A 115,343-nucleotide genomic window follows, 5' to 3' on the forward strand; every position below is an offset into this window, starting at 1 on the left:
TGCGGAGCCGCTTTCAGCAGGTCGTCGGTTCTCACGTAGAGTGCGGTCGCGAGGGTGTCCAGGTTGTTCGTCACACAACGATCTTGGACACCCTCGTTTACGTCTCTACAGGCACCCCTTGGAATAGATCATCTAGGGGCAAAACCCGGTCGGCGCCCGCCGGACAGAGGCGATACCGTTCCGCCGTGTGCATCTCAACAGGTGAGGCCGCGTTCTCCGGCACGATCGTGTACTGCGGGCGGCAGCACCACCCCGAGCACGGCCTCATCCACGTCCTGGGCTACCAGAACAGCGCCGCCAACCTGGCGGACGGCCCGAACGCCATGCTGCTGCACTTGCCCACCAGGCAGCTCAGCCCCCGGCACTTCCTCTCCGCCGGACGCACCGGAGACGTGCTGCACCGCATGGTCGCCGCCGTCGAGTCAGCCGCTGCCGCAGCCGACGGCATCGCGTGGATGGGCGGGGAACCCCAGCCCGTCCAGGTCTTCGACCACGATGTCTACACGGTCCTCCTGGCCGCTGACCCCACCGCGGTTCCCGGCGCGCTGCGGCAGGTGCCGCCGCACCGGCGCCCCAACCTCCACCCGGACCTCCTGCGCTTCTACGCCGACCACTTCCCCGACCACACCATCGCCGTGTGCTGCTTCGACAACGCCGACGCGCAACGCGCCAAGCCCCTGCTGCTGTGGTACGCACCCCTCGACCCTGACCGGCTGACCGTGCCAGCCCTGGACAGCCACACCGGAGCAGCGCCGGACCTCGACTCCGCCGTGCCCGTAGACCACTGGGTCCTGCTCTCCACAGACCAGGCCCCCTCCGGTTGGGGCGCACCCGTCGACTACCCCCGGGACATGCGCCACCACCTTCGTGCCTTCCTCCCCACCGCCGTCGTGGGCCAGCACTACGGCCGCGGGCAGACCCTGCCCAACGGGGACTTCACCATCCACCACCGCGACCTGCTCGCCGGCGACCTCGACCGCATCGAGCGCCTACAACCGAACCGCCGCTGAAGAGTTGGACGCACGAGAGGTCGCACGTCAGCCGAATCCGACATCACCCATTCAAGTTCAGTAGTTATCATCCTCAGCGGAGGACTCATGTCAGCCTGCCGGGGCAGTGCTCGGCAGCCTCATCAGCGAAAGCGCAGAGCTCGCCGACGAATTGTCGGTAGCTGTCGGGGGCGTCGCGGTCCTTGCTGGGCAGCCCATCGGTCCACTGCTGCCAGAGTCCGTGAGGCGCAAGGAATCGGGCTGTGTAGTCAGCACCGAGCTTGGCGTCGAGCAACAGGAGCGCGCCGAGGGCGGCTGTCTGGTCGTAGTAGAGGTCGGGGCGCCGCAGGTAGCGGTCGAGGTAAGCGACCAAGAGGTCTGCGTCGGCCCGGGTGCCGAAGCCGACCAGAGCGACGCAGTATGCCTGCCCCGCGTAGGGCCCTTCACTGGCGAGTAGGAGTTCGCCGAGACGATCCCGGAACTCGGATCTGCCGGCCACGGCGGCGAGCCAGGCTGCCGTCTTGCGCTCGCGCCACCCTCCGTCGAGCAGCGTGTCCAGTTCACGAGGACTGATCTCACTGGCTGCCTGTCCCAGCTTGCGGAGGAACTTGGTTCGGTCTCGTCCGCTCATCCCGAGAAGGCTGCCGCCAAGTTTGAGGTACCGCCGGTCGGGCGTGACGTAGCGGCGGATCAGCTTGAGCGGCTCTTCCTCTTCGTCTGCGCGGCGCATGGCAGCATCCTCGTATGGACGAAGCTGTCAGACCAGCAAATTGCCAGGCCGGCGCCTCGGCCCCCGGCCGTCTCAGTTTCCGTCTCATTCAGCCCCGTTCACGGCCGTTCAAGCAAGACTCGGAGCCGTCCCGGCACCTGCAGCCAGCCGCCCATGAACCCAGGTGAACGCCCCCGAACGACGCCCACCACCCCACCACCACAGTTGGAAAGCGTGCACCCTGCCATCGGCGGGCCGGATGTGGTGCGCGGTCGGCGCTGGCAGGTCACTGCTTGGCCATCGACGAAGCCCAGCCGTCGGTTAGGTCCCGGACGAGTCTCCAGGCCGCCCCCAGACAGGCCAGGGATGCAACCATTCCTTTCAGAGCTGGAACCCCCGGAAGCCGACCGCGCGCTGGAGAACATGGCCGCCGCCACTGACAACGGACCCGACGGTGATCGGCTGTCAGTTGTGGCCCGTTGGCCCCGCAACACAACCGCACCAGAACGAGGGGGGGAACGACGGCGAACCACGGTGAAAGCAGCCGAGCGCGCAAGGACCGCTCCCTGGTCGTTCGCGCAGGTCAGCGCCCGGACCTGTTCCAAAAGCCCGCAGCTTCCCAAGCTGAGAGCTCTCGCGTCGTCGTCGCGGACCGACCCTCCGAGGGCATACCTGGGTTACGAGACTGGCTGGGGCCGGTGAGGGTGCAGCGAGGCATGCGCGTGCCTGGTCGGTCGGCTGACCCGCTGTCGCGGGTGGAGCCGACTGGGCTGTGGCAGCGTCTATGCCAGCGAGGATTTTGGGGGACAGATGACTGACAATGGACCACAGCGGTCTACCAGGCTTCGCCTCGCGCGGCGGCGCCCGGCTCCGACTCGCGTCAGGGCCCGCGTTCGTGATGGAGCACCCGAGCCTGAACCAACGCCAGACCCGGGGCCGTCGCGGACGCGGAGGGTTTGGCAGCGAATTCCGTGGGTTCATATCGGCACCGTTGCCGGTGCCGTGGCAGCGATTGGTGGGCTCATCTTCACGGGCGTCGCGACGTATTACGGCGCGGTGGTGTCTCAAAATCAGCTCGAGCAGTCACGGGAGGACGCCGAAAAGAGAGGCAGCCAGCAAGCCGTTCGCATCTCATTTTGGTGGCAGGGTGAAACGAGCGAGGGTCGACTGCACGTCTTGAATCGCTCACCCGATCCCGTAACGAACATCACTCTCACCCTGGTGCTGTTCCAAGGGAGATCATGTCCCATGAGGTGGTGTAGCCGGGCAGGGTCCCGGAACGCGCGGGTGTCTGCCCGGGGCGTGCATCCGCTGACCGTGCATGCTCCCTGAACAAAGGCAGGCCATCGCGCAAGTCTCCCTGGTGAACGGGCAGTTCGACCGGAGGAGCACGCGATGGCCTTGTCCCAGTCTGAGCTGATGCGGCTGCTGGAGTCACTACGTCGGGCCGACGGAGTTGAAGCAATCAGGGTGGTGTGCGAGCGCATCCTGCAGGAGCTCATCGAGGCCGAGGCCACCGAGGTGATCGGTGCCGCGCCGCGCCAGCACTCCGAGACTCGCACGACCTGGCGCAACGGACACCGCGAACGCCTGCTGACCACGCAGGCCGGCGACCTGGACTTGAAGATCCCGAAAGTGCGCAGCGGGTCGTTCTTCCCGTCGCTGCTGGAGCGCCGACGGCGGATCGACCGGGCCCTGTTCGCCGTGGTGATGGAGGCATACGTGCACGGCGTGTCCACCCGAAGCGTGGACGACCTGGTCAAAGCACTCGGCGCGGACAGCGGGATCTCCAAATCCGAGGTCTCCCGCATCTGCGGGGAACTGGACGAGGAACTGACCGCGTTCAAGGAACGGCCGCTGGACCACACTGTCTTCCCCTACGTCTTCCTGGACGCCACCTACTGCAAGGCGAGGGTGAATCACCGGATCGCCTCGCAGGCCGTGGTCATCGCGACCGGGATCTCCGCCACCGGGCACCGCGAGATCCTCGGCCTGATGGTCGGCGACAGCGAGTCGAAGCCGTTTTGGACGAAGTTCCTGCGGTCCTTACGAGCGCGCGGCCTGGACAACGTCCAGCTGGTGATCTCCGACAGCCACAGCGGTCTGGTGGCCGCGATCCGCACGGTCTTCCTCGGCGCGGCCTGGCAAAGGTGCCGGGTTCACTTCGTCCGGGACGTCTTTTCGGTGATCGAGAGGGGCTCCGGGGAGATGGTCGCTGCCACCATCCGCACCATCTTCGCGCAGACCACCGGCGAGCAGGTGCGCACCCAGCTGAACGTGGTCGCCGACATGCTCGGACGGCAGTTCCCGCAGGTAAAGACGATGCTCCTGGATGCGGCAACAGACATCACCGCCTTCGCCGACTTCCCGCCGGCGCACTGGAAGAAGATCTGGTCCACCAACCCGCTGGAGCGGCTGAACCGGGAGATCAAACGCCGGGCCGACGTCGTCCAGGTCTTCCCCAACCCCGCCGCCCTGGACCGGCTTGCCGCCGCGGTCCTGGCCGAACTCCACGACGAGTGGCAGGTCTTCGACCGCCGCTACCTCTCCGAAGCCTCCATGGCCGAACTCTTCACCACCAAACCAGCCGAACCCGAACCACAGATCACCCCACAACCGGAACCGAAACAGCTGCCGTGACTACACCACTCCGCGGGACACCATCCCAAGGGAAGCGGCTGCTGAACCCGCGGGTGGTGCAGGTAGGAGTTCCCACTCTGGCGCCCTGTTCCGAGACACTCCTCACCGAAGCCAGCCTCAAGAAAGCGGCAAGCCGAATCGTTTCCGTTGGCCGAGACGACCGGACGGGCATGGAGAGCCTGCACTTCACAGATCGTAATGGCGAGAGTTGGGTGCGTTCATCGACCGGGCTTGAACGCTCCAGAGCCCTGGGTGCACAAGAGGCAAGACTGGAAACGATGCCATCACCCAAGGCGGCGGCAGTCTGTGACGACGGAACCAGCTGACACGGACGGAGGATCGGCAACTGAGCAGCACAGTCGGTTTCCCAGTGCGGCTGAGGGAAATCTGGGTGTTCTGACGAGCCCCCCACCTAGCCGATAGTTCGGGACAAGGAGGTTGCCGTGCCACAGCCGTGCCAGATGCAGGGGTCAGCCACAGACAACACGGGTGCATAGCAGGCTCGCCCATGTCCGGTAGCTCTACCAATAAAACGGCAGGTCACCGACAAGGCGCCCAACCCTTCCTCCCAAAGCGGGGGTCGCAGTTCGAATCCTGCCAGCGACGCAAGGACTGGGGAGATGTTCGGACGGGGATCACTCCAGGGTGACGTGCATGCCGCCCTCGGCTAGGACATCGAGGACATCGGCGAATAGGTCGTGGGGCTGGCCGTCTGGGGTCAGGGTCCGGGACAGGTACGTGCGTGCGGTCCCGGCGTTCCGCCAGAGCAGGGTTGCAGGGGCGGTGTAACCGAAGGTGCCGCGCAGGCAGTCGTCGAGGGCGGCCAGACAGCCGCCGAAGTAGCCACCCGGCCCGTTCACCGCCTCCCCAAGCGCCAGATAGAGGCCCGGTTCGTCGGTGATGTGTCGGCCGTCGAGTTCGTAGGCATGACCAGCCGGCCGGTCGTGGTGAGAGCGTCGGCATGCCCGCTCGCGTACGAGATCGAGCCAGGCCCCGCGGCGCCGGGTGTCGAGGCCCGTCCAGGTACCCAGGGTGTCCGGCGGCCCGACGAACCACCGCTCCCAGATGGGCCGGGCGAACTCGGGAACCGGGGTGAAGAACTGCCCGTCAAGCTCCAGGTCGATCAGATCTGTCCCGTAGGAGGATGGGCGCCAGGAGCGGACTCTGGTCCACAGCAGCCGATCGGTGAGCGGCTCGCCCTGGGCGTCCTGTATCTCCAGGGCGGCCTCCTCCAGGTCCAGCGCCCGTCGGGTGCCCTTCAGCAATGCGGCTCGCAGCTGATCACTCTGGGCAAGTCCCCGCAGGACAAGCCGGGGCGCGGCTTGCTCGGCCGGCAGGACGCGGGTGGATTTCCGACAGGAGCCCAGCCACCGATGCCCGTCGTGTACTCGGACACGACCCGTGTGTCCCTCAGGCGGACCTTCGTAGTCGTCCAGGCCAGTGAGCACGAGACTGCCGGTCCCCAAGAGCTGTCCTGGGGTTTCCACGTCCTCCAGCAGCCAGGGCTCAACGGCATCGTCGTCCGGCACCATCCACACTCGGCTGCCGACCCAGCCCCCGATCTGGTCACCTTCCGGTACCCAGCCGAACAGTTCATACGTCCCGCGCCGGGGCTCACCGAAGAGTCCGTCTACTGCGGCGCACACGCCCCAGACGTCGCCGCGCTCCGTCTCCGTCAGCCTGTATCGCCCATGCCTGCGATGATTCCAGTCCTCACGCACGGTGGTAATCATGCCCAGACGAGGCTTTCACGACGAAGCTCTTTCCAGTTGGTCATAGTGCTTCAAACAGCCTCTGCCCTCAGCGTAGGCAGCCTGGGTGAGTGTCCAACTGCGTGACAACGCATGCGAACAGCGGCGAACAAGCCCGGACGTCTGCGAACCGTCAGCGAAGGTGAAACCCACACCAGCCCAAGGCAGCGTCCCCGCCCAAGTTTCTTCGGGACGAAGCAGTTTCGTTGGCAAAGCATGCAGGGAAGGGGGCGGTGGGTCGGCATGGACTACAGTCCCGGGGCGGACGTGCCGTCAGTCCGTCCAGGGCCCGGTTCACCGGACGCTGGGCCCGTTCTCACTGGTCTGGCCCGGCCGAGGTGAAGGCGACGCTCAAGGCGATTCAGTCCCAAGCGACCTTGCGCGGACAGCGAGTGGTCAAGACTCGGTGGTTCGGGCGTGAACATGGACGGCGTGACCGTAGAAGCCCTCGGGCTGCCGAGCCAGGAGTGAAGGAAGCCGGCGCGTCACTGCTGCGACCGGCTCGGAACGGGTGGTCGCATCGTGTGCATCCTTGTCGATCCACAGCTGCGTCAGCCAGATTGTGTCCGGGTCGTCAAAGGCCGTGTTGATGCTGTAAGTGAGCAGGCCGCTGTCATCGCCGCCCGCGCGGAATCCGTCAAGGAGCACGGCGATCAGCTCGTCACGCCGACCAGGCAGTGCGGTCATTCGTCCGTAGACACTGAACATGCTCCCGCTTGACATGCGCTCACCCTTCGCCTGATCTATGCGCATTCGAGTGCTGTGAGCCGCCTCGAGACATTGCTTAGTCCGCGGGTGACGGGTCTACGGCCATCATGAGGATACGCGCAGGCATGCAGCACTCGCCGCTGACATCCAGGCCTGACATCAACGAGCACGGACACCAGCAGTCCCGAGCGTCCGACAGCAGCGGGAGGGATCCCGAGTACGTCCGTCTTGAAGGACTCCTGATCGAACTCCTGAAGCGGGTGTACGGGAGTGTGTGAGAGGCATCCCGGCATGTGGGGACCATGTCACCATTGGGCGATGCTGACCGAGGAGGACGCGCGCCGACTGGTGCTTGCCGAGATTGTCGACGTACGGGGCAGCGTCGAGTACGACCTTCAAATCCTGCGTGTGGAGGCCTTGCCGTTCGGGTGGATCTTCTACTGGGGGGCCGTCTGGGATGGTCAGAGCGGACCCCGCCCTCGGTTGGGGGGCAATGGTCCCTTCCTGGTAGATCGTGAAAACGGGCGGCTGATTCGAACTGCCACCAGCGTCCCCGTCGCCCGCCAGATCGCCGACTACGAACGGCGGTTACGACGCGAAGCTCACGCCCGGAATCTGGCAGCCAAACAAGCCGTACAGCAGGGTGCTACCACAACCCCGGCGACTGTCTTCGTTCATCGGCGGCCCTCAGGGGCCTCGGAGCGACCGTAATGACCGCCGTTGACCGAACTGGCTAGAGCTACGGATCAAAAAGTCACAGGGTGAGACGCCCTGGCCTCTTACCAGGGCGTCTCACCCTGTCCTCAGTTCTGTCTACCCCTGTTGGACTTCTAGCGGCGTTACATCCCGGGCTCCGTCGCCGCGTCGCGGCGGCCGCGGCTGGTGGCTACACGCAGTACATCTCGTAACGCGTCGACCAACTGGACAGCGTAGAAGCTCAGTTCCTCGTCGGTCGTGGTCTCACCGTCAAGCACCTGAGGCGCTTGCTCCAGTAGTTCCCCTGCCATGCCGAGTTGTATCGACTCGACGTGGTCCGCGAGGCGGACATGAAGCCTTCCGGGTCGTCGGTGTTCAGATAGCAGGGCTTGCCTTCCGGTCCCACCCACGGGAGAAGCCTCAACTCGTTCCGCGCCGTCATGGCTTCTCCTGTCTCGCGATGGTTGTGGATCCAGGGGACGAGTGGCATGGGCAGTCGCACGCCTCGTAGATCACCGGGACGTCGACCGGTGCCAAGGCCGGAGAGGACTCCGCGCAAGCGTGATGAGTACCGATGTGGCATGCCGTTGAGCGGTAGGGGGTGACTGCGGTCTCCGTGCTGCTCGGCTCCCGTTGGGAGGGCATCAGCCGACCTCCAGGAATGGCGTCCACGTGGCGGCCGGCGAGGGGTGCAAGGCTTCGGCAGTCAGAGCGTGCCGTCGTGCATGCTTCTCCCAGGCCAGGATGTATGGGCGGACCAGTGCGACGTCCTCACCCCTGAGCAGGTAGCGATGGCCCGCCCATTCGCGGACCAGCCCCATAGTGGCCGTCGTTTTCTCCACAGGCCTGGAGGAAGCGGGGGTTGCCGACGGGCAGGACGGCGGTAAGCCGCGACGGTGCCTGCCCCTGGGGGCGTTACGCGCCCTGGTGGAGGAGAGGGCGCGGCGGATACGGTTGAGCACGCTGAATCAGCTCCTATCGCTGATGGCTCGGTCCCCCGGCATCGCCCGCCGCGGGGACCGCTTTGCGTACGACCGCCCAGAGGGTGCGGCCGCTCAAGCTGGTGGCGTGGAGCCCCGTACGTCGCCGAGCCCCGGCAGCGCGTGCGGGTCGTCCGGTCCTCGGCGCGCGAGCAGCCCCAGGGGTCGCCGTTCCGCGCGGACATGAAGGCCCTCGGCAAGCAGGGCGACTGTGAGAGCCGGACCGACGCCGAGGTCCCCGCTCCCGCCGACATCGCGGCGCGGCTGGGCATCGCGGAAGGCGAGCTCTGCGTGCGGACCTCGTACGAGTTCCTGGCCGACGGCAGGCCCGTGCAGCTCTCCACGAGCTGGGAGCCCTACGACCTCACCGCCGGCACCCTCGTCGTCCTCCCCGAGGGAGGCCCGCACGCCGGGACAGGCGTCGTGAACCGCATGGCCGCCATCGGGATCACCGTCAGCCACGCCGTGGAGCAGCCCGAGCCCCGGCAGGCCACCGCCGAGGAAGCCTCACTCCTCGGCATCCAGAAGGCCGCTCTCGTCACCCACATCCGGCGGACCTACTACAGCGACCAGGGACGGCCAGTCGAGACCGCGGACATCATCGTGCCCGCCGCACACTGCGAGATCGTCTACGAGATCCCGATCAACCGGTGAGGCGCGGCCTCTTCACGGAACGGCTGGGCGCGTCAAACCTGCGGATGTGTCGATGTCCACCAGCTCACGGGACAGGAATTCCTGCAGTGCCCCCCCGGCTGGCTCCGTGCCTCAGTCGGCGCAGGATCGGGGCGATGAGGCAGTCGTACTCGTCCTGCACAAGATCGGCCACGCCGATCGGGTCCCACTCGTTGAGCAGCGCCGTAGACCGGCCTGTGCGTCCGCTGCTGCCATGGCGCGACGATGTCATGTCCGTCAGTGATCGTCTGCTGGGCCGTCCCTGGGCCGTCCGAGGCTCCCCGGAGGCCAATCGACAGCGACCGGCAGTGACAGGCGGGTGATCGCCGCCACCAGTGAACCCCCAGCTCACAGCCCCCCGACCGAACGGGTTAACACCAGAGGCTGGACGTCAGGCAAGATGGGATGTATCTGCCCACTGCCTGATTTCAAGCTGCCGGACGGTTTCTCTTGGCTGAGTTCATTTACACCATGCGCAAGACGCGCAAGGCAATCGGCGACAAGGTGATCCTTGATGACGTCTCGCTGAACTTCCTGCCCGGCGCGAAGATCGGTGTGGTCGGCCCGAACGGTGCCGGCAAGTCCACCATTCTGAAGATCATGGCGGGGCTGGACCAGCCGTCCAACGGTGACGCGTACCTCTCCCCGGGCTACACCGTCGGCATCCTCCTCCAGGAGCCGCCCCTCAACGAGGAGAAGACCGTCCTGGAGAACGTCCAGGAGGGTGTCGCCGAGGTCAAGGGCAAGCTCGACCGGTTCAACGAGATCGCCGAGCTGATGGCGACCGACTACTCCGACGCGCTCCTCGACGAGATGGGCAAGCTCCAGGAGGAGCTGGACCACGCCAACGCCTGGGACCTCGACGCCCAGCTGGAGCAGGCCATGGACGCCCTCGGCTGCCCGCCCGGCGACTGGCCCGTCACCAACCTCTCGGGTGGTGAGCGGCGCCGCGTCGCCCTGTGCAAGCTGCTGCTCGAGGCCCCCGACCTGCTGCTCCTCGACGAGCCCACCAACCACCTCGACGCCGAGTCGGTGAACTGGCTGGAGCAGCACCTGGCCAAGTACGAGGGCACCATCGTGGCCGTCACCCACGACCGGTACTTCCTGGACAACGTGGCCGGCTGGATCTGCGAGGTCGACCGCGGCCGGCTGCACGGCTACGAGGGCAACTACTCCAAGTACCTGGAGACCAAGCAGGCGCGTCTCAAGGTCGAGGGCCAGAAGGACGCCAAGCGCGCCAAGCGGCTCAAGGAGGAGCTGGAGTGGGTGCGCTCCAACGCCAAGGGGCGCCAGGCCAAGTCCAAGGCCCGTCTCGCGCGGTACGAGGAGATGGCCGCCGAGGCCGACAAGATGCGGAAGCTGGACTTCGAGGAGATCCAGATCCCGCCGGGCCCGCGGCTCGGCAGCATCGTCGTCGAGGTCAACAACCTCACCAAGGGCTTCGGCGACAAGGTCCTGATCGACGACCTGAGCTTCACCCTGCCCCGTAACGGGATCGTCGGGGTCATCGGCCCCAACGGCGCCGGCAAGACCACGCTCTTCAAGATGATCCAGGGTCTGGAGACCCCGGACGCCGGCACCATCAAGGTCGGCGAGACCGTCAAGATCTCGTACGTCGACCAGAGCCGCGCCAACATCGACCCGAAGAAGACCCTGTGGGCGGTCGTCTCCGACGAGCTCGACTACATCAACGTGGGCCAGGTCGAGATGCCGAGCCGCGCCTACGTCTCCGCCTTCGGGTTCAAGGGCCCCGACCAGCAGAAGCCGGCCGGCGTGCTCTCCGGCGGTGAGCGCAACCGGCTGAACCTGGCCCTCACCCTGAAGCAGGGCGGCAACCTGCTGCTCCTCGACGAGCCGACCAACGACCTCGACGTCGAGACCCTCGGCAGCCTGGAGAACGCGCTGCTGGAGTTCCCGGGCGCGGCCGTGGTCGTCTCCCACGACCGGTGGTTCCTGGACCGGGTGGCCACCCACATCCTCGCCTACGAGGGCGACTCCAAGTGGTTCTGGTTCGAGGGCAACTTCGAGTCGTACGAGAAGAACAAGATCGAGCGGCTCGGTCCGGACGCCGCCCGTCCGCACCGCGCCACCTACAAGAAGCTGACCCGGGGCTGATCGGTCTTGCGCCACATCTACCGCTGCCCCCTGCGCTGGTCCGACATGGACGCGTACGGCCACGTCAACAACGCGGTCTTCGTCCGCTACCTGGAGGAGGCCCGCATCGACTGGCTGTTCCGGCCGGACAAGGAGTTCAAGCAGGGGTCGGTGGTGGCGCGCCACGAGATCGACTACAAGCGGCAGCTCGTCCACCGGCACCACCCGGTCGACATCGAGCTGTGGGTCACCGAGATCAGGGCCGCGTCCTTCACCGTCACCTACGAGGTGAAGGACGACGACCTGGTCTACGTCCGGGCCTCGACGGTGGTCGTGCCGTTCGACTTCGAGTCCGGACGGCCGCGTCGGCTCACCGCCGAGGAACGTGACTTCCTCGCGGAGTACCGGGACGACGACAAGGAGGAGGCCGTCGCCGCATGACGGATCTCCACCTGGCCGACGACGGGGAGGCGGCGGACCTCGCGGCCTTCCTCTCCCGGCTGCTGCGCTACGACCGTTTCGCCGCCGTCCGCCTCCAGGCGGCCGGCACCGCGCTCGCCGTCTTCGGCCGGCCGCCGTCCTTCGAGGTGCTGGCCGTCCGCGCGGTGCGCCTGGCCAAGCCGTACGAGGACGGTCTCGACGTCACCCTCGACGTGACCGTGTCCGCGGGGGAGCTGCTGGAGTCCGTGGACGAGCAGGCCGGTACGGCCGCCGTGCCCGGGGCCGTGACCGGGCCGCCGTGGGCCGGTGTGCTGCCCCCGCGGGGCGGCTGGCAGCCCGAGCCCGGCCTGCCCGCGCCGCAGGCGCTGCGCGCCACCGTGGCCGCCGCGGTGCGCGAGTTCCGCTCCCGCACGGACGAGCTGCCGCCGGACGGCCGTACCCGCGACGCGCTGGACCGGATCGGCCGGGACATCTGGTCCCGGACCGTGGGTGCCACCGGGCTCCCGGTGCGGGCCGTGCACGCGGCCCAGTCGCTGGGCTTCCTGCGGCCCGCCGGCCCGGCCGACGAGGCGGTTCTGCTGTCGGCGGGGGCGTGGCTGCGGCTGCGGACACCGTTCGGGTCGATCGCCGTGCGCCGGGCAGGACTCGGGTCGCTGGGCGTCAGCGTCCGCTGACTCGCCCGGGTCCGCTCTCCCCCCAGCGTCCGCTGAGGGACCGTTCGTACGGGGAGCGGGTCAGTCCGGGGTGTTGATCATCGAGGCGGCCGCGTAGGTGAGGTAGTTCCAGAGCTGTTCCCGGTGCTCCTCGGCGAGCCCCAGCTCGTCCACCGCCACCCGCATGTGCCGCAGCCAGGCGTCGTGCGCCGCCCGGTCCACCGTGAACGGGACGTGCCGCATCCGCAGCCGGGGGTGACCACGGTTGTCGCTGTACGTCGTGGGGCCGCCCCAGTACTGCATGAGGAACAGGGTGAGCCGCTCCTCGGCCGGACCCAGGTCCTCCTCCGGGTACATCGGCCGCAGCAGCTCGTCCTCGGCGACGCCCTCGTAGAAACGGTGGACCAGCCGGCGGAACGTGTCCTCCCCGCCGACCAGCTCGTAGAAGGTCTTCTCCTGAAGCGTGCCGCGCCGAATCTCTGTCACCCGTACATGGTCTCAGACCGGGTGACCCAGGACTCAAGGCTTAGGACCTGTCTGGCCGCCGGGTGCCTAGGCTGGAGGCATGGGCCCCTACGACGCGGAGACCGAGGAGCTCGCCGCCGGCGCGCGGGCCGAGCTGGTGCGGGAGATCGACGCCGAGGGGGTCTGGGCGGCGCAGCCGGTGTGGCGGGCCGCCTTCGAGGCGGTGCCCCGGCACCTGTTCGTGCCGTACTACTACGTCGCCGGGGTGCGGGGGTACGAGCGCCGGTGGGGCGAGAGTCCCGACCCGGCGGCTCGGGAGCGGTGGGTGCGGGGCGCGTACGAGGACGTTCCGCTGGCCACCCGGCTGCGCGACGGTGAGCTGCTGTCCTCCAGCAGCCAGCCGTCGCTGATGGCGCGGATGCTGGTGGCACTGCGGGTGGCCGACGGCGACCGGGTGCTGGAGATCGGCGCGGGCACCGGGTACAACGCGGCGCTGCTGGCCCACCGGCTGGGGGACGACGGCCTGGTCACGACCGTGGACGTGGAGCCGGAGATCGTCGAGTCGGCGCGGCGGCACCTGGCGTCGGCGGGGTACCGGCCGGCCGTCGTCACGGGGGACGGGGCGCGGGGGGTGCCGGAGCGGGCGCCGTACGAGCGGATCATCGCGACGTGCGCGCTGCCGGGGGTGCCGCGGGCCTGGGTCGGCCAGTGCGTGCCGGGGGCGCGGATCCTCTCCCCGGTGGCCACGGGGCTGCTGGCGCTGGCCGTGGCGGGCGCGGGGCGTGCCGAGGGCCGGTTCCTGGCCTCGGCGGCGTTCTTCGTGCCGTTGCGGGGGGTGGCGAGGGCGGCCGGGGCGGGGGATGCGGGCGGGGTGCCGACCTGGGCCCTCGGGGACGAGTCCTTCCAGTTCCTGGCGGAGCTGACCCGGGGGGTGCTCACGGCGAAGGAGGCCTACGAGGTGTGGGCGGCTGAGGGCAGGCCGGGGCGGGAGCGGTACGGGGTGACGGTGGAGGAGGGCGGGGAGTGGCTGTGGCTGGACGACCGGGAGGGGCCGTTCGTCTGGCCGCTCCCGGTCTGACGCCCACTGCGGGGCGCCGCGCTCAGCCCCGCCGGACGGTGATCGTCGTCCAGGCGCCCACGTGCACCCGGTCGCCGTCCTGGAGGGGCACCGGGACGAAGGGCTGGATCGGTTCCTCGCCGCCGTTCACCGTGGTGCCGTTCGTCGAGTTCTGGTCGACGACCGCCCAGCTGCCGTCCGGCTGCTGGACCAGCACCGCGTGCTGGTGCGAGACGCCCGGGTCCTCCGGCGGCACCGACAGGTCGATGTCGGGGGTGTCGCCGGTGGAGTGCCGGCGGCGGCCGATGGTGACCTGGTTGCCGGTGAGGGTGCGCTGCTGCTCGGGGGAGTACGCGGGCAGGTTGAGGCCGGCCGCCTCCGGGCCCGAGCGCTGCATCATCGCCATGAAGTACTCGCGGTCGGGGCCGATCGTCGCCGTCCAGGTCGCCGGGCCCTGCGGGGCCTGCGGGAAGCCGGAGCCCGGGGCCTGGCCGGAACCGGGCTGCGGGTAGCCGTAGCCGCCGGGGCGGGCGCCGGGTCCGCCGGGTCCGCCCGACGGCGGGGAGATCACCCAGTCGTCGTCACCGCCGCCGAAGGACGGGCCGCCGGCCGGGGGCCGGGTGGTCTCCTGCGGGAAGCCGGGCGGGGCCGACTGCTGGAAGGCGCCGGGCGCGCCCGCGGCGGTCGCGCCGGGACCGCCGGGCGGCGGCGGAACCGGCGGCCGGGACGGGTCGCCGCCGAAGGGGCCGGCCGCGGGGCCGCCGGGGTCGCGGGTGTAGGGGCCGGAGGCCTGACCGCTGCCGGGGGCGCCGCCGAACGCGGAGGGGCCGCCGCCGGGGTTCTGGCCCGGCCTGCCGCCGAACGCCGAAGGCCCGCGCTCGCCGCCGAAGGGCGGGGGGCCGGACTGGCCCCGGTCGCCGCCGAACTGCGGGGGACCGGACTGGCCGCGGTCGCCCCCGAAGGGCGGGGGACCGGAGGCGCCGCGCTCCTCGCCGGAGGTCGGCGGCCCGGACTGGCCGCGGTCGTTCCCGTAGGGCGGGGGGCCCGACTGGCCGCGGTCGCCGCCGAACTGCGGGGGACCGGACTGGCCGCGGTCGCCCCCGAAGGGCGGAGGACCGGACTGGCCGCGGTCGCCACCGAAGGCGGGGGAGCCGGACTGGCCGCGCTCGCCGCCGAAGGGCGGGGGCCCGGAGGTGCCGCGGTCCTCGCCGAAGGCGGGCGGCCCGGACTGGCCGCGGTCGCCGCCGAACTGCGGGGGACCCGACTGGCCGCGGTCGCCGAACGCCGGGGGGCCGCCGCGCTCGCCCGCGAACGGCGTCGGGCCCGAGGGCTCGCTGCCGAAGGACGGGATCGGCTCGGCGGGCCGGTTCACCTGCGAGGGGCGCGAACCCTGGTACTCGTACGAGTCGGTGTTGCCGCCGTACGACGGCGGGGTGGGCGGCCGGAAGGTGGGCGCGCCCTGGCCGGGCCCCGACGGGCGCGGCGCGGCCGGGGTGTACGACGTCGCCGTGTTGGTCAGGAAGTTCCAGCGGCACTCCTCGCAGAACGGCGCACCGCCCTCCCGGGGCGTACGGCACTGCGGGCACAGCTCCGCCTCGGAGCCGTTCGGCACGGCCGAGAGGTGACGGCCGCCGGGGCCGCCCGCGGGCCCGCCGGCCGGGGCGCCGGGCGCGGGCGGCGGGAAGCCGTAGCCGCCGCCGGCGGTCGGCGGGGGCGGCGGAGGTACGGCACCGGCCATGCGGTGACCGCACACCTCGCACCAGTCGTCGGAACCCGACTGGTGTCCGTTCGGGCAGGTCGGCATGTCGGTGCTTCCCTCTCTGTCAGGTTCGTCCTGAGCCTGTCTGGGTGTCCTGCGGATACCGCTGGGTCTGCTCTCAGGTCACTTCTTTACACGAACAGTCTTTGTGGACCGTGTCTCGAGAGTCATCTCGTCGGCCTCCGCAACCTTCGCTTTGAGTCGCACAGTACCCGTCGCGGCGTCGACCACGTCCACCACCTTCGCAAGCAGTTTCGCAGTATCCGCGTTACCGGAAGCGCTTGCCAACTGAACGGCCCGACCCAGTTTGGCGGTTGCTCCGTCCATATCGCCCGCTTTGCGCAGGTCCAGACCCTGTTGGATGGCTTGTGCCAGTTCGGCCTGACCGGTGTAGTGGGCGACTTGGGGGTTGATGGAGGTCGAGGCGGCCATGTCGTCCGTCCACACCGCCCTGATCAGGCCCTGTGCGCCCAGGTTCTGGACACTGCCGTCGGGCTGCGGGACCACCAACGAGACCCGCGCGGCGAGCATTTCCTGGCCGAGGCCGGCCGAGGGGACCTCCACGCAGACGTGGTAGTCGCGCGACTCGTCACCCCAGGAGCCGGTCGGATAGTCCCCGGCGCGCGGGCCGGCCTCGGTGCGCCGGTCGGTCAACTGCTCCACGGTGGGCGCCACTTGCTTGACGAACTTGATGGTCGTGCCGACCGGGGTCCACAGTCTGAGCGCGACGTCGGCGACCTCCTTGCCCATCGCCGTCTCCATCATCTGCGTGAAGTCGGCGGCCAGGCCCGCGGGATCGGCGACGATGTCCGCGGTGCCGAGCAGTGCGGAGGCTATCCCTGTGACTTCTTTCACTTCCCAGTCGGTGCCCACCCCGCGGGCGTCACAGGTGAACCGTCCGGCGCAGGAGTCCAGGGCGGCCCTCAGGTCCTCCGGCGACTCGTGCTCGTTGCGGCCGTCGGTGAGCAGGATGCCGTGCCGGATCGCGACGTCCGCCGAGGACAGCAGCCGGTCGGCCAGGCGCAGCCAGGTCCCGATCGCCGTACCGCCGCCCGCGCTCAGCCTGCGCAGCGCCTGCTTGGCCTGCTCCCGGGTGGTGCGGTCGGCCACCGCGAGCCGCCCGCCGCCCGGGTAGACCTCCTTGGCGACGTGCGTGCCGCCCACCACCGCGAAGTGGGTGCCGTCGCGCAGGGTGTCGATCGCGGCCGCCGTGGCGTCCCGGGCGTTGCGCATCTTGGTGGGCGGGTAGTCCATCGAACCCGAGCAGTCCACCATGATCGCCACCCCCGCCGACGGCCCCTGCCCGGGCGCGTACGAGGCGCCGACCGAGCTCCCGAGGGTGCCGCCGCCTGTCGAGGTGACCGTGACGATCGCGTTGACCTCGCGGCCCCCGTCCGGCAGGTACTCGTTCTGGTACACGTCCACCGAGAACTGCGGCACGTTCGACTTCGAGAAATTGGCCATGACTGCTCCGGTCCCCCTCCACCCACGCGTGATGGGTGCTGACTGTGTGCGGACCGGTCCCCTCCGGCCCGCCCGTGCTTCCCCTGCGCTACCCCGTTCCGCTCTCCCGTTTACGGCCGTTTTGCGGCGGCCTCAGGCGGATCCTGCCCCCTGCGGCGGCGCCGGGAACGGCAGCAGCGCCACTGTTACGTTGTCGTGGCCCCCGCCGTCCAGGGCGTGGCCGACCAGGACCCGGGCGGCGTGCAGCGGTCGCAGCGCCACGTCCGCGGGGACGATCTCGGACATCTCCTCGGCCGTCTCCGCGTAGTTCCACAGGCCGTCGGTGCACACCACCACCACACCGGGCCGGTCCGGCTTGAAGGACGCGGTGTGCGGCTCCAGTTCGTAGGCGTCCGCGCCGAGCCAGCCGGTGATCGCGTGGGCCCGCTCGTCGGCGTACGCCTGCGCCTCGCTCATCAGGCCCGCCGCCACCATCTGCGCGGCCCAGGAGTCGTCCTCGGTGAGACGGGCCGGCGGTGCGCTGCGGTCCGCCGGCACCCAGTAGGCGCGGCTGTCGCCGACCCAGCCGACGACCAGCAGGCCCGAGGTGACCACCGAGCCGACGATCGTGCACGCGGGCGCGTTCTGGTGCGGGGTGTGCTCGCGGGCCGAGGTGGGCTCGTCGGCCAGCGCGTTGACGGCGTGGGACGCGGCGACGATCGCCTCGTGCAGCGCCGCCTGCGGATGGGTGCCCTGCGGGAGCGCGGTGAGCAGGGACTCGCCCGCGGCCCGGGACGCGGCCATGGAGGCCTCGTCGGGGCGGGTCGCCGAGGAGACGCCGTCGCAGACCACCGCGAGCACCGCCGGGGTGCCGTCGGGCAGCGCGGTGCGGCCGACGGCGAACGCGTCCTCGTTGCGGTGGTGGCGCAGACCGCGGTCGCTGACCGCGGCCACCGGACCCGACTCCTGCTCCATGTGGTCGCGCTCCCGGGGCTGGGCGTGCCCGCAGTTCTCGCAGTAGCCGTCGTCGTCGACCCGGCCCGCCCGGCAGGCCACGCACACCTTCGCCGCCCCGGCGGACTCGGCGGCCCCAGAGCTCTCGACGTTCTCGGCGTTCTCGGCGGCGGAGGCGGCCACCCGTGGGTCCGGCGCCTGCAGCGGGTAGTCCTCGTCGGGCTCCGGCGGCCGGTCGAACCGCACCCCGGAGGCCGGTGACACCGGCGAGCCGTGCGGCGGCGAACCGGGCAGCGGCGTGCCGCCCGAGTCGGTGCCGGGCAGATCGGTCGGCAGGTGCGGGGCAGCGGGCGTCGAGGAGCTCTCCGGCTCGGGCGGGGGCCAGTTCACACCGGAGGGTCCCACACCGGAGGCGCCCATGGTGAGGGTCGGGTGGTCCGGCGGCGCGGCGGGCACGGCCGACAGGTCGTACCCGCACGCACCACAGAAGAGATCACCCGATTCGAGCGGCTCCGCGCAGCTCGGGCACTTCGCCGGTGCGGCCTGCTGGGGCATCTGCGACATCAACTACACCCACGTCCGGGGGCGGTAACGGTTGGCCCGTTCCACCAGGTCGATCCTCTCCTCACCGCCGGTCGCCAGTCTGGCCAGCGTGCGGTACGAGCGTTCCAGGCCGAAGCGGAGACCCCGCTCGTCCAGACCGCTGCCGAGCAGCACCCGGCCGCCGGTCGCGGACTGTACGCCCTGGCCCCCGGAGAGTATCCAGTCCAGCGCGCAGCCGAGCACCTCCGCCGACAACTGCTCACGTCTCGCCGGGTCCAGACCGTACGCGTCCAGCGCCTCGATCTGCCCGGCCGCGGCCGTCAGGTCGTCCATGAACGGCGTGTCGTCCGGCGCCGCGGTCCGGTGCCGCAACCGCGCCCGGACGGCCGCCACCCGGGCCGCCGTGTAGTGGATCGAGGCCTCCGGCACCGACTCCAGCGTCCGCACGGCACCCCGCCGGTCCCCGGCCGCCAGCTGCACCCGCGCCAGCCCGAAGGCGGCGCTCACGAAGCTCGGGTCGGTCGCCCACACCAGCCGGTAGTACTCGGCCGCGTTGTCCAGCTGGCCCAGCACCTCCGCGCACAGCCCGAGCGCCAGCTTGGGCGCGCTCTCGCCGGGGAACGCGTCGTAGATCGCGTCGAAGGACAGCGCCGCGCCCTCGAAGTCCCCGGTGACCAGGGCGGCCACGCCCCGGTACCAGACCACCCGCCAGTCGTCGGGCCGCTCGTCCTCCAGCTCGCCCAGCGCGGCCAGGGCGGCCTCGTGACCGTCGCTCTCCAGCCGGGCGCGGATCTCCCGCAGCCGGGTCTCCACGGTCCGCGTGGGCGCGGCGGCCAGCGCCCCGAGCAGCTCGCCCGGCGCCGAGGTCATCATCAGGCCCGCCAGGAAACCCGCGTTCGGGTCGCTCTGGTCGACCAGCGGAACCGGCAGGGCGAGCCCGGCGGCCGGCGTGGCGACGGCCTTCACCAGGGAGCCGGCCGCGCCGTCGGGGGCCGTCCGCGCTCCCGGCGGCTCCAGCGCGAGCGTTCTGGAGGCCACCGGCCGGGTGCCCAGCCGGGACACGTCCCCGGCCAGCCTCGGGAACAACTCCGTGTCCGTGACCTTCACCTCGGGCCCGAACAGCGTCGACAGGGCGGGCCTGGCCAGCCCGGTCTGCACCGACACGACCTCCCGCAGCACCCCGGTCAGCTGCTCGGCCATCTCCTGCGCGGAGGCGAACCGGCGGGCCGGGTCCGGGTCGGTGGCCCGCACCAGCAGCCGGTAGAACGACTCGTACTGCCGGAAGACCTCGATGGTGTCCGGGTCGGGCAGCGAGTCCACGAACACCGTCGTGTAGCCCTGGAAGTCGAAGGTGAGCACCGCCAGCGTGCGGCCCACCGTGTACAGGTCGGAGGCGACCGACGGACCCACCTCGGCGACCTCCGGCGCCTGGTAGCCGACCGTGCCGTAGATCGCCGACTCCTCGTCGTCCATGCGGCGCACCGCGCCCATGTCGATCAGCTTCAGCTGGTCCTCGGTCTGGATGGCGTTGTCGACCTTGAAGTCGCAGTACAGCAGGTTGCGGCTGTGCAGATGGCCGAGGGCCTCGAGCGCCTCGATGCCGTAGGCGCACGCCTGCTCCACCGGCAGCGGGTCGCGGCGGCCCTCCGGGGTGCGCCGGGCGTTGGCGATCTCCTTGAGGGACTTGCCGCCGACGTACTCCATGACGATGTAGCCGTCCAGGGAGCCGGTGCGCTTGTCGAGGTGCTCGACGAAGTTGTAGATCCGCACGATGTTCGCGTGCTCGATCTCCGCGAGGAACCGCCGCTCGGAGATCGCGGCGGCCATCGCGTCCTGGTCACCGGTGTCCAGGAGGCCCTTGAGGACCACCCAGCGATCGGCCACCGCCTTGTCCACGGCGAGGTAGATCCAGCCCAGGCCGCCGTGCGCCAGACAGCCCGCGACCTCGTACTGGCCGTGCACCACGTCACCGGCCTTGAGCTTGGGCACGAACGAGTACGGGTTGCCGCACTTGGTGCAGAACCCCTCGGTGCGGCCCGGCCGCTCGCCCCGGGCCCGGCCGACCGGCGCCCCGCAGTCCGAACGCGAGCAGAACCGCTTGCGCTCGGGCACCTCCGGGTTGTCCAGGACCATCTCGCGCGGGTCCGGCCTCGGCACCTGCGGCACCGCCACCAGGCCCGCGCCCAGCCGGCTGCGCCCCGACGCGCCGGTCGACGAACCCGAACTGCGCACCGACACCGAACGCCCCGTCGGCCCGCCCGACAGGGACCGCGACAGCCGCCCGGAGACCGAGCGCCGCGACTTCGACGACTGCGACGACGTCCGCGCACTGCGGCCGGTGGAACGCGCGCTCCCGCTGCCCGCCGAGTCCCGGCCGCCGGCCGTCATCCCGGTGGGCGGCGACTCCAGCGTCCCCTTCGCCGAGACGACCGGCGCGAGTCCGCAGGTGTCGCAGTACAGCTCGCCGCCGCCCACGTCCTCGTACGACCCCTCGCAGCCCGGCCGCTGGCACGACTGTCCCGCCTGGCTCATACCTGCTCCCCCCTCCGGTCCTCGGGGCCGCCCTGCTGCGGCACCCGCGGCGCCCCCAGCGCCTCGGCCGCCGCCCGCTGGTACCGCAGCACCGCCTGCTCCGCGACCCGCAGGTCGCAGGGCGCGCTCCACAGCATCCGCCGGGCCGCGTCGTACCGCTCGATCAGGAACGGGTCCTCGGCCAGCCCGTGCCGGGCCACCTTCGCCTTGTACGCGTCCAGTCGGCCGCGCAGCTCCGCGCGGACCGCGAGCGGCGCGGTGACCGCCGTCAACGACTCACGGGCCCGCAGCAGTTCGTCCTCCGCCTTCTGCTCCAGCGACTCCAGGAGCGGCGACAGCCGGTGCCACTGGGCCTGCCTGCGGTACTCGGCGGCCGTCGCCAGCTGCTCCTGGAGCGCGGTCGGCGGACCGCTCACCACCGGCACCTCGGTCGCCGCGATCTTCGCGAGGACCTCACCGCGCGCGGTACGCGCCTCGGACAGGGTGCGGTCCGCGCGGGACAGCACGTCCCGCAGCCTGATCAGCCGCGCCTCGGCGTCCTGCCGTACCGTCAGCACGGCGTCGATCTCCCGCCGCACCTCCTCCAGCGCCCGCGCCTCACGGTCGTACACCGTGGTGTCCGGACGGCCGCCGCCGGGCGCCGAACTGCCCTGTGCGGGAACCCAGAAGGCCAGCGGGTCGGAGACCACGTCCTCGCGCAGCTTCGTCAGTATGCGGGTGATCCGCTCCAGGTCGTCGCCCGCCGGGTGCTCGCCCGGGCGCACCCCGACCGAGTGCGCCAGCTTGCGGGTGCGCTGCAACTCCGCGGCGAGTAAATCGATCCGCGCGGGCAGCGCCGACCACACCGCGTCGGCGGTCACGATCATGTCGAGGGAGGTCGCGTACAGCTCGTTCATCCGGTCGACCAGCGCCGCCAGCGAGAAACGCTCGCTGAGCCGGCCCGCCGCCGACAGCAGCGTCGGCGCGTTCGCCGTCGCCGTCGCGCTGCCCGCCACCGTCACCGACTCGCCGCGCAGCAGCTCGGTCAGCTCCGCCAGGTCCTCACGGCTCGACCAGCGGCGCCGGGCCCGGATCTCCCGGGCGTCGCGCAACGCGTCCGAGTAGGCGTCGAAGTACGCCCACAGCAGGCTGATCGACGCCTCGGTGGCCGTCCACCGCTCCCGGGTCGTCCCGGTCAGCTCGGCGCCTTCGAGGAGCCTGCGGCCCGCGTGGTCCTGCAGGGCGAGCAGCGAGGTCTCGATCGCCTCGTGCTCCGCGCCGAGCCGCGCCAGCGCACGGTCCACCTCGTCCCGGTCCATCACCGGCCCGGCGGGGTCCGTGACGCCCATCGATCACCTCTCGCTCGCTCGTCGGGGCATGGCCGCGCGGATGCGGGTCAGCTCGTGCGCAGGTACTGCGGCGCGGGCGGTTTCGACGCCGTCGAGTCCGCTCCCAGTGTCGCCGAAAGCCACTTGGTGTACGAGGCCTGCCAGCCGTCGGTCCGGTACGCCACCAGGATCTGGTTGACCCGGCGTACCAGATCGGTCGCCTTCCGGTTCATCGCCACGCCGTAGTACTCGGTGGTGAACGCCGCGCCCTTCAGCTCGACCGTCGGGTCCTGCGCGGCCTGGCTGGCGGCGAGCGCGCCGTCGGTGATCACGGCGTCGACCTCGCCGAGCTGCAACCGCACCAGGCAGTCCAGCTGGTTGGGCACGACGGTCACGGCGATGGAGGAGGGCACCCGACCGGACCTGCGGTCGGCGGTCACGTCGTCGAGGGCGGTCGAACTGGCCGCCGCGCACACCCGCTTGTCCGCCAGCGTCGCGTTGTACCCGGTGATCGGCGACGACTTGGGGGCCAGCACCTGCTGACCGGTCTTGAAGTACGGCGCGGAGAAGGCGACGTCGTCCAGCCGCGCACAGGTGATGGTCATCGTGCGCACCACCATGTCGACCCGGCCCTGCTGGAGCGCCGGTATCCGCTGACTGGTCGGGATCGCCTTGAACGTCACGTCGTCGGCGTCACCGAGGATGTCCTGGGCGATCCGGTGCACCAGGTCGATGTCGAAACCCTCCAGGTCACCGCCCGCGTTGTTCGGATTGCGGTAGCCCCACCGGTAGCTGTTCTGGTCGACGCCCACGACCAGCTTCCGGGCGGCGCCCTTGCGGGCCTTGATGGCGTCGATCGTCGGACCGTCCGCGCCCGACGGCGCCCAGGTCTGGTTCTGCGCCTGCGCGTCCACACAGCTGTCGGCCCGTGCCTGGCGGCCGGTGGCCAGCCTCTGGCCCCCGGAACCGACGTCGCCGCCCTCGCCGTGGGACTGGGTGAGCGGCAGCAGCAGCACGAACGCCAGCGCCAGGACGCAGGCGAGCGCCATCGCGCCCACCCCGCCCCAGCCGCGCAGGGAGATGCGCAACCTCCGCACGAACATCGCCACGCCCCCTCTCACCGGTACTCCGAAAGCCTGCGCCCGATGCCGAACAGCGCGCCCGCCGCGGCCGCGACCCCCAGCATGGCGGCGCCGATCGGCAGGCCGGTCATCGCGTCCCGCCCGTCGGTGGCCTGCTGCTGGAACTCGCGCTGCTCGTGGTCCAACGCGCTCTTCAGGTTGGCGTCGACACTGTCGAAGCACTCGCCGGTGGCGTCCTTCGGACCGATCACCTTGGCCAGCGCCGCCGCGTAGTCGCCGCTCTCGTCCTCCTGGCGGGCGGCCGCGTGCCGTGCCTTCCACACCTTCATGTTCGCCTCGGCCGCCACCACGGGCCTGCTGCCGGCCGCGTCGTCGGCGAGCGCCGCGGCCCGGGTGAGGCCCTTGCCGAGGGTGTCCATGTCCTTGTCGAAGGCGTAGTAGTACGCGTCGTACGTCTGGTCGCCGACCTTGACGGTCTCGGCGCCGCGCGACACCAGGCTCAGGTTCTCGTTCCCGCGCGCCTTCAGGGAGGCGATGCGGGCGTCGTGCAGCACGTTCAGCGAGCGCACACCGTGGGCGTAGGAGTCGTCCAGGCCGGCCCGGGCGATGCCGTGGCCGACGACCAGCCACAGCAGCGTGCCGACGGTCGCCGCGGAGGCCGCGACCAGGCCGTGGTTGAGCACCCGGTTGGTACGCCGGTAGTGCCGCAGCTGGGCCCAGCCGAGCGCGGCGAGCGCCAGCAGACCGAGGGCGATCGCCGCCCAGGGGTACGGCGTCGCGTCCGCGTAGTCCGAGGCGAGGCGCGCGTTCTCCTTCGTGTAGAGGTCCTCCGCCGCCGGGAGCATCTCCTGCTGCATCTTCTCGTTCGCGTAGCGCAGGTAGGCGCCGCCGACCGGGTAGCCCTGCCGGTTGTAGACCCTGGCCCGCTCCACCAGCCCCTTGTACTCCGGCAGCAGCGTGTTCAGCTTCGCGACGGCCGCCTCGGCGGGGGAGCCGGGCTCGGAGTTGGCGGCGGCGGTGACCAGCCCGGCCGCGGCGTTGCGGATGTCCTGCTCGTACGTCCGGCGGGAGGCCGCCGTCTCCTGGCCGCCGGCCAGGAACCCGCTGGACGCCGCGGTGTTGGCGTCCGCCAGCGACCGGTATATGTCGGCGGCGCTCGAACTGAGCGGCTGGCTGCGGTGCAGCACGTCGTCGGCGGCGGCCGCGCGGTCGCTCGTCTGCCAGGCGGTGACGGCGCCGAACGCGACGATGAGGGCGGCGAGTACGGCGCCGATGAGGCGGAGCCGGCCGGGTTCCGTGGTGGCGGCCGCGCGCAGCCGGTCGGCGCCCTCCACGAACGCGGAGCGGCGCGGGGCGAGCCGGGGGGCCGGAGCGGGCAGGGCGGGGCCCGCTCCTGGCGGCGCCGCACTGCTTGTCGGCGGGTTTGTCACTCGACCTCCCCCATGGTCATCCGGTCGCCGCCCAGTATCGCCGCCCGGACTGCCCTTCGGCACCGGCGTTCACTGGATCTTGATCGGATCGCAGCGGAACCCCTGCCCATGAATACGCCGGGGGGATCGGTTCGGTTCCGGAGGGGTGGTGACGGTGCGTTCCGGGGCGCGGGCCGGCGGGAGCTGGTCGCGCAGTTCCCCGCCCCCCTGAAGGGGCGCTGCAGTCACGTCAGTTCCATAGCTGCGGGCACACTCCGGGTCACCCCTCGAAATAGGCGCGCACCCTCTCCTGCACAGCCGCCCCCGCCCCCGCCGCATCCAGCCCCAGCAGCGCAGCGCCCAGGACCGGGCGGGCCGTCACCACGCTCGGGACCGCCTTCGGGGCACGCGCGGACAGCAGTTCGCGTACGCCGTCGTCGAGTTGCGGATGCCCGCCGGTCAGCACCCCACCGCCCAGCAGCACCGGCGTCTCCTCGTCCAGCAGTTCGAGGCGGGTCAGCGCGACCACCGCCATCGCCACCACCTCCTGCGCCAGCCGGTCCACGACCGCCCGCGCCACCGGGTCGCCCTCGGCCGCCGTCGCGAACAGCACCGGTGTCAGTTCGTGGCGGCGGCCGTACTCGACGTGCTCCAGGTGCAGGGCCTCGATCAGGGCGTACATGGACGGCAGGCCGAAGTGCGCGGGCAGGGTGCGGGCCAGCTCCGTCGGCTCGCCCCGGCCGTCCTCCGCCCGCGCCGCGTGCCACAGCGCCTCCTCGGCCAGGCCCCAGCCGCCGCCCCAGTCACCGGAGATCCGCCCGATCGCCGGGAAGCGGGCGGTGCGGCCGTCGGGGCGCATGCCGACGCAGTTGATGCCCGCGCCGCACACCACGGCGACCCCACGGGGTTCGGCGACGCCGGCCCGCAGGATCGCGAAGGTGTCGTTGCGGACGGTCACCGAGCCGCCCCAGCCGCGGGCGGCCAGCGCCGCGGCCAACTGCTCCTCCTCCACCGGCAGATCGGCGTTGGCGAGGCAGGCGGAGACGTGCGCGGCCGAGGTGACCCCGGCGGCGGCGTACGCCTCGGAGACCGCCGCGGCCACCTCGTCCACGGCCCGCGCCACGCCCACCACCGGCGGCCGGAAGCCGCCGGCGCGGGCCGTGGCGAGGACCTCGCCGTCCGCCGCCACCACGGCGACGTCGGTCTTGCTGTTGCCCGCGTCGATGGCGAGGACACTTGCGGTCAGGCCCACGCGAGGTGCTCCCGGTTGTGCGCGATCAGTCGGTCGGTCAGGGCGTCGGCGTACTCGTACTGGCCGACCAGGGGGTGGGCGAGCAGGGCCCGGAGGACACGGTCCCGGCCGCCGCGCAGGGCCGCCTCCAGGGCCAGTTCCTCGTAGGCCGTCACGTTCGCGACGAGTCCGGCGAACAGCGGGTCCACGTCCGGGATCGGCAGCGGCCTCGGGCCGGACGGGCCGACCGCCGCCTGCACCTCGATCACCGCGTCGTCGGGCAGGAAGGGCAGCGTGCCGCCGTTGTACGTGTTCACCACCTGGTAGGGGTTCCCGGCGCTGCCGAGCAGGGCCGCGGCCAGGTCGACCGCCGCCTCCGAGTAGTAGGCGCCGCCCCGCCGGGCGAGCAGCTCCGGCTTCTCGTCCAGCGCCGGGTCGCCGTACATCTCCAGCAACCGCTCTTCCATGGCGGCGACTTCGGCGGCCCGGGACGGCTTGGTGCGCAGCTCCCGCACCACCTCGTCGTGCGCGTAGTAGTAGCGCAGGTAGTACGAGGGGATGACGCCGCCCAGGCGGTCGAGGAGTCCGGGTGGCAGCTTCAGGTCCGCGGCGATGGTCTCGCCGTGTTCCGCGAGCAGCTTGGGCAGGACGTTGTCGCCCTCGGGGCCGCCGAGGCGGACCGCCGTCTCCCAGGTGAGGTGGTTGAGGCCGAGGTGGTCGAGGTGGATCTCGGACGGCGTGACGCCGAGCAGCTGCGCGAACTTCCGCTGGAAGCCGATCGCCACGTTGCACAGCCCGACCGCCCGGTGCCCGGCCTGGAGCAGGGCGCGGGTCACGATCCCCACCGGGTTGGTGAAGTCGATGATCCAGGCGTTCGGGTTGGCACGCCGGACGCGCTCGGCGATGTCCAGGACGACCGGGACCGTGCGCAGGGCCTTGGCCAGGCCGCCGGCGCCGGTGGTCTCCTGGCCGATGCAGCCGCACTCCAGCGGCCAGGTCTCGTCCTGCTGCCGGGCCGCCTGTCCGCCGACGCGCAGCTGGAGCAGCACCGCGTCGGCGCCCTCGACCCCCGCGTCCAGGTCCGGGGTGGTGACGACGCGGCCGCCGTGTCCCTGCTTGGCGAAGATGCGCCGGGCCAGTCCGCCCACCAGTTCCAGGCGTTCGGCGGCCGGGTCCACCAGGACCAGTTCCTCGACCGGCAGGGTGTCCCGCAGGCGTGCGAAGCCGTCGACGAGTTCGGGGGTGTAGGTCGAGCCTCCGCCGACCACAGTGAGTTTCACCGGGGAATCCTCCGCTTCCGAGTGCCGGCGATCGCATCGATCGGCCGGGGGTCCGGGGGTTGTCCCCCGGGGAGATGCCGCATGCTTGGTCAACCCTTCACTCCGGTGAGCGTGACGCCCTCGACGAACGCCTTCTGGGCGAAGAAGAACACGAGGATCACGGGGGCCATGACCAGCACGGTCGCGGCCATGGTGAGGTTCCAGTCGGTGTGGTGCATGCCCTTGAACGACTCCAGGCCGTAGGAGAGGGTCCAGGCGCCCGGGTTCTCCGAGGCGTAGATCTGGGGGCCGAAGTAGTCGTTCCAGGCGTAGAAGAACTGGAACAACGCCACGGCGGCGATGCCCGGCCGCGCCATCGGGACCACCACCCTGAGCAGGGTCCTGAGATCCCCGCAGCCGTCCACCTTGGCCGCGTCCAGGTACTCGTTCGGAATCGTCGTCAGGAACTGGCGCAGCAGGAAGATGGAGAACGCGTCACCGAAGGCCATCGGCACGATCAGCGGCCACAGGGTGCCGGACAGGTCCAGCTGCTTCGCCCAGAAGAGGTACATCGGGATGATGACCACCTGGGGCGGCAGCATCATCATCGAGATCACCAGCATCAGGGAGAGGTTGCGGCCCCGGAAGCGGAACTTGGCGAGCGCGTACGCCACGGGGAGCGAGGAGATCACGGTCAGGACGGTGCCGAGGCCGGCGTAGATCAGGGTGTTCTTCCACCAGGTCGCGAAGCCCGGGGTGGTGAAGACCTTCCGGTAGTTGCCCCACTCCCAGGTGTGCGGGATCAGGTCCCGGCTGAGTGCCTGGCTGTCGCTCATCAGCGAGGTCAGGAACACGAACACGAAGGGGAGCGTGAAGAACAGGGCGGCGGCCACCCCGAGCGAGTGCACCGCCACCCAGTTCAGCAGGGCCTTGCGGCGGGCGGTGCGTGCGGCCGCGGAGACCGGCTCGCGGGACAGGTCCGCGGGGCGTTCCAGCACTTGGGTCATCGTCAGTCACCTGCCTGGATGAGACCGCCCCGGCGCCGCATCAGCAGTGCGGTGAACGCCATGGACAGGGCGAAGAGGACGAGGGCGACGACGCATGCGGAGCCGTAGTCGAAGCGCTGGAAACCGAGGTTGTAGACGAGCTGGGGAAGGGTGAGCGTCGACTTCTCCGGATACCCGGGCTCGAACTGCGTTCCCGCGCCCTGGATGACGCCGGAGGCGACCTTCCCGGCGATCAGCGGCTGCGTGTAGTACTGCATCGTCTGGATGACCCCCGTGACGACCGCGAACATCACGATCGGCGAGATGTTCGGGAGCGTGACGAACCGGAACCGCTGCCAGGCCGACGCGCCGTCAAGCTCCGCCGCCTCGTACTGCTCGGCGGGTACGTCGAGCAGCGCGGCCATGAAGATGACCATCAGGTCACCAATGCCCCACAGCGCCAGCAGGGTCAGCGCCGGCTTCGACCAGGTGGGGTCGTTGAACCAGCCCGGCGCCGGGATGCCGGTCTTCTCCAGGATCGAGTTGACCGGGCCCGTACCGGGGTTGAGGAGGAACGCGAAGGCCATGGTGGCGGCCACCGGCGGGGCCAGGTAGGGCAGGTAGAAGAGGGTGCGGAAGACTCCCGTACCCGTCTTGATCCTCGTGATGAGCATGCCGATGCCGAGGCCGAAGACGACCCGCAGCGAGACCATCACGACCACGAGCCACAGGGTGTTGCGCATCGCGGGCCAGAAGTAGGGATAGTGCTCGAAGACGTAGGTCCAGTTCTTCGTCCCGCTCCACGTCGGCGGTCTGAAACCGTCGTAGTGCATGAACGAGAAGTAGACCGTCGAGATCAGCGGATACGCGAAGAAGACCGCGAAGCCGATCAGCCAGGGCGACATGAAAGCGGCCGAGCGCAGGGCGTGCCTCCTGCGCTTCGACGCCAACGTGAGGGTGCTCATCGCTACTTGGCCTGCGCGATGTCCGTGTCGATCTGCGCGGCGGCCTGCTTCAGGCCCGCCTTCAGGTCGGTGACCTTGCCGCTCTCGTAGTCGTAGCCGAGCTGCTGGACGGTCGTCAGGTAGACGCCGCCGTTGACGGAGGCGGGCGCCGTGGTGGAGTCCGGGTTCGCGGCGATGTCCAGGAACGTCTTGAACCGCGGGTCGTACGTCAGCTTCGGCGACTTGAGGGCGGCCAGCGTGGAGGGCACGTTGTGGATGGCGTTGGAGAAGTTCACCACCGCGTCCGTGTCGGTGCTGATGTACTTCACGAACTCCCAGGCCGCGTTCTGCTTCTTGCTGGTGGCGGCGATGCCGGCGATGGTGCCGGTGATGTAGCCCTTGCCGTACTGGGCCGCCTGGTCGTCCGGGACCGGCAGCGGGGCGACACCTATGTCGAACTTCGGCTTCGCGTCCAGCGCCATCCCGAGCCGCCACTCACCGTCGAGCTGCATGGCGACCTGACCGGTCTGGAAGGGGTGCTTGGGGCCCCACTCGTCGCCCAGGGTGGCCCGGAACCGCTCCAGCTTCTGGTAGCCGCCGAGTTGGTCGACCAGCTGCTTCTGGAGCGTGAACGCCTTCTCGAAGGCCGGGTCCTTCGCCACCTGCGACGTGCCCTTGCTGTCGAAGTACGTCGGCGAGAACTGCCCGAGGTAGTGCTCGGTCGTGGTCTCCCACCCGTGGTAGTCCGGCATGAAACCGAGCTGCTTGTAGCTGTCGCCCTGAGTGATCGTCAGCTTCTTGGCGTCGGTCTCGAATGCGGACCAGGTCTTCGGCGGGCTGGTGATGCCGGCCGCCTTGAACGCCGTCTTGTTGTAGTAGAGGCCGTACGCGTCCCCGAGCAGCGGCACCGAACAGCGGTCGCCCTCGAACTGGGTGTACTCGTTCATCGCCTTCGGGAACGTCGTCCGCGGATCGATGCCCGACTTCTTGAAGAAGGGGTTGAGGTCGACCAGCGCGCCCGAGGAGCAGAACTTGCCCACGTTGTTGGTGGTGAAGGACGAGATGACGTCCGGGGCCTGGTCGCCGCCGGAGCGCAGCGCCTGATTGATCTTGTCGTCGGTCATGTTGCTGACGACCTTGACGTGGATGTTGCGGTGCGCCTTCTCGAAGCCGGCGATCAGCGCGTCGACCGCCTTCACCTCGTTCGGGGCGCTCCAGGCGTGCCAGAAGGTGATCGTGGTGTTCGCGGAGGCGTCGTCGGAGGCACCGGAGGAGGACTGCCCGGTGCAGGCGGTGGTGAGCAGGGCCAGCGAACCGGTCAGGACAGTCAGGGCGAAAGCCGTCTTTCGGGCGGGCGAGGGTGTGCGTGTGGGCATGACGGGGTCTCCCAGGGGCGGGCGGCGGGACGAGGAAGCGGGGGAACCGGGGGGCCGGGCTAGCGAGAGGTGTCGAAGACCTCGTCGCGGGTGGTCGCGAGCGCGCTCTCCAGCGCGCCGCGCAGCACGGGGTGTTCACGGACGTCGCCGACGACGAGCCGCGGCCGGGCGGCCGCCAGCTCGTCCAGCTCGGCCTGGACGAGAGCGCGCAGCACCTCGCCGCCCGCGGTGAGCACGGTGCCGCTGAGGACGACGAGTTCGGGGTCGAGGACGGAGACGAGGGAGGCGAGACCGGTGGCGAGCCGGGTCGCGTAGGTCTTCAGGAGTTCGCGGTGCGGTCCGCTGCCGTGGTCGGCGGCACGGGCGACGAGTGCGGCACCGGCCTCGGCGCGCGACCCGGTGGGCAGGTCCTCGATGCCGAGTTCCGCGGCCAGTCCGGGCAGCACCTGGGATCCGGCGAGGGCCTGGTAGCCGCCGCTGTTGGCCTTGGTGACCTGGCGCACCAGCGGGGTGCCGGGCACCGGCAGGAAGCCGACCTCGCCGGCGCCGCCGGTCCAGCCGCGGTGCAGCCGGCCGCCGAGGACCAGGGCGGCGCCGAGGCCCTCCTCGTTCCACAGCAGCACGAAGTCGCCGTGGCCGCGGGCCGCGCCGAGCCGCTGTTCGGCGATGGCGACGAGGTTGACGTCGTTCTCGTACTCGACCGGCATCGGGAGCGCGGCGGCGAGCTCGTCGAGCAGCGTGGGGGAGTGCCAGCCGGGCAGGTGCGAGGCGTAGCGCAGGCGGCCGGTGTTCGGATCGAAGGCGCCCGGGGTGCCGATGACCAGCCGGCGGATGTCGTCCCGGGCCAGCCCGGCCGCCTTCACCGCGCCGTCGAGGGCGTCGGTGACCTGTCGTACGACGGACTGGGCGGAGCGGCGCCCCGGGGTGGGGAGTGCGTACTCGCCGACGGTGCGGCCGGTGATGTCGGCGACGGCGGCGCGGATCCGCTCCGGGGTGACGTCGAGTCCCGCGGCGTGGCCGGCGGCCGGGTTCACCGCGTACAGCTGGGCGTTGGGGCCGGGCCGGCCCTCGCTGGTGCCGGTGGCCAGGACCAGCCCGGCCGCCTCCAGGCGGGCCAGCAGCTGGGAGGCGGTCGGCTTGGAGAGGCCGGTGAGCTTGCCGATCCGGGTGCGGGACAGCGGGCCGTGCTCCAGCAGCAGGTCGAGTGCGGCGCGGTCGTTCATGGCGCGCAGCACGCGCGGGGTGCCCGGCGTACCGGCGGTTCCTGCCATGTGGTTCGACACCTGCCTTTCCAACCGCTCAGTTTCCCAGTGACCAGGGTGATCGTCCAGCCGGGTGACGCGTCCGGACGGCCGCCCCAGATCACTGTTAGGAAAGTTTCCTGTTGGCTGGAAACGTAGGGCGCCGGGCGGGGGCCGTCAAGAGACCCCGGGTGCGGCAATCCAGTCGTTACCTGGGCCGGGAGGGTCGCGCACAGGCGAAAGGCCCGTCCGGGGGGCCGGGCGGGCCTGGGGGCACGGGGACCGCGGCGCGCTCCGGTCAGTCGGCCAGGAAGGGGGCGGTGTCGAGGGTGGGGTAGGGGGGTGGGATGGGGAGGGGGCGGCCGAGAGTGACTTTCGTTTCGGCGCGGTAGCGACCGGCGGTGAGGTCGTCGCCCGTGGTCTCCGGGTCGTAGAAGCAGTGGGCCGTCCGCTTCCTGCGGTGGATCAGGACGTAGACGGGTACGCCGGCGTTTGCGTAGATCCGGAGCTTGGGGCCGGTGTCCATTTCGTGGTTCGTGGACGTCACCTCGCCCACCAGGGCGACCATGTCGATCGGGTACCAGCCCTTGTGGGACTTGGCGTAGGCCTCGTCCAGGTCCGTGGACCTGCGGCGGCGGACGTAGAAGTCGGGGACGAGCAGGGCCTGGGTCCGACCGTCCTTGTGCGCGGCCCGGAATCCCATGCCGAAGCCTGCCAGCGGGAAGCCCGCGGTGTTGAGTTGGAGAAACAACTGCGCGATGACGTCGCTGTGCTCTTCGTCCGGCTGAGGCGGCACGATGCCCGTCTCCTCGAGGTACTCCGCCCGAATCGGCATCGGCGCGGCCGCCTCTTCGAACGAGATCAACAAGTCGATGGGGTCCACTTGCGGCACGACCGGCTCCATGACCTTCTCCATGATCGGCTCGGCGCTCATCCCTGGTCTCCTCACGCTGATGCCAGGCTAAGCCTGCGCTGGATGCCCCGGCAGAACGATGGGGCACCCGGCGCGCTCCTCGCGCCGGAATGCCCCACCCCTCACTCGAACGAGTGTGCTGAACCGTTCCGCTACTTCCCGGGGGCCGTCGAGCGCTGCGGAGGTATCGGCGTCGTCGCCGCCACCTGCGGGGAGTCCGCGTCCGCGAAGGCGGCCGGGGGCGCCACCGCCGCCACCGGATCCGCGGCCTCGTCCTCGGAGAGGGCGGTCGGGGCGCCGCCGACGATCCGGATGTCCGCCGCGTCGAAGGCCCGCTTGATCCGCCAGCGCAGCTCCCGCTCCACGGTCAGCGCCTTGCCCGGCATGGTCTTGGCGGAGAGCCGCACCACCATGGAGTCGATCAGCACGGAGTCCAGGCCGAGGATCTGGATCGGGCTCCACAGCAGCTCGTTCCAGGGCTCCTCCTTCGCCATCTTCTCGGCGACCTCGTCGAGCGTGGCCCGGACCTGGTCCAGGTCCTCGCTGGACCGCAGGGTGACGTCGACCCCGGCGGTGGCCCAGCCCTGCGAGAGGTTGCCGATGCGCTTGACCTCGCCGTTGCGGACGTACCAGATCTCACCGTTGTCGCCGCGCAGCTTGGTCACCCGCAGGCCCACCTCGATCACCTCGCCGGAGGCCACCCCCGCGTCGATCGTGTCGCCGACGCCGTACTGGTCCTCCAGGATCATGAAGACGCCGGACAGGAAGTCCGTGACCAGGTTGCGGGCGCCGAAACCGATCGCGACACCGGCGACCCCGGCCGAGGCCAGCAGCGGCGCGAGGTTGATCTGGAAGGCGGACAGCACGGTCAGCGCCGCGGTGCCCAGGATCACGAAGCTCGCCACCGACCGCAGCACGGACCCGATCGCCTGCGACCGCTGCCGCCGCCGCTCGGCGTTGACCAGCAGCCCGCCGAGGGTGGTGCCCTCCGCGGACTCGACCGTCCGGTTCATCCGGTCGATGAGCTTGGTGATCGCCCGCAGCACGACCCTTCTGAGCACCACCGCGATCACCAGGATCAGCAGCACCTTCAGACCGATCGCCAGCCAGGTCGACCAGTTCTGCTCGACCCAGCTGGCCGCGTTGGTGGCGCTCTCCTGGGCGTCCTGGAGCGTGGGCACCACCGGGGTCGACGATCCCGAGGGGGACGGCGACGGCGACGTACCGGCGGCCAGTAGGACGGCGGGCAAGGACACGGCGGGTACCTCCAGGCGGTGCGGTACTGCCCTCCGGCACGGCGATCAAGGTCAGGTACGGCGGTTCAAGGTCACGAAAAGGTCACCGGACGAGCAGGAGCACCACACTAACGGGGCATTGTGTGGAGCCCGGACCGATACGCGAAGGAGAGACCGCGCTCACTCCCGCTTGAACAGGGCGTCGACCGGGGGATGAATGCGATGTGGTCGAAAACACTCCCAGCCCGTTACGCGGACATGGTGGCGCGGCCACCAGCCCAGAGGGGAGACTGGCCACAGATCGTCCCGGCGCGAGCCACGCGCCGCCGACGCCCAAGGAGGCACCCGTGCCGCATGTCCTGGTCCTCAACGCGTCGTACGAGCCGCTCGGCGTCGTACCGCTCCGCCGCGCGCTCGTCCTCGTCCTCGAGAACAAGGCAGTCGCCTTGGAGGACTCCGGCGCCTATATGCACAGCGCGACCGTCACAGTCCCCGCACCCAGCGTGGTCCGGCTCAAGCGATTCGTACGGGTTCCCTACCGGGGGCCCGTTCCTCTCACCCGAAGGGCGCTCTTCGCCCGCGACGGGGGCCGGTGCATGTACTGCGGTGGCGTCGCAACCAGCGTCGACCACGTCATCCCGCGCAGTCGCGGGGGTCAGCACGTCTGGGACAACGTGGTGGCGTCGTGCCGCCGCTGCAACCACGTCAAGGCCGACCGCCATCTCGTCGAGATCGGCTGGCGGCTGCGGCACAAACCAGCCCCACCCACCGGCCTGGCCTGGCGCATCATCGGCACCGGCCATAGGGACCCGCGCTGGCTGCCCTACTTGCAGCCCTACGGCGCGGACGACGCCCTGGCCCGGATCGACGGCATCTCCGCCTGACGATCCGGGCTTTCGCATCCCCCGTGGCGGCCTCAGCCACGGGGCCCTTCGGCACGTGCGCCGCGTACGACGTAGAGCGCGCCGCCCACCGCGAAAGCGCCCAGCGCGGCCGCCCAGGCGCCCGGTTGCGACCCCGGTTGCACCGGCCACGCCCACACCGGCACCGTGCTTCCGTGCGCCCCCGCCGAGCCCAGGTACACCGCAGTGACGTAACCGAAGGCCGGCAGCCAGCTCAGCCGGGCGCCGAGCGGCACGGCCGCCGCCGCGACCAGCCCCGTGGAGCCGAGGGTGTTGCGGAGCACGGCCGGCGGCCCGAACACCTCCGGATGCCCCAGCACCGCCAGGGGCAGCAGGACGGACGCGAGCGCCGTCAGCCCGGCCAGCTGCGCCAGCCGCCGCGGCCGTACGGCCGTCCGGTCCAGCTCGGCGCAGGGCGAGTGCAGGCTCACCCCGATCACCGCGGCCGCCGGCAGCGGGGCCGGCGCGACGACCGGCACCCGGCGGTCCGGGTCCAGGTAGCCGTCCAGCGAGGCCGCCGCCCAGACGATCACCTGGACGCGGACGGTTCGCGTGGCGGGGGAGGGTCATCGGGAGTGGCCCCGCGGCGACTGGGTAGGCCTGCCCTGACGCGGCACACGCCGCGCCACCCGACGTGAGGACAAGGAGGCCACCGTGGCCGCAACGGCTCATCATCCGATCCCGGCCCAGTTCAAACCCCCGGTGCAGACCGTGGAGGAACCCTGCTGGTGCGTGTTCAGCGCCGAGGCCGCCCGGGTCCAGGCGCCGCTGACCAGCGAGCCGCCGCTGCCCGACGCCGAGCCCCTCACCAGTGAACCGCCGCTCGCCGACGCCGCCCCCCTGACCAGCGAGCCGGGGTTGTAGATGAGCGAAGCCCTCGGCACTCCCCTCGACGGGGAGCTGTCCCGGCTGGCGGAGCTGCACGGTGTCGCCACCTCCTACAGCCCGTCCCCCGACCGTACGGTCCCCGCCTCCCCGTCCGCCGTGATCGCCGTGCTCGGCGCCCTGGGCGTCGACGCGAGCGGCCCGCAAGCCGTCCGCGCCGCCCTCGCCGACCGCGAGCGCCACCTCGCCGAACGGCTGCTGCCGCCGACCGCCGTCCACTGGGCCGGCACCGGCGCGATCGACCTCGGCCTGCCCGCCGGCACCCGCGTCGAGGTGCGCACGGAGGACGGGCAGCCGCGCGGCGACACCCGGGACCTGCCGCCCGGGGTGCACGAGGTGACCGCCACCGCGCCCGACGGCCGCACCGCCCGCTGCCACCTCGTCGTCGCTCCCGACCGGCTGCCCACCCTCGCCGCCCGCTCGTACGGACTCCTCGTGCAGCTCTACTCGCTGCTCTCCCGGCACTCCTGGGGCATGGGCGACCTCGCCGACCTCGCCGACCTGGCCGACTGGGCCGCACGCACCGCCGGCGCCGGTTTCGTACAGGTCAACCCGCTGCACGCGGCCGTACCCGGCGCCCCCACCGACCCGTCCCCCTACCGCCCCTCCTCCCGCCGCTTCCCCGACCCGGTCCACCTGCGGCTGGAGTCGGTCCCCGAGTACGACCGGCAGGACGCCTTCGCGGAACGCGCCCGGCAGCTGCGCTCCGCCGTCCTCGACCAGGGCGCCCTCATCGACCGGGACGCGGTGTGGGAACTGAAGCGCGAGGCGCTGGAAGCGGTGGCCGCCGTACCGCTCGGCCCCGCACGGCAGGCCGCCTACGACGCCTTCCGCACCGAACAGGGCCAGGCCCTGGAGGACCACGCCACCTGGTACGCGCTCGCCGAACGGCACGGCTCCGACTGGCACCGCTGGCCCGAGCCGCTGCGCGACCCCCGCTCGCCCGAGACCGCCCGCGCCCGTACCGAACTCGCCGACCGCGTCGCCTTCCACTCCCGGCTGGCCTGGCTCACCGACACCCAGCTCACCGCCGCCCAGCGCGCCGCCCGCGAGGCCGGGATGCCCGTCGGGATCGTGCACGACCTCGCCGTGGGCGTGCACCCGCAGGGCGCCGACGCCTGGGCGCAGCGCGACTTCTTCGCCGCCGGGATGTCCGTGGGCGCCCCGCCCGACGCCTTCAACGCCCGTGGCCAGGACTGGGGTCTGCCGCCCTGGCGCCCCGACCGTCTGGCCGCCTCCGGATACGCACCGTACCGGGACCTCCTGCGCGCCCTCTTCCGGTACGCGGGCGCCCTGCGCATCGACCACGTGATGGGCCTGTTCCGGCTGTGGTGGGTTCCGGCGGGCAGCCCGCCCACCGAAGGCACCTACGTCCGCTACGACGCCGAGGCCATGCTCGCCCTGCTGGCCCTGGAGGCGACCCGGGCGGGCGCCGTGGTGATCGGCGAGGACCTGGGGACCGTGGAACCGGGCGTCCGCGAGAGGCTCCAGCGACACGGCGTGCTCGGCACGTCCGTCCTCTGGTTCGAACGGGACTGGGACGGCGACGGCCGCCCCCTGCCCCCGGAACGCTGGCGCGCCGACTGCCTCGCCACCGCCACCACCCACGACCTCCCGCCCACCGCCGCCCGTCTCACCGGCGAACACGTCGAACTCCGCGACCGGCTGGGCCTGTCGACCCGTCCGCTGGCCCAGGAACGGGCGGACGCCAAGGCCGACACGGCGGAGTGGCTGGCGCTGCTGATCAGCCTCGGCCTGCTCGCCGGGACCGATGTCGGCGACGAGGAGGCCGAGATCCGTGCCGTCCACCGCTTCCTGCTCCGCACCCCGGCCCGCATGGTCGGCGTCTGGCTCCCGGACGCCATCGGCGACCGCCGCCCGCAGAACCTCCCCGGCACCTGGGACCAGTATCCGAACTGGCGCCTGCCCATCGCCGACCCGAAGGGCCGCCCGGTGACCCTGGAGGAGCTCCAGGGGTCGGAGCGGGTACGGGCGCTGCTGGCGGTGCTCCGGGAGGACGGCGCCGCCGCCGCCGACGCCGCCGACGCCTCCGGCGCTTGACGGGGGGACCGGTTCGGCAGGCGCCTCGGGGACGCCTCGGGGGACCGCTTCAGGGCGCGGCGACGGGCGGCGGCGGGTCCCGGGGCGGTCGGCACGGCGCCCGGAGCCGGCTAGGGCCTGTCTGACAATTCCCGCCTGCCTCGCGACGCCATGCACGCACTCTCGCCGCACCGGGCCCTGACCCAAGTACGTCCAGTACGTGGGTCAGGGCCCGGCACGCCGAGAGCACGCACCTGACGCCGCGAGGCCGCCCTCCGGGCGACGACGGGAATTGTCAGACAGGCCCTAGGGGGACCCCGGGCGCGCGTCCCCGAAGGCGGCCAGCTAACTTGGGGACCGTGGACAAGAAGAACGCCCTGCGCGCCGGCGCCCTGGCTGCCGGTACGACGCTGATGATGCTGCTCATGTCGTCCCCTGCCCTCGCGCTCACGCGTGACGACGGCGACGACCCCGGCAAGGGCCTGAGCGTCGTCGAGACGCTGGGCCTCTACGTCCTGACCCCGCTCGTGCTGTTCGGGATCATCGCCGGCCTGGTGATGGTGCTGGACAAGTCCACGGTCCGGGTCGTCAAGCCCGGCTCGACGAAGGCCAAGGCGAAGGTCTGACCTCCGCCGCACCACTTCTCCGCTTCTTCGCCGAGGGCGCCGGTCGCCCTCCGTACGGACCGCAACGGCGCGTACGGAGGCCGACCGGCGCCCTCGGCGCGTTCCTCAGGGGCTCGGCGCGGTCAGATACCGCTGCACGGTCGGCCCGACCCACGCCAGGATCTCCGACCGGTCGAGCTCCACGACCGGGGGCAGCCGCAGCACATAGCGGGTGAGGGCGAGCCCCAGCAGCTGCGCGGCGCACAGCCCCGCCCGCGTCCGCACCTGCTCCGGGTCCGGGCACACCCGCTGGGCCACCGGCACCACCTGCTCCCGGAAGATGCCCTGCAGCCGCTCGGCCCCCGCCTTGTTGGTGACGCCGACCCGCAGTACCGCGGTGAGTTCCTCGTTCGCCTCCCAGAGGGTCAGCAAGTGTCCCACCAGCGCGTGCCCGACCTCGTCGCGCGGCACCCCGGAGAGGTCCGGCATCCGCAGGTCGAGCGTGACGGCCGCGGCGAACAGGCCGTCCTTGTTGCCGAAGTAGCGCATGACCATGGAGGGGTCGATGCGGGCGTCCCTGGCGATGGCGCGGATGGTGGCGCGCTCGTAGCCGTCGGTGGCGAAGCGCTCGCGCGCGGCGGCCAGGATCGCGGAGCGGCTGGCGTCGGAGCGACGCGTCGGCGGGCCGCTCGCGGGTTCTGTGCGTTTACTGGGAGTGCCGGTCATGCCAACGAGCGTAGGCCAACATCCGTGGGCCAACAAGTGTTGACTACGATCTCCGGCTCGGCCTAGGCTTGCCAACAGGCGTTGACCAACGCTCGCAGGCCAACGCCGGAAGGCCAACGCCCGTAGGCCAACCTGTGCAGGTCAACGCCCGTACGCCCACAAGCGTCGGCATCAAGGAGGCCCCCATGCACGGCACCAGTGGCACCGCCCGCGTGATCGTCGTCGGCTCCGGCCCCACCGGCCTCCTCCTGGCCGGTGACCTCGCCACCGCCGGCGTCCCGGTCACCCTCCTCGAAAAGCGCCCCCACGGCATCAGCAACCTCTCCCGCGCCTTCGTCCTGCACGCCCGCGCCCTGGAGCAGCTCGACGCCCGAGGAGTCGCCGACGAACTGGAGGCGGTCGGCCGCCCCATCACCCGCCTCGACCTCTTCGACGGCCTCACCCTCGACCTCGGCACCCTCCCCTCCCGCTTCCACCACGTCCTCGTCCTCCCGCAGTACGAGGTCGAGAAGGCGCTGGAGCGCCGGGCGGTGGCGGCGGGCGTCGACTTCCGCCACGAGTCCGAGGTGACCGGGCTGACCCAGGACGCCGACGGGGTCACCGTGCGCATCAAGGGCGCCGAGGACCTGCGCGCCGCATACGTCGTCGGTGCCGACGGGATGCGCAGCGCGGTGCGGGAGGCGGTCGGGATGCCGTTCCCGGGGCGGTCGGCGATCCGGTCCGTCGTCCTCGCCGACGTGCTGCTCGCCGAGCGGCCCGAGACGGTGCTCACGGCCGGCGCGGTGGGCGACGCGTTCGCGTTCCTCGCGCCCTTCGGCGACGGCTACCACCGGGTCATCTGCTGGCACCGCGGCCGCGACGTCCCCGACCACGAGCCGGTCGGCCTCGACGAGATCAAGGAGATCACCAGGCTGGCGCTGGGCCGGGACTACGGGATGCACGACCCCCGCTGGATGTCCCGCTTCCACAGCGACGAGCGCCAGGTCCCCCAGTACCGGGTCGGCCGGGTCCTCCTGGCGGGCGACGCCGCGCACGTGCACACCCCGGCGGGCGGCCAGGGCATGAACACGGGCCTCCAGGACGCGGCCAACCTGAGCTGGAAGCTCGCCGCCGTCCTGCACGGCCACGCGGCCCCCGGCCTGCTCGACACCTACCAGAGCGAACGCCACCCCGTCGGCAGGACGGTCCTGCGCAGCAGCGGCGCGATTGTCCGGCTCGCGATGGCCAAGGGCTGGCAGCTGCCGGTGCGCGCCGCCCTCGCGACCGCACTGAGTCACTTCGCCCCGGCCCGCCGCCGGGCGATCGGCCAGGTCACCGGCATCGGCTACCGGTACCCGGCGCCGAGGGGCGCCCACCCCCTCACCGGCGCCCGCGTCCCCGACCTCGCGTTGGCCGGCGGCGGGCGTCTGTACGAGGCCCTGCGCGGCGGCCGGTTCGTACTGGTCACCCCGGGTCCGTACGACGTGGACCCGGCGCGCGCGGACCGCCTGGCCGCCGCCCACTGGAGGAGCGACCGCCGGACGACCCTTTTGGTGCGCCCCGACGGCTACGCGGCCTGGGCGGCCGAGAACGCCGGGCAGACGGACATCGAGAGGGCGCTGGCCGCCCACGTGGGCTGAGCAGGTTCCGCCCGGCTCAGGCGAGGGTGAAGCCGGCGGCCTCGGTGTCGAAGGCGGTGTGGCCGTCCTTCGCCGTGGCGAGCACCGCGACGTGCCAGGCGCCGTGCGCGGAGGACGCTTCGGCGGCGGACACCGGCGCCCGGTACACGCAGCGGACGGTGTGACCGCCGGCCGGCGTGCAGGTCGCCGACTCCACCGCGGCCATCTCCTCGGCGGTCAGCTGCTTCTTCGCGAACCCGGACCGCTCCGGCCAGGCCAGCACCTTCAGGCTGCGGACCCCGGAGGGCGCGCTGACCTCGGTGGTGAAGGAGAGCGAGCCGTCCCGGCCGCTGCCGGGAGCGGTGTAGTGGACGGCGCTGTGCGCCAGGGCGGGCACGGGGTCCCGGTCGCCGGCGTAGGCGAGGGCGAAGGCCCCGGCTCCCGCGAGCACGACGGCACCGGCGACGACGGACAGGGCGATACGACGGGACATGGCGAGTTCTCCGTGACTGGCTCGGGCCGGCCCGGACTGTCCGGGCCGAACGGATCCGGCGCTCGCTGCCGCGCCGTTGCGTCGATCCTCGCAACGGGCGGCCGCCCCGGACGTGAGCACGGATACTCAACCCGCCCTGGGTGATGCGTACTTCACGAGTGAGGCGAGGCACCCGGTGGTGTCACCACCGGGTGCCCCGCCGCCGTGCCGCCTACTGCGCGGCCGCGTCCGCCGCCTGGGCCTTCAGGGCGCGCTCGACGCCCGCGCGGGACTCCGAGACCAGCCGGGCCAGGGCCGCGTTCGGCTGGGCCGAGGCCAGCCAGGCGTCCGTCTTGGCGAGGGTCTCCTGGGAGACCTGGAGGGCCGGGTAGAGACCGATCGCGATCTGCTGGGCGATCTCGTGCGAGCGGGAGTCCCACACCGACTTCAGGACCTCGAAGTACTTGTCGGTGTACGGGGCCAGCAGCTCACGCTGGTCGGTCTGGACGAAGCCGTTGATCACCGCCTCCTGGACGGCGTTCGGCAGCTTGTCGGAGTCGATGACCGACGCCCACGCCTCGGCCTTCGCCTCCTCGGTCGGCCGGGCGGCGCGGGCGGTGGCCGCGTGGCGCTCGCCGGCGGCGGTCCGGTCCCGCTCGTACTCGGCTGCGATGTCCTCCTCGTCGAAGCGGCCGACGGCCGCCAGCCGCTCCACGAACGCCCAGCGCAGCTCCGTGTCGACGGCCAGGCCCTCGATCGTCGTCGTACCGTCCAGCAGGGCGTCCAGCAGGTCCACCTGCTCCGGCGTCCGGGCGGTGGCCGCGAACGCGCGGGCCCAGGCCAGCTGGTGGTCGCTGCCCGGCGCGGCGGACCGCAGGTGGGCCAGGGTGGCGTCGGTCCAGCGGGTGAGCAGGGCCTCGCGGGCGGTCGGGTCGGCGTACAGCTCGACGGCCAGCTTCACCTGCCGGTGCAGCGACTGCACGACACCGATGTCGGACTCCTTGCCGATGCCGGACAGCACGAGCGACAGGTAGTCACGAGCGGGGAGTTCGGCGTCCCGGGTCATGTCCCAGGCCGACGCCCAGCACAGCGCGCGCGGCAGCGAGGACTGGAAGTCGCCGAGGTGCTCGGTGACGAAACGCAGGGACTCCTCGTCGAGGCGGACCTTGGCGTACGACAGGTCGTCGTCGTTGAGCAGGAACACCGCGGGGCGGCGCCGGCCGACCAGCTGCGGTACGGCGGTCAGCTCGCCGTCCACGTCCAGCTCGACGCGGTCCTCGCGGACCAGCTTTCCGGTCTCGTCGTCGAGTTCGTACAGGCCGATCGCGATCCGGTGCGGACGCAGCGTCGGCTCTCCCTTGGCGCCGGCCGGCAGCGCCGGGGCCTCCTGGCGGACGGCGAACGAGGTGACGACACCGTCGGCGTCCGTCTCGACCTCCGGGCGCAGGACGTTGATCCCCGCCGTCTGGAGCCACTTCCGCGACCAGGTGCCCAGGTCGCGCCCGGAGGTCTCCTCCAGGGCGCCCAGCAGGTCGGACAGGCGCGTGTTGCCGTACGCGTGCCGCTTGAAGTACGCCTGCACGCCCTGGAAGAACTCGTCCATGCCGACGTAGGCGACGAGCTGCTTGAGGACGGAGGCACCCTTGGCGTAGGTGATGCCGTCGAAGTTCACCAGGACGTCGTCGAGATCCCGGATCTCGGCCATGATCGGGTGCGTGGAGGGCAGCTGGTCCTGCCGGTAGGCCCAGGTCTTCATGGAGTTGGCGAAGGTGGTCCACGAGTGCGGCCAGCGCGACTCGGGCGCGTACGCCTGGCAGGCGATGGACGTGTAGGTGGCGAACGACTCGTTCAGCCACAGGTCGTTCCACCACTCCATGGTGACCAGGTCGCCGAACCACATGTGGGCCAGCTCGTGCAGGATGGTCTCGGCACGCGTCTCGTACGCCGCGTCGGTCACCTTGGACCGGAAGACGTACTGGTCGCGGATGGTCACCGCGCCCGCGTTCTCCATCGCGCCCGCGTTGAACTCCGGTACGAACAGCTGGTCGTACTTCTTGAAGGGGTACGCGTAGTCGAACTTCTCCTGGAACCAGTCGAAGCCCTGCCGGGTCACCTCGAAGATCGCGTCCGAGTCGAGGAACTCGGCCAGCGACGGACGGCAGTAGATGCCCAGCGGCACGCTCTGCCCGTCCTTCTCGTACACGCTGTGCACCGAGTGGTACGGGCCGACGATCAGCGCCGTGATGTACGACGAGATGCGCGGCGTCGGCTCGAAGACCCAGGTGTCGTCCGTGGGCTCGGGCGTCGGCGAGTTGGAGATCACGGTCCAGCCGGCCGGCGCCTTCACGGTGAACTGGAAGGTCGCCTTCAGGTCCGGCTGCTCGAAGGAGGCGAAGACACGGCGGGCGTCCGGCACCTCGAACTGGGTGTAGAGGTACGCCTGCTCGTCGACCGGGTCGACGAACCGGTGCAGGCCCTCACCCGTGTTGGTGTACGCGCAGTCCGCGACCACCCGCAGGATGTTGCGGCCCTCCAGCAGGCCCGGCAGGGCGATCCGGGAGTCCGCGAAGACCTCCGCCGGGTCGAGCGCGTCACCGTTGAGAGTGACCTCGTGGACCGCCGGGGCCACCAGGTCGATGAAGGAAGCGGCGCCGCTCTCGGCGACGTCGAAGCGCACCGTGGTCACGGACCTGTAGGTTCCGCCCTCCTGCGCGCCGGAGAGGTCGAGATCGATCTCGTACGAGTCAACGGTGAGCAGCTTCGCCCGCTGCTGCGCCTCTTCGCGAGTCAGGTTTGTGCCAGGCACGCGGTCATCTCCTCGTTATGTGTGGGTTGCGCCATCCTTCCACGGGACAGTGCCCGGCGCGTCGAGGGAAAACCCGAGAGATTGCTAGTCAGCGCCTCGCCGCCGCACGGTGCCGCAGCCGCACGACGGCGGACCGCGGCACCCGTCCGGGCGGCCTTACCGCCCGGACAGCTCCGCCGCCACCAGCTCCGCGATCTGCACGGCGTTCAGCGCGGCCCCCTTGCGGAGGTTGTCGTTGGAGACGAACAGCGCGAGCCCGTTCTCCACGGTCTCGTCGCGGCGGATCCGGCCCACGTACGAGGGGTCCTGGCCGGCGGCCTGCAGCGGGGTCGGGATGTCGGACAGCTCGACACCGGGCGCGTCGGACAGCAGCTCGGTCGCCCGCTCGGGCGAGATCGGCCGGGCGAACCGCGCGTTGATCTGGAGGGAGTGCCCGGAGAAGACCGGGACGCGCACGCAGGTGCCGGAGACCTTCAGCTCCGGGAGCTCCAGGATCTTGCGGGACTCGTTGCGCAGCTTCTGCTCCTCGTCGGTCTCGTTCAGACCGTCGTCGACGAGGTTGCCGGCGAAGGGCAGCACGTTGAAGGCGATGGGACGCTTGTAGACCTGCGGCTCGGGGAAGTCGACGGCCGCGCCGTCGTGCGTGAGCTTCTCCGCGTCGGCGGCCACCTTCTGCACCTGGCCGTGCAGCTCGGCGACGCCCGCGAGACCGGAGCCGGACACCGCCTGGTAGGTGGTGGCGACCAGCGCCTCCAGGCCCGCCTCCCGGTCCAGCACCTTCAGGACCGGCATCGCGGCCATCGTGGTGCAGTTCGGGTTGGCGATGATGCCCTTGGGGCGGTCCGCCACCGCGTGCGGGTTGACCTCGGAGACGACCAGCGGGACCTCGGGGTCCTTGCGCCAGGCGGAGGAGTTGTCGATCACGACGGCGCCCTGCGAGGCGACCTTTTCGGCCAGCGCCTTCGAGGTGGCCCCGCCCGCGGAGAACAGCACGATGTCGAGGCCGGTGTAGTCGGCGGTCGCCGCGTCCTCCACCGTCACACCGTCGAGCACGGTCCCGGCGGAGCGGGCCGAGGCGAACAGGCGCAGCTCGGTCACCGGGAAGGCGCGCTCCGTGAGGATCCTGCGCATGACCGTGCCGACCTGACCGGTGGCTCCGACGATTCCGACCCTCACGGTGACTCCCTTGACTGCGTTGACGTGTGTCTGCGGCCTTTCCATCATGCGGCCGACCCGGGTCAGCCTGTCCAATTCTTTGCGCGCCATGCCCGCCGAGCGGACCGCCCGGCCCGTGGAACTCTCGCCCGCACCCGTGCTGAGCTGCAGAAATTACCCCCACGTGGCCGACGTGCCGCAAGCTGTGCTGCGCCGCGCGGGGGTGTGACGTACGCCTCGGAAAAGAAATCCGCGGTCCGGCCGAACGTTTCCGGGAGCCGTGGCGTCGTAGGGGAAACGCGGTGAGGGGGTGGGTTGTGCTGCGCGGAAGGGCCCGGCGCGGCCAGGGGGGACTGCACGGTGATCCCCTGGACGCGGACCAGGAACGCCGGGTGCGGGCGGTGCTCGCGCTGGGCGGGGTGCCGCAGGCGGACCTGCCGGACGGGGTACAGCAGGTACGGCTGCGGTTGCTGGAGCGGGCCGCGAGCGGTCAGGAGGCGCCACGGGACGTCTCGGCGTGGGCGGCGGTGGTCGCCTCCAACCTCGCCATGGACTGGCATCGCGCCAAGCGCCGCCAGGAACGCCTCGGCGAACGGCTGGCCGCCCTCCGCCGGCCCGACCCCACGGTGGGGGAGGACAGCAGCGTGCTGTCCGTCGCCGTCGCCCGCGGTCTGGACGAACTCCCGGACGCCCAGCGCCAGATCCTCGTCCTGCGTTTCTACGCCGACCTGCCGGTGCGCGGGATAGCCGAGGAGCTCGGCATCCCCGAGGGCACGGTCAAGAGCCGGCTGCACACGGCGGTACGGGCCCTGCGCGCCCGCCTGCACGAGGACGAGGTGGTGTGACCATGTCCGCCGAACACGACGGCCCGGAACGACACGGAGCCCAGCCGGGAGGCGACGGCCCCGACGACACGGCCCCGCGGACCCGCTCCGACGACCGCAACCACAACGGCCCCCGGCCCACCGGCCCGAACGCCCGGCCCCGGGACGACGCCCGCACCGGGGCCGAGGGCAGCGACGACCGCCATCGGCACGAGGGGGACCGATATGCCGCTCGTGGGGACCAGGACGGAGACGCCGACCGAGCCCGGGGCAAGGGCAGCGACCACCGAAACCGGTGCGACGACCGGGGCGGCCGGGACGGCGACGACGGCCGGGGCGGCCGGGTCGGGGCCGAGGGCCGGGACGCCCGCACCGGGGGCGACGGCTGGGGTGACCGGGCCGGGGGCGACGGCCGGGGCGGCCGGGTCGGGGCCGAGGGCCGGGACGCCCGCACCGGGGGCGACGGCTGGGGTGACCGGGACGGGGGCGACGGCCGGGGCGGCCGGGGCGGGGACGGCGGTCGGGGTGAGCAGGGGTTGGGCTTCGGGCGGGGGGAGTCGGGGGTGGAGGGGGACGCGTTGTTCGCCGTGCTTCTGGGCGAGCCGCTCACCGAGGCGCAGCGTGCCGATCCCGGCTTCCTGGACGAGTACCGGGCCGCCGCCGCCGACGTGGCCGCCCTGCGCGCGCAGCTCGGGATCGTGGGCGACGCACTCGCCGGGCCGCCGCCCGCACAGGTGCGGGCACGCCCGGCCGGGCGCCGCCGTCCCCTGCGGCACCCCGGCGTCCGCGCCCTCGGTCTCGCCGGTGCCCTCGCCGCCGCGTTCGCCTCGGTCGTGTTCGGCATCGGCTGGCTCGCGGCGCACAACGGCTCGGGCACGATGTCGAACGGGGCCAGTGACAGGGCGGCGGGCAGCGCGGCCGGGCCGGGGAGCCCGGGGCGCACCACCGGCCCCGGCTACCTCGCGTGCGCCCGCCTGGTCGTCGAGGGCACGGTGACCGCCGTGCACGAGATCCCGCACTCCGGCGGGGAACGCGTCACCCTGCGCGTGACCCGCGCGTACAAGCCGGCGAAGACCGCCGAGGAGGTGGAGTTCCCGCTCGCGCCCGGCACCGGCACCCCGATCCGCCCGGGGGTCCGCCTCCTCGTCTCCGTCAGCGCCGGACAGCAGGCGCCCGACCGGTACGCCGTGGGGGAGGCGCAGATCGCGCCGGAGCGGGCCCGGATCCTGCGCGACCTGCCCGTGTCGCGCACCCTGTCCTGCGACAGGTCCCGGTGACGGTCCCGCCGGGCGGGGAAACCCGGTGGCCACCGCCGGGCGCGGGCCCTACCGTGCCGATGTGCGCGAGAAGTTGAGGGTGGCGGCCTACGCCGTGTGCGTCCGTGACGGACAGATCCTGCTCGCCCGGTCCCCCGCCGCCGACGGCACCCCCGAATGGGTGCTGCCCGGCGGCGGCATGGACCACGGCGAGGACCCCTACGACACCGTCCGCCGGGAACTCATGGAGGAGACCGGCTACCGCATCGAGGTGACCGGCCTGCTCGGCATCGACTCCTTCCGTCAGCGCCTCGTCCCCGGCACCCCGCTGTCCCGCGCCACCGACCACCACGGCGTGCGGATCATCTACACCGGTGAGATCGTCGGCGGCGAGCTCACGCACGAGGTGAACGGCTCCACCGACATGGCCGCCTGGCACGACCTGGACGCCGTACCGGACCTGAGGCACATCCGGCTGGTCGACGTGGCCCTGCGGCTGTGGCGGGAGAGGCCGGCGGCGGGCCGGTTCGCAGAAGAGCAGTCGTGAGCGCCGGAGACCGTCCCCTACCCCGGCAGATGAACACCGAGTAGCCGGACCCGGGCCACCCGCGATCCGGCCCGTGACCGGTCCCCACCTCCCCTGATCCACGTACGGTGATCGGCGCTGCGCGTTGCCGCCGTGTTCACGCGCAGGTCATTCCCGGTGCCAACGATCCACAGTGAGCGGGAAGTTCGCGGAAGCGATCACCCGCGACCACTGCCGACGCGTTCGTACTCGGGGAGATCGCGCCATGTCGCGCATACGCTCTGTCGCCACCTCCGCGGCCCGCACGGGCCGCGAGGCACTGGAGATCAACCGCCGTACCGTCCTCGCCGCCGCCGGAGCCGTCTCGCTCTCCGCGGGCGTCGGCCTCGCCCTGCAACCCACCGACAGCGCGGCCCGCCCCGCCGTCACCGGGGAGCAGCAGCAGCCGGTCGCCGAGGGCCGCAAGGCCGCCGCGGCGCCCCTCGCGCCGTACACCAGGGGCACCACGCTCGCCTCCGTCGCCGCGCCCCGCAACAGCTCCGGCTACCGGCGGCTCGGGGACGGCGCCGGCTGGTCGCGGGTGGTGCGCTCCGACCTCGCCGCCGCCAGGAGCGGCCGGGCCGGCCGCCGTACCGCACTGGCCGCGTTCGTGCAGTTCACCGACCTGCACCTGATGGACGTCCAGCACCCGCTGCGCCTCGAGTACCTGCGCGCCCACGACCGGCACGCCTGGCGCCCGCACGAGGCGCTCACCGTGCCCGGCGCGATCTCGCTGGTGGAACGGGTCAACGCGCTGCGCGGCGCCCCGGTCACCGGCTCCCCGCTGCACTTCGTGATGACGACCGGTGACAACACCGACAACAACGCCCACTCCGAACTGGAGTGGTTCATGAAGGTGATGAGCGGCGGCCGGATGACCCCCAACAGCGGGGACCCCAGGCACTACGAGGGGGTGCAGAACTCCGGTCTGAAGATGTACTGGCAGGCCGACTCCACCGTCCGCGACTCCGACAAGGCGGCCGGCTTCCCGCACCTCGCGGGCTTCCTCGCGGCCGCGATCCGCGAGGTGAAGAGCCCCGGTCTCCACCTGCCCTGGTACTCCACCGTCGGCAACCACGACGCCCTGCCGCTCGGCTGCTTCGGCTCGCACGCCGACCCGTACCTCGCGGAGGCGGCCATCGGCGGCAGGAAACTGATGACGGTGACCGACGCCGAGGCCAAGAAGCTCCAGGACTCCATCCGCACGGCACAGGACCCCAAGGGCAGCGGCTACCGCGACTTCCTGAAGGCCCACGCCAGGTCGGCGCGGTCGGTGACGGCGGACGAGAAGCGCGCCCCCTACACGTCCGCGGACTACCTCAAGGCCCACCTGGACCCCGCCTACCAGGGGGTCGGCCCGGTCGGGCACGGCTACTCCTCGGCGAACCTCGCGGCGGGCACCCAGTACTACGCCTTCCGCATCTCCGAGGACGTCATCGGCATCAGCCTCGACACGACGGACGCCGGCGGACACTACGACGGCTCCATCGGGACGACCCAGCTGAACTGGCTGGAGCGCACCCTGAAGGAGAACAAGGACTCCTACGCGGTCGTCTTCAGCCACCACACCAGCCAGACGATGACCAACACCCGCCCCGACCCGGCCCACCCGGGCGACCGCCGCCACACCGGCGCCGAGCTGGTCACCCTGCTCAACCGCCACGCCAACGTCCTGGCCTGGGTCAACGGCCACATCCACCGCAACCTCATCACCCCGCACAAGGCGTCGAACGGCAACTCCTTCTGGGAGGTCACCACCGCCTCGCACGTGGACTACCCGCAGCTCGCCCGGGTGGTCGAGCTGGTGGACAACAAGGACGGCACGGTCTCGCTGTTCACCACGCTGATCGAGTCGGCGGCCCCGCACCGCACCGACTTCACCGACCTCTCCCAGACCGGCCTCGCCGCCCTCTACCGCGAGCTGGCCTTCAACGCCCCCGGCTCCAGCAAGGCCCTGGGCGGCGCCGCCGGGGACCGCAACACCGAGCTGGTCCTCAAGAAGGGGTGACATCCGCGACACCGTCGTACGTTCCGGCGCCGCGCTTGCCGATTCTTTGCCGACGGACCGGCCCGTGCCGCCCCCGCCGCCGCCTCCGTGCCGGACGGTGAAACAGCAGGTCACAAGGGTGCTGACGGGGGTTTGGGAGAGGTGTGCGCGGTAGCGGTTCCGGCACTCGGCGTGTAAACGCAGACGACTCCGGGGCGAGACGTTCCGTTCATCCGGATGAAACATCCGTACCGCCTCATAACGGCTAACCCGCGGTTCCCGGGGATGGCTCGATTTGGTGCAAGGCTGGTGATCGTGTGGGCGCTCGGCTCGGACTTCGCGTGCTCTCGGTCTACGAGGGATTCTTCTCCGGGGGCGCCCGGATCGTGCACAGTGATGTGCTGCTGGGCCTGGTCGAGGGCGGACAGCAGTGGCACCGCGTGCTGAGTCTGCACGGTGAGGTCCACCGGGAAGCCACCACGCAGCGCATGGAGGACGACGCCTGCTACCGCGCCCTCACCGCCGGCGGCGTCGACGTCACCTCCCTGGGCCGTACCGCGGGCCTCGTGGACGGCGCGGTCGCGGCGTCGGTCTTCAGCGGGCCGGAGCTGGCCGACACCGCCCGGGCCATGGCCGGCGCGGACGTCATCCTGTCGCTGAAGGAGCAGCCGCTGGCGCTCCTCAACCAGGGCGGTCTGCCCCGGCGCCCGGTCGTGGTCTGCCTGCACCGGTCCGACCCGGAGAACCAGGGCCCGGCGCTGGACGAGCTCAGGACCGCCATCGCCGACGGCAAGGTCGTGGCCTGCGTGTGCTGCGCCGAGTCCACCCGGGACGCCTACGAGGCCGCCGGGATCCCCGGTGAGCTGCTGCACGTCATCCCGAACGGCGTCGACCTGCTCCGCTTCCGCCCGGACGCGGCAGTACGGCTCGCCTTCCGCGAGTCCCTCGGCATCCCCGCCGGCGCCCCCGTGGTCGTCTTCGCCGCCCGCTACGCCGGTATGAAGAACGTCCCGCTGTTCCTGCGGGCGGCGCGCGCGTGGCTGGCCCGCGAGGGCGGCGGGCACGTCGTCATGTGCGGGGCCGGGATGACCGATGACAACCCCGCGCTCTGGGCCGACCTGGAGATCGCCTTCGGCGCCGACCGGGCCGCCCTCGGCGACCGCGTCCACCTGCTCGGCGTGCGGCACGACATGGAGGCGGTCTACGCCGGTTCCGACGTGGTCGCCCTCACCTCCGTCTCCGGCGAGGCGGCGCCGCTCTGTCTCATCGAGGGCATGATGTGCGGCGCCGTACCGGTCACCACGGACGTCGGCGACAGCGCCTCGATCGTCGAGGGCCACGGCTTCGTGACCCCCTTCGACCCCGACGCGATCGCCTTCGCCTGGTCGGCGGCGGTGGCCGACCGGGAGACCTTCGCACCGGCACTGGCCGCGAGCCGCGAACGCTTCAGCCGCACCCGCATGATCGCCGCCTACGCCGACCTCCTCGCCCACGTCGCCGCCGACGTACGCGACGAACTGCGCCCGGGCGTCACCGGGCAGTAGTACCGGGTGGGTGGTGGACCGTTCGCGGACGGGCGGGCGGGCGCGGGTGCGGGTACCGGTCCCCGCGCCCGGGGCTGCGGGGCGAACGGGGCACCGCCCCGGCGGGGTGCGGGCCTGACCTGGGGAGCGCGTTTCGCGCCCCCTCGGGCGCCGGTCATCATACAGACCGCCGCACCCGTTTTCGGAGTACATGCGGCAATGATCCACGGGTGCCGTCCCGGTGTGCTGACATCGCATCAGCTACCGCCGCCCCACCCGAGGTTCACCCATCACCATGCGCACGAAGCTGGACGCGGCCTCCGGCGCTGCCGTCCTGATCACCGTCCTCGCCTTCTCCGCCACCGCCCCGCTCACCGCCTACGCCGCGGCGCCCGCGTTCGCGCTGGCGTTCGGCCGCAACGCCCTCGGCCTGTGCACCCTGGGCCCCGCCTTCCTGCTGGCCCGGCGCCGTGAGGTGCGGCGGGTGCTCAGCGGGGAACGCGCCCTGGTCCGCAGGGAGCAGCGCCGGGCGGTCCGGTTCGCACTGGGCGCGGGGACGGCACTGGCCGCTCACTTCGCCACCTTCATGACCGGCGCCCAGCTGACGAGCGTGGCGATGGCGACCGGGCTGGTGGCCACCCAGCCGGTGTGGCAGGCCCTCATCGCGACCGCGCAGGGCCGGCGCCCCTCCCGGGCCGCGTGGGCGGGGCTGGCGGTGTCGGTCACCGGCGCCGTGGTCGCGAGCGGCGCGGACCTCGGCACCGGCGCCCGAGCGGTGACCGGGGACGTCCTCGCCCTCGTCGGCGCTGTCGCGCTGGCCGGCTACACCGCGCTGAGCGAGGAGGCCCGGCCCGACGTCAGCACGCCGATGTACTCGGTGCTGTGCTTCTCGGTGTGCACCGTCGAGACGCTGCTGCTGTGCCTGGTCACCGGGACCGCGCCGGTCACCCTCACCGCGCACGCCTGGTGCGCCCTGCTGGGCCTGCTCCTGCTGCCGCAGCTCCTCGGCCTCTTCTCGCTGAACTTCGCCCTCGGCCGGGCCCCGGCCACCGCGGTCAGCGTGCTGCTCCTGTTGGAGGCGCCGGTGGCGGCGCTGGTGGCCTGGTTCTGGCTGGGGCAGCTGCCGACGGGGGCCGCCTGGCCCGGACTCTGCATGATCATGCTCGGGGTGGCCGTGGTCGTGATCGGGGACGCGCGGCGGGCCCCCTCCGTGCCGGACCTGCCGGGACAGCGCACGTCAGGCCCGCATCCGCTGCTGCGGCACCCGGTACTGACGGCGGCTCCGTCCGACGACGTCCACGCCGGGATCTGGCGCGACGCCCGGCTGGGCAGGCTCGCCGAGGCGGAGAGCGCCATCCGGCGCCTGGAGAACCACGCCGTCCGCGTGCACGGCGCCAAGTCGGCCGAGGCGACTCACTGGATCGAGGTACGCGCCCAGGTCGCCCACCTCACCGGCGACGGCCGCCTCGCCGTGCGCCTGTGGCTGAGCGCGGCCCGCTTCCACGCCGATCCGCCCCGGCCCGACGCCGTACGGACCCGGCTCTGCCTGGAGCGCGCCTTCACCGAATGGCAGCGGCTGCCCGACCGCGCCGCGCTGTGCGAACTGGCCCCGGCCCTGCGGCAGATGTACGCGGACCAGCCGGACGACCCGGGTGGCAGTCGCCGGTGGTCCGGTGGCATGACCGAGATCGACGCCCGTCTGGCCGCCCACGGCCCCACCCCCGCCCGCCACGAGTAGCCGTCCGCCGCGAAACCCCGTCCGCAGGCAGCCGGTCGCCGGCCCCCGGGCATGCCATGGTGCGGGGCCGTCGGTCCCCCTCCGAACCGACGGTCCCGCGCGGTGCCCGGCCGCTCGTGGCCACCCCCGCTAACGGGGCAGCACCACCACGTACGCCGCCGGGTCGCGGTCGGCCGCCGCCATCAGGGCCGTGCGGATCACCGCCGCCTGCTGCTCCGCCGACTCGCGGAGCTTGCGCGGGGTCACGTGCACCACCGTGATCCCGAGCCGCTCCAGGTGCTCGCGCTTGCGGGCGTACTCGGACCACAGGGCGTCCTCGTCCTGGCGCGGGGCGCGCATGTCCAGTTCGACGGCGACCGCCTGCTCGGGCCAGTAGGCGTCGAGGCCGCCGAGGTGCGGGCCGCCGGGCAGCCGCAGGTCCACGTTCCAGACCGGGTCGGGCAGGCCGTGCTCCTGGACCATCCGGTAGAGGCGGTCCTCCGCGATGGCCCGCCCCTCGGCGACGAGCGAGTCCACCGCGTCGCTCACGTGGGGGCGGGAGAGCAGCTTCGCCCGGGTCAGCTCCCGTACCACCGCGGCCGGTTCGCAGTGCCGGCCGCGCACCGCCTCGGTCAGCAGCCGGCGTACGGACTCGGCGTCGGTCAGGTCCGCGACCGCGTCCGCGAGGGCGCGCGGGACCGGGGCGACCGGCAGCCCCGTCACCGGCTCGGGGACCGGGAGGGCCGGCGTCCGCAGCACCCGGACGTAGGAGGTGGAGCGCAGCCGGCGCATGCGCGGGACCAGCACGTCGATGTGGTCCAGGGAGAGCAGGGGCGGGGTGGCGGAGAAGCCGTGCAGGGTCAGCGCCGCCAGGCCGGTGATCATCGCGTCCGCGTAGACGGGGCGGTGGGGGGAGTCGGGGGTCGGCTGGGCGGGGACGCCGGGGGCGGGCTGGCGCGCCGCGAACAGCAGCGCCCCGTGCAGGCGTTCCTCGCTGGTCGGCGGGCCGGGGTGGAGCATGACCACGCCCGGCAGGAGCTGTTGCCAGGGGCCGCCCGGCCGGCACTGTTCGGCGATCTCGGTGGCAGGGACGCCGTGGGAGCGGAGCTGGGCCGTGGTGAGCACCCGGCGGTGGACGTCGGAGAGGTGGCGCAGGGGGCGGGGGGAGAGCGGGGTGTTGTGCGTCATGGCCTCGGGATTCCCGGGGCCGGACCCGTCCTTAACCGGTGTTACACGTTCGTCGATGAATGCGGACAACACGGGACTAAAGGACGGGTGTTCGGATGCCGAAAGGGCGGCGAAAGCCCCTGGTCCGGATGGGTGGGAACCAGGGGTTACGGGCACGATTGACTGAATTGCGTAACGGCCACCGGGCGAGCAACCGTTGGCCAAGGGTCAGCTCTCGAAGGCGCCGGCGGCCCGTGCGTCGCACTCCTGTCCGCGCAGTGCGCGCGCCAGGTCGTCCCGGGCCTCCAGGACCAGCCGGCGCAGCGCCGGGGGCGCGTCCGCGTGCGCCGCGAGCCAGGCGTCCGTCGCCTCCAGCGTCTCCGGGCGGTCCTGGAGCGAGGGGTACAGGCCGCGCACCACGTCCATGCCGATCTGGATCGAACGCTCCTCCCAGACCCGCGCGATCGCCTCGAAGTACTTCTCGGCGTACGGCGCCAGCAGGTCCCGCCGGGACGGCTGGGCGAAGCCCGTGATGGTCGCCTCCACCAGCGCGTTGGACAGCGCCTGCGACTCCACGACCTGCGCCCAGGCCTGCGCCTTGACGGCAGCCGAGGGGCGGGCGGCCAGGCAGCGCACCTGGTGGCGCTTGCCGGAGGCGGTGTCGTCCCGGGCCAGTTCCGCGGCCAGCACCGACTCGTCGGCCGCGCCGTGCGCGGCGAGGGGTTCGAGGAACGCCCAGCGCAGCTCCTGGTCGACGTCGAGACCTTCGATCGTCGCCGTGCCGGCCAGCAGCTCCTGGAGCAGACGCAGGTCGGCCGGGTCCGCCGCCGTCGACGCGAAGAACCGAGCCCAGGCCAGCTGGTGCTCACTGCCCGGCGCCGCCTGCCGCAGCTCCCGCAGGGCGCCCTCGGCGAGCCGCCGCCCGGCCGCCTCCCGCCACCGCGGCGCCACGTAGTGCACCAGCGCGGACTCGGCCCACGCCTGGAGCATCTGGAGCACGCCGATGTCCGACTCGCGGCCCGCGAACCGCAGCACCAGGTCGATGAAGTCCCGTGCGGGCAGCAGCCCGTCCCGGGTCAGGTTCCACAGCGCCGACCAGCACAGGGCCCGCGCCAGCGGGTCGGTGAGGGCGCCCAGCCGGTCCCGGAGGGTGGCCAGCGAGGTGGCGTCGAAGCGGATCTTGCAGTACGTCAGGTCGTCGTCGTTGACCAGGACCAGCTCCGGTGCCTCGGCCCCGGCCAGGTCGGCGATCACCGTGCGCGGGCCGTCGACGTCCGCCTCGGCGTGCGCGTACCTCACCAGGGAGCCGTCCGTCACGCGGTACAGGCCGATCGCCACCCGGTGCGGACGCAGCTCGGGGTGCGACTCCGCCGCCTCCTGCACCACCGCCAGCTCGTCGATCCGCCCGTCGGGGGCCAGCAGCACCTGCGGGGTCAGCGCGTTCACGCCCGCCGTCTGCAGCCACTTGGCCGCCCAGGCGGTCATGTCCCGGCCGCTGGTCTCCTCCAGCACCGCCAGCAGGTCGCCGAGCCGGGTGTTGCCGTACGCGTGGCGCTCGAAGTAGCGGCGGGCGCCCTCCAGGAACGCGTCCTGGCCGGCGTACGCGACGAGTTGCTTCAGCACGCTCGCCCCCTTCGCGTACGTGATGCCGTCGAAGTTGAGCTTGGCGTCCTGGAGGTCGCGGATGTCGGCCGTGACCGGGTGCGTGGAGGGCAGCTGGTCGGCGCGGTACGCCCAGGCCTTGCGGCGGTTGGCGAAGGTGGTCCAGGCGTTCGTGAAGCGGGTCGCGCCGACGTTCGCGAAGGTGCCCATGAAGTCCGCGAAGGACTCCTTCAGCCACAGGTCGTCCCACCACGCCATGGTGACCAGGTCGCCGAACCACATGTGCGCCATCTCGTGCAGGATCACGTTGGCGCGGGCCTCGTACGACGCCTGGGTCACCTTGCCCCGGAAGATGTACTCCTCCCGGAAGGTCACCAGACCCGGGTTCTCCATCGCGCCCAGGTTGTACTCGGGCACGAACGCCTGGTCGTACTTCCCGAAGGGGTACGGGAAGTCGAAGTGGTCGTGGAAGAAGTCCAGGCCCTGCTTGGTGACCAGGAAGACGTCGTCGGTGTCGAAGTAGGGGGCGAGCCCCTTGCGGCACAGGGCGCCCAGCGGGATGTCGAGCACGGTGCCGTCGGGCAGCGTGCGCGTGTACGCGTCCGTCACGTAGTGGTATGGGCCCGCCACCACGCACGTGATGTACGTCGAGATCGGCTTGGTCTCCGCGAACCGCCAGACACCGTCGACGAGTTCACCGGCGCCGTTGCTCCACACCGGCCACCCCTCGGGCGCCCGCACCTCGAAGCGGAACGGCGCCTTGAGGTCCGGCTGCTCGAAGTTGGCGAAGACCCGGCGGGAGTCGGCCGGCTCGTACTGCGTGTAGAGGTAGACCTCGCCGTCCTCGGGGTCGACGAAGCGGTGCAGGCCCTCGCCGGTCCGGGAGTAGGCGCACTGCGCGTCCACCACCAGCTCGTTCTCCTCGGCCAGGTCCTGCAGGGCGATCCGGGTGCCGTCGAAGACCTCGCCCGGGTCCAGGTCCTTGCCGTTCAGGGTCACGGCGGTCACGCTCGGCGCGATCAGGTCGGCGAAGCTGGCCGCGCCCGGCTCGTTGCAGCGGAAGCGGATCGTGGTGACCGAGCGGAAGGTCCGCGGCTCGCCCGGGTCCCCGCCGACGGCGGACCGCACGTCCAGCGACACGTCGTAGCCGTCGACCGACAGCAGGGCGGCCCGCTCCCGGGCCTCGTCGCGGGACAGATTCTCACCGGGCACGGGCGGCACTCCCTCGTCGTCGGTACACGGCGTTGTCGGCACGCCGGAACAGCACCGATCCTGCCATGAGCACCTGACGGCGGGCACCCGGGAATGGGGTCGCCGGTGCCGGTGTTGCCGCTGGAAAAGGACCGCATTCCGAGGAGAACCATGTCCGAGACCGTGACCAGCTCAGGCAAGACCCCCGTCGACTTCTGGTTCGACCCGCTCTGCCCCTGGGCCTGGATGACCTCCCGCTGGGTGCTGGAGGTGGAGAAGGTCCGCGACATCGAGGTCCGCTGGCACATCATGAGCCTCGCGGTCCTCAACGAGCCCAAGCTGGACGAGCTGCCCGAGGAGTACCGCGAGCTGCTGGAGACCAAGGCCTGGAAGCCGATCCGGGTGGTCACCGCCGCCTGGCAGAAGCACGGCGACGACATCCTCGGCCCGCTCTACACCGCGCTCGGCACCCGCATCCACAACAACGGCGAGGGCCCGACGCTGGAGGCCATCGCGGGCGCCCTCGCGGACGTCGGCCTGCCCGCCGACCTGATCGACTACGCCGACCAGGAGGACTTCGAGTTCGACGCGCAGCTGCGCGCCTCCCACAAGGAGGGCATCGACAAGGTCGGCCAGGACGTCGGCACCCCGGTCATCGCGGTCCCCGGCCCCGACGGCGAGCAGATCGCCTTCTTCGGCCCGGTCGTCACCCCCGCCCCCAAGGGCGAGGAGGCGGCCCGCCTGTGGGACGGCACCGTCGCGGTCGCCTCCGTCCCCGGCTTCTACGAGATCAAGCGGACCCGCACCAAGGGTCCCGACTTCAGCAACCTGGTCTGACGTCCCGGAACGAAGGGGAGCCCCCGCGAGTCACGTCCTCGCGGGGGCTCCCCCCTTTGTGCCGCCCGCCCCGGTGAACGGTGAGAAGACGATCACGAGGCGGGACGCCCGGCCGCTCAGGGAGCGAGCAGCAGCACATCCGCCCGCGACCGCGCCGCCGCGTGCCGGCGGGCCACGTCCTGCCAGTCGACCACGGCCCACATGGCCTCGATGAAGTCGACCTTCTGGTTCCGGTACTGGAGATAGAAGGCGTGCTCCCAGGCGTCGAAGACCAGGATCGGCACCGAGCCCTGGCCGACGTTGCCCTGGTGGTCGTAGACCTGCTCGACGATCAGCCGGCCGCTCAGCGGCTCGTACGCGAGGACGCCCCAGCCGGAGCCCTGGGTGGTGGCCGCCGCCTTGGACAGCTGCGCCCGGAACGCGGCGAAGGAACCGAAGGACTCGGTGATCGCGTCGGCGAGTTCCCCGACGCCGTCCGCGGCCAGCGGCTCGCCGCCGCCGCCGTCACCCGTCATGTTCCGCCAGTAGATCGAGTGCAGGATGTGCCCGGAGAGGTGGAAGGCCAGGTTCTTCTCCAGGCCGTTGACAGCCCCCCAGCTTCCCTTGTCCCGTGCCTCGGCCAGCTGCTCCAGCGTGTCGTTGGCGCCCTTCACGTAGGCCGCGTGGTGCTTGTCGTGGTGGAGCTCGATGATCTCGGGGCTGATCACGGGCGCCAGCGCGGAGCAGTCGTAGGGCAGTTCAGGCAGCGTGTAGACGGGCATGGGCGTGGATCCCCTCCGGGCCTCTTATTGCAAAGAGCTTGCAACTACACGTTAGCAACAATAAGCCCGGTCCGGGCAACAGGAAGGCCCCCGCGTGTCGCACGCGGGGGCCTCGTGGTGGCGGGATTCAGCGCTCGGTGCGCCGACGCTGCCGCAGCGCGCCCACCGCCGCCAGCACGGCCGTCATCCCGCCCGTGTAGTACAGCTGCACGCGGGTGCCGGGCTCACGGGCCATCAGGACGAAGACCGCCGCCATGCCCGCCAGGGCCAGCCAGGTCAGGTACGGGAACGCCCACATGCGCACGACCAGCTTCTCGGGGGCCGTACGCGCCAGCCGGCGGCGCAGCAGCAGCTGGGAGACCGCGATGAAGACCCAGACGACCAGGATCACCCCGCCGATCATGTTCAGCAGCCAGGGGAAGACGTCGTCGGGGCGCCAGTAGCTGAGCACCACGCAGACGAACCCGAAGACGCAGGAGGTCAGGACGGCCACGCGCGGCACGCCCGACGACACCCGCGCCAGCGCCCGCGGGCCCTGGCCCCGGCGCACCAGCGAGTGGGCGATCCGCGAGGAGCCGTAGACGTTGGCGTTCATCGCGGAGAGCAGGGCGACCAGCACCACCACGTTCATCACCTGGCCGGCCCCCGGGATGCCCAGGTGGTCGAGGGCGGCGACGTACGGCCCCTTCGCCACGACCTCCTTCGAGTCCCAGGGGACCAGGGTGACGACGACGGCCATCGAGCCGACGTAGAAGAGGCCGATGCGCCACATGGCGGTGCGGACCGCGCTCGCCACGCCCCGCACCGGGTCCTCGGACTCCGCGGCCGCGATGGTGACCGTCTCCAGGCCGCCGTACGCGAAGACCGAGGCGAGCAGGCCGACGACCAGGCCCTCGCCGCCGTGCGGGAGGAAGTCGGTGAGGTTCGAGGCGCCGGGGGAGTCCGTGCCGGGCAGCACACCGGCCACGGCCAGCACCCCGAGGACGAGGAAGAGGACGATCGCGCCGACCTTCAGGGCGGCGAACCAGAACTCGAACTCGCCGAAGCTGCGCACCGCGGCCAGGTTCGTCACGCAGAAGACCACCATGAACAGGGCCACCCAGGCCCACTCCGGGGTGCCCGGCAGCCACCCCGTCACGATCTTCGCGGCGCCGATGCCCTCAAGGCCGACGGCCGTGCACAGCAGCACCCAGAACGACCAGCCCGCCGTGAACCCCGCCCACGGCCCGATCGCCCGCTCCGCGTGCGCCGAGAAGGACCCGGACGACGGGTACGCGGCCGACATCTCGCCCAGCATCCGCATCACCAGCATCACGAGGAGCCCGGAGACGGCGTAGGCGACGACCACCGACGGGCCCGCCGCGGCGATGGCGGACCCGGAACCCACGAACAGGCCCGCCCCGATGACGCCGCCCAGGGCGATCATCGACAGGTGGCGCTGTCTGAGGCCGTGGGAGAGCGGGACGTCGTCGTTCGGGGTGGGCGGCGGTGCGGTGACCGGGGTGCTGCGGTGCGGCATGGGCGCGGCTCGTCCAATGCGTGAGATGGGCAAAAACGCCCACAGTCTGGGCGGCCTCCCCGCCGCGGGGGGAGGCCGCCCACCATCCGGACCGGACCGTTACCGCGGGTGCTTACGCCGCTACGGGCGTGTAGTGCGAGGCGTCGCCCTGGATCGAGTAGCTCTCCTTGCCCTCGATGCCGACCGGGACGTCCCCGGCGAGGGTCACCCGGTGCAGCCGGCGCGGCAGGCCGTCGTAGTTGTCGATGGCGTAGTGCTGGGTGATCCGGTTGTCGAAGATGACGAGCTGGTTCGGCGACCAGCGGTGCCGCAGGATGTTCTCCGGACGGGTGACGTACGCCTGGAGCAGGTCGAGGATCCGGCGGGACTCGGACGGCGGGAGGCCGACCAGGCGCTGCGCGAACCCGCCGATGAACAGGCCGCGTTCCCCGGTCAGCGGGTGCACGCGGACCACCGGGTGGACCGTGCGGTAGGTGATCGACGTGAACTGGGCGCGCTGGGCGGCCTGCCGCTCGTCGATCTCCTCGTCGGCGACGGCGTAGTCGTAGTCGTTCGTGTGCTCCGCCCACAGGCCGTCCGCCAGCCGGCGCAGCGGCTCGGGCAGGTCCCGGTAGGCGGCGGCCGAGCTGGCGATCAGGGTCTCGCCGCCGTACGGCGGGACCGTGATCGAGCGCAGGGTGGTGGCCTGGGGCGGGTTGAGGACGAAGGTCACGTCGGTGTGCCAGTGGTTGGCGGCCCGGCCGCGTTCGCTGTCCACCGGCAGCACGTTCGGGACGCCGTCGACGGAGGACACCGTCGGGTGGGCGGTGGTGACCTCGCCGAAGGTGCGGACGAACGCCTGGTGGCTGTCGTCGTCGAGGTTCACGTCGTCGAAGACGAGCGCCTTGTGGGTGCTGAGGGCCTCGCGGACGGCCGCCGCGGTCTCCGCGTCGAGGGGCCGGGAGATGTCGACGCCGGAGACCCGGGCGCCGATGTTCGCGGTGATCTTGGTGATCTCCAGGGACATGACGGTTCCTTTCAGACGAGCGCGGGGCTGGTGGTGTACTGGTTGGCGGGGCGCGGGAGGCCGTAGCGCTCCCGCAGGGTCCGGCGCGGTCCGTACTCCTCGCGCAGCAGGCCGCGGGCGCGCAGGACCGGTACGACGTGGTCCACGAAGGTCTCCAGGCCGGAGGGCAGCACCGGCGGCATGATGTTGAAGCCGTCGGCGGCCCCCTGGGTGAACCAGGTCTCGATGGCGTCGGCGACCTGCTCCGGTGTCCCGGGGAAGGTCAGATGGCCACGGCCGCCGCCGAGCCGACCGATCAGCCGCCGCACGGTGAGCCGCTCGCGCCGGGCCAGCTCGACCACCAGGGTGTACCGGCTCCTGGCACCCTCGATGGCGTCCTCCGGCGGCAGCTCGGCGGGCAGCTCCCGGTCCAGTTCCAGGGTTCCGGCGGGCAGGTGCAGGAGCCGCTCCAGGTTGGCCACGCCGTGCCGGTGCACGATGTGGTCCTCCAGGAGCTGTTCGAGCTGCCGCGCCTCGGCCTCCGTCGAGCCGATCACCGGGACGATGCCGGGCAGCACCTTGATGTGGCCGGGGTCGCGGCCGACCGCGGCCGTCCGGGCCTTCAGGTCGCTGGCGAAGGCGCGCGCGTCCTCGATGGTCTGCTGCGCGGTGAACACCGCCTCCGCGTACCGGGCCGCGAACGCCTTGCCGTCCTCGCTGGACCCCGCCTGCACGAGCAGCGGGTAGCCCTGCGGGGAGCGCGGCACGTTGAGGGCGCCCTCGACACCGAAGTACGGCCCCCGGTGCCGGGGCGGGTGGATCTTCGCGTCGTCACCCCAGACCCCGGACGCCTTGTCGGCGACGATCGCGTCGTCCTCCCAGCTGTCCCAGAGCTTCAGCGCGACGTCGAGGAACTCGGCGGCCCGCGCGTACCGTTGCGCGTGCGCGGGCTCCTCGGTGATCCCGAAGTTGCGGGCCGCCTCGGCGCCCGCCGTGGTGACGATGTTCCAGCCCGCCCGGCCGCCGCTGATGATGTCGAGGGACGCGAACCTGCGGGCCAGGTTGTAGGGGGAGTTGTAGGAGGTGGAGGCGGTCGCGATCAGGCCGATGTGCTCGGTGGCCGTCGCCAGCGCGGTGAGCAGGGTCAGCGGTTCCAGGGCCCCGGCCGGCCGCTGGGCGACGCTGCCCCACAGATGCGGTCCGTCGGCGAGGAAGAGCGAGTCGAAGGTGCCGCGCTCGGCGGCCCGGGCCAGCCGCACGTAGTGCGCGAGGTCGACGTGCGCGTGCGGGTCGCTCTCCGGCAGACGCCAGGAGGCCTCGTGGTGACCGGTGTTCATGAGGAAGGCGTTGAGGTGGAGCGTGCGGGTCATGCGGGGTCCTCCGTGACACCGAGGGCGGCGAGCAGGCGGGTGCGGTACTCGTCCCGCGGGCGGGTGTGATCGATGGCCAGGTCGACGCCGATCCGGCCCTTCTCCAGGACCAGGACGCGGTCCGCGAGGACGATCGCCTCGTCGACGTCGTGGGTGACGAGCAGGACCGACGGGCGGTGCCGTTTCCACAGCTCGCGCAGCAGGTGGTGCATCCTGATCCGGGTGAGCGCGTCCAGCGCCCCGAACGGCTCGTCGGCGAGGAGCAGTTCGGGCTCGCGGACCAGCGAGCGGGCGAGCGCGGCACGCTGGGCCTCACCGCCGGACAGCTCGCCCGGCCAGGCCCGCTCCCGGCCGCCGAGGCCGACCTCCTCCAGCGCGGCGCGCCCCTTGTCGTACGCGTCCCTGCCGTCGAGACCCAGGACCACGTTGTCCAGCACCCGGCGCCAGGGCAGCAGCCGGGAGTCCTGGAAGACCACCGAGACCCGCTCGGGGGCGGTGAGCCGGCCGCTGCCGGTGACGCCGTGGTCGAGTCCGGCGACCGCCCGCAGCAGGGTGCTCTTGCCGGAGCCGCTGTGCCCCAGCAGTGCGGTGAACTGCCCGGCCGGCACGTCCAGATCGATGCCGTCCAGGACCGTACGGTCGCCGAACGACCTGCTCAGTCCCCGGAGCCGGACGGCGGGGCGGGTCAGCTGCTCAGTGTGCGGCGCCATGACAGCACCCTCCGTTCGACGAGTCGGACCACGGAGTCGGAGACCAGGCCGAAGACGCCGTAGATCAGCAGACCGACGAGGATGATGTCGCTGCGCCCGTAGTTCTGGGCCTGGAACATCATGTAGCCGAGGCCGCTGGTGGCGTTGATCTGCTCCAGGACGACCAGGCCCAGCCAGGAGCCGGTGACGCCGAGTCGGAGTCCCACGAAGAATCCGGGCAGCGCGCCGGGGATCACGATCTGTCGCACGAACTGGAACCTGGACAGGTCCAGCACCTCGGCGAGTTCGACGTAGCGGCTGTCGATGGCGGACAGCGCGGCATGGGTGTTCAGGTAGACCGGGATGTAGACGACGATCGCGATGATGGCGATCTTGAAGGTCTCGCCGATGCCCAGCCAGAGGATGAACAGCGGGATCAGTCCGAGGGTGGGGATCGCCCGGTTGATCTGCACGGTCCCGTCGATCAGCGCCTCGCCGGTCCGGGTGAGCCCGGAGACCAGGGCCAGCAGCACCCCGGCGGCCAGCCCGATCACGAAGCCGTACCCGGCGCGCTCGACCGAGGTCAGGATGTCGGTGCGCAGCGTCCCGCCGGTCCACAGGCGGACGGCGGTGTCCAGGACCGTCCAGGGCGCCGGGATCGCGCTCGTGTCCAGTCGCCCGGCGGCGGAGGCGATCGCCCACGCGGCCACCAGGACCAGGGGGCCGGCCAGCCGGGCGGCGGGCAGCCGTCGGCCGGGGGACAGGCGGCGCCGCGGGCGGACCCGGTGGGCCTCGTCGTCCTCGGCGACGGGAACCGGCACGGTGCCGGTGGTCACGGCGGTCATTTGCGGTACTCCTCCGGTACGGCCTTCGCGGCGAGGCCCTCGAAGCGGTGGTCGAAGAGCGAGGAGACGTCGGTCTTCTTCACGAAGCCGCCCTGGGCCAGCAGGTCGGCGGTCTCCTGCTCCCACTTGATCGCCTCGTCCCAGCTCGGCGGGAACAGCGGCTTGTTGGCGAGCCTGGTGATGCCCCGGGCCTGGGCGAGGGTCAGGTTCTGGGTCTTGACGTAGAACTCCTCGTTCCAGACGTCCGGGTGCTCCCACTGCCAGACCTGGCCCCTGGCCCACTGCGGGATGTACGCGGCGATCGCGGCGGCCTTCGCCGGGTCGGCGAGGACCGCCTGCGGCGCCCACAGCAGGTTCAGCAGGTCGACGACGTCCGTGGTGATCGTGCGGGCGCCCTTCGCGCCGTACTGCTGGAGGTAGGCGGGCACCTGGGTGTTGGCCAGCGGCGCCACGTCCACCTGACCGGACTGCAGGGCGGTGAGGAACTGGTTGCTGGTCAGTGGCACCAGCCGCACGTCGTCGTACGAGAGCCCGGCCTCCTTCAACGCCCGCAGCAGGACGACGCCCTGGGCCTGCCCCTGCGAGAACGCGAGCTTCTTGCTCTTGAAATCGGCGACCGTGTGAATGTCGCTGCCGGGCTTGGTGGCGAACAGGTAGTTCGGCTTACGGGTGATGTCGATCGCCACGATCTTCGCCGCGAAACCCTGGAACTGCGCCTGGATCGGCGGAATGCCCGCGTTGTTCGCGAGGTCCAGCGACTTCGCACGGAACGCGTTGATGACATCGGGACCGGCGCCGATGTTCAGCCAGCTCGACACCGTGAACGGCAGTTTCGGCAGCTTCGCCAGCTTGAACTGCAGCTGCTGCTGGCCCAGATAGGAGGCGATCTTCAGGCTGGTGCCGGCCGGCACCTTGGCGGCCAGCGGAGCGGTGGAGGCGGTCGCGGAGTCGGCGGCGGCACTGCCGCCCGCGCAGCCGCTCAGCCCGGCCACGGCCGCCGAGGCGCCGAGCAGTGAGGTGAGGAAGACCCGGCGGTCGACGCCGGACGGGGACGCAGAAGGCATGGGAGTACTCCGGGGAGAAAAGCGGCGGAAAGGCAGCGTGAATGGCCGGCGACGAAGGGCCGGAAACAGAAGTGTCACGCGGGGAAACGCGCGCCTTGGGCGCGCCAAGACGTCAGCAACAAAGAGTGCGACAGGTCATGAGAAAGATGTTCCTTGCCGTGCGCGACGACTGTCAATATTCCGAGTTTCTGAATTAAATAAGCTCTGGTGACGCGTTCAACGGGTCCCGGTACAGCACGTCGAGGACCACCGAACCGCCCGCGACCGCCAGCACGCCGGCCCCGAAACTGGTCGGCGCCACGGGCGCCCGCCGCGGCCCGACCGCCTCCCGCAGCGCGGCCAGGCAGTCCTCCCGGTACAGCGCGCCCACCTCGGTGACGACCACGCTCTCCGGGTTGAGGACGTCGAGCAGCAGCGCCGCCGCCCGCCCGGTCAGCCGCGCCCGCTCCACCAGCAGCCGTACCGCCACCGGGTCACCGGCCCGTGCCGCCGCGAGGACGTCCATCGGATTGCCGGCGTCGACGAGGCCGGCGGCCCGCGCCCGCCGGACCAGCGTCCGCTCGCCCAACTCCACCTGGAGACAGCCGGTCCGACCGCAGGCGCAGGGCTCGGTGCCGCCCGGCACCGGGAGGTGGGCGATCGTGCCCGCCTGCGAGCGCGGACCGTGGTGCACCTCGTCGCCGGTGGCGAACGCCGCGTCGACCACGTTCCCGACGAACAGGTGCAGCACGCTCCGGCTGCCCCGGGCCCGCCCGAACAGCCGCTCGCCGTTGACCAACGCCCGTGCGTGCCCGTCCACATGGACCGGCAGCCCGGTGCCCGCGCCGAGCAGCTCGCGCACCGGCACCTCCCGCCAGCCCAGCAGCGGGTGCTCGACCACGGTCCCGGAGTCCCGGTCCACCCAGCCGCCGACGGCGACCCCGACGCCCAGCGGCCTGCTGCCGGGCACCTCGTCGAGGAGCGCGGCCAGCCCGGCGGCGGCCCGCGCCAGCACGGCCCGCGGCTCGGTGCGGCCCGCGTGCTTCAACTCCCGCCGTACGACGACCCGGCCGCGCAGGTCGAGCAGTGCGACCGTGGTGTACGGCACGGCCACGTGCACGCCGCCGACCACGAACCGCGAGTCGTCCAGGTCGACCGGGACGTGCGGCCGGCCCACCCCTCTGACGCGCTGCGGTGCCTCCGTCTCCCGGATCAGGCCGAGTTCGGTGAAGCGGGCGCAGTAGTCGGTGACGGAGGCCGGGGACAGCCCGGTCAGCCGGGCGATGGTGGAGCGGGCGACCGGCCCGTGCTCCAGCACCGACCTGAGCACCACACTGGCGCTGCCGCGCCGGCGGTCACGGGGCGGGGAGGCAGGCGGGGGCGGAGCGGTACGGGGCATGGGGAAACCGTCCTCGGGAACGGGGCCGACACGTCTCGGGGTGCGAGGCGCGCCGGACCGGTCTCCCGCGGCGCGGCCTCAGGCCGGACGGCGACAGGTGGCAGCCCCTTGCCGTCGCAGGTCGACGTAGCGACGCGACGTGAGGTTCAGGGACTGGGCGACCATGTCCCGAAGAGTAGGCCAGGGAGCGGGAATCCCACCAGACCGCTAGGGTTCGATTGGGGGAACTCCACAGGCCTGTTCAACGCCGTTGACGTGACTGAAACATCTCTGCCTCAGTGATCGGCGTCACCCCGGACCCGGTGTAACCCACACCCTTTGTGGGGAGCCCACCAAGCGTCACTTCCGGCCTTTGTCGACCGCTGACGTGTTCGGCTCGGACGGGGCCGGGATAGCGTCACGGTGTCCGTCCCTGTCCTGCCCCGTCCCTCGCCGACCTCACCCCCGCGGAGACCCCATGAGCACCGCCGCCGCGTCCGCCCGTACCGGCACCGTCCTCGCCGACCTCCTGCCCGCGTCCCGGGTGCGCGACGCCGCCCTCGTGGTCGGCGGCGCCGCCCTCACCGGCCTCGCCGCGCAGCTCGCCGTGCCGGTCCCGGGCTCCCCGGTCCCGGTGACCGGCCAGACGTTCGCCGCCCTGCTGGTCGGCACCGGCCTGGGCGCCCGCCGCGGGGTGGCCTCCCTCGCGCTGTACGCGGCCGCGGGCCTGGTGGGCGTGCCGTGGTTCGCGGGCGGCACCTCCGGCCTCTCCGTCTCCTTCGGCTACATCCTGGGCATGATCCTCGCCTCCGCGATCGTCGGCGCCCTGGCCCGGCGCGGCGCCGACCGCGGCGTGCTGCGCATGGCGGGCACGATGGTGCTCGGCGAGGCGGTCATCTACGCGATCGGCGTGCCGTACCTGGCCTACGCCGCCGGCATCTCCGCGTCCGCGGCGATCGCGGCCGGCCTCACCCCGTTCCTGATCGGCGACGCGCTCAAGGCGGCCCTGGCGATGGGCGCGCTGCCCACGGCATGGAAGCTGGCCGACAAGCGCTGACACGCCTACGGCGCGGCGGGGCGCCGGGGGGGCAGGCCCCCCCCGGCCCCCGGGTGCGGGCCGGGGCCCCGCCCGGGGGGGGGGGGCCCCCCCCCCGGCCTGGGGGGCCCCCCCCCCCCCCCCCCCCGCGCGGGGGGGGGGGGGGGCGGGGGGCCCCCCCCCCCCCCGCGCCCCGCTGTTCCTGCCGAACCGCTCCGGCGCGGGCGGGAACCCGCCGCCCGGGCCCCGCCCCTCGCGGGGCCCGGCCCCCGCACTGCCCCACGTTCGGTGCCATGTCACACTCGTGCCATGCGCGTGTATCTCGGCTCCGACCATGCGGGCTTCGAACTCAAGAACCACCTCGTCGAGTGGCTGAAGGCGGCGGGCCACGACCCCGTGGACTGCGGCCCCCACATCTACGACGCCCAGGACGACTACCCGCCGTTCTGCCTCCGCGCGGCCGAGCGGACGGCGGCGGACCCCGAGTCCCTCGGCGTCGTGATCGGCGGCTCCGGCAACGGCGAGCAGATCGCCGCGAACAAGGTCAAGGGCGTCCGCTCGGCCCTCGCCTGGAGCGAGGAGACCGCGTCGCTCGGCCGGCAGCACAACAACGCGAACGTCGTCGCGGTGGGCGCGCGCATGCACACGCAGGACGAGGCGACGAAGTTCGTCGAGACGTTCCTGAACACGCCGTTCTCCGAGGAGGAGCGCCACATCCGCCGCATCGACATGCTGGCGGAGTACGAGAAGACGGGCGCCCTCCCTCCGATCCCCCCACACCACCCCCAGCCGTAGCCCCCCCACCCACCGGGCTCCTGCACCGGGCCCCCGGCACCCGGCCCCCTCGTCCTCGCCTCTCGGCCGACCGAGTCGGTGGGTGGGCGGAAAGGAATAGCGGCTCGTGCCAGAAGGGCACACGATCCACCGGCTGGCGCTGGACTACGGCCGTCTCACCGGCCCCGTCCGCGCCAGCAGCCCGCAGGGCAAGTTCTCCGACGCCGCGAGCCTCGTCGACGGCACCCCCCTCACCCGCACCGAGGCGCACGGCAAACACCTCTTCCTCGGCTTCCGCGACAGCGACTGGGTGCACATCCACCTCGGCCTCTTCGGCAAGGTCACCTTCGGCGCCGTCCCCGCGCCCCCGGCCGCCGACACGGTCCGGCTGCGCCTCACCGACGCCACCTCCTACGTCGACCTGCGCGGCCCCACCACCTGCGCCCTGATCAACGACGCGGAGAAGGCGGCCGTACACGCCCGGCTCGGCCCCGACCCGCTCCGCGACGACGCCGACCTGGCCCTCGCGTACCGGAGGATCTCCCGGAGCCGCACCACCGTCGCCGCGCTGCTCATGGACCAGAAGGTCGTCGCGGGCGTCGGCAACGTCTACCGCGCCGAGGTGCTGTTCCGGCAGCGCATCGACCCCTACCGCGCCGGCCGGGACGTCACCCCGGCCGAGTGGGACGCCGTCTGGGGCGATCTCGTCGCCCTCATGCACGAGGGGGTCCGCAACAACCGGATCGACACCGTCCGGCCCGAGCACACCCCGGAGGCGATGGGCCGCCCGCCGCGCGTCGACGACCACGGCGGAGAGGTGTACGTCTACCGCCGGGCCACCCTGCCCTGCCACCTCTGCGGAACCGAGATCCGCACCGCCGACCTCGCGTCCCGCAACCTCTTCTGGTGCCCCGGCTGCCAGCGGAGCTGACCGCCGCCCCGAGAGGCTGTCCGGCGGATCATGCCGCAGACGCGGGGTCTGGGGCGCCCTCCCCACTGCCCGAAAGGCGTGGGGGGACCCCCCAGCGGCGTTGTCGTCGGTCCCCGACGTCCCCCAGCCTCCGGCCGGGAGGTGCCCCCACCGCGTCGCCCGCCGCGGCAGCGGCTGATCGGCCACGGCTCCTCCGCCGTGCAGCCGGACGCCCCAGACCCCACTCACCTCGGCCGACGAGTCACCGTTGCCTTCCCTGCGACCTGATCCGCCGGACAGCCCCTCGGGCGACCGCGCGTCAGAAACCGTGCGGCAGCCACGGCAGCACCGGTGACCCGAACGCCACCGACGCCTCCGCCAGCGCCCCCGCCCGCAGCTCCCGCACCCGCCCGGCCCGCGCCAGCGACAGCAGGGAGACGCCGCCGAGGTACACCGTCCCCAACTCCCGTACGGACAGCGCGAGGTCGGCCGCGTCGGCCGTACGCTCGCAGGAGGCGCCCTTGGCGTCCCCGGTGAGCCGCCAACGCCCCGCGTTCCAGGGGCAGAAGGCGTCGGCCACCTCCAGCACCACGTCCACCGGCGCCTGGTACGTACGCGCCGCGAGCGCCGCGCCGACGTCGACGAGCCGCACGTACCCCATGTCCCGCACCCGGGTACGGCAGCGCCGGATGTCGGAGACCAGGTACTGCCAGGCGTCGTCGACCGGCCGCCTGCGCACCACCAGCGTCGTCATCAGGTCGATGCCGAACAGGAACCGCCACAGCGCCGCGTCGGTCGCCGGATCGAGCGCGGCCAGCTCCTCCAGCGTCACCGTGCCGTCGTGCCCGCCCGCCCCCCAGCCCAGCTTCGTACGGAACCGGGCGAACCCGGTGACCTCCCCGTCCCGCTCGGCGACCACGCACTGCAGCGCCGACGCCCCGTCCCGCTCGCTCTCCGGGTCCAGCAGCCCCGCCCGCTCCCAGCCGGGCTGCCGGACCAGCATCCCGGGGCGCAGCGGCACGGTGCGCGCGTACACCGCCTCGCACTCGGCGAGCACCTCGGCCGGCCCGGCGTACCGCAGCCGTACGGCGTCGGTGCCGGCCGGCACGTCCAGCGTCACCCGGCTCGTGTCGATGTCGGCGAGCAGCTGGTGGGTCGCGGCGCCGTACCCGAAGCGGCCGTAGATCGCCGGCTCGGAGGCGGTGAGCACGGCGAGCGGCTCGCCCCACTCCCGCAGGTCGTCCAGCTGGCGCCGCATCATCGACGTCAGCACCCCGCGCCGCCGGTGCGTCGCGGACACACTCACCATGGTGATGCCCGCCGTGGGCAGCACGGCACCGCCCGGCACGGTCATCCGGAAACGGAACGCCCCGCTCGTGCCGACGAGTTCGGGCCCGTCCCACACGGCCAGCGCACGCTCGGTCTCGGTGAGGGACCGGTCCAGCTCGCGTTCCCCGGCCGAGGCCGGACCGGCCCCGAAGGCCCGCACCAGGTGGTCCCACCACCCGTCGAACTCCTCGCTACGCAGGACTTTCACGTCGGTCGGGTGTTCGGTCGTCATGCGCCATGCCTACCAGGGCATTGCAGGACGAGCCAGCGAATTTCTCCCGGACGGCGACGCGAGGCCTTCCGGTGAAGTTCACTGTGAAGTCGCACCTGAAGTTGAGTCTCGGACGGGGGACAAGTGGGACCTCCCGTGCCAAGCAGCTGGTCCGATGGATAGGGTCCCGAACTGATGGCAGCAGACGGAGAGCGGCGCGGGAAGGCCGAGACGCTGACGGCCCGGTGGAAGATGCAGTGGCACCGGGCCCGCGTCGGCGTGCGCAGAAGCGCCGTGGACTACTTCCGCGGCGACGGCTCCGACTGGATCGCCCTCGCCGGACTGCTCCTGACCATCCCGGTCCTCGCGGCCATGACCCTCGCCAACTCCGTGTGGTTCTCCCCGGCCACGCTGGTCCTGCCGATCATCGCGGGCGGTCTGCTGCTGCGCCCGGCGAGCCTGCTCGGCCTGTACGCGGCCGCGGCGACGGCCCTGATCGTGGAGTCGGTACGGCTGGGCCCCTACACGGAGGGCCCCTCGCGGGTCACTCCCGGAGTGGTCCTGACCGTGGCCGCCTGCGGTTTCTTCGGACTGCTCACCGCACAGTTCCGCAGCCGCGTCGGCGTGCCCTGGCGGCGCGGCGGCACCATGCTCTTCGACCTGCGCGAACGCATCCGGGTGCAGAGCAAGCTGCCGAAGCTGCCGCCGGGCTGGCACCGCGAGATGGCCCTGCGGCCGGCCGGCGGGCAGTCCTTCTCCGGTGACTTCGTGGTCGCGGCCCGTACGAACAACGGCCGCACCATGGAGGTCGTCCTCACGGACGTCTCCGGCAAGGGCATGGACGCCGCGTCCCGGGCGCTGCTGCTCTCCGGCGCGTTCGGCGGCCTGCTGGGCTCCCTGCCCCCGCACGCCTTCCTCCCGGCCGCCAACGGCTACCTGCTCCGCCAGGACTGGGACGAGGGCTTCGCGACCTCCATCCACCTGGTCCTCGACCTCGACTCCGGCGACTACGAGCTGTACTCCGCGGGCCACCCGCCGGGGCTCCAGCTCAGCGCGGGCAGCGGCCGCTGGGAGGAGAAGGCCGCGGAGGGCCCGCTCCTCGGCGTGTACGACGGCGCCCAGTTCGACTCCGTCAAGGGCTCCCTGCGCCCCGGAGACGTCCTGATGCTCTTCACGGACGGCCTGGTGGAGACGTCCGACCGGGACATCGTGGAGGGCATCGACCGCCTGACGGGCGAGGCCGACCGCTATGTCGCCGGCGGCTTCCACGGCGCGGCCTGGCACCTGATCGAGGCGGTCGCCAAGGACGTCAACGACGACCGGGCCCTGCTGCTGATCTGCCGCGAGGCCGCGAGATGACCGCGCCCCGCCTCTCCCTCCCCGAGGTCGAGAAACTCGCCCGGGCCGCCCACGCCGGTCAGACCGACAAGGCGGGCCGCCCCTACGCCGAGCACCTGGCGGCCGTGGCCGACGGGGTCCGGGCCCGCGGCGGGGACGACGACCAGATCGCCGCCGCCTGGCTGCACGACTCCGTCGAGGACGACGCCCTGACCGAGCGGTGGCTGGCGGCCGCGCCGCTGAGCGACCGCACGAAAGCCGTCGTACTCGCCCTCACCAGGCGTCCGGGCGAGCCGCCCGAGTCGTACGCCGACCGTATCCTCGGCACCCCGGGCGCACTGCTCGTCAAGGAGGCCGACCTCGCGCACAACGCCGACCCCGGGCGGCTCGCCGTACTGGACGAGGCCACCCGGGAACGGCTGACCGAGAAGTACGCCCGGATGCGCGCCCTCCTCGGTCTCCCGGCGTAGCGCCCGTCAGGCGTTGACCGGCTCCCGGCCGCCCCGGCTCTGCTCGTTCCGCCGGCCCTGACGCCCCCGCTCCCGGGCCGCCTCCACCGCGTCGCGCCGGAACGCCCAGTCCATCCGCGGCTCCATGGCGAACCGGAACACCCGCCGGACCGGGCCGGTGCACAGCAGCGTCACCCCCGCCCCGGCGACCGCGGTGACGAGGATCTCGCCGAGCGGCCCGTGCAGCCACCCCGCGTCGAACCAGCCCTCGTCGACGGCGTACTTCACGACGAAACCGTGCAGCAGGTAGCCGTAGAGCGTGCCGGCGCCCAGGGCCGTGCACCACATCCGCCGGCCCGGTACCCAGGAGAGGAAACAGGCGGTCAGCAGCAGCGAGCAGCCGAACAGGGCGAGCACCATCACCGGCCCGCACCACCACGGCGCGCCCAGCTCCTGCGCCGAGTCACGGTGGTAGAACCACCCGGTGTTCATGCGCGGCACCGACCACCACGCGAACACCAGCGCGGCGGCGAACACCGGCACCGCGGCGATCCGCACCGGCCACCGGCGCACCAGCCGGAAGTGCTCGGGCCGCAGGCACAGACCGAGCACGAAGTAGGGCAGGAACTGCAGCACCCGCTGGAGGTCCAGGTCGTCACCGATGCTGGGGGAGACGGACGCCAGCATCGCGACGACGAAGGCGAGGGGGAGGGGGTGGCGGACGGTCCGCCAGATCGGGGTGGTCAGCCGCCAGACGAACAGGGCGCACAGGAACCAGGTCAGGTACCAGGGGTCGAGCAGGCTGATGTCCTGGTCGGCGGCGCCGCCGACGTGGCGCTGGAAGAGGGAGTAGCCCGTCTCGAACAGGACGTACGGCACCACGACGCCGGTGACCAGCTTCTTCACCCGGTCCGGGCGCATGTCGAAGTTCCGCGAGAAGTAGCCGGAGATGATGATGAACGCCGGCATGTGGAACGCGTAGACGACGGTGTACATCGCCTCCAGGACGCGGCTGTCGCCCTTCAGCGGCTCCCACGAGTGACCCATCGCGACCAGCACGATCGCCAGGTACTTGGCGTTGTCGAAGAACGCGTCGCGGGGTCTGCCGGTCGGCGGCGGGGCCGGGAGGCGCGGTGTTCGGTTCTGGCCGGGGGACGTGGCGGCATCAGACATCTGAGGCACCCTAGCGGCGCCTGTGCGATTTCGTAAAACCACTGACGCGAATCCTGCTTATGCCCGACGACTGTCCTTGAAACGCCGAATGATTCAAGGAGTTCGACGCCGATACCTATGCCGTTCCATCCCGCACTTACATCCGTGATGTCCCCGTTCATCCCGATGAAACGGCGCATAATGGGCTGTTGTGGACCGTCCTTGCCCCGTCTGTGACAACGATTCGAATTACCTGCGCACAGGTTGTGTGGACAGTGAATGCAAGGTCGTCAATTGCCGTGCGCCCAGCGGTGGATGGGCCCTCGAATTCCCGTGCGAGCGGTTGTCGGAGTGGGGCCTGTTGTCCACGTTGTGTCACGAGCCGCATAGTGCGGCCGGGTTGGTGGCACGATGGATCTGGCGGGGGTGCGGGGCCGTACCCCTGGGCCGGGAGAGCGGACCGACCGAGGGTGTGATCAGTTGTGGCCATTTCACTGTCTGTGGTGCTGCTGTTGGCGATCGTCCTGGTAGTGCTGATGAGAGGGGGCAGCATCAAGGCGGGCCCCGCCATCGTCGCCGTGCTCTTCGGCTTCTTCCTCGCCTCGACCGGGATGGCCCCGTCCATCCAGCGCTTCCTCGACTCGCTGGCGCAGACCATAAACTCGATCAACTTCTGATCCCGCGCGACGGACCGCTCCCTGGGCGCGCGGAGGGCCCGGGGAGCGGGTGGACCCACCCTCACACCTGGGCCTTCGGCGTACAGGGCGGGCGACGGGAATGTGACCCGTCGGGCGCCATGTGATCTACGGCTCGCCCCGCTCGGGGACGCACGTCATGCTGTGCGCCGGCACGACGGGTTCGCCCGGCAGCGGATCGATTCCACGGACGCGTACGGCCCCGACATCGGTGGCGACGGGGGACCGGGGCGGGAGCGGCATCAGGGGAGCCACGCACCTCGGTCGATGACGAGTCCCGCAGTTGCAGCCAGGAAGCAAGGGGCCGCGCAAGGGCGCGAGGGGGGCGCGGCGGGCTGATCGGAGCCCCCGGAAACGATCGGGGCCAGGTGGAGGAGACGTCCTCCGACCTGGCCCTGAGTCGTACAGAGCGGGCGACGGGAATCGAACCCGCGTAGCTAGTTTGGAAGACTAGGGCTCTACCATTGAGCTACGCCCGCACACCACGCGCCGCAGGTCGGTGACCGCGGCACAGGAGGCATCGTAGCGGGTCGCCCGGTGCCGAGGCCAACAGGTCGTGCGGTGGGGATGCGCGCCCGGCGCGGGTGGACAATGCGGCCGACGCGGGCGGCCCGGGCATGTACCCTACGTGTCGCACGGAAACGGGGTGTGGCGCAGCTTGGTAGCGCGTCCGCTTTGGGAGCGGAAGGCCGTGGGTTCAAATCCCGCCACCCCGACCACCACCTGACGGCGTCCGTCTTGATCGCCTTTTGGGGCGCTGAGCGGCTGCGGTTACTATGCAAGCTGCGCGCCCGTGTGTCCCGGCCCGCCAGACGGCGGCCTACGAACTCCTCCGGGCGGCGAAACTCCGCCGGGCCCCTCTGGCGCCGGCAGAACCCAAGAAGTCAGCCACAAGGAGACCGAACCGTGAAGAGCGCCGTGGAGACCCTGAACCCGACCCGGGTTCGGCTCACTGTCGAGGTGCCCTTCGAGGAGCTCAAGGACAGCCTCGACGCGGCGTACAAGAAGATCAACCAGCAGGTCACGGTGAAGGGCTTCCGCAAGGGCAAGATCCCGGCCCGCGTCATCGACCAGCGGTTCGGCCGCGGTGCGGTCCTGGAGGAGGCCGTCAACGACGCGCTTCCGAAGTTCTACACCGACGCGGTCAACGAGGCCGAGCTGAGCCCCCTGGGCCAGCCCGACGTCGACATCACCGAGCTGAAGGACGGCGACACGCTGAACTTCACCGCCGAGGTCGACGTCCGCCCCGCCCTCGAGATCCCGGACTACACCGGCATCGAGGTCGAGGTCGACGCCGTCGAGGTGACCGACGAGGACGTCGAGAAGTCCGTGGAGCAGCTCCGCGAGCGCTTCGCCTCGACCTCTCCCGTCGAGCGCCCCGCCGAGGACGGCGACGTCGTCACCATCGACCTGGAGGCCAAGGTCGACGGCGAGGTGCTGGAGGACGGCATCGCCAACGGCGTCTCCTACACCATCGGCTCCGGCGAGCTGCTCGACGGCATCGACGACGCCGTCAAGGGCAAGTCGGCCGGCGAGGAGGCCACCTTCACCTCCGAGCTCAAGGGCGGCTCCGCGGCCGGCAAGGAGGCCGAGGTCACCGTAAAGATCACCCAGGTCGCCGCGCGTGAACTGCCCGAGCTGGACGACGAGTTCGCGCAGCTCGCCTCCGAGTTCGACACCCTGGAGGAGCTGAAGGCGGACAGCCGCAAGCGGCTCGCCAACATGAAGACGTACGACCAGGCCACCCAGGCCCAGGAGCGCGTCCTCGAGAAGCTCCTGGAGCTCGTCGAGGTGCCCGTCCCCGAGAAGCTCCTCGAGGACGAGATCAACACCCGCAAGCACAACCTGGAGCACCACCAGCTCGGCCAGATGGGCCTCGACCTCGAGAAGTACCTGGAGATCCAGGGCAAGACCGCCGAGGAGTTCGAGACCGAGACCCGCGAGGCCGCGGTCAAGGGCATCAAGACCCAGTTCGTCCTCGACGAGCTGGTCAAGAAGGAGAACCTCAACGTCAACCAGGAGGAGCTCACCGAGCACCTCATGCGGCGTGCGGCCTCCTCCGGCATGTCCCCCGACCAGTTCGCCCAGGCCGTCGTCGAGGGCGGCCAGGTCCCGCTCCTGGTCGGCGAGGTCGCCCGCGGCAAGGCCCTGGCCGTCGTGGTCGAGGCCGCCACGGTGAAGGACACCAACGGCGAGATCGTCGACCTGGACGACGAGGACGAGGACGAGGCGGAGAGCGCGACGGAGGCCCCTGAGGCCGCCGCCGAGGCCGCCGACGCCGCCGCCGAGGAGAAGGCCGAGGGCTGAGCCCTCCGGCGCCCGTAACGGCGTACAGGGGCCCCTGGGACCGCGAATCCCCGGGGCCCTTCCGTCGTTCCTGGGCTGCGACGCGCCCCTGAGGGGCGCGGGGAACTGCGCGACAAGCCACGCCGCCCGCGCCCGCGCCCGGGCGCCCCGCAACCACGGCGCGTAGCGACCGGCCCACCGCCGTAGCCGCTACGCCCCCGGCGAACAGCCCTCTTACCGGGATTCCCCGAAGGGACCATCGCGTTAGGGTCCATGAGTACGAGGGCAGCCAAGCCCCCGGCTACGGAAACGTGAGACGGCCCGGCGCCGTCGTAAGACGAGCAGGTGGATACGTGACGAATCTGATGCCCTCCGCCGCCGGCGAGCCTTCCATCGGTGGTGGCCTCGGCGACCAGGTCTACAACCGGCTGCTCGGCGAGCGGATCATCTTCCTCGGCCAGCAGGTCGACGACGACATCGCCAACAAGATCACCGCGCAGCTGCTGCTCCTTGCGGCCGACCCCGACAAGGACATCTTCCTCTACATCAACAGCCCCGGCGGCTCGGTGACGGCCGGCATGGCGATCTACGACACCATGCAGTTCATCCCGAACGACGTGGTGACCATCGGCATGGGCATGGCGGCCTCGATGGGCCAGTTCCTGCTCACCGGCGGCACCGCCGGCAAGCGCTTCGCCCTGCCGCACACGGACATCATGATGCACCAGGGCTCCGCGGGCCTCGGCGGTACGGTCTCGGACATCAAGATCCAGGCCCAGTACCTGCTGCGCACCAAGAAGACCATGACGGAGCTGACCGCGCTGCACTCCGGTCAGTCGATCGAGACGATCCTCCGCGATGCCGACCGCGACCGCTGGTTCACCCCGGAAGAGGCCAAGGAGTACGGTCTCATCGACGGGATCATCACGCATGCCTCCGGTGTTCCGGGAGGCGGTGGCACCGGCGCCTGAGACCAGGCCCGGCCACGCCACGCTCCGCGACTCCAGCCCCCCGAACGCCACCAGGACGGTGAACACCCTCATGAGCAACATCCCCGGCGCCGCTGACGCCCGCTACGACGGGCCCCGGCCCGACGCCCGCTATGTCATCCCGCGCTTCGTCGAGCGCACCTCCCAGGGCATCCGCGAGTACGACCCGTACGCGAAGCTCTTCGAGGAGCGCGTGATCTTCCTCGGCGTCCAGATCGACGACGCCTCCGCCAACGACGTCATGGCGCAGCTGCTGTGCCTGGAGTCGATGGACCCCGACCGGGACATCTCGATCTACATCAACAGCCCGGGCGGCGACATGACCGCCCTCACGGCGATCTACGACACGATGCAGTTCGTGAAGCCCGACATCCAGACGGTCTGCATGGGCCAGGCGGCCTCCGCCGCGGCCATCCTGCTGGCCGCCGGCACGCCCGGCAAGCGCATGGCGCTGCCGAACTCCCGGGTGCTGATCCACCAGCCGGCCGGTTCCACCGGCCGGGGCCAGCTCTCCGACCTGGAGATCATCGCCAACGAGTTCACGCGGATGCGGGAACAGCTGGAGGACATGCTGGCCAAGCACTCCAACCGGCCGATCGAGCAGGTCCGCGAGGACATCGAGCGCGACAAGATCCTCACGGCCGAGGAAGCGCTCGAGTACGGCATCGTGGACCAGATCATCTCCACCCGGAAGATGAACAACTCGTCCGTCCGCTGACCGAGGCCGCTGACAGAGGATGTATTCTCTGCCGCCCTTGGCACGGTTTGACGACGTGCTAGGCAAGGTGCACGTCAAAGTGAACCGTGCCAAGGGGGGCCCGTACGGGGGCCCGGGCAAGGTACCGTCGACATAAGGCAGCACCAGGAGCCGCTGGATTCGACAGAGTCCAGGCGTCTCCCAGGCGAAGGGGAAGCACACCGTGGCACGCATCGGTGACGGCGGCGATCTGCTCAAGTGCTCGTTCTGCGGCAAGAGCCAGAAGCAGGTCAAGAAGCTCATCGCAGGGCCCGGTGTGTACATCTGCGACGAGTGCATCGATCTCTGCAACGAGATCATCGAGGAGGAGCTCGCCGAGACGAGCGAGGTGCGCTGGGAGGAACTCCCCAAGCCCCGCGAGATCTACGAGTTCCTGGAGGGCTACGTGGTGGGCCAGGAGCCCGCCAAGAAGGCCCTCTCGGTCGCGGTGTACAACCACTACAAGCGCGTCCAGGCAGGGGAGAACGGCGGCGCCCAAGGCCGTGACGACGCCATCGAGTTGGCGAAGTCCAACATCCTGCTGCTGGGCCCCACGGGCTCCGGCAAGACCCTCCTGGCGCAGACCCTGGCCCGCATGCTGAACGTCCCGTTCGCGATCGCCGACGCCACCGCGCTGACGGAGGCCGGCTACGTGGGCGAGGACGTCGAGAACATCCTCCTCAAGCTGATCCAGGCCGCCGACTACGACGTCAAGAAGGCCGAGACCGGGATCATCTACATCGACGAGATCGACAAGGTCGCCCGGAAGAGCGAAAACCCGTCGATCACCCGGGACGTCTCCGGTGAGGGCGTCCAGCAGGCCCTGCTGAAGATCCTCGAAGGCACCACGGCCTCCGTCCCGCCGCAGGGCGGCCGCAAGCACCCGCACCAGGAGTTCATCCAGATCGACACGACGAACGTGCTGTTCATCGTGGGCGGCGCGTTCGCCGGACTGGAGAAGATCATCGAGTCCCGGGCGGGCGCCAAGGGCATCGGCTTCGGCGCCACCATCCGCTCCAAGCGGGAGCTGGAGGCCAAGGACCAGTTCGAGGACGTCATGCCCGAGGACCTGGTCAAGTTCGGCATGATCCCCGAGTTCATCGGCCGCCTCCCCGTCATCACCAGCGTCCACAACCTGGACCGGGAAGCCCTCCTCCAGATCCTCGTCGAGCCGCGCAACGCGCTGGTCAAGCAGTACCAGCGCCTGTTCGAACTCGACGGTGTGGAGCTGGACTTCGAGCGCGAGGCCCTGGAGGCCATCGCCGACCAGGCCATCCTCCGCCAGACCGGCGCCCGCGGCCTGCGCGCCATCATGGAGGAGGTCCTGATGTCGGTGATGTACGAGGTGCCGTCCCGCAAGGACGTGGCCCGCGTCGTCATCACGGCCGACGTCGTCCACTCCAACGTCAACCCGACCCTGATCCCCCGCGACGCCCGCGGCCGGGGATCGGGCGAGCAGAAGTCGGCGTGACCGCGCTCGACTCGCAAGCGCACGAAAGCGCCGGGCCCCTCCTCGGAGGGGCCCGGCGCTTTCGTCGTCCTCCGCCCGCCTACCTGGCGACGCGCACCTCACCCCGTACGTCGGCGGCGATCTTCGCCGACTCGTCGACGCTGTACGTCTTCACCGCCGCCGTCGGCTCCACGATGCCGATGGTGCTGTAGTCCGCCCAGATGCACAGGTACGCCGTCTGGGTCTTGCCGGTGAGCTGGTTCTTGCCCTTCGCCTGCTGGCACTTCATCACCGCGCCGTCCAGGCCGGCCGGGGACACGGACTGCGCGTCGCCGACGAACTGCACGCCGTCGGACGAGGAACCGTCCTTCTTCATGTTCGCGAAGGTGACGTCGAGCGCCGTCTGCGGGTCCTTCACCGTGCCGTACACCCCGAACAGGGTGACGTTCTCGGCGGTCTGCGCCTTCGCCACGTCCGTCGGATCGGTGAGCTTCAGGGACTGCAGGTCGACGGTCGAGTAGATCGCGTTGACCGAGGTGGCGTCGGTGACACCGGCCTGCGCGAGGTCCTTCGCGTCGCTCGAACTCGCCTTCTCCTCGCTGGAGTCACCCACCCGCTGGTACTTGGCGGACAGCAGGGAGGCCGGCGCGGTGAGCTTGTGCGGCCCGTCGTCCGTCAGCCCGCTCCCACCGCCCGCGAGCACGAAGTACGCGCCCACCGCGACGGCGGCCACCACCGCCACCGCCCCGATGATCAGGCCCGTCTTCTTCTTCCCGCCCCCCGAAGCCGGCGGCTGCGGAGCGCCGTAGGGCGGCTGGCCGTACGGCGGCTGGCCGTACGGTGGCGGCTGCTGCCCGTAGGGGTTCTGCTGCGGGGGAACGCCCTGCTGCGGGTAGCCGTACCCCGGCTGCGGGGGCTGCTGCCCGTAGGGCCCGGGCTGGGCCTCAGGCGCCTGCTGGGGGTAGCCGTAGCCGGGCTGGGGCGCCTGCGGCGGCGAGCCGTACGGACCCGGCTGCTGCCCGTACGGTCCCGGCTGCTGAGGCGGCGGCCCCCCGTACGGGCCCGGCTGGTTGTAGCTCATCTCTGGGTTCCCCTCCAGATGCTTATGTGTTCCTCACATCCTGGCGCAGTCACAGGGGACCCACGGCGCGGGGGTCTTCGCCGTTACAGAACAAACGCGTTTCGGGACACGCCCGGGACACCTCTAAACTGAGCCCCGTGACCGAGAACGCTCAGCAGCAGCCCACCGCGCCCAGCACCGAACTGCCGACCCAGTACGCGCCGGCCGATGTAGAGCGGGCGCTGTACGAGCGCTGGGTGGAGCGCGGTTACTTCGCGGCCGACGCCAAGAGCGACAAGCCCCCGTACACCATCGTCATCCCCCCGCCGAACGTCACCGGCTCGCTGCACCTGGGCCACGCCTTCCAGCACACGCTGATGGACGCGCTGACCCGCCGCAAGCGCATGCAGGGCTTCGAGGCGCTGTGGCTGCCGGGCATGGACCACGCCGGCATCGCCACCCAGAACAAGGTCGAGCAGCAGCTCGCCGAGGAGGGCAAGTCCCGCCACGACCTGGGCCGCGAGGAGTTCGTCGAGCGGGTCTGGCAGTGGAAGGAAGAGTACGGCGGCAAGATCCTCGGCCAGATGCGCCGGCTCGGCGACGGCGTCGACTGGGACCGCGAGCGCTTCACCATGGACGAGGGCCTGTCCAAGGCCGTCCAGACCATCTTCAAGAAGCTCTACGACGACGAGCTGATCTACCGCGCCGAGCGCATCATCAACTGGTGCCCGCGCTGTCTGACGGCCATCTCGGACATCGAGGTGGAGTACCAGGAGGACGACGGCGAGCTGGTCTCCATCAAGTACGGCGAGGGCGAGGAGACGCTGGTCGTCGCCACCACCCGCGCGGAGACGATGCTCGGTGACACGGCCGTCGCCGTCCACCCCGACGACGAGCGCTACCGCCACCTCGTCGGCAAGCGCATCAAGCTCCCGCTGACCGACCGCACCATCCCGGTCGTCGCGGACGCGCACGTCGACCCGGAGTTCGGCACGGGCGCCGTCAAGGTCACCCCGGCCCACGACCCGAACGACTTCGCGATCGGCCAGCGCCACGGCCTGGAGTCCATCACCGTGATGGACGAGCGTGCCGTCATCACGGCCCACGGCCCCTTCCAGGGTCTGGACCGCTTCGAGGCCCGCTCGGCGATCGTCGGCGCCCTGCGCTCGCAGGGCCGGATCGTCGCCGAGAAGCGGCCCTACGTCCACTCCGTCGGCCACTGTTCGCGCTGCAAGACCACCATCGAGCCGCGCCTGTCCATGCAGTGGTGGGTCAAGGTCGGCCCGCTCGCGCAGGCCGCGGGCGACGCGGTCCGCGACGGCCGGGTGAGGATCCACCCCGAGGACATGTCGAAGCGGTACTTCGACTGGGTCGACAACATGCACGACTGGTGCATCTCGCGCCAGCTGTGGTGGGGCCACCGCATCCCCGTCTGGTACGGCCCGGACGGCGAGGTCGTCTGCGTCGGCCCCGACGAGCAGCCGCCCACCGGTGAGGGCTGGACGCAGGACACCGACGTCCTCGACACCTGGTTCTCCTCCGGCCTGTGGCCGTTCTCCACCCTCGGCTGGCCCGAACAGACCGCCGACCTGCGGAAGTTCTACCCGACCGACGTCCTGCTCACCGGCCACGACATCATCTTCTTCTGGGTCGCCCGGATGATGATGTTCGGCCTGTACGCCATGGACGGCGAGGTCCCCTTCCGCACCATCGCGCTGACCGGCCTGGTCCGTGACGAGCGCGGCAAGAAGATGTCGAAGTCCTTCGGCAACGTCGTCGACCCGCTGGACTGGATGGACAAGTACGGCTCCGACGCCGTCCGCTTCACCCTGGCCCGCGGTGCCAACCCCGGCACCGACGTCCCGATCGGCGAGGACTGGGTCCAGGCGTCCCGCAACTTCGCCAACAAGATCTGGAACGCGACCCGGTTCGCGCTGATGAACGGCGCGACCGTCGAGGGCCCGCTCCCGGACGCCGCCGAGATGTCGGCGACCGACCGCTGGATCCTCTCCCGCCTGAACGAGACGGTCGCGGAAGTCGACGCGTTCTACGACGACTTCCAGTTCGCGAAGCTGTCCGACTCCCTCTTCCACTTCGCGTGGGACGAGGTCTTCGACTGGTACGTCGAGCTGTCCAAGACCACCTTCCAGGCGGGCGGCCGGGGCGCCGAGGTCTCCCAGCGCGTCCTCGGCGAGGTCCTCGACGTCACGCTCAAGCTGCTCCACCCGGTCGTCCCGTTCGTCACGGACACCCTGTGGACCACGCTGACCGGCGGCGAGTCCGTCGTGATCGCCGACTGGCCGAAGGACTCGGGCTTCCGGGACCAGGCCGCCGAACGCGAGATCGAAACCCTCCAGTCCGTCATCACCGAGGTCCGCCGCTTCCGCGCCGACCAGGGCCTCCAGCCCGGCCAGCGGGTCCCGGCGCGCCTGACCCTGGACGGCACGGCGCTGGCCCCGCACGAGGCCGCGATCCGCCAGCTGCTGCGCCTCCAGCCGGAGGGCGACACGTTCACCGCCACCGCCACCCTGCCGGTCGCCGGCGCCGAGGTCGCCCTGGACCTCTCCGGCACCATCGACGTCGCCGCGGAGCGCAAGCGCCTGGCGAAGGACCTCGCGGCGGCCGAGAAGGAGAAGGCACAGGCGACGGCCAAGCTCGGCAACGAGGCGTTCCTGGCGAAGGCCCCGGACAACGTGGTGGACAAGATCCGCGGCCGCCTCGCCAAGGCGGACGAGGACATCACCCGCCTCCAGACCCAACTGGACCGCCTCCCGGAGGCGTGACCCCCGACCACCCCGACGGGCGCGCCGCCCCTCCTCCAGGAGGGACGGCGCGCCCGTCCGTGTCGGCGTCAACCCGCGCCCGCCGCTGCGACACGCTCGCCCCCGCCCACCGACCGTGCCGCCGACCGGCAGGCCCCCGCGGGTGGTCGGCGAGCCGTCCCCGGCGCTGGCGGCCGGCGCTGCTCCCGTCGGTGGTGACCGCGCGTACGTGGATGCGGGTGGCTCCGTAGACTGGTTCCGTGAGTGATCTGCCCCCGCGCGACCCCAACGAGAGTTTCGACGACTTCGACGAGATCATCTCGGCCGAGACGGACCGCGACCCCGATCTCGCGGTGATCGAGGCCGGCAGCCGGACCCTGCGTACCCAGGGCGGTCCGCAGCAGCCCGACGTCCCGGCCCGCCCCGAGGACCCCGAGGTCGACCGTGCCCTGCGCGAGGTGGAGGCGGAGCTCGCCACCCGCTGGGGCGAGACCAAGCTGGAGCCCTCGGTCGCCCGTATCGCCGCCCTCATGGACGTGCTGGGCGAGCCGCAGCGCTCGTACCCCTCGATCCACATCACCGGTACCAACGGCAAGACCTCCACCGCCCGCATGATCGAGGCCCTGCTCGGCGCCTTCGAACTGCGCACCGGCCGCTACACCAGCCCGCACGTCCAGTCGATCACCGAGCGCATCAGCCTCGACGGCGCCCCGGTCTCCGCCGAGCGGTTCATCGAGACGTTCCACGACATCAAGCCCTACCTCGACCTGGTCGACTCCCAGCAGGACCACCGGCTGTCCTTCTTCGAGGTGCTCACCGGCATGGCGTACGCGGCGTTCGCGGACGCCCCCGTGGACGTCGCGGTCGTCGAGGTCGGCATGGGCGGCTCCTGGGACGCCACGAACGTCATCGACGGCGACGTCGCCGTGGTCACCCCCATCGACCTCGACCACACCGACCGGCTCGGCGGCACCACCGCGGAGATCGCCGCCGAGAAGGCCGGGATCATCAAGCAGGACGCGACGGTCATCCTGGCCCAGCAGCCCGTGGACGCGGCCCAGGTGCTGCTGAAGAAGGCCGTCGAGGTGGACGCGACCGTGGCCCGCGAAGGCCTGGAGTTCGGCGTCGTCGCCCGCCAGGTCGCCGTCGGTGGCCAGCTGCTCACCCTGCGCGGCCTGGGCGGCGAGTACAGCGGGGTCTATCTCCCGCTGCACGGCCCCTACCAGGCCCACAACGCGTCCGTCGCGCTCGCCGCCGTCGAGGCGTTCTTCGGGGTCGGCTCCCAGCGCCCCGAGCCCCTCGACATCGACACGGTCCGCAAGGCGTTCGCCGGGGTCTCCTCGCCGGGCCGCCTCGAAGTCGTACGACGCTCTCCCACCGTCGTCCTGGACGCCGCCCACAACCCGGCCGGCGCCCGCGCCACCGCCGAGGCCGTCGGCGAGGCCTTCGACTTCAGCCGGCTGATCGGCGTGGTCGGGGCCAGCGCCGACAAGAACGTCCGGGGCCTCCTGGAGGCCTTCGAGCCGGTCTTCGCCGAGGTCGTGATCACCCAGAACACCAGTCACCGCGCGATGGACGCGGACGAACTGGCCGCGATCGCCGTCGACGTCTTCGGCGAGGACCGCGTCCAGGTCGAACCGCGGCTGCCGGACGCCCTGGAGGCCGCGATCACGCTGGCCGAGGAAGAGGGCGAGTTCGCCGGCGGCGGGGTGCTGGTCACCGGCTCCGTCATCACCGTGGGCGAGGCCCGACTGCTCCTCGGGAGGGGCTGACCATGCGCACGCTGTGTTCCTCGACGCTGATCGGCGAGTTCTTCGTGATCGGCTTCGCCGCCCTGGTCGCCATGAAGGACCCCGACCTGTCCGCCGCCACGGTGTGGCTGGTCAGCGGCGTCGCGATGGCCCTGTGCGTGGCCCTGTGCGGGGTGATCACCCGCCCGGGCGGCGTCGCTCTCGGCTGGGCCCTGCAGCTCGCCCTGATCGCCTCCGGTGTCTTCGTCCCGACGATGTACTTCCTGGGCGCGGTCTTCGCGGGTCTGTGGTGGGCCTCGGTGCACTACGGCCGGAAGATCGACGAAGCCAAGGCCCGCTTCGCGGCGCAGGCCGCCGCGGGGACCGGGGCCCCCTCCACACCTGACGCTGCGTAACGGGCCCCCGGACCCGCCCTGTAGCCTGCCCTCACCGCACACGTCAGTACCCGAAGGAGCCCTCGTGACCCAGCGCACCCTCGTCCTGCTCAAGCCCGACGCCGTCCGTCGCGGCCTGACCGGCGAGATCATCGGCCGTATCGAGCGCAAGGCCGGCTGGCAGATCACCGCGCTGGAACTGCGCACCCTGGACCGGGCCACCCTGGAGCAGCACTACGGCGAGCACGTCGGCAAGCCGTTCTACGAGCCGCTCGTCGAGTTCATGTCCTCCGGCCCGGTCGTCGCCCTGATCGTCGAGGGCGAACGGGTCATCGAGGGCATCCGCGCCCTCGCCGGCCCCACCGACCCGATCGCCGCCGCGCCCGGCTCCATCCGCGGCGACTTCGGCGTGATCGTCCGTGAGAACCTGATCCACGCGTCCGACTCCGAGGAGTCCGCCGAACGCGAGGTCAAGATCTTCTTCCCGGGCCGCGCCTAGGCCCTGTCGTCACATTCCCGTCGTCGCCCGGAGGGCGGCCCTGCGGCGTCAGGTGCGTGCTCTGGGGGTCCCCCCCGGCCGAAGGCTGGGGGAGCGTGCATGGCGTCGCAGGGCAGGCGGGAATGTGACGACAGGGCCTAGCACCACGAGGCCCCGATGCGCTCCGTACGGAGTTTTCGTGGATCTTTCTGATGTGGCGTCAGGCCGTCGATCCGCATGACCTGGGGCGGCCGAACGATTTCGGCCGTCCCTCCGCATATGCGTGCCGATCGGGGGAACGCATGGCCCCGTTGGACCGTCTCCACAAGCGAGGCGGCCCCGTACATGCTGACAATGGCGAAGACCCTCGCGCAGTGTTCGTGCAGGCGCGTCTACGATGGAAGCCTTCACGTCACAGCACCCACTTCGCCGACCTGAAATGCCCTCAAAAGCTCCCGGGAAGGCCAGACGAATCCTGATGGGGAACTCAATGTCGTTCATCGGCCGTGACATGGCTGTCGACCTCGGGACCGCCAACACGCTGGTGTACGTCAGGGGTCGCGGGATCGTACTCAACGAGCCGTCCGTCGTCGCGATCAACACGAACACCGGTGGAATTCTCGCGGTCGGCGCGGAGGCGAAGAAGATGATCGGGCGCACGCCCGGCAACATCGTCGCCGTCCGGCCGCTGAAGGACGGCGTGATCGCCGACTTCGAGATCACCGAGCGGATGCTCCGTTACTTCATCCTGAAGATCCACAAGCGGCGCTACCTCGCCCGCCCGCGCGTGGTCGTGTGCGTGCCCTCCGGTATCACCGGTGTCGAGCGCCGCGCGGTCATCGAGGCGTCGTCGCAGGCCGGCGCCCGCCAGGTGCACATCATCGAGGAGCCCATGGCCGCCGCCATCGGTTCCGGCCTGCCGGTCCACGAGGCCACCGGCAACATGGTGGTGGACATCGGCGGCGGCACCACGGAGGTCGCGGTCATCTCGCTCGGCGGCATCGTCACCGCCCAGTCCATCCGCGTGGCCGGCGACGAACTGGACAACGCGATCATCCAGCACATCAAGAAGGAGTACAGCCTCCTCCTCGGTGAGCGGACGGCCGAACAAATCAAGATCACGATCGGTTCCGCGTACGAACTCGACTCCGACGAACACACCGAGATCCGCGGCCGCGACCTGGTGTCCGGCCTGCCGAAGACCGTCGTCATCTCCGCCGCCGAGGTCCGCAAGGCGATCGAGGAACCGGTCAACGCGATCGTCGACGCCGTCAAGACCACCCTCGACAAGTGCCCGCCGGAGCTGTCCGGCGACATCATGGACAGGGGAATCGTGCTGACCGGCGGCGGCGCCCTGCTGCGCGGTCTGGACGAGCGGCTGCGCCGGGAGACCGGCATGCCGATCCACATCGCCGAGGACCCGCTGGACAGCGTGGCGCTCGGCTCCGGCAAGTGCGTCGAGGAATTCGAGGCGCTCCAGCAGGTCCTGGACGCCCAGCCGCGCAGATGAGGTAACTCTTCGATTCCGCCGTACGAGATGATCTCCTCTCGTGCGGCGGATCGTTGATATAGAGGCATAAGCTCACACAAAACGAGCGCTGTTCACCCACCCCCCCCGCATACAACAAGCTCCCCAAGTTCCTATTGAGGAAGGCACGGCCGCCGCACGTGAGGGACACGAAAGAGAGCCGGCTGCTCCTGGTGCTGCTGATCGCCATCGCGTTCGCGCTGATCACGGTGGACATCCGAGGGGGCCGGAACTCCCCGGTCGACGGCGCCCGGCAGGCCGCGGCCGCGGTCTTCGGCCCGATCGAGAACGGCATGTCGACGGTCGTGGACCCGGTGGGCAACGCCGTCTCCGCCATCCGCGACTCCGGCGAACGCCACGACCGCCTCGCCCGCCTGGAGAACCAGAACGCCGCCCTCAAGGCCAAGCTCGGCAGCGACGACCGCAACCGCAGCCGCCTGCGCCAGCTCGACAAGATGCTCAACATCGCCGCCGAGGGCCAGTACGGCATCAAGGGCGCCCAGGTCATCGCCATAGGGTCGGCCCAGGGCTTCTCCTGGACCATCACCATCGACGTCGGCTACAACGACGGCATCAAACGGGACATGACCGTCCTCAACGGCGACGGCCTCGTCGGCCGCGTCACCACCGTCGGCCCCGACGCCTCCACCGTGCTGCTCGCCAACGACCCGGACTTCACCGTCGGCACCCGCATGGAGGGCAGCGACGAACTCGGCTTCGCCTCCGGACAGGGCGACCGCCCGCTGCGCGTCGAACTCCTCAACGGCAAGGCCGAGGTGAAGAAGGGCGACCGGCTCGTCACCTTCGGCTCCCAGGCCGACAAGCCCTTCGTACCCGGCGTCCCGGTCGGCACCGTCACCGGCGTCGACCCCTCCAACGGCGGCCTCACCCGCACCCTGTACGTCACGCCGTTCGTGTCCTTCACCAAGCTCGACGTCGTCGGCGTGGTCGTCGAGGCACCGAAGAAGGACCCGCGCGACGAGGTGCTCCCGGCCAAGCCCAAGCCGACCCCGACCCCCACGGTGACCGTCACGGTCACCCCGTCCGCGGACGCGAGCGCCAACGCGTCCGACACCACCGGCCAGCAGCAGTAGGAGCTGAATCCCCATGCGCGTCAACCGGATCCTGCTCTCCTCGGCCTTCATCGTCGTCGCCCTGGTGATCCAGGTGAGCGTCCTCGCCCGCCTGCACCTGCCCGGCGCCGTCCCCGACCTGATGCTCCTGACCGTCCTCGGCCTCGCCATGGTCTACGGCCATGTGGGCGGCGCCCTCGTCGGCTTCGGCGCCGGCCTCCTCGCCGACCTCGCCCCGCCCGCCGACCACGCGGCCGGCCGCTACGCCCTGGTGCTGTGCGTCGTCGGCTACTGCGCGGGCCTGATCAAACCGGAGAACGGCCGGCTGAAGTCCGCGACCGGCCCGATGCTCGTCGTGGTCGCCGCCGCCGTCGGCTCCACCCTGCTGTACGCGGGCGTCGGCGCCCTCGTCGGCGACACCGCCGCCCGGCACGTCGGCATGACCAGCCTGCTCGTCACCGCCGCCCTGTACGACCTGCTGCTCGCCCCGTTCGTGGTCCCCGGCGTGATGGCGCTGGCCCGCCGCGCCGACAACGACCCCCTCACCGAGGCCAACTCCGGCACCAAGGCCGGGAACGTCTCCGCGGGCTGGATCTCCTCCGGCACCGGACTGCGCGTCGGCGGCCGACGCGGCGCCCTCGGCTCCCTGAAGGCCAGGGCCCGCACCCGCAACGTCCGGGTCGGCCGCATCAAGGGGGTCAAGCGCCTGTGAACACGGGGGAGTCGGGCGACGGAGCCGTTCACAGCTCCGTCGGATATGACACGAACACACACCGCTGAGAGGGGGAGGCAGCCCAGTGACCAACGCCCACCCGTCTCCCACCACCACCCGTGAAGGAATGGGCTACGCCCATGACTAACATCCCGGAGACCGGTCGGACCCCACGGGTCCAGATCCGTCTCGTCGTCATCCAGATCCTCGTCCTGTCCCTGCTCGGCACCCTCGGCGGCCGCCTGTGGTACCTGCAGATCCGTGAGGGCGCCGCCTACCAGAAGGAGGCCTCCGGCAACCACGTCCAGCAGGTCGTCGACCCCGCGGTACGCGGCTCGATCCTGGACGCGCGCGGAGTGCCCCTGGCCGACAACGAGACCCGCCTCGTCGTCTCCGCCTCCCGCACCGACCTGCTCAAGCAGAAGGACGACGGCAGGGCGGTCCTCACCAAACTCGCGGGCGTCCTCGGCATGAAACCGGAGGAGGTCCTGCAGAAGGTCCGCCTCTGCGACGCCAAGACCCCCCAGCCCTGCTGGAACGGCTCCCCCTACCAGCCGATCCCCATCACCGACAAGGCCACCGCCAAGCAGGCCCTGCAGATCCGCGAACGCTCCGAGGACTTCCCCGGCATCACCGCCGAGCCCGAAGCCGTACGCCGCTACCCGGCCCCCGGCAAGGCCCACACCGCCCAGGTCCTCGGCTACCTCTCCCCGGTCACCGACGCCGAGATCCAGCAGGCCAAGGACACCTCCTCCCCGTACCTGCGCTCCGACATGGTCGGCCGCTCGGGCCTGGAGCGCGAGTACGACAAGGAACTGCGCGGCAAGGCCGGCGTCACCCGCTACGAGGTCGACAACCTCGGCCGCGTCATCGGCAAGGCCAAGTCCGACGCCGCCGAACCCGGCGCCAACCTGGTCACCAGCATCGACTCCCGCGTCCAGCGCGTCGCCGAGTACGAGCTGGACAAGGCCATGAAGACCGCCCGCCAGCAGTACGACGACATCACCCACGAGAACTACAAGGCGGACTCCGGCGCCGTCGTCGTGATGGAGGCCAAGACCGGCCGCATCGTCGCCATGGCCTCCGCCCCCGACTACGACCCGAACGTCTGGGTCGGCGGCATCTCCGCCAAGGACTACAAGGCCCTCACCGGCAAGGACTCCGACTACCCGCTGCTCAACCGGGCCATACAGGGTCAGGCCGCGCCCGGCTCGACGTTCAAGGTGGTCTCCACCGCCGCCGCCGTCCAGGCCGGGTACGCCTGGGACGGCGGCTACCCCTGCACCAGCTCCTACTCGGTGGGCGGCCAGGTCTTCAAGAACTTCGAGGGCGAGAACTTCGGCGACATCTCCCTGGGCCGCGCCCTGGAGGTCTCCTGCGACACCGTCTTCTACGGCCTCGCCGACCGCGAGTGGAAGAAGGACGGCGGCATCAACCCGAAGAAGGGCGAGCCCAAGGACTGGTTCTTCAAGACCGCCCACGAGTTCGGCCTCGGCAAGGAGACCGGCGTCGACCTGCCCAACGAGGTCACCGGCCGGGTCCCCGACCGCCAGTGGAAGCTCGACTACTGGAAGGCCAACAAGGACGCCTGGTGCAAGTCCGGCAAGAAGGACGGCTCCTACGTCGAGCGCATCGAGTACGAGAACTGCCTCGAAGGCAACAAGATGCGCGAGGGCGACGAGATCAACTACTCCATCGGCCAGGGCGACACCCTCGTCACGCCGATCCAGGAGGCCATGATCTACGGCGCCGTCGCCAACGGCGGCACCGAGTACCAGCCGACCATCGGCAAGGCCGTCATCAGCGCCGACGGCAAGTCCGTCCAGGAGATCAAGCCCAAGGCCGTCCGCAAGCTGCCCGTCAGCCAGGCCACCCTCAAGGGCATGAACGACGCCTTCGCCGGCGTCATCACCCGCGGTACCGCCGCCTGGAAGTTCAACGGCTGGCCCCAGGACAAGATCGCCCTGCACGGCAAGACCGGCACCGCCGAGGTCTACGGCAAGCAGACCACCTCGTGGCTGGCCACCTACAGCAAGGACTACACGGTCATCATGACCATCGCCCAGGCCGGTACCGGTTCCGGTGCCTCCGGTGAGGCGGTCCGCAACATCTACAGCGCGCTCTACGGCGTCTCGTCCGACGGCTCCATCGACAAGAACAAGGCGCTGCTGCCCACCCCGCAGCAGGGCCTGCCGAAGGTCCGCACCGACGGCACCATCGCCTCCCCGAAGGTCTCCAGGGACCCGGCGAAGGACTTCCAGGCCTCGCAGCAGGGCGACCAGCAGAACGGCGGCCAGCCGACCCCGGCCGCCACCACCGCCTCGCCGTCGGCGGGCAACCGCACCACCCGCAGGAAACCTCGCAGGCGCGGAAGCCGGAGGATGCTCACATGACCGGCGTCAACAGCTTCTCCGTCTCCGGATACGGCCCGGCACGCCCCGGCTGGACCAGGGTCTTCGCCCGCGACTCACTGGCCCGCCGACTGGACTGGCCGATGCTGCTGGCGGCCGTCGCCCTGTCCCTGCTCGGCTCCCTGCTGGTCTACTCCGCGACCCGCAACCGCACCGAGATCAACCAGGGCGACCAGTACTACTTCCTGGTCCGCCACCTGATGAACACCGGCATCGGGCTCGCCCTGATGATCGGCACCATCTGGGTCGGCCACCGCCAGCTGCGCAACGCCGTACCGATCCTCTACGGTCTGTCGCTGCTCGGCATCCTCGCGGTGCTCACCCCGCTCGGCGCCACCATCAACGGCAGCCGCAACTGGATCGTCTTCGGCGGCGGCTTCTCACTGCAGCCCGCCGAGTTCGTGAAGATCACGATCATCCTGGGCATGGCGATGATACTGGCGGCCCGGGTCGACGCCGGGGACAAGAAGTATCCCGACCACCGCACCGTCCTGCAGTCCCTCGGCCTGGCCGCGGTGCCGATCATGATCGTGCTCCTCATGCCCGACCTCGGCACGGTCCTGGTCATGGTGACGATCATCCTCGGCGTGCTGCTCGCCTCCGGCGCCTCCAACCGCTGGGTCTTCGGCCTGCTCACCGCCGGCGTGATCGGCTGCATCACGATCTGGCAGCTGCACGTCCTGGACGAGTACCAGATCGCCCGCTTCGCCGCCTTCGCCAACCCGAGCCTCGACCCGGCCGGCGTCGGCTACAACACCAACCAGGCCCGTATCGCCATCGGCTCCGGCGGCCTGACCGGCGCGGGCCTGTTCCACGGCTCGCAGACCACCGGCCAGTTCGTCCCCGAGCAGCAGACCGACTTCGTGTTCACGGTCGCGGGGGAGGAGCTCGGCTTCGTCGGCGCGGGCCTGATCATCCTGCTCATCGGCGTCATCCTGTGGCGCGCCTGCCGCATCGCCCGCGAGGCGCCCGAGCTGTACGGCACGATCGTCGCGGCCGGGATCGTCGCGTGGTTCGCGTTCCAGGCGTTCGAGAACATCGGGATGACCCTGGGGATCATGCCGGTCACCGGACTCCCCCTGCCGTTCGTGTCCTACGGCGGTTCCTCGATGTTCGCGGTCTGGGTGGCGGTGGGACTGCTCCAGTCGATCAGGGCGCAGCGGCCGATGTCGGCATAGGCCGCTGTCGGCATGGCCGCAGCCGACCGGGGAACCCGGCGGGGTGAGGACACCGGCAACGGCGTCTTCACCTCGCAGACATGTCCCGTCCCCCCGGGATTCACCCCCGTCGCCGTCTGCCCCTGAGGCGGCCAAACCACTAGATTCAGCTCATGGCGGATACGAAGCGTGAAATCGAGCGCAAGTATGAGTCCGACGACAGCGGCCTGCCCGACCTGACCAAAGTCGCCGGCGTGGCGCACGTCCTCGACAAGGGCACCACGGAACTCGACGCGACCTACCACGACACCTCGGACCTGCGCCTGGCCGCGGCCAGGATCACCCTGCGCCGCCGCAAGGGCGGCAAGGACGCCGGCTGGCACCTCAAACTCCCCGTCGCCCCCGGCGTCCGCGACGAGATCCACGCCCCGCTCGCCGACACCGTCCCCGGCGAACTCGCCGCCCTCACCCGCTCCCGGGTCCGCGAAGGCCAGCTCGTCCCCGTCATCCGGCTGCGCACCACACGCGACGTGCGCAACCTCGTCGACGCCCACGGCCGACTGCTCGCCGAGGTGAGCGTGGACCGCGTCCACGCCGAACGCCTCTTCGGCGGCGAGGGCACCGCCCAGTGGACCGAGATCGAGGTCGAACTCGCCGACGGCGGCGACCCCGCCTTCCTCGACAAGGTGGAGAAACGCCTGCGCAAGGCCGGCGTACGGCCCTCCGACTCCCCGTCCAAGCTGGCCCGCGCCCTCGCCGAGACCAAGGGCGGCCAACCGCACCCCGCCCCGGCCCCCGGCAAACCCGCAACCGCCGGGGACCACGTCCTCGCCTACGTCCGAGCCCAGCGCGACGCCATCGTCGCCCTCGACCCCGCCGTCCGCCTCGGCACCGAGGAGGGCGTGCACGACATGCGGGTCGCCACCCGCAGGCTGCGCAGCACGTTCCGCACCTTCGGCAAGGTCCTCGACCGGAAGATCACCGACCCGGTCGCCGCCGAACTGAAATGGCTGGCCGGCGAACTCGGCCTCGGCCGCGACCTGGAAGTCCTCGCCGAACGCCTCACCGGCGCCCTCACCGACGTACCCCCCGCCCTGGTCTCCGGCCCCGTCCACGACCGGCTGCGGGCCTGGGCCGACGCCGGTGAGCGCGGCTCCCGGCACCGCCTGCTCGGCGTCCTGGAATCCCGCCGCTACCTCGACCTCCTCGACACCCTCGACGCCCTGGTCGCCGACCCGCCCCTGCTGAAAGCGGCCGCCAAGAACCCGGAGAAGGTGCTCGCCGAGGCCGTACGCAAGGACTTCGACAAGCTCACCGGCCTGATCGAGACGGCCATGGCCGAGCCCTCCGGCCACGACCGCGACCTCGGCCTGCACGAGGCCCGCAAGAAGTCCAAGCGCACCCGCTACGCCGCCGAAGCGGCCCGCCCCGCCCTCGGCGGCCCGGCGAAGTCCCTGGTCAAGGGCATGAAGTCGCTCCAGTCCCGGCTCGGCGAACACCAGGACAGCGTCATGGCCCGCGAAACCCTCCGGGAACTGTCCGCGGTCGCGCACGCCGCCGGCGAGAGCGCCTTCACCTACGGGCTGCTGTACGGCCGCGAGGAACAGCGGGCGGCGGCCGTCGAGGCCGGGCTCCCGCACGCCTGGAAGAAGACCAGGAAGGCGGCGCACGTCTGAGCGGACGTACGGGGGACTGCGCCGGGCACGTTAGGCTAGATGGTCACCCTCCCCCCAGCCTTCGGCCGGGGGGTGCCCCAAGTCAGCTCACAAAGGTCCGCGACATGCCTGCCGAAGCCGCCGCCCAGGTCGCCGAGTCTGTGTTCCCGCAGCTGGAAGCCCTGCTCCCGCATGTGCAGAAGCCGATCCAGTATGTCGGCGGAGAGCTCAACTCCACGGTCAAGCCCTGGGAGTCCTGCGACGTCCACTGGGCGCTCATGTACCCGGACGCCTACGAGGTCGGCCTGCCCAACCAGGGCGTCATGATCCTCTACGAGGTCCTCAACGAACAGGACGGCGTCCTCGCCGAGCGCACCTACAGCGTGTGGCCCGACCTGGAGGCGCTGATGCGGGAGCACGGCGTCCCGCAGTTCACCGTGGACAGCCACCGCCCCGTGAAGGCCTTCGACGTGTTCGGCCTGTCCTTCTCCACGGAGCTCGGCTACACGAACATGCTCACGGCCCTCGACCTCGCGGGCATCCCCCTGGAGTCCAAGGACCGCACCCTCGACGACCCGATCGTCCTCGCGGGCGGCCACGCGGCCTTCAACCCGGAACCCATCGCGGACTTCATCGACGCGGCGATCATCGGCGACGGCGAACAGGCCGTCCTCGACATGACGGAGATCATCCGCGCCTGGAAGGCCGAGGGCCGCCCCGGCGGCCGCGAGGAGGTCCTCCTGCGCCTCGCCAAGACCGGCTCCGTCTACATCCCCGCCTTCTACGACGTCGAGTACCTCCCCGACGGCCGGATCGCCCGCGTCGTCCCCAACCGCTCCGGCGTCCCGTGGCGCGTCTCCAAGCACACCGTCATGGACCTGGACGAGTGGCCGTACCCCAAGCAGCCGCTGGTCCCGCTCGCCGAGACCGTCCACGAGCGGATGTCCGTCGAGATCTTCCGCGGCTGCACCCGCGGCTGCCGCTTCTGCCAGGCCGGCATGATCACCCGCCCGGTCCGCGAGCGCTCCATCACCGGCATCGGCGAGATGGTGGAGAAGGGCCTCAAGGCCACCGGCTTCGAAGAGGTCGGCCTGCTCTCCCTCTCCTCCGCCGACCACTCGGAGATCGGCGACATCGCCAAGGGCCTCGCCGACCGCTACGAGGAAGACAAGATCGGCCTCTCCCTGCCCTCCACCCGGGTCGACGCCTTCAACGTCGACCTCGCCAACGAACTGACCCGCAACGGCCGCCGCTCCGGCCTCACCTTCGCCCCCGAGGGCGGCTCCGAGCGCATGCGCAAGGTCATCAACAAGATGGTCTCGGAGGACGACCTCATCCGCACCGTCGCCACGGCCTACGGCAACGGCTGGCGCCAGGTGAAGCTCTACTTCATGTGCGGCCTGCCCACCGAGACCGACGACGACGTCCTCCAGATCGCCGACATGGCGACGAAGGTCATCGCCAAGGGCCGCGAGGTCTCCCGCTCCAACGACATCCGCTGCACGGTCTCCATCGGCGGGTTCGTCCCCAAGCCGCACACCCCCTTCCAGTGGGCCCCGCAGCTCTCCGCAGAGGAGACGGACGCCCGCCTGGAGAAGCTCCGCGACAAGATCCGCGGCGACAAGAAGTACGGCCGCTCCATCGGCTTCCGCTACCACGACGGCAAGCCCGGCATCGTCGAGGGCCTCCTGTCCCGCGGCGACCGCCGCATCGGCGCGGTCATCCGCGCGGTCTACGAGGACGGCGGCCGCTTCGACGGCTGGCGCGAGCACTTCTCCTACGACCGCTGGATGGCCTGCGCCGACAAGGCCCTCGCCCCCTACGGCGTGGACGTCGACTGGTACACCACCCGCGAACGCACCTACGAGGAGGTCCTCCCCTGGGACCACCTCGACTCGGGCCTCGACAAGGACTGGCTATGGGAGGACTGGCAGGACGCCCTCGACGAAACAGAGGTCGAGGACTGCCGCTGGACCCCGTGCTTCGACTGCGGGGTGTGCCCGGCCATGGACACGGCCATTCAAATCGGCCCGACCGGCAAGAAGTTGCTGCCGCTCACGGTCAAGAACGCGGGTCCGGCGCCGGCTTCGAGCGGGCACGTGCACTGAGGTCAGCGGGGTCCGAACCCGGCCGGGGGCGTGCCTCCAGGCCGGATTCGGACCGCTACCAGGTCACTGCTACCAGGTCACCGGGAGTTCCAGCGGGAAGCGTCTGATCGTCTCCGTGTCCCAGCGCACTTCCTCCGCGGGCACCGCGAGACGCAGGCCGGGGAACCTCTCGACGAGGCGGCCGACGGCCACTTCGAGTTCCGCCATCGCCAGCGGCATCGCGATGCACCGGTGCCCGCCCCAGCCGAACGTCATGTGCGGGACGCTGGGACGGTCCAGGTCGATCTCGTGCGCGTCCGGATACCGCTGCGGGTCCCGGTTGGCCGTCAGGTACGACACGTGCACGAAGTCGCCCGCCTTGATCCGCGCCCCGTCCAGTTCCACGTCCTCCAGAGCCACCCGGGGGATCCCGACCCCCTTGCGGAACGGGATCCAGCGCAGCAGTTCGTGCACGACGTCGGTCAGCGTCTCGGGCCTGCGCTGGAGGTGCCGCATCAGCTCGGGGCGGGTCAGGAGCAGGTAGACGATGTCGCTGATCTGGCAGGTCGCCGTGTCCTGGCCGCTGAGCGCCAGAGTCAGGGTCATCACCGCCAGCTCCCTGTCGTCGAGCTGCTCCTCGCCCTCCCGCGCCGCGGCCATCGCGCTGATGATGTCGGGGCCGGGCGCGGTACGGCGCTGCGCGACGAGTTCGGCGAAGTAGTCGATCAGCTCGGCCTTGGCCGTCGCGGCGGCCTCCTTGCTGCCCGCGCCGACGACGAGCAGGCGGTGCACGGACTCCTCGATCCGGGGCCAGTCCTCCCGCTCGATGCCGAGCAGGTCGAGGACGGCGTGCTGGGGGAGCCGGTTGGACAGGTGCCGGACCAGGTCGGCCGGCGCCCCGTCCTTCTCCATCTCGTCCAGGAGACGGTCCGCGAGCCAGACGATCCGGGGGCGCATGCCGTCGACCTGCTGCTGGGTGAAGGCCTGTGAGGCCAGGTGGCGGACGCGGCTGCTGTGCGGCGGGTCCATCACGTTGATCGATTCCGGGGAGACGATGGGCTCCGGCGTCATCCGGGGGTAGTCGTGGCCGATGATGGCCGCCCTGCTGAGGCGAGGGTCGGTGGTGACCTGCTTGACGGCGTCGAAGCCGGTGATCAGCCAGGCGTCGGCCGCGCCGTAGGGCAGCCGGATGCGTGCGGGGGAGCGGCGCTGCATCAGATCGGCGAGCGCCGGGTCGAAGTCGAGCGCTTCGCTGAAGTCGAACGGGCAGATGCTTGTCTCGTTGTCCGCGGCCATCAGCCGGTTCCTCCAGAGCTGGGTACGACGTCGGTGGTGGGCCTCCCCTCGCAGGAATGCAAGCACGGGAGTGCGCGTCGGCCGCTGACCGGCACAGGTGCACCCGGCCAGGTGGGCTAACACCGAGTCGCTGTGATGTCCCCCACGAGGTCTTGTCGGGACCGGACAGCCTCCCTAAATTCGGTCATATGTCCGACAAAGATTCCTCCCTTCCCGCTGGGCCGGTCGAGTTCTCCGTCGATCTCACCGGGCACGAGATGACCCGGCGCGCCCACGTCATGAACGCGCTGGGCGCCGAGTGGGACCCCGTCGAAGTGATGCGGGGCGAGGAGGAGGCGTACGACATGCTGTACTCCGGGCTCGACGCGGAGCAGCAGCGGCTGTACGACTCGCTGGTCGAGGCCGGAGTGCTGCCCCGGCGCGCCTGAGCCTCCCCGGGCCCCCTCGGCCCCTCGGGCCCCCTGGACCCCGCCGGGGCCGCTGTGCGCCGTGCGCGGGTGCCGCCACCGACGTGCCGCTGCGGTGTTTGCGTCCGCGACGGGTGACGGCCACCGTGGACGGGTGCTTCTCGTTCCGGGCTGGTTGTGGCGGCGGGGGCCGGTCGGCCCGGGCGTGGGCGTGGGCCTCGCCGCCGGTGTCTGCGGTGCGGCCTTCGTCCTCCTGGAGGCGGGTTCACGGGCCGGCGCGCCCGTGGTTCTCGTGGTGCTGGGCCCGTTCCACGGGGGCCGGGCGGCATGTCGCACGGCCCGGGTCTGGCCCGCGGCCGGCGTCATGAGCGGTGCGGACCGAGCGGCCGTCGTGGGCGTCGTGGGCGTCGTGCGGCGGGGCGAGACCCTCGCGGATCCCCGGCTCGCGCCCGGTGTCGTGGCCTACGCGGCCGCCCTGCGGCGGGCCGCCGAGGAAGACCGGCCGCGGCGCCGCCTCGTGGCGGCCGTCACCGTGCTCGCGGTCGTCCTCGCCGGGTACGACACCCTGAACGGCGCCCCCGACGAGCTGACCGCGTCCTGGCTGGTCGTCGGGCTCTGCCTGGCCGACCTGCTGTGGTGGCCCCGCAGCACCTGCTGTGGTGGCCCCGCAGCCGCGCCCGGCTGCTGTCCCCGGCCGACCGGGCGGCGGCGTCGGCCCGCCGCCTGACAGGCGGTCCCTGAGCAAGCGTGCGCCCGGCGCCGGAACCACCCCTCAGGGGTGAGGCGCCCCGGCGTGACCCGACCGGATGCTGCTGGGAAGCGGACGAAGGGACGACGGGCGATGGGCGACGACAAGGTCGAGCGCGACGAGAGAGCGGAGCGCATAGCCGAGTTCATCGAGCCGCTGCGGGTCGAGCCCGGGACCCAGGTGCGGCTGGCCAAGGACTTCGACCCCGGATACAAGGCCGGCATCAGCAAGAAGAAGGAGGGCGTCGAACTGCTGCGCACCGGCGTCGAACTGCTCGCCGACTACCAGCGGCGGCTGGCCGCCCAGGACACCTACGGCGTGCTGCTGTGCCTGCAGGCACTGGACGCCGGCGGCAAGGACGGCACGATCCGCCACGTGATGAGCGGAGTGAACCCGCAGGGCGTGCGCGTGTCCAGCTTCAAGGTGCCTTCGGACGAGGAACTCGACCACGACTTTTTGTGGCGCTACACCCGCGCACTGCCCCGGCGCGGAGAGATCGGCATCTTCAACCGCTCGCACTACGAGGAAGTGCTCGTCGTCCGCGTCCACCCGGAGAACCTGCTCCGGCAGAAGCTGCCCGACGCGGCCCGCGGCCCCGACGTGTGGGAACGACGCTACCGGGAGATCAACGACTGGGAACGTTATCTGAGCGACAACGGCTTCAGGATCGTAAAAGTGTTTCTGAACCTGTCGAAGGAAGAACAGCGTTCCCGTTTCCTCAAACGCATCGACATTCCCGAGCGGAACTGGAAGTTCTCGTCGGCCGACATACGCGAACGGGCCCGGTGGGACGACTACCAGCAGGCCTTCTCACAGATGCTGTCCGAAACCAGCACGCCGTGGGCGCCCTGGTATGTCGTTCCCGCCGACCACAAGTGGTTCGCCCGGGTGTGCGCGGCCGCCGTGCTGGCGCACACGCTCATCGACATCGACCCCCGGTACCCACACGTCGGCGCCGCCGCCCGGCGTGAACTGGCCGAGGCCAAAAGGGAACTGAAGGCCGAGAAGAAGCACCGGTGACGAAGGAGTGACGGACGGGCCCGGGACGGAGGCACCTTCATGACCGCGCAGACAGACGCTCCGCAGGACCGGGACACCGGCGGCCGGCCGTGGTACGCGCGTCCGCCGGCGGAGGTGGCCGCGGCGTTCGAGGTGGATCCGGCCGTCGGACTGACCACCGCACGCGCCGCGGAACTGCTCCGTACGCACGGCCCCAACGCACTGCCCGAGGAGAAGCCGCTGCCGGGCTGGCGCCGCTACCTCGCCCAGTACCGCAGCTACATGCAGCTGGTCCTGCTGGGAGCCGCCGTCGTCTCGCTCGTCATCAGGGAGTGGAGCACCGGCGTCCTGCTGCTCGTCCTGACCGTGGTCAACGCGGTCGTCGGAATGCGCCAGGAGGGCAAGGCCGACAGCGCCATGAACGCGCTGAAGTCGATGATGAGGGCGACCGCGCGGGTACGCAGGGACGGCACCGAGTCGAAGGTGCCCGCCGAGGAGGTCGTCCCCGGCGACGTGGTGCTGCTCGCGGCGGGCGACGAGGTGCCCGCGGACGGCCGGATCGTCACGGCGAACGCCCTGGCGATCGACGAGTCGGCACTGACCGGTGAGAGCGTGCCGGCCGCGAAGGAACCGGGGGTGCTCACCGGAACCGGTCTGCCGCCCGGAGAACGCCACAACATGGCGTTCATGAACACCCCCGTCACCCACGGCAGCGGCACCGTGGTGGTCACCGCCACCGGCGTGGACACCGAACTCGGCCGTATCTCCGGGATGCTGTCGAGCACTCGCCGGGAGGCCTCGCCGCTGACCAGGGAGATGGACCGGCTCACCCTGTGGATCACGGCGACCGCCGGGGTGACGATGATCCTGATGTTCGTGCTCGGCCGCGCCCGCGGTACGGCGTGGGACGCGCTGTTCGTCAGCGCCGTGTCCCTGGCGATCGCCGCCATCCCGGAGGCGCTGCCGACCGTGTCCCAGACGATCCTGTCCATCGGCGCGATCGACCTGTCCCGGCGGCAGGCGATCGTCAAGGACCTGCCGTCGGTGGAGGCACTGGGGTTCACCTCGGCGATCAACTCCGACAAGACCGGCACGCTCACCATGAACCAGATGACCGCCGTCGAGGTCATCGACCCCGGGGACCGCTACACCGTCTCCGGCACCGGTTACGGCCTCGAGGGCAGGATCCGGCACCCGGTCGGCGGCGCCCCCGACATGACGGACGCGATCCTGCCCTACCTGCTCGCCAACGACGCCCGCCTGGTGGACGGCAAGGTGATCGGCGACCCCACGGAGGGCGCCCTGCTGATCCTCGGCCACAAGGCGGGCCTGGACGTCGACGCCACCCGGGAGCGGCTGCCACGGCTGGCCGTGCTGCCCTTCGACCCCGCCTACAAGCTGATGGCCACCTTCAACCGGGCCACCGACGAGACGGGCCGTCCCGTGGTCCGCTGTTTCGTGAAGGGCGCGGCGCCCGCCATGATGGCCCGCGCGGCCACCGCACTGCGCGAGGGCAGGTCCGTCCCCTGGGACGACGCCCTGCGGCGACGGGCGCAGGAGCACGTCGAGCGGATGGGCGGCGAGGGCCTCAGGGTGATGGCCGCCGCCCGCCGCGACCTCGACCCCGCCGACTTCGACCCGGACGGCGACCTCCTCGGCCATGTCACCGACCTGCAGATGACCAGCCTGGTCGGAATGGTCGACCCGCCGCGCGCCGAGTCGAGGGCCGCCGTCGCCGACGCCCAGGCCGCGCACATCAGGGTCCGCATGGTCACCGGCGACGACGTCGTCACGGGCGCCGCCATCGCCCGGCAGCTCGGCATCGAGGGCGAGGCCGTGCTCGGCGCCGACTTCGCGGCGCTTCCCGAAAGCGAACGACTCGCGCGGATCGACGGCATCGGTGTCGTAGGCCGGGTGGCACCCGAGCACAAGGTGCTGCTCGCCGAGACCCTGAAGAAGAAGGGCAACGTGGTGGCCATGACCGGCGACGGCGTCAACGACGCCCCCGCGATCAAGGCCGCCGACGTCGGCATCGCCATGGGTTCCGGCACGGAGGTGGCCAAGAACGCGGGCCGGATGGTGCTCTCCGACGACAACTTCGCCACGATCGTCTACGCCGTCGAACAGGGCCGCAAGATCTACGACAACCTCACCAAGTACATCCGGTTCGTGCTCGTCCTGCTGGTGGTGTTCGTGCTGACGTTCCTCGGCGCGACGCTGTTCGACATCGCCGCGGGGGAGCCGTTCACCCCGGCGCAGGTGCTGTGGATCCACTTCTTCGTCAACGCCGCCTTCGGCTTCGCGCTCGGCTTCGACCGGCAGAGCCCCGGCCTGATGGCCCGCAGGCCGCGTCCGCGCGGCGCGCACGTGCTGTCCCGGGGCGTGATGCTCACCGTCGGCCTGTCCGGGCTGACGATCACCATCGGGCTGCTCTGCCTGATCGAACTCGGCGCGTCCCGCTACGGCAGTGTCGCGGTCGGCCAGTCGATGGCGTTCACGTCCTTCGCGCTCTGCCTGATCGTGGCCGCGCTGGAGTGCCGCAGCGAACGGGCCACCGTCCTGACCACCGCCAGCTTCGACAGCAAGCAGATGAACCGGGCGATGCTGATCGAGTTCGTCCTCGCGGTCCTGGTCACCCAGATGGACGCCTTCCGCCGGCTGCTGGGGACGACCGAGCTGAACCTGGCCCAGTTCGCCTGGACGCTCGTCCCGGCCCTGGCGCTGCTGGTGCTGTGGGAACTCGGCAAGTTCCTCGCCCGCTGGAACGGCCGGCCGGTCGCGGGGACCTGACAGGCGCCCCGCCGATTCCGCGGGCCAGCCAGGGGAACGGCTGCGGGCTCACCCGTGGGAGCGGCTGCCGGTGCGCCGTCCTCGAGGGGTGAGCGCCAGGCGCAGCACCTGCCGCCAGTCGGCCGGGGGCCGGTTCGGCGGGGTGCCCGGACGGTGCCTGGGCACCCGGACCCGCAGCGCCCCGGGGGAGATCCGGCAGACCACCGGCGCGGGCAGCACGACGGACTCCCCGTCGATCCCGGCCGGAACGGTGCCACCCCGGGCGCCGACGTCCGGGGTGGCCGCCGCGCCGACGTCCGCAGTGGCACCCACGCCGGTGTCCGTACCCGGACCTGGCACGGGGCCCGCGTCGGCGTCGGCGTCGACGGGATCTGCTTCCGGAACCGGGCCGGCGTCAGCGCCGCGGCCCGCTCCCGCAACCGCGTCAGCGTCTGTGCCGGGACCTGACCTGGGTCCCGCGTCGGCGTTCGCGCCGGGTCCTGGTCCTGGAACCGTGCCGGTGTCCGGTCCCGGTCCCGGACCCGCGCCGGGTCCTGGTCCTGGTCCTGGAACCGCGCCCGTGTCCGATCCCGGGCCCGCGCCGGGACCCGATGCCGGGCCAGCGCGGGTGTCCGCGTCGACGACGACTTCGCGGGCGGCCAGGCTGGTCACGGCAGGTGACCGGCGGCCCCAGGTCAGCAGGCGGGCCGCCCGGCCGGGGCTGTCGACGCACACGCCGAGCACGCCCAGCCGCCCGGAGTCCAGGCCCTCCCGGAACCCGGGGCGGGCGGGGTCGGGCAGGGGCCGGTAGGGGTTGTTGCTGACGAGCACGGCCTGCAGCCCCCGGGCGCGCCGACGCCCGGCGCGCATGCTCAGGCGCGGCGCGTCGGGACCGGTGAGCAGGGTGGGCAGCATCTGCAGGACGGTGCGCAGTTTCGCGTCCCGGTAGCCGGGGTTGCCGACGACGGCCGCGTACGTGCCGAAGGACGCGTTGTTGACGAACACGCGCCCGGCGGCGTACCCGAGGTCCACACGGACCTCCTCGGCGTCGGTGAACGCCTCCAGCGCGGCCGCGGGGTCGTCACGGTCGAGACCGAGGTCCAGGGCGAAGTGGTTGCGGGTCCCGGCCGGGATCACCACGAACGGCACGTCGTGCCGGGCCGCGACCTCCGCGACCAGCGCCTGCGTGCCGTCCCCGCCGGCCACCGCCAGCAGGTCGGCGCCCTCCGCCAGCGCACGCCGGGCCAGCTCCGCCACGTCCTGGTGGTGCGCCGGGTCCAGCAGGACCACCCGGGCGCCCGCCGCCCTCGCCTTCTCGGCGAGCCCGAAGCGCGTCACCTTGCCCCCGCCGGAGCGCGGGTTCATGACCACCCACGGCTGTCGCGCGGGCGGCACCGCGACGGGTTCACCGGCGCTCCCGGCCGCCCGGTCCGCGGGGGTCGTCGCGATCCGCGCGGCCGTCAGCGCCAGCAGCCACAGGCCGAGGGCCAGGCAGGCGGGCACCAGCATGCCGTGGGTGGCGAACAGGACCAGTGCCGTCACCGGGGCGGCCGCCGCCAGCAGCGCCCCGGCGGCGCGGAGCGGTCCGGGGTGGGCGAGGGTCCACCACAGGCCCCCGGCGGCCAGGGCCACCGCGGCGATGGCGACCAGGACCCACAGGAGGCTCCGCAGCCCACCGCTGACGAGCAGGACGAGGAGACTGCCGAGCAGGGCGAGCAGCGCGACCCGGGCCCAGGAGAAGGCCGTGAGACGGTCGGAGCGCGGCGCCAGACGGGTCTGCGGGTTCATGGTCGTCCCTCCGACACGGCTCCCCGACGCCGGACACCTGCCGTGTCGAGGATGCACCCGGCCCCGCCGCGGACGCCTCACCCGGGGCGGGTGAGGCGGCGGTCATGGAAGTGACACGGGCGTGGGCGGGTGAGTGCCCGCGGTGGGCCGCCCACCGTGTCGTACGATTCCGCACCCGACGGCTGGAACCGCCCTTCCCGGCGACCCGCCGCGCAGGCTCTTCCCGGACAGGCGAAGGCCCGCCGGACGGATCCGACGGGCCCTCGGGTGATGCGGGATCAGGCGGCGGCCGCGTACTTCGGGTTGGGGCCGTACTGGTTCTCCTCGGGCTTGCCCTCGGAGGCGAGCCAGACGATCAGGATGATCCAGCCGACCAGCGGAATGATGCCGATCAGGATCGCCCAGCCGGACCGGCCGGTGTCATGCAGCCGGCGGACCGCGACGCCCAGGCCGGGCAGCAGGACCGCGAGCGCGTAGATCGAGCTGAGGGCGGCGAACCCGATGGCCCGGCCGACGACCGCCAGCACGATGCTGATGATCAGGTTGAACAGGAAGAACATCCAGTATTCCTGTCGACGCGCGCGGCCGCTGAACACCGCGTACTTCTTGAGTACGTCCACGTACCAGTTCATTACTCGTCCCCCCGGGGATCAAGGCTTGATTGACCCTCAGCAAATCAAGCCGACCTGGCTGGATCCATCCATATTGGCGTGAGCGGGTCAACCGTTACCGTGTCGCCGCCATATGGTGATCAAGGGGCTGAGCGGTGCCGCATCCGGACAGCTCCCCGGAGCGTCTGTACCGGCATGGGCATGCAGAACCAGCCACAGCGGCAGCCTCCGACCGGGGACCCCGAAGGGTGCCTCGTCGTCGCGATCAGGATCCCCGTCCGCGCCCTGGTGTTCCTGGTGGTAGTGCCGGTCCGCCTGCTCTGGGACGCGTCCGCGACGGCCGCACGCCTCCTCGGGCGCCATGTTCTCGCCCCCCTGGCCCGCGCCGTCGGGCGGCTCCTGCACGGCCTCCTCGTCGTCCCGCTGATCTGGCTCCACCGCCACCTGCTCACCCCCCTCGGCCACGCCCTGCTGTGGCTCCACGCGCGCGTGCTCACCCCGGTCGGCCACGCCCTCCTGCGGCTCCTCACCCCCGTCGCGCACGCCGTCGCCCGGCTGGCCGGCAAGGTCGCCGCCGGCCTGTACCGGATCGCGCGCGTGCTGCTCGTCCTGCCCGCCCTCGCCCTGTGGCACCGGCTCCTCGCCCCGCTGGCCCGGGGCCTCGGCGTCGTCCTCACGGAGATCGGCGAAGCCCTCGGCCACGCCTGGCGGGCCGCCGGGCACGTCGTACGAGCCCTGGGACGCCTCGTACGGGCCGCCGGACGAGTGCTCGGCACCCTCTTCCGGTGGATCCTCGTGGAACCCGCGCGCCGGGCGTACCGGACCGTCCTCACCCCGGTCGGGCACGTCGTGCGCGACCTCGTGCTCCGCCCCGCGGCCCAGGCCGCACACGCCGTGGGCCGAGCCGTCCGCCAGGCCCGCGCCGACCTGCGCCGCGCCCTCCTCGGCGGCCCGGCCCGGCCGGCGACCGCGGACCGACGGGAACCCACGGGCCGCGACACACGTACTCTTGGTGGATAGCAGTACACAGCGGTACGGCCCACAGCGGTACGGCCGCTTCCGCGAGAACCTCACGAGAACCACGAAGGACTGACGACACTGGGCAAGCGACAGCCCGAAGGCCCGCCGCCCGCACCCGCGGTGCAGCGCATCCGACTGCGCTACACCAAGCGCGGCCGCCTCCGGTTCACCAGCCACCGTGACTTCCAGCGCGCCTTCGAGCGTGCGTTGCGCCGCGCCGAGGTGCCGATGGCCTACTCGGCGGGGTTCACACCGCACCCCAAGGTGTCGTACGCCAATGCCGCACCCACCGGCACGGGCAGTGAGGCGGAGTACCTGGAGATCGCGCTCACCGCACCCCGCGACCCGGAGCGGTTGCGCGCCCTCCTCGACGAGTCCCTGCCCACCGGGCTCGACATCGTCGACGCGGTCGAGGCACGCACGTCAGGACTGGCCGACCGGCTCACCGCATCCGTGTGGGAGCTCCGGCTGCCCGGCGTGGACCCGGCCCTGGCCGAACAGGCCGTCGCCGCGTTCAACACCGCCGAGGCCGTCGAGGTCCAGCGCATGACCAAGAACGGCGTCCGAACCTTCGACGCCCGCCCCGCCGTCGTGCAACTTGAAACACAGAGTGAAACGGCTGATAGGCCGACCGACCAGCCCTGTGCGATACTGCGGCTGGTTGTTCGGCACGTGACGCCTGCCGTACGACCCGACGACGTCCTGTCCGGTCTCCGCGCCGTGGCCGACCTGGCGCCGCCGGTCCCCGCAGCGGTGACCAGGCTGGCGCAGGGGCTGCTCGATGAAGAGACCGGCACGGTGACCGACCCGCTCGCGCCCGACCGCGAGGCAGTGGAGGCCCTTTCGAAGGCCGAACCCGCTGCCACCGCGACGGCGCCGGCGTAAGGAAGGTCCCGCGAAGGACGGACGTCGTAGCGCAGCCCTCGGACTCGGGAGCCACCTGGGTCGGGCAGCGCACCGACCAGAAGACTTTCGCCAGGCCGTCCGCGACAAGGCGTACGGAACCGGCGAGACAGGACACAGAGAGCTCCTGTGCGGCGCCCGCGCCCCACACGGCGGCACCGCGCAACGCGCGAGCCGCGGACGTCACCGGTGGTCGCTCGACGAGCGACTCCGGACCAGGCGCGGCGCCCGGGAGCCTGACGGGAGAAACGCCCGCATGCTCGAACCGACCGAACCCGCAGAGACCCCTACGGGCTCCGAAGCGAACACCCCCAGCGACACCCTGCCGCCGCGCAGGCGTCGCCGTGCCGCGTCCCGCCCCGCGGGACCGCCCGTCGCGGCCGAGGCCGTGACCGCGGACCAGGCCGAGACCACCGCTCCGGCCATACCGGCCGCCGAGCCCACCGAGGTGGCGCAGCCCGCCGCCGCTGCCGAGCCCTCCGAGGCCGTAGCGGCCGGCGACGCGGCGCAGAGCGGTGCGGCCACGGAAGAGGCAGCTCCCGCCCCGCGCACGCGCCGTCGTGCGACCCGCCGGGTGTCCGCCCCCGCCGGGGCCCCGGAGACCGCCGAGACCGCCGAGACGGTCGTCCCCGCCACTGCCACGGCTCCCGCTGCCGCCGTCGCCGAGCCCGCCGCGAGCCCGGCCGAGGCCGCCGCGAAGGGCGCCGAGAGCGACGAGGACACCGCCCCGCCCCGGGCCCGTCGCCGCGCCACGCGCCGCGCCTCCGCACCCGCCGGAGCCCCGGCCGCCGTGGCCGCGACCGAGCCAGCCGACACCCCCGCGGCCCAGGCGGCCCCTGTGGCGGCCCCCGAGGCCGCCGAGGAGGCCGCCGAGGAGGCCGCGCCCGCTCCCGCCCCGCGCGCCCGTCGCCGTGCCACCCGCCGGGTGGCCGCGCCCGCCGCAGCCCCCGAGAGCACCGCCGCGCCCGCCGTCGCCGCCGAGGCGACCGAGACGACCGAGGCACCTGAGGTGAGCGAGACCACAGAGGCCGCCGACGCCACCGAGACCGCGGAAGCCACCGAGACCGCTGACACCACCGAGGAGGCCGCGCCGGCCCCCCGCGCGCGTCGTCGTGCCACCCGCCGGGTGTCCGCACCCGCCGGGACGCCCGAGGCCGCCGACACGGGCGCAGCCGAAGCACCGGCCGCCCAGGCCCCGGCCGCCGCCGCACCCGCGGCTGCGCCCGCCGAGCCCGTCGAGACCGAGGCCCCGCGTCGTCGGCGCCGCGTCGTACGGCAGGCCGCGACCGGCTTCTCCGAGCCCGCCGCCGCGGCCGGAGCCGACGAGGAGCCGCGCCGCCCGGCCCGGCCCGCCGTCGCCGTCTTCCAGGCACCCGTGTTCACCGAGCCCAGGTTCCAGACCCCGGATCGCGCCGCCGCCGAGGCCGCCGCCGCGTCCGTCGGCACCGAGGAGCCCGAGGAGGTCGCGGAGACCACCGCGCCCACCGGTTCCAGCGGTTCCAGCGGTTCCACCGGCACCCCGGACTCCGCCGAGCAGGCCGAGGCCGGTTCGCGGCGCCGCCGTCGCCGTCGGGGCGCCGTCGAGGAGGCCCCGGTCGCCGAGGCCGCCGCCGAGGACGAGACCGAGGAGCCGGAGGACTCCGTCGAGGACGCCGCCGACGGCGAGGACGAGGCCGAGGAGTCCGGCTCCCGCCGGCGCCGCCGCCGGGGCGGCCGCCGCCGTCGCCGGGGTGACGCCGCCGACGGCGACGGCGCCGACGACGGCTCCGACGAGCTCGCGGCCGAGCAGGCCGAGCAGGACGCCGAGGACACGGCCGAGCAGGAGGAAGAGGACGACGAGGACGCCCACGACGACGCCGGCGCCTCCTCCTCCAGCAGCCGCCGTCGCCGTCGCCGCAGGCGGCGCGCCGGTGACAGCCCCGCCGACGCCGAGCCCGGCGAGGGCGACCCGGAGCGCACGGTCGTCAAGGTCCGCGAGCCCCGCAAGCCCTCCGAGCCCTCCGACGAGGTGCAGTCCATCAAGGGCTCCACCCGCCTGGAGGCCAAGAAGCAGCGCCGCCGCGAAGGCCGCGAACAGGGCCGCCGACGCGTCCCGATCATCACCGAGGCCGAGTTCCTCGCCCGCCGCGAGGCCGTCGAGCGCGTCATGGTCGTCCGCCAGCACGGCGACCGTACGCAGATCGGCGTCCTGGAGGACGGCGTGCTCGTCGAGCACTACGTCAACAAGGAGCAGTCGACCTCGTACGTCGGCAACGTCTACCTGGGCAAGGTCCAGAACGTGCTGCCCTCGATGGAGGCCGCCTTCATCGACATCGGCAAGGGCCGCAACGCCGTCCTGTACGCCGGCGAGGTCAACTTCGAGGCCCTCGGCATGGCCAACGGCCCGCGCCGCATCGAGTCCGCCCTGAAGTCCGGCCAGTCCGTCCTCGTCCAGGTGACGAAGGACCCGATCGGCCACAAGGGCGCCCGCCTGACCAGCCAGGTCTCCCTGCCGGGCCGCTACCTCGTGTACGTCCCCGAAGGCTCGATGACCGGCATCAGCCGCAAGCTGCCCGACACCGAGCGCGCCCGGCTGAAGACCATCCTCAAGAAGATCGTCCCCGAGGACGCGGGCGTCATCGTGCGCACCGCCGCCGAGGGCGCCAGCGAGGACGAACTGCGCCGCGACGTCGAACGGCTCCAGGCGCAGTGGGAGGACATCCAGAAGAAGTCGAAGAACGGCAACGCCCCGACGCTGCTGTACGGCGAGCCGGACATGACCGTCCGCGTCGTCCGCGACATCTTCAACGAGGACTTCTCCAAGGTCGTCGTCAGCGGCGACGAGGCCTGGGAGACCGTCCACGGCTACGTCTCGCACGTCGCGCCCGACCTCGCAGGCCGGCTGTCGAAGTGGACCTCCGAGGTCGACGTCTTCGCCACCTACCGGATCGACGAGCAGCTCGCCAAGGCCCTGGACCGCAAGGTCTGGCTGCCCAGCGGCGGTTCGCTGGTCATCGACCGGACCGAGGCGATGGTCGTCGTCGACGTCAACACCGGCAAGTTCACCGGCCAGGGCGGCAACCTCGAAGAGACGGTCACCCGCAACAACCTGGAGGCGGCCGAGGAGATCGTCCGCCAGCTCCGGCTGCGCGACCTCGGCGGCATCATCGTCATCGACTTCATCGACATGGTCCTGGAGTCCAACCGTGACCTGGTGCTGCGCCGCCTGCTCGAATGCCTCGGGCGGGACCGGACCAAGCACCAGGTGGCCGAGGTCACCTCGCTCGGTCTCGTCCAGATGACCCGCAAGCGCGTCGGCCAGGGCCTGCTGGAGTCGTTCTCCGAGACCTGCGTGCACTGCAACGGCCGCGGCGTCATCGTCCACATGGAGCAGCCCAGCTCCGGCGGCGGTGGTGGCGGCGGCAAGCGCAAGAAGCGCGGCCGCGGCGGCGACGGGCACGAGCACGAGCACGACGTCCACGAGACCCACGAGGTCGTCGACGACGGTGCCGTCGAGCACGCCGAGGCCGTCCACGCGGTCGAGACCGCGGCGGAGGTGGCGGCCGAGGTCGCCGAACCCGTCGCACTGACCGCGCCCGCCTTCGCGCCGGACGAGGAGCTCTACAGCAGCGTCGCCGAGGCGGAGGCCGCGGCCGGCCGCGGCCGCACCCGCCGCCGGGCGAGCCGCCGGGCCTCGGCTCCGGCCGGCGCGCCCAGGGAGCGCGCGTCCCGCAACCGGGGCGCCGAGGCCGAGGCGCCGACCGCGCAGGCCGTGCCGGCCGCCGTGGCGGCCGAGCGCGAGGTGCTGCCGGAGCCGGCCGCCGAGGCGCACGCCGAACCGCCCGCCGTGGAGGACCCGGTCGTCCAGGCGTCGGAGGCCGTGCAGGCCCCGGCCGCCCCGGAGACCCCCGCCGCGGTGGAGGAGGCCGCACCGAAGGGCCGTACGCGTCGGCGTGCCACCCGGAAGGTGTCGGCGCCCGCCGGGTCCCCGGCAGGGGCCGAGGCCGCCGTGGTGACCGTCGTCGCCGAGAGCGCCCCGGCGCAGACGGTGGCGGAGACGGTCACGGAAACCCCTGCGGAGCCCGCTGCCGAACCGGCCGCCGAGGCCGCGCCCGCGCCCGCCGAGAGCGCCGCTCCGGCCCGTCCGCGCCGCCGTGCGGTGCGCAAGGCCACCGCGCCGACCGCGTCCGAGGAGGCGGCCGTCGTGGTCGTGCCGTCGGCGGAGTCCGAGGCGCTGGCGGCCGAGGCCCCGGAGGCCGGGGAGCCGGCGGTCGGGGAACCGGCCGCCGAGGAGGCCGCCCCGGCCAAGAAGACGGCCCGTAAGACGGCCGCCAAGAAGACCGCGGCGAAGAAGACGGCGGCCAAGAAGACCGCCGCCAAGAAGACCGCGGCGAAGAAGACGACGGCCAAGAAGGCGGTCAAGACCGCCAAGACGGCCGCCGCCAAGTCGACGGCGAAGAAGACCGCCACGGTCCCCGCCGCCTCCGACGAGGGCTGACGCCCGGCACGCGGGGCCGGTCCTCGTGACCGGCCCCGCACCGCACCCCGGGGCCGAGTGACCGGCCCCACACCCCCGGGGCCCGGTTTGACCCCCTCGGCCACCGCCCCGTAACCTTGACCGTCGGCGTGTCCATGGATATGAGGACGCGCCACATCCCCGTAAACCTCTTCCTTCGGAGCACAGGGTGTTCCGAAGAGGCCGCCCGTATGCCGGGCGGCTGGACTTCGGGGGTGCCGTTCCCGAGCGAGAGAGTGAGATCCGCGTGTACGCCATCGTGCGCAGCGGTGGTCGCCAGCACAAGGTTGCTGTCGGCGACATCGTTGAGGTTGACAAGATTTCCACCGCCAAGGTTGGCGACACGGTCGAGCTCTCGACCCTGCTCGTTGTCGACGGCGACGCTGTGACCAGCGACCCGTGGGTGCTGGCCGGCATCAAGGTCCAGGCCGAGGTCGTGGACCACCACAAGGGCCAGAAGATCGACATTCTGCGCTACAAGAACAAGACCGGCTACCGCCGTCGTCAGGGCCACCGCCAGCAGTACACGGCGATCAAGGTCACTGAGATCCCCGCGGCTGCGAAGTAAGGGACTGAGGAGAGATGGCACACAAGAAGGGCGCATCGTCCACCCGTAACGGTCGTGACTCCAACGCTCAGCGCCTCGGCGTGAAGCGCTTCGGCGGTCAGGTCGTCAACGCGGGCGAGATCCTGGTCCGCCAGCGTGGCACCCACTTCCACCCGGGTGCGGGCGTCGGCCGTGGCGGCGACGACACGCTGTTCGCGCTGAACGCCGGCGCGGTGGAGTTCGGTACCCACCGTGGCCGCAAGGTCGTGAACATCGTCCCGGTCGCCTGAGCCTGATTTCTCAGGACTCAGACCGAACGTTTCGCGAGGCGGACCTCACTTCCCGATCGGGAAGGCGGGTCCGCCTTTCGCGTGTTGACATAGGTATGACCCCGCAAGTATCTGGAGGCACTGCACCATGACCACCTTCGTGGACCGCGTCGAGCTGCACATCGCCGCGGGTAACGGAGGCCACGGCTGCGCCTCCGTGCACCGGGAGAAGTTCAAGCCGCTCGGCGGCCCGGACGGCGGCAACGGCGGCCGCGGCGGCGACGTCATCCTGACCGTCGACCAGTCCGTGACGACCCTCCTCGACTACCACCACTCCCCGCACCGCAAGGCCACCAACGGTAAGCCCGGCGAAGGCGGCAACCGCGCGGGCAAGGACGGCCAGGACCTGGTCCTGCCGGTGCCCGACGGTACGGTGGTACTGGACAAGGCGGGCAACGTCCTCGCCGACCTCGTCGGCCACGGCACCTCCTACGTCGCCGCCCAGGGCGGCCGCGGCGGCCTCGGCAACGCGGCCCTCGCCAGCGCCCGCCGCAAGGCCCCCGGCTTCGCGCTGCTCGGCGAGCCCGGTGACTTCGGGGACGTCGTCCTGGAACTGAAGACCGTCGCCGACGTGGCCCTGGTCGGCTACCCGAGCGCCGGCAAGTCCTCGCTGATCTCGGTGCTGTCCGCCGCCAAGCCGAAGATCGCCGACTACCCGTTCACCACCCTGGTCCCCAACCTCGGTGTGGTCACCGCCGGTTCGACCGTCTACACCATCGCCGACGTCCCCGGTCTCATCCCCGGCGCCAGCCAGGGCAAGGGCCTCGGCCTCGAGTTCCTGCGCCACGTCGAGCGGTGCAGCGTCCTCGTGCACGTCCTGGACACCGCCACCCTGGAGTCCGAACGCGACCCCGTCTCCGACCTCGACGTCATCGAGGAAGAGCTGGGGCAGTACGGCGGACTCGGCGACCGGCCCCGGATCGTCGTCCTCAACAAGATCGACGTCCCCGACGGCAAGGACCTCGCCGAGATGGTCCGGCCCGACCTGGAGGCCCGCGGCTACCGCGTCTTCGAGGTGTCGGCGGTCGCCCACACGGGCCTGCGCGAGCTGACGTTCGCCCTCGGCGAGCTGGTCGGCGCGGCGCGCGCCGCCAAGCCCAAGGAGGAGGCGACCCGCATCGTCATCCGGCCCAAGGCCGTCGACGACGCCGGTTTCACCGTCGTCCAGGAGGACGACGGCCTCTTCCGGGTCCGCGGCGAGAAGCCCGAACGCTGGGTCCGCCAGACCGACTTCAACAACGACGAAGCCGTCGGCTACCTGGCCGACCGTCTCAACCGCCTCGGCGTCGAGGAGCAGTTGATGAAGGCCGGCGCCCGGGCCGGCGACGGCGTCGCCATCGGCCCCGAGGACAACGCCGTCGTCTTCGACTGGGAGCCGACCATGATGTCCGGAGCCGAGATGCTCGGCCGGCGCGGCGAGGACCACCGCTTCGAGGAACAGCGCCCGGCCGTCCAGCGCCGCCGCGACCGGCAGGCCGAGCGGGACGAGTCCCTGCGCGAGTACGGCGACTTCGACCCCTTCGAGTAGCCGCGCCGCCGGTTCCCGCCCGGACTTCCGGGACCCGGCATCGGCACCGTCGCACACGACCACGCCCGTTGCGGCCAGGACCTGCTTCCCGGCCGTAACGGGCTTTCCGTTGGCTCTGGTTGTCATGCGCACGTACGGCTGAGTTCAGCGGCCGGACCCACCTGCCATGGGAGCTTCCCAAGGTCAGACCGCCCAAAGGCCACCGTGGCAAGGGAGTCCGCGCATGACAGGCTCCCCGAACACGGCGTGGAGTTCCCCGCCACCACCCGGCACCCGATGGAGGCCGCCCTCGCCGCCTGCGCCCGGCCCGCGATGATGGGCGACACCGTGCCCACCTAGAAACACTGGACGCGACTGCTCGCGCAGGTCGAGGCCACCGGCTCGCGCACGTCGGTCATCAGCAGCGAGTTCTTCGCCGACGCCCCGGACGACGAGACCGCCGCCCGCATCGTCGAACTGCTCGGCGGCGACCGCGGCCTCCCCGGAAAACTCCTCCAGCACGTTCCGGACGCGGCGAACCGCTCCCTCACCCTCGCCGAGACCGAAATGCTGCGAAAGCTCAACGTGGAAATTCCGCGGCAATGGCCTGCCTGACGAGCTCTATTCGAAGCTCATCCGCAACGGCGCGGTCATGCATATGCGGAACACGTGCAGTCCCGCGGCCGGTGACGTGAAGATCCGCACCCCCGGCTGGGCTGTCGAGGCCGCCGCCCGCATCGGCGCCGAGATGGCGGCACACATCGACGCCCTGGCCGTCCGCGTCGTCGGCGACCGCATCGCCCCGGGGGTGGCCGCCCGCGCCTTGTACGGCGCACTCGCTGCGGCGGCGGCCGCGCCGGTACGGCACGCGGCCGACGCCAAGACCAGGACCGTGGACCAGACGTCATCGAGGGAACTGGTACGGGTACTGGGTCACCGATGTCTCAAGAGGCTGCGAGGACGGTGAGCCTCGCGGGTCGGATGGCTTAGCTCTGCTAAGCCGT

The 115,343-nt window shown here is 71.6% G+C and carries 92 protein-coding genes, 2 tRNA genes and 2 pseudogenes; 54 read left to right on the plus strand and 42 right to left on the minus strand.

Going from position 1 to position 115,343, the window contains the following annotated elements; genetic code table 11:
- Positions 1-185: 185 nt before the first annotated feature.
- Positions 186-1,010: a hypothetical protein gene (locus ACZ3KP_RS24625; protein WP_467501750.1), complete on the plus strand. Its 825-nt coding sequence runs from the start codon at positions 186-188 to the stop codon at positions 1,008-1,010.
- Between the two features lie 85 nt (positions 1,011-1,095).
- On the opposite strand, the gene ACZ3KP_RS24630 is transcribed toward ACZ3KP_RS24625, so the two are convergent.
- Positions 1,096-1,719 carry a DUF6000 family protein gene (locus tag ACZ3KP_RS24630; protein ID WP_467501751.1) on the minus strand — a complete coding sequence of 208 codons (624 nt, stop codon included), beginning with the start codon at positions 1,717-1,719 and terminating at the stop codon, positions 1,096-1,098.
- A 1,374-nt stretch (positions 1,720-3,093) separates the two neighbouring features.
- Here ACZ3KP_RS24630 and ACZ3KP_RS24635 point away from each other — a divergent pair.
- A complete protein-coding gene (locus tag ACZ3KP_RS24635) occupies positions 3,094-4,338 on the plus strand; it encodes an IS256 family transposase (RefSeq protein ID WP_467501752.1) in 1,245 nt (414 codons plus the stop codon).
- A 635-nt stretch (positions 4,339-4,973) separates the two neighbouring features.
- On the opposite strand, the gene ACZ3KP_RS24640 is transcribed toward ACZ3KP_RS24635, so the two are convergent.
- Together ACZ3KP_RS24640 and ACZ3KP_RS24645 are read right to left on the minus strand one after the other, a co-directional pair.
- Positions 4,974-6,071, minus strand: a complete 1,098-nt coding sequence (locus ACZ3KP_RS24640; protein ID WP_467501753.1) for a barstar family protein — start codon at positions 6,069-6,071, stop codon at positions 4,974-4,976.
- Positions 6,072-6,485: 414 nt separating this feature from the next.
- Complete coding sequence (locus ACZ3KP_RS24645; RefSeq protein ID WP_467501754.1) at positions 6,486-6,842, minus strand: putative quinol monooxygenase; 357 nt, start codon at positions 6,840-6,842, stop codon at positions 6,486-6,488.
- Positions 6,843-7,115: 273 nt separating this feature from the next.
- Between ACZ3KP_RS24645 and ACZ3KP_RS24650 the strand changes: the two genes are divergently transcribed.
- The gene (locus tag ACZ3KP_RS24650; RefSeq protein WP_467501755.1) at positions 7,116-7,508 is read left to right on the plus strand and encodes a hypothetical protein; all 393 of its coding nucleotides are present in this window, start codon (positions 7,116-7,118) and stop codon (positions 7,506-7,508) included.
- 128 nt (positions 7,509-7,636) lie between these two features.
- Here ACZ3KP_RS24650 and ACZ3KP_RS24655 read toward each other — a convergent pair.
- A pseudogene (locus tag ACZ3KP_RS24655) lies at positions 7,637-7,935 on the minus strand (hypothetical protein).
- Between the two features lie 637 nt (positions 7,936-8,572).
- Between ACZ3KP_RS24655 and ACZ3KP_RS24660 the strand changes: the two are divergent.
- The 4 genes and pseudogenes from ACZ3KP_RS24660 to ACZ3KP_RS24675 all read left to right on the plus strand — a co-directional run.
- Positions 8,573-9,127 (plus strand): annotated as a pseudogene (locus tag ACZ3KP_RS24660) (GntR family transcriptional regulator); the annotation flags it as partial.
- A gap of 468 nt (positions 9,128-9,595) precedes the next feature.
- A complete protein-coding gene (gene ettA / locus ACZ3KP_RS24665) occupies positions 9,596-11,260 on the plus strand; it encodes an energy-dependent translational throttle protein EttA (protein WP_132886877.1) in 1,665 nt (554 codons plus the stop codon).
- 6 nt (positions 11,261-11,266) lie between these two features.
- Positions 11,267-11,680 (plus strand): acyl-CoA thioesterase, encoded by a 414-nt coding sequence (locus ACZ3KP_RS24670; RefSeq protein WP_132886876.1) that lies wholly within the window; start codon positions 11,267-11,269, stop codon positions 11,678-11,680.
- Complete coding sequence (locus tag ACZ3KP_RS24675) at positions 11,677-12,354, plus strand: DUF8185 domain-containing protein (RefSeq protein WP_467501756.1); 678 nt, start codon at positions 11,677-11,679, stop codon at positions 12,352-12,354. The genes ACZ3KP_RS24670 and ACZ3KP_RS24675 overlap by 4 nt, the downstream gene beginning before the upstream one ends.
- A 60-nt stretch (positions 12,355-12,414) precedes the next feature.
- Here the strand turns inward: ACZ3KP_RS24675 and ACZ3KP_RS24680 are convergent, their stop codons facing one another.
- Positions 12,415-12,819 (minus strand): globin, encoded by a 405-nt coding sequence (locus tag ACZ3KP_RS24680; RefSeq protein WP_358972606.1) that lies wholly within the window; start codon positions 12,817-12,819, stop codon positions 12,415-12,417.
- A gap of 79 nt (positions 12,820-12,898) precedes the next feature.
- Between ACZ3KP_RS24680 and ACZ3KP_RS24685 the strand changes: the two genes are divergently transcribed.
- Positions 12,899-13,876, plus strand: coding sequence for a methyltransferase domain-containing protein (locus tag ACZ3KP_RS24685; protein ID WP_467501757.1), 978 nt, complete (start codon positions 12,899-12,901; stop codon positions 13,874-13,876).
- Positions 13,877-13,898: 22 nt separating this feature from the next.
- Here ACZ3KP_RS24685 and ACZ3KP_RS24690 read toward each other — a convergent pair whose 3' ends face one another.
- From ACZ3KP_RS24690 to ACZ3KP_RS24760, 15 genes are all read right to left on the minus strand, one after another.
- Positions 13,899-15,659 (minus strand): FHA domain-containing protein, encoded by a 1,761-nt coding sequence (locus tag ACZ3KP_RS24690; RefSeq protein WP_467501758.1) that lies wholly within the window; start codon positions 15,657-15,659, stop codon positions 13,899-13,901.
- Between the two features lie 78 nt (positions 15,660-15,737).
- Positions 15,738-17,078: a vWA domain-containing protein gene (locus ACZ3KP_RS24695; protein WP_467501759.1), complete on the minus strand. Its 1,341-nt coding sequence runs from the start codon at positions 17,076-17,078 to the stop codon at positions 15,738-15,740.
- Positions 17,079-17,210: 132 nt separating this feature from the next.
- The gene (locus ACZ3KP_RS24700) at positions 17,211-18,575 is read right to left on the minus strand and encodes a PP2C family serine/threonine-protein phosphatase (RefSeq protein ID WP_467501760.1); all 1,365 of its coding nucleotides are present in this window, start codon (positions 18,573-18,575) and stop codon (positions 17,211-17,213) included.
- A 3-nt stretch (positions 18,576-18,578) separates the two neighbouring features.
- Positions 18,579-21,086: a serine/threonine-protein kinase gene (locus tag ACZ3KP_RS24705; RefSeq protein ID WP_467501761.1), complete on the minus strand. Its 2,508-nt coding sequence runs from the start codon at positions 21,084-21,086 to the stop codon at positions 18,579-18,581.
- On the minus strand, positions 21,083-22,414 hold the full coding sequence (locus ACZ3KP_RS24710) for a coiled-coil domain-containing protein (RefSeq protein WP_467501762.1): 1,332 nt from the start codon (positions 22,412-22,414) through the stop codon (positions 21,083-21,085). The genes ACZ3KP_RS24705 and ACZ3KP_RS24710 overlap by 4 nt, the downstream gene beginning before the upstream one ends.
- Before the next feature lie 47 nt (positions 22,415-22,461).
- Entirely contained in the window at positions 22,462-23,496 is a 1,035-nt protein-coding gene (locus ACZ3KP_RS24715; RefSeq protein ID WP_467502022.1) for a glutamate ABC transporter substrate-binding protein, read from the minus strand.
- Positions 23,497-23,510: 14 nt separating this feature from the next.
- Positions 23,511-24,905: a hypothetical protein gene (locus tag ACZ3KP_RS24720; protein ID WP_467501763.1), complete on the minus strand. Its 1,395-nt coding sequence runs from the start codon at positions 24,903-24,905 to the stop codon at positions 23,511-23,513.
- Positions 24,906-25,164: 259 nt separating this feature from the next.
- Positions 25,165-26,136 carry an N-acetylglucosamine kinase gene (locus ACZ3KP_RS24725; RefSeq protein WP_467501764.1) on the minus strand — a complete coding sequence of 324 codons (972 nt, stop codon included), beginning with the start codon at positions 26,134-26,136 and terminating at the stop codon, positions 25,165-25,167.
- Entirely contained in the window at positions 26,127-27,395 is a 1,269-nt protein-coding gene (locus ACZ3KP_RS24730) for a 6-phospho-beta-glucosidase (RefSeq protein WP_467501765.1), read from the minus strand. Before ACZ3KP_RS24730 ends, ACZ3KP_RS24725 begins: the two co-directional genes overlap by 10 nt.
- 89 nt (positions 27,396-27,484) lie before the next feature.
- Entirely contained in the window at positions 27,485-28,381 is an 897-nt protein-coding gene (locus ACZ3KP_RS24735) for a carbohydrate ABC transporter permease (RefSeq protein ID WP_467501766.1), read from the minus strand.
- A gap of 2 nt (positions 28,382-28,383) precedes the next feature.
- Positions 28,384-29,325, minus strand: a complete 942-nt coding sequence (locus tag ACZ3KP_RS24740) for a carbohydrate ABC transporter permease (RefSeq protein WP_467501767.1) — start codon at positions 29,323-29,325, stop codon at positions 28,384-28,386.
- Positions 29,326-29,327: 2 nt separating this feature from the next.
- The gene (locus ACZ3KP_RS24745; protein ID WP_467501768.1) at positions 29,328-30,680 is read right to left on the minus strand and encodes an ABC transporter substrate-binding protein; all 1,353 of its coding nucleotides are present in this window, start codon (positions 30,678-30,680) and stop codon (positions 29,328-29,330) included.
- Between the two features lie 59 nt (positions 30,681-30,739).
- Positions 30,740-31,951, minus strand: coding sequence for an ROK family transcriptional regulator (locus ACZ3KP_RS24750; protein WP_358972643.1), 1,212 nt, complete (start codon positions 31,949-31,951; stop codon positions 30,740-30,742).
- A 268-nt stretch (positions 31,952-32,219) separates the two neighbouring features.
- The gene (locus ACZ3KP_RS24755) at positions 32,220-32,855 is read right to left on the minus strand and encodes a Uma2 family endonuclease (protein ID WP_467501769.1); all 636 of its coding nucleotides are present in this window, start codon (positions 32,853-32,855) and stop codon (positions 32,220-32,222) included.
- 131 nt (positions 32,856-32,986) lie between these two features.
- A complete protein-coding gene (locus ACZ3KP_RS24760) occupies positions 32,987-34,090 on the minus strand; it encodes a mechanosensitive ion channel family protein (RefSeq protein ID WP_467501770.1) in 1,104 nt (367 codons plus the stop codon).
- Between the two features lie 326 nt (positions 34,091-34,416).
- Here ACZ3KP_RS24760 and ACZ3KP_RS24765 point away from each other — a divergent pair, with 326 nt between their 5' ends.
- Complete coding sequence (locus ACZ3KP_RS24765; protein WP_046734416.1) at positions 34,417-34,953, plus strand: HNH endonuclease; 537 nt, start codon at positions 34,417-34,419, stop codon at positions 34,951-34,953.
- Positions 34,954-34,985: 32 nt separating this feature from the next.
- On the opposite strand, the gene ACZ3KP_RS24770 is transcribed toward ACZ3KP_RS24765, so the two are convergent.
- Positions 34,986-35,504 carry a hypothetical protein gene (locus ACZ3KP_RS24770; protein ID WP_467501771.1) on the minus strand — a complete coding sequence of 173 codons (519 nt, stop codon included), beginning with the start codon at positions 35,502-35,504 and terminating at the stop codon, positions 34,986-34,988.
- Between the two features lie 121 nt (positions 35,505-35,625).
- Here ACZ3KP_RS24770 and ACZ3KP_RS24775 point away from each other — a divergent pair, with 121 nt between their 5' ends.
- The 3 genes from ACZ3KP_RS24775 to ACZ3KP_RS24785 all read left to right on the plus strand — a co-directional run bounded on the left by ACZ3KP_RS24775 (position 35,626) and on the right by ACZ3KP_RS24785 (position 38,522).
- The gene (locus tag ACZ3KP_RS24775; protein WP_467501772.1) at positions 35,626-35,835 is read left to right on the plus strand and encodes a hypothetical protein; all 210 of its coding nucleotides are present in this window, start codon (positions 35,626-35,628) and stop codon (positions 35,833-35,835) included.
- The gene (gene malQ, locus ACZ3KP_RS24780; RefSeq protein ID WP_467501773.1) at positions 35,836-37,917 is read left to right on the plus strand and encodes a 4-alpha-glucanotransferase; all 2,082 of its coding nucleotides are present in this window, start codon (positions 35,836-35,838) and stop codon (positions 37,915-37,917) included. It abuts the gene before it with no gap.
- A gap of 338 nt (positions 37,918-38,255) precedes the next feature.
- Positions 38,256-38,522 (plus strand): hypothetical protein, encoded by a 267-nt coding sequence (locus tag ACZ3KP_RS24785; RefSeq protein ID WP_467501774.1) that lies wholly within the window; start codon positions 38,256-38,258, stop codon positions 38,520-38,522.
- Between the two features lie 105 nt (positions 38,523-38,627).
- On the opposite strand, the gene ACZ3KP_RS24790 is transcribed toward ACZ3KP_RS24785, so the two are convergent.
- On the minus strand, positions 38,628-39,227 hold the full coding sequence (locus ACZ3KP_RS24790; protein ID WP_358972668.1) for a TetR/AcrR family transcriptional regulator: 600 nt from the start codon (positions 39,225-39,227) through the stop codon (positions 38,628-38,630).
- A 185-nt stretch (positions 39,228-39,412) separates the two neighbouring features.
- Between ACZ3KP_RS24790 and ACZ3KP_RS24795 the strand changes: the two genes are divergently transcribed.
- Complete coding sequence (locus ACZ3KP_RS24795) at positions 39,413-40,846, plus strand: FAD-dependent monooxygenase (RefSeq protein ID WP_467501775.1); 1,434 nt, start codon at positions 39,413-39,415, stop codon at positions 40,844-40,846.
- 16 nt (positions 40,847-40,862) lie between these two features.
- Here ACZ3KP_RS24795 and ACZ3KP_RS24800 read toward each other — a convergent pair whose 3' ends face one another.
- From ACZ3KP_RS24800 to ACZ3KP_RS24810, 3 genes are all read right to left on the minus strand, one after another.
- Positions 40,863-41,318, minus strand: a complete 456-nt coding sequence (locus ACZ3KP_RS24800; RefSeq protein WP_467501776.1) for a DUF5707 domain-containing protein — start codon at positions 41,316-41,318, stop codon at positions 40,863-40,865.
- Between the two features lie 211 nt (positions 41,319-41,529).
- Entirely contained in the window at positions 41,530-44,103 is a 2,574-nt protein-coding gene (gene pepN / locus ACZ3KP_RS24805; protein WP_467501777.1) for an aminopeptidase N, read from the minus strand.
- A gap of 156 nt (positions 44,104-44,259) precedes the next feature.
- Positions 44,260-45,279 (minus strand): aspartate-semialdehyde dehydrogenase, encoded by a 1,020-nt coding sequence (locus ACZ3KP_RS24810; RefSeq protein ID WP_467501778.1) that lies wholly within the window; start codon positions 45,277-45,279, stop codon positions 44,260-44,262.
- A gap of 296 nt (positions 45,280-45,575) precedes the next feature.
- Here ACZ3KP_RS24810 and ACZ3KP_RS24815 point away from each other — a divergent pair, with 296 nt between their 5' ends.
- The 6 genes from ACZ3KP_RS24815 to ACZ3KP_RS24840 all read left to right on the plus strand — a co-directional run bounded on the left by ACZ3KP_RS24815 (position 45,576) and on the right by ACZ3KP_RS24840 (position 53,151).
- On the plus strand, positions 45,576-46,103 hold the full coding sequence (locus tag ACZ3KP_RS24815) for a sigma-70 family RNA polymerase sigma factor (protein ID WP_358972682.1): 528 nt from the start codon (positions 45,576-45,578) through the stop codon (positions 46,101-46,103).
- A gap of 2 nt (positions 46,104-46,105) precedes the next feature.
- Positions 46,106-47,359 carry a hypothetical protein gene (locus ACZ3KP_RS24820; RefSeq protein WP_467501779.1) on the plus strand — a complete coding sequence of 418 codons (1,254 nt, stop codon included), beginning with the start codon at positions 46,106-46,108 and terminating at the stop codon, positions 47,357-47,359.
- 61 nt (positions 47,360-47,420) lie between these two features.
- Positions 47,421-47,885: an NUDIX hydrolase gene (locus tag ACZ3KP_RS24825; protein ID WP_467501780.1), complete on the plus strand. Its 465-nt coding sequence runs from the start codon at positions 47,421-47,423 to the stop codon at positions 47,883-47,885.
- A gap of 244 nt (positions 47,886-48,129) precedes the next feature.
- On the plus strand, positions 48,130-49,911 hold the full coding sequence (locus ACZ3KP_RS24830) for a TIGR03767 family metallophosphoesterase (RefSeq protein ID WP_467501781.1): 1,782 nt from the start codon (positions 48,130-48,132) through the stop codon (positions 49,909-49,911).
- 320 nt (positions 49,912-50,231) lie between these two features.
- On the plus strand, positions 50,232-51,434 hold the full coding sequence (locus ACZ3KP_RS24835) for a glycosyltransferase (RefSeq protein ID WP_467502023.1): 1,203 nt from the start codon (positions 50,232-50,234) through the stop codon (positions 51,432-51,434).
- Between the two features lie 274 nt (positions 51,435-51,708).
- A complete protein-coding gene (locus ACZ3KP_RS24840; protein WP_467501782.1) occupies positions 51,709-53,151 on the plus strand; it encodes a DMT family transporter in 1,443 nt (480 codons plus the stop codon).
- A gap of 129 nt (positions 53,152-53,280) precedes the next feature.
- Here the strand turns inward: ACZ3KP_RS24840 and ACZ3KP_RS24845 are convergent, their stop codons facing one another.
- On the minus strand, positions 53,281-54,318 hold the full coding sequence (locus ACZ3KP_RS24845) for a hypothetical protein (RefSeq protein WP_467501783.1): 1,038 nt from the start codon (positions 54,316-54,318) through the stop codon (positions 53,281-53,283).
- Between the two features lie 207 nt (positions 54,319-54,525).
- Positions 54,526-57,111: an aminopeptidase N gene (gene pepN / locus ACZ3KP_RS24850; protein WP_467501784.1), complete on the minus strand. Its 2,586-nt coding sequence runs from the start codon at positions 57,109-57,111 to the stop codon at positions 54,526-54,528.
- Positions 57,112-57,261: 150 nt separating this feature from the next.
- Here pepN (ACZ3KP_RS24850) and ACZ3KP_RS24855 point away from each other — a divergent pair, with 150 nt between their 5' ends.
- Positions 57,262-57,927, plus strand: a complete 666-nt coding sequence (locus ACZ3KP_RS24855; RefSeq protein WP_467501785.1) for a mycothiol-dependent nitroreductase Rv2466c family protein — start codon at positions 57,262-57,264, stop codon at positions 57,925-57,927.
- 116 nt (positions 57,928-58,043) lie between these two features.
- Here the strand turns inward: ACZ3KP_RS24855 and ACZ3KP_RS24860 are convergent, their stop codons facing one another.
- The 8 genes from ACZ3KP_RS24860 to ACZ3KP_RS24895 all read right to left on the minus strand — a co-directional run bounded on the left by ACZ3KP_RS24860 (position 58,044) and on the right by ACZ3KP_RS24895 (position 66,538).
- On the minus strand, positions 58,044-58,688 hold the full coding sequence (locus ACZ3KP_RS24860) for a superoxide dismutase (RefSeq protein ID WP_467501786.1): 645 nt from the start codon (positions 58,686-58,688) through the stop codon (positions 58,044-58,046).
- 127 nt (positions 58,689-58,815) lie between these two features.
- Positions 58,816-60,207 carry an amino acid permease gene (locus tag ACZ3KP_RS24865; RefSeq protein WP_467501787.1) on the minus strand — a complete coding sequence of 464 codons (1,392 nt, stop codon included), beginning with the start codon at positions 60,205-60,207 and terminating at the stop codon, positions 58,816-58,818.
- Between the two features lie 112 nt (positions 60,208-60,319).
- Positions 60,320-61,213, minus strand: a complete 894-nt coding sequence (locus ACZ3KP_RS24870) for a TauD/TfdA dioxygenase family protein (protein WP_467501788.1) — start codon at positions 61,211-61,213, stop codon at positions 60,320-60,322.
- An 11-nt stretch (positions 61,214-61,224) separates the two neighbouring features.
- Positions 61,225-62,562, minus strand: a complete 1,338-nt coding sequence (locus tag ACZ3KP_RS24875; protein ID WP_467501789.1) for an LLM class flavin-dependent oxidoreductase — start codon at positions 62,560-62,562, stop codon at positions 61,225-61,227.
- Positions 62,559-63,272: an ABC transporter ATP-binding protein gene (locus ACZ3KP_RS24880; protein ID WP_467501790.1), complete on the minus strand. Its 714-nt coding sequence runs from the start codon at positions 63,270-63,272 to the stop codon at positions 62,559-62,561. The genes ACZ3KP_RS24875 and ACZ3KP_RS24880 overlap by 4 nt, the downstream gene beginning before the upstream one ends.
- Positions 63,248-64,096, minus strand: a complete 849-nt coding sequence (locus ACZ3KP_RS24885) for an ABC transporter permease (RefSeq protein WP_467501791.1) — start codon at positions 64,094-64,096, stop codon at positions 63,248-63,250. Before ACZ3KP_RS24885 ends, ACZ3KP_RS24880 begins: the two co-directional genes overlap by 25 nt.
- The gene (locus ACZ3KP_RS24890; protein WP_467501792.1) at positions 64,093-65,160 is read right to left on the minus strand and encodes an ABC transporter substrate-binding protein; all 1,068 of its coding nucleotides are present in this window, start codon (positions 65,158-65,160) and stop codon (positions 64,093-64,095) included. Before ACZ3KP_RS24890 ends, ACZ3KP_RS24885 begins: the two co-directional genes overlap by 4 nt.
- Before the next feature lie 193 nt (positions 65,161-65,353).
- Entirely contained in the window at positions 65,354-66,538 is a 1,185-nt protein-coding gene (locus ACZ3KP_RS24895) for an ROK family protein (RefSeq protein WP_467501793.1), read from the minus strand.
- Positions 66,539-66,995: 457 nt separating this feature from the next.
- Between ACZ3KP_RS24895 and ACZ3KP_RS24900 the strand changes: the two genes are divergently transcribed.
- From ACZ3KP_RS24900 to ACZ3KP_RS24910, 3 genes are all read left to right on the plus strand, one after another.
- A complete protein-coding gene (locus tag ACZ3KP_RS24900) occupies positions 66,996-67,574 on the plus strand; it encodes a biotin transporter BioY (protein WP_358972726.1) in 579 nt (192 codons plus the stop codon).
- Between the two features lie 288 nt (positions 67,575-67,862).
- Positions 67,863-68,348, plus strand: coding sequence for a ribose-5-phosphate isomerase (locus ACZ3KP_RS24905; protein WP_358972729.1), 486 nt, complete (start codon positions 67,863-67,865; stop codon positions 68,346-68,348).
- Between the two features lie 106 nt (positions 68,349-68,454).
- Positions 68,455-69,258 (plus strand): Fpg/Nei family DNA glycosylase, encoded by an 804-nt coding sequence (locus ACZ3KP_RS24910; protein WP_467501794.1) that lies wholly within the window; start codon positions 68,455-68,457, stop codon positions 69,256-69,258.
- A gap of 298 nt (positions 69,259-69,556) precedes the next feature.
- Here ACZ3KP_RS24910 and ACZ3KP_RS24915 read toward each other — a convergent pair whose 3' ends face one another.
- Positions 69,557-70,798 carry a GNAT family N-acetyltransferase gene (locus ACZ3KP_RS24915; RefSeq protein ID WP_467501795.1) on the minus strand — a complete coding sequence of 414 codons (1,242 nt, stop codon included), beginning with the start codon at positions 70,796-70,798 and terminating at the stop codon, positions 69,557-69,559.
- A gap of 174 nt (positions 70,799-70,972) precedes the next feature.
- On the opposite strand from ACZ3KP_RS24915, the gene ACZ3KP_RS24920 reads away from it, so the two are divergent.
- Together ACZ3KP_RS24920 and ACZ3KP_RS24925 are read left to right on the plus strand one after the other, a co-directional pair.
- Positions 70,973-72,136: a PP2C family protein-serine/threonine phosphatase gene (locus ACZ3KP_RS24920; protein ID WP_358972736.1), complete on the plus strand. Its 1,164-nt coding sequence runs from the start codon at positions 70,973-70,975 to the stop codon at positions 72,134-72,136.
- On the plus strand, positions 72,133-72,585 hold the full coding sequence (locus ACZ3KP_RS24925; protein ID WP_467501796.1) for an HD domain-containing protein: 453 nt from the start codon (positions 72,133-72,135) through the stop codon (positions 72,583-72,585). Before ACZ3KP_RS24920 ends, ACZ3KP_RS24925 begins: the two co-directional genes overlap by 4 nt.
- A gap of 6 nt (positions 72,586-72,591) precedes the next feature.
- Here the strand turns inward: ACZ3KP_RS24925 and ACZ3KP_RS24930 are convergent, their stop codons facing one another.
- Complete coding sequence (locus ACZ3KP_RS24930) at positions 72,592-73,737, minus strand: acyltransferase family protein (RefSeq protein WP_467501797.1); 1,146 nt, start codon at positions 73,735-73,737, stop codon at positions 72,592-72,594.
- A 461-nt stretch (positions 73,738-74,198) separates the two neighbouring features.
- Between ACZ3KP_RS24930 and ACZ3KP_RS24935 the strand changes: the two genes are divergently transcribed.
- Positions 74,199-74,393, plus strand: a complete 195-nt coding sequence (locus tag ACZ3KP_RS24935) for a hypothetical protein (protein WP_046734331.1) — start codon at positions 74,199-74,201, stop codon at positions 74,391-74,393.
- A gap of 426 nt (positions 74,394-74,819) precedes the next feature.
- Here ACZ3KP_RS24935 and ACZ3KP_RS24940 read toward each other — a convergent pair.
- Positions 74,820-74,890, minus strand: a tRNA-Gly gene (locus ACZ3KP_RS24940).
- Between the two features lie 163 nt (positions 74,891-75,053).
- Here ACZ3KP_RS24940 and ACZ3KP_RS24945 point away from each other — a divergent pair.
- The 5 genes from ACZ3KP_RS24945 to clpX all read left to right on the plus strand — a co-directional run bounded on the left by ACZ3KP_RS24945 (position 75,054) and on the right by clpX (position 79,893).
- A tRNA-Pro gene (locus tag ACZ3KP_RS24945) sits at positions 75,054-75,130 on the plus strand.
- A 187-nt stretch (positions 75,131-75,317) separates the two neighbouring features.
- Positions 75,318-76,718, plus strand: coding sequence for a trigger factor (gene tig / locus ACZ3KP_RS24950; protein WP_467501798.1), 1,401 nt, complete (start codon positions 75,318-75,320; stop codon positions 76,716-76,718).
- Positions 76,719-77,062: 344 nt separating this feature from the next.
- A complete protein-coding gene (locus ACZ3KP_RS24955; RefSeq protein WP_132887059.1) occupies positions 77,063-77,668 on the plus strand; it encodes an ATP-dependent Clp protease proteolytic subunit in 606 nt (201 codons plus the stop codon).
- A gap of 70 nt (positions 77,669-77,738) precedes the next feature.
- Entirely contained in the window at positions 77,739-78,404 is a 666-nt protein-coding gene (locus ACZ3KP_RS24960) for an ATP-dependent Clp protease proteolytic subunit (RefSeq protein WP_089107499.1), read from the plus strand.
- A 202-nt stretch (positions 78,405-78,606) separates the two neighbouring features.
- Entirely contained in the window at positions 78,607-79,893 is a 1,287-nt protein-coding gene (gene clpX / locus ACZ3KP_RS24965) for an ATP-dependent Clp protease ATP-binding subunit ClpX (RefSeq protein WP_132886825.1), read from the plus strand.
- A gap of 79 nt (positions 79,894-79,972) precedes the next feature.
- Here clpX and ACZ3KP_RS24970 read toward each other — a convergent pair whose 3' ends face one another.
- Positions 79,973-80,953, minus strand: coding sequence for a hypothetical protein (locus tag ACZ3KP_RS24970; protein WP_467501799.1), 981 nt, complete (start codon positions 80,951-80,953; stop codon positions 79,973-79,975).
- A gap of 137 nt (positions 80,954-81,090) precedes the next feature.
- Here ACZ3KP_RS24970 and ACZ3KP_RS24975 point away from each other — a divergent pair, with 137 nt between their 5' ends.
- The 11 genes from ACZ3KP_RS24975 (at position 81,091) to ACZ3KP_RS25025 (ending at position 96,941) form a co-directional block, all read left to right on the plus strand.
- Complete coding sequence (locus ACZ3KP_RS24975; protein WP_467501800.1) at positions 81,091-83,715, plus strand: valine--tRNA ligase; 2,625 nt, start codon at positions 81,091-81,093, stop codon at positions 83,713-83,715.
- Between the two features lie 239 nt (positions 83,716-83,954).
- Entirely contained in the window at positions 83,955-85,466 is a 1,512-nt protein-coding gene (gene folC / locus ACZ3KP_RS24980) for a bifunctional tetrahydrofolate synthase/dihydrofolate synthase (RefSeq protein WP_467501801.1), read from the plus strand.
- A gap of 2 nt (positions 85,467-85,468) precedes the next feature.
- Positions 85,469-85,840, plus strand: coding sequence for a DUF4233 domain-containing protein (locus tag ACZ3KP_RS24985; protein ID WP_358972761.1), 372 nt, complete (start codon positions 85,469-85,471; stop codon positions 85,838-85,840).
- 64 nt (positions 85,841-85,904) lie between these two features.
- Positions 85,905-86,318 (plus strand): nucleoside-diphosphate kinase, encoded by a 414-nt coding sequence (gene ndk / locus ACZ3KP_RS24990; RefSeq protein WP_132886821.1) that lies wholly within the window; start codon positions 85,905-85,907, stop codon positions 86,316-86,318.
- A gap of 469 nt (positions 86,319-86,787) precedes the next feature.
- Positions 86,788-87,807: a rod shape-determining protein gene (locus ACZ3KP_RS24995; RefSeq protein WP_046734341.1), complete on the plus strand. Its 1,020-nt coding sequence runs from the start codon at positions 86,788-86,790 to the stop codon at positions 87,805-87,807.
- 158 nt (positions 87,808-87,965) lie between these two features.
- Positions 87,966-88,919 carry a rod shape-determining protein MreC gene (gene mreC, locus ACZ3KP_RS25000; protein WP_358972764.1) on the plus strand — a complete coding sequence of 318 codons (954 nt, stop codon included), beginning with the start codon at positions 87,966-87,968 and terminating at the stop codon, positions 88,917-88,919.
- Positions 88,920-88,932: 13 nt separating this feature from the next.
- Complete coding sequence (gene mreD, locus ACZ3KP_RS25005) at positions 88,933-89,610, plus strand: rod shape-determining protein MreD (RefSeq protein WP_467501802.1); 678 nt, start codon at positions 88,933-88,935, stop codon at positions 89,608-89,610.
- A 140-nt stretch (positions 89,611-89,750) separates the two neighbouring features.
- Positions 89,751-92,003 carry a penicillin-binding protein 2 gene (gene mrdA / locus ACZ3KP_RS25010; RefSeq protein ID WP_467501803.1) on the plus strand — a complete coding sequence of 751 codons (2,253 nt, stop codon included), beginning with the start codon at positions 89,751-89,753 and terminating at the stop codon, positions 92,001-92,003.
- Positions 92,000-93,199 carry a rod shape-determining protein RodA gene (gene rodA / locus ACZ3KP_RS25015; RefSeq protein WP_467501804.1) on the plus strand — a complete coding sequence of 400 codons (1,200 nt, stop codon included), beginning with the start codon at positions 92,000-92,002 and terminating at the stop codon, positions 93,197-93,199. Before mrdA ends, rodA begins: the two co-directional genes overlap by 4 nt.
- A 152-nt stretch (positions 93,200-93,351) precedes the next feature.
- The gene (locus tag ACZ3KP_RS25020) at positions 93,352-94,854 is read left to right on the plus strand and encodes a CYTH and CHAD domain-containing protein (RefSeq protein ID WP_467501805.1); all 1,503 of its coding nucleotides are present in this window, start codon (positions 93,352-93,354) and stop codon (positions 94,852-94,854) included.
- 104 nt (positions 94,855-94,958) lie between these two features.
- Complete coding sequence (locus ACZ3KP_RS25025; protein WP_467501806.1) at positions 94,959-96,941, plus strand: TIGR03960 family B12-binding radical SAM protein; 1,983 nt, start codon at positions 94,959-94,961, stop codon at positions 96,939-96,941.
- A gap of 69 nt (positions 96,942-97,010) precedes the next feature.
- Here the strand turns inward: ACZ3KP_RS25025 and ACZ3KP_RS25030 are convergent, their stop codons facing one another.
- Entirely contained in the window at positions 97,011-98,216 is a 1,206-nt protein-coding gene (locus ACZ3KP_RS25030; RefSeq protein WP_467501807.1) for a cytochrome P450, read from the minus strand.
- A gap of 188 nt (positions 98,217-98,404) precedes the next feature.
- Between ACZ3KP_RS25030 and ACZ3KP_RS25035 the strand changes: the two genes are divergently transcribed.
- The 4 genes from ACZ3KP_RS25035 (at position 98,405) to ACZ3KP_RS25050 (ending at position 103,160) form a co-directional block, all read left to right on the plus strand.
- The gene (locus ACZ3KP_RS25035; RefSeq protein ID WP_467501808.1) at positions 98,405-98,644 is read left to right on the plus strand and encodes a DUF6400 family protein; all 240 of its coding nucleotides are present in this window, start codon (positions 98,405-98,407) and stop codon (positions 98,642-98,644) included.
- A 133-nt stretch (positions 98,645-98,777) separates the two neighbouring features.
- On the plus strand, positions 98,778-99,350 hold the full coding sequence (locus ACZ3KP_RS25040; protein ID WP_467501809.1) for a hypothetical protein: 573 nt from the start codon (positions 98,778-98,780) through the stop codon (positions 99,348-99,350).
- A gap of 114 nt (positions 99,351-99,464) precedes the next feature.
- Entirely contained in the window at positions 99,465-100,391 is a 927-nt protein-coding gene (locus ACZ3KP_RS25045) for a polyphosphate kinase 2 family protein (RefSeq protein ID WP_467501810.1), read from the plus strand.
- A gap of 39 nt (positions 100,392-100,430) precedes the next feature.
- Positions 100,431-103,160 carry a cation-translocating P-type ATPase gene (locus ACZ3KP_RS25050; RefSeq protein WP_467501811.1) on the plus strand — a complete coding sequence of 910 codons (2,730 nt, stop codon included), beginning with the start codon at positions 100,431-100,433 and terminating at the stop codon, positions 103,158-103,160.
- A gap of 48 nt (positions 103,161-103,208) precedes the next feature.
- Here ACZ3KP_RS25050 and ACZ3KP_RS25055 read toward each other — a convergent pair whose 3' ends face one another.
- Complete coding sequence (locus ACZ3KP_RS25055) at positions 103,209-104,927, minus strand: diacylglycerol/lipid kinase family protein (protein WP_467501812.1); 1,719 nt, start codon at positions 104,925-104,927, stop codon at positions 103,209-103,211.
- Positions 104,928-105,205: 278 nt separating this feature from the next.
- Positions 105,206-105,559: a DUF805 domain-containing protein gene (locus ACZ3KP_RS25060; RefSeq protein WP_358972821.1), complete on the minus strand. Its 354-nt coding sequence runs from the start codon at positions 105,557-105,559 to the stop codon at positions 105,206-105,208.
- Positions 105,560-105,733: 174 nt separating this feature from the next.
- Between ACZ3KP_RS25060 and ACZ3KP_RS25065 the strand changes: the two genes are divergently transcribed.
- The 8 genes from ACZ3KP_RS25065 (at position 105,734) to ACZ3KP_RS25100 (ending at position 115,306) form a co-directional block, all read left to right on the plus strand.
- The gene (locus ACZ3KP_RS25065) at positions 105,734-106,558 is read left to right on the plus strand and encodes a hypothetical protein (protein WP_467501813.1); all 825 of its coding nucleotides are present in this window, start codon (positions 105,734-105,736) and stop codon (positions 106,556-106,558) included.
- Positions 106,559-106,678: 120 nt separating this feature from the next.
- On the plus strand, positions 106,679-107,443 hold the full coding sequence (locus ACZ3KP_RS25070) for a TIGR03936 family radical SAM-associated protein (protein ID WP_366888894.1): 765 nt from the start codon (positions 106,679-106,681) through the stop codon (positions 107,441-107,443).
- A gap of 274 nt (positions 107,444-107,717) precedes the next feature.
- A complete protein-coding gene (locus ACZ3KP_RS25075) occupies positions 107,718-111,938 on the plus strand; it encodes an Rne/Rng family ribonuclease (RefSeq protein ID WP_467501814.1) in 4,221 nt (1,406 codons plus the stop codon).
- A 265-nt stretch (positions 111,939-112,203) separates the two neighbouring features.
- Complete coding sequence (gene rplU, locus ACZ3KP_RS25080) at positions 112,204-112,524, plus strand: 50S ribosomal protein L21 (protein WP_004931419.1); 321 nt, start codon at positions 112,204-112,206, stop codon at positions 112,522-112,524.
- 14 nt (positions 112,525-112,538) lie between these two features.
- Entirely contained in the window at positions 112,539-112,793 is a 255-nt protein-coding gene (gene rpmA / locus ACZ3KP_RS25085; RefSeq protein ID WP_007381992.1) for a 50S ribosomal protein L27, read from the plus strand.
- Positions 112,794-112,920: 127 nt separating this feature from the next.
- Positions 112,921-114,360 (plus strand): GTPase ObgE, encoded by a 1,440-nt coding sequence (obgE, locus tag ACZ3KP_RS25090; protein WP_358972835.1) that lies wholly within the window; start codon positions 112,921-112,923, stop codon positions 114,358-114,360.
- Positions 114,361-114,564: 204 nt separating this feature from the next.
- Positions 114,565-114,699: a hypothetical protein gene (locus ACZ3KP_RS25095; RefSeq protein ID WP_467501815.1), complete on the plus strand. Its 135-nt coding sequence runs from the start codon at positions 114,565-114,567 to the stop codon at positions 114,697-114,699.
- A gap of 292 nt (positions 114,700-114,991) precedes the next feature.
- Positions 114,992-115,306, plus strand: a complete 315-nt coding sequence (locus ACZ3KP_RS25100; RefSeq protein WP_467501816.1) for a hypothetical protein — start codon at positions 114,992-114,994, stop codon at positions 115,304-115,306.
- Positions 115,307-115,343: the final 37 nt, after the last annotated feature.

The sequence above is a fragment of the Streptomyces sp. NPDC020958 genome (genome assembly GCF_055562175.1).

Excerpts from the sequence above, each read along its gene's own strand:
- ACZ3KP_RS24955 (WP_132887059.1), top strand. The coding sequence starts at position 77,063 with ATGCCCTCCGCCGCCGGCGAGCCTTCCATCGGTGGTGGCCTCGGCGAC.
- ACZ3KP_RS24630 (WP_467501751.1), bottom strand. The coding sequence starts at position 1,719 with ATGCGCCGCGCAGACGAAGAGGAAGAGCCGCTCAAGCTGATCCGCCGC.
- ACZ3KP_RS24705 (WP_467501761.1), bottom strand. The coding sequence starts at position 21,086 with ATGAGCCAGGCGGGACAGTCGTGCCAGCGGCCGGGCTGCGAGGGGTCG.
- ACZ3KP_RS24900 (WP_358972726.1), top strand. The coding sequence starts at position 66,996 with ATGAGCACCGCCGCCGCGTCCGCCCGTACCGGCACCGTCCTCGCCGAC.
- ACZ3KP_RS24845 (WP_467501783.1), bottom strand. The coding sequence starts at position 54,318 with ATGACGCACAACACCCCGCTCTCCCCCCGCCCCCTGCGCCACCTCTCC.
- rodA (WP_467501804.1), top strand. The coding sequence starts at position 92,000 with ATGACCGGCGTCAACAGCTTCTCCGTCTCCGGATACGGCCCGGCACGC.
- ACZ3KP_RS24880 (WP_467501790.1), bottom strand. The coding sequence starts at position 63,272 with ATGGCGCCGCACACTGAGCAGCTGACCCGCCCCGCCGTCCGGCTCCGG.
- ACZ3KP_RS24820 (WP_467501779.1), top strand. The coding sequence starts at position 46,106 with ATGTCCGCCGAACACGACGGCCCGGAACGACACGGAGCCCAGCCGGGA.
- ACZ3KP_RS25100 (WP_467501816.1), top strand. The coding sequence starts at position 114,992 with ATGCATATGCGGAACACGTGCAGTCCCGCGGCCGGTGACGTGAAGATC.
- ACZ3KP_RS24690 (WP_467501758.1), bottom strand. The coding sequence starts at position 15,659 with ATGCCGACCTGCCCGAACGGACACCAGTCGGGTTCCGACGACTGGTGC.
- obgE (WP_358972835.1), top strand. The coding sequence starts at position 112,921 with ATGACCACCTTCGTGGACCGCGTCGAGCTGCACATCGCCGCGGGTAAC.
- ACZ3KP_RS24995 (WP_046734341.1), top strand. The coding sequence starts at position 86,788 with ATGTCGTTCATCGGCCGTGACATGGCTGTCGACCTCGGGACCGCCAAC.
- ACZ3KP_RS24870 (WP_467501788.1), bottom strand. The coding sequence starts at position 61,213 with ATGTCCCTGGAGATCACCAAGATCACCGCGAACATCGGCGCCCGGGTC.
- ACZ3KP_RS24750 (WP_358972643.1), bottom strand. The coding sequence starts at position 31,951 with ATGGCAGGAACCGCCGGTACGCCGGGCACCCCGCGCGTGCTGCGCGCC.
- mreD (WP_467501802.1), top strand. The coding sequence starts at position 88,933 with ATGCGCGTCAACCGGATCCTGCTCTCCTCGGCCTTCATCGTCGTCGCC.
- ACZ3KP_RS24915 (WP_467501795.1), bottom strand. The coding sequence starts at position 70,798 with ATGACGACCGAACACCCGACCGACGTGAAAGTCCTGCGTAGCGAGGAG.
- ACZ3KP_RS24970 (WP_467501799.1), bottom strand. The coding sequence starts at position 80,953 with ATGAGCTACAACCAGCCGGGCCCGTACGGGGGGCCGCCGCCTCAGCAG.
- ACZ3KP_RS24985 (WP_358972761.1), top strand. The coding sequence starts at position 85,469 with ATGCGCACGCTGTGTTCCTCGACGCTGATCGGCGAGTTCTTCGTGATC.
- ACZ3KP_RS24930 (WP_467501797.1), bottom strand. The coding sequence starts at position 73,737 with ATGTCTGATGCCGCCACGTCCCCCGGCCAGAACCGAACACCGCGCCTC.
- ACZ3KP_RS24920 (WP_358972736.1), top strand. The coding sequence starts at position 70,973 with ATGGCAGCAGACGGAGAGCGGCGCGGGAAGGCCGAGACGCTGACGGCC.
- ACZ3KP_RS25045 (WP_467501810.1), top strand. The coding sequence starts at position 99,465 with ATGGGCGACGACAAGGTCGAGCGCGACGAGAGAGCGGAGCGCATAGCC.
- ACZ3KP_RS24695 (WP_467501759.1), bottom strand. The coding sequence starts at position 17,078 with ATGGCCAATTTCTCGAAGTCGAACGTGCCGCAGTTCTCGGTGGACGTG.
- ACZ3KP_RS24745 (WP_467501768.1), bottom strand. The coding sequence starts at position 30,680 with ATGCCCACACGCACACCCTCGCCCGCCCGAAAGACGGCTTTCGCCCTG.
- ACZ3KP_RS25050 (WP_467501811.1), top strand. The coding sequence starts at position 100,431 with ATGACCGCGCAGACAGACGCTCCGCAGGACCGGGACACCGGCGGCCGG.
- ACZ3KP_RS24890 (WP_467501792.1), bottom strand. The coding sequence starts at position 65,160 with ATGCCTTCTGCGTCCCCGTCCGGCGTCGACCGCCGGGTCTTCCTCACC.
- ACZ3KP_RS25035 (WP_467501808.1), top strand. The coding sequence starts at position 98,405 with ATGTCCGACAAAGATTCCTCCCTTCCCGCTGGGCCGGTCGAGTTCTCC.
- ACZ3KP_RS24800 (WP_467501776.1), bottom strand. The coding sequence starts at position 41,318 with ATGTCCCGTCGTATCGCCCTGTCCGTCGTCGCCGGTGCCGTCGTGCTC.
- ACZ3KP_RS24840 (WP_467501782.1), top strand. The coding sequence starts at position 51,709 with ATGCGCACGAAGCTGGACGCGGCCTCCGGCGCTGCCGTCCTGATCACC.
- mrdA (WP_467501803.1), top strand. The coding sequence starts at position 89,751 with ATGACTAACATCCCGGAGACCGGTCGGACCCCACGGGTCCAGATCCGT.
- malQ (WP_467501773.1), top strand. The coding sequence starts at position 35,836 with ATGAGCGAAGCCCTCGGCACTCCCCTCGACGGGGAGCTGTCCCGGCTG.
- ACZ3KP_RS25030 (WP_467501807.1), bottom strand. The coding sequence starts at position 98,216 with ATGGCCGCGGACAACGAGACAAGCATCTGCCCGTTCGACTTCAGCGAA.
- ACZ3KP_RS24710 (WP_467501762.1), bottom strand. The coding sequence starts at position 22,414 with ATGGGCGTCACGGACCCCGCCGGGCCGGTGATGGACCGGGACGAGGTG.
- ACZ3KP_RS24795 (WP_467501775.1), top strand. The coding sequence starts at position 39,413 with ATGCACGGCACCAGTGGCACCGCCCGCGTGATCGTCGTCGGCTCCGGC.
- ACZ3KP_RS24650 (WP_467501755.1), top strand. The coding sequence starts at position 7,116 with ATGCTGACCGAGGAGGACGCGCGCCGACTGGTGCTTGCCGAGATTGTC.
- ACZ3KP_RS24790 (WP_358972668.1), bottom strand. The coding sequence starts at position 39,227 with ATGACCGGCACTCCCAGTAAACGCACAGAACCCGCGAGCGGCCCGCCG.
- ACZ3KP_RS24675 (WP_467501756.1), top strand. The coding sequence starts at position 11,677 with ATGACGGATCTCCACCTGGCCGACGACGGGGAGGCGGCGGACCTCGCG.
- ACZ3KP_RS24860 (WP_467501786.1), bottom strand. The coding sequence starts at position 58,688 with ATGCCCGTCTACACGCTGCCTGAACTGCCCTACGACTGCTCCGCGCTG.
- ACZ3KP_RS24875 (WP_467501789.1), bottom strand. The coding sequence starts at position 62,562 with ATGACCCGCACGCTCCACCTCAACGCCTTCCTCATGAACACCGGTCAC.
- ACZ3KP_RS25055 (WP_467501812.1), bottom strand. The coding sequence starts at position 104,927 with ATGAACCCGCAGACCCGTCTGGCGCCGCGCTCCGACCGTCTCACGGCC.
- ACZ3KP_RS24960 (WP_089107499.1), top strand. The coding sequence starts at position 77,739 with ATGAGCAACATCCCCGGCGCCGCTGACGCCCGCTACGACGGGCCCCGG.
- ACZ3KP_RS24830 (WP_467501781.1), top strand. The coding sequence starts at position 48,130 with ATGTCGCGCATACGCTCTGTCGCCACCTCCGCGGCCCGCACGGGCCGC.
- ACZ3KP_RS24895 (WP_467501793.1), bottom strand. The coding sequence starts at position 66,538 with ATGCCCCGTACCGCTCCGCCCCCGCCTGCCTCCCCGCCCCGTGACCGC.
- ACZ3KP_RS24715 (WP_467502022.1), bottom strand. The coding sequence starts at position 23,496 with ATGTTCGTGCGGAGGTTGCGCATCTCCCTGCGCGGCTGGGGCGGGGTG.
- ACZ3KP_RS24700 (WP_467501760.1), bottom strand. The coding sequence starts at position 18,575 with ATGTCGCAGATGCCCCAGCAGGCCGCACCGGCGAAGTGCCCGAGCTGC.
- ACZ3KP_RS24645 (WP_467501754.1), bottom strand. The coding sequence starts at position 6,842 with ATGCGCATAGATCAGGCGAAGGGTGAGCGCATGTCAAGCGGGAGCATG.
- ACZ3KP_RS24740 (WP_467501767.1), bottom strand. The coding sequence starts at position 29,325 with ATGAGCACCCTCACGTTGGCGTCGAAGCGCAGGAGGCACGCCCTGCGC.
- ACZ3KP_RS24885 (WP_467501791.1), bottom strand. The coding sequence starts at position 64,096 with ATGACCGCCGTGACCACCGGCACCGTGCCGGTTCCCGTCGCCGAGGAC.
- ACZ3KP_RS25060 (WP_358972821.1), bottom strand. The coding sequence starts at position 105,559 with ATGAACTGGTACGTGGACGTACTCAAGAAGTACGCGGTGTTCAGCGGC.
- ACZ3KP_RS25065 (WP_467501813.1), top strand. The coding sequence starts at position 105,734 with ATGGGCATGCAGAACCAGCCACAGCGGCAGCCTCCGACCGGGGACCCC.
- ACZ3KP_RS24855 (WP_467501785.1), top strand. The coding sequence starts at position 57,262 with ATGTCCGAGACCGTGACCAGCTCAGGCAAGACCCCCGTCGACTTCTGG.
- rpmA (WP_007381992.1), top strand. The coding sequence starts at position 112,539 with ATGGCACACAAGAAGGGCGCATCGTCCACCCGTAACGGTCGTGACTCC.
- ACZ3KP_RS25020 (WP_467501805.1), top strand. The coding sequence starts at position 93,352 with ATGGCGGATACGAAGCGTGAAATCGAGCGCAAGTATGAGTCCGACGAC.
- ACZ3KP_RS24635 (WP_467501752.1), top strand. The coding sequence starts at position 3,094 with ATGGCCTTGTCCCAGTCTGAGCTGATGCGGCTGCTGGAGTCACTACGT.
- ACZ3KP_RS24685 (WP_467501757.1), top strand. The coding sequence starts at position 12,899 with ATGGGCCCCTACGACGCGGAGACCGAGGAGCTCGCCGCCGGCGCGCGG.
- ACZ3KP_RS24905 (WP_358972729.1), top strand. The coding sequence starts at position 67,863 with ATGCGCGTGTATCTCGGCTCCGACCATGCGGGCTTCGAACTCAAGAAC.
- ACZ3KP_RS25025 (WP_467501806.1), top strand. The coding sequence starts at position 94,959 with ATGCCTGCCGAAGCCGCCGCCCAGGTCGCCGAGTCTGTGTTCCCGCAG.
- ACZ3KP_RS24640 (WP_467501753.1), bottom strand. The coding sequence starts at position 6,071 with ATGATTACCACCGTGCGTGAGGACTGGAATCATCGCAGGCATGGGCGA.
- ACZ3KP_RS24925 (WP_467501796.1), top strand. The coding sequence starts at position 72,133 with ATGACCGCGCCCCGCCTCTCCCTCCCCGAGGTCGAGAAACTCGCCCGG.
- ACZ3KP_RS24755 (WP_467501769.1), bottom strand. The coding sequence starts at position 32,855 with ATGAGCGCCGAGCCGATCATGGAGAAGGTCATGGAGCCGGTCGTGCCG.
- ACZ3KP_RS25075 (WP_467501814.1), top strand. The coding sequence starts at position 107,718 with ATGCTCGAACCGACCGAACCCGCAGAGACCCCTACGGGCTCCGAAGCG.
- ACZ3KP_RS24735 (WP_467501766.1), bottom strand. The coding sequence starts at position 28,381 with ATGACCCAAGTGCTGGAACGCCCCGCGGACCTGTCCCGCGAGCCGGTC.
- ACZ3KP_RS24865 (WP_467501787.1), bottom strand. The coding sequence starts at position 60,207 with ATGCCGCACCGCAGCACCCCGGTCACCGCACCGCCGCCCACCCCGAAC.